This is a genomic window from Microbacterium fluvii (genome assembly GCF_025515205.1).
In the GTDB taxonomy this organism is placed as follows: domain Bacteria; phylum Actinomycetota; class Actinomycetes; order Actinomycetales; family Microbacteriaceae; genus Microbacterium; species Microbacterium fluvii.
On sequence record NZ_JAOPFX010000002.1, the window covers coordinates 55,092 to 167,257 of the forward strand.

Annotated in this window: 107 protein-coding genes, 1 tRNA gene and 1 riboswitch (2 of these 109 cut by a window edge); of the genes, 61 read left to right on the forward strand and 47 right to left on the reverse strand. The window is 70.6% G+C overall.

Going from position 1 to position 112,166, the window contains the following annotated elements; genetic code table 11:
* Window positions 1-895: the 5' portion of an MFS transporter gene (locus tag OAW74_RS08925; RefSeq protein WP_262874011.1), read on the reverse strand. It extends 530 nt beyond the left edge of the window; 895 of the gene's 1,425 nt are visible here — the first part of the coding sequence; it begins with the start codon at window positions 893-895; the stop codon falls past the left edge of the window.
* Between the two features lie 126 nt (window positions 896-1,021).
* Between OAW74_RS08925 and OAW74_RS08930 the strand changes: the two genes are divergently transcribed.
* Window positions 1,022-1,897 carry a helix-turn-helix transcriptional regulator gene (locus OAW74_RS08930; RefSeq protein WP_262874012.1) on the forward strand — a complete coding sequence of 292 codons (876 nt, stop codon included), beginning with the start codon at window positions 1,022-1,024 and terminating at the stop codon, window positions 1,895-1,897.
* Window positions 1,898-1,938: 41 nt separating this feature from the next.
* On the opposite strand, the gene OAW74_RS08935 is transcribed toward OAW74_RS08930, so the two are convergent.
* From OAW74_RS08935 to OAW74_RS08950, 4 genes are all read right to left on the reverse strand, one after another.
* Window positions 1,939-2,012: transfer RNA gene (locus OAW74_RS08935), tRNA-Gly, on the reverse strand.
* 321 nt (window positions 2,013-2,333) lie between these two features.
* Complete coding sequence (locus tag OAW74_RS08940) at window positions 2,334-2,894, reverse strand: hypothetical protein (RefSeq protein ID WP_262874013.1); 561 nt, start codon at window positions 2,892-2,894, stop codon at window positions 2,334-2,336.
* Between the two features lie 253 nt (window positions 2,895-3,147).
* Window positions 3,148-4,368 (reverse strand): MFS transporter, encoded by a 1,221-nt coding sequence (locus OAW74_RS08945; protein ID WP_262874014.1) that lies wholly within the window; start codon window positions 4,366-4,368, stop codon window positions 3,148-3,150.
* 121 nt (window positions 4,369-4,489) lie between these two features.
* Window positions 4,490-5,503 carry a zinc-dependent alcohol dehydrogenase family protein gene (locus OAW74_RS08950; RefSeq protein ID WP_262874015.1) on the reverse strand — a complete coding sequence of 338 codons (1,014 nt, stop codon included), beginning with the start codon at window positions 5,501-5,503 and terminating at the stop codon, window positions 4,490-4,492.
* Between the two features lie 128 nt (window positions 5,504-5,631).
* Between OAW74_RS08950 and OAW74_RS08955 the strand changes: the two genes are divergently transcribed.
* Window positions 5,632-5,997 carry a DUF2255 family protein gene (locus OAW74_RS08955; protein WP_262874016.1) on the forward strand — a complete coding sequence of 122 codons (366 nt, stop codon included), beginning with the start codon at window positions 5,632-5,634 and terminating at the stop codon, window positions 5,995-5,997.
* Window positions 5,998-6,015: 18 nt separating this feature from the next.
* On the opposite strand, the gene OAW74_RS08960 is transcribed toward OAW74_RS08955, so the two are convergent.
* Complete coding sequence (locus OAW74_RS08960) at window positions 6,016-6,594, reverse strand: hotdog fold thioesterase (protein ID WP_316250213.1); 579 nt, start codon at window positions 6,592-6,594, stop codon at window positions 6,016-6,018.
* Window positions 6,595-6,618: 24 nt separating this feature from the next.
* Between OAW74_RS08960 and OAW74_RS08965 the strand changes: the two genes are divergently transcribed.
* Window positions 6,619-8,241: an acyl-CoA synthetase gene (locus OAW74_RS08965; protein ID WP_262874017.1), complete on the forward strand. Its 1,623-nt coding sequence runs from the start codon at window positions 6,619-6,621 to the stop codon at window positions 8,239-8,241.
* 31 nt (window positions 8,242-8,272) lie between these two features.
* Here the strand turns inward: OAW74_RS08965 and OAW74_RS08970 are convergent, their stop codons facing one another.
* Window positions 8,273-9,070, reverse strand: a complete 798-nt coding sequence (locus tag OAW74_RS08970; protein WP_262874018.1) for an IclR family transcriptional regulator — start codon at window positions 9,068-9,070, stop codon at window positions 8,273-8,275.
* Window positions 9,071-9,201: 131 nt separating this feature from the next.
* Here OAW74_RS08970 and OAW74_RS08975 point away from each other — a divergent pair, with 131 nt between their 5' ends.
* The gene (locus OAW74_RS08975; protein ID WP_262874019.1) at window positions 9,202-9,777 is read left to right on the forward strand and encodes an XRE family transcriptional regulator; all 576 of its coding nucleotides are present in this window, start codon (window positions 9,202-9,204) and stop codon (window positions 9,775-9,777) included.
* On the opposite strand, the gene OAW74_RS08980 is transcribed toward OAW74_RS08975, so the two are convergent.
* Window positions 9,774-10,748, reverse strand: a complete 975-nt coding sequence (locus tag OAW74_RS08980; protein ID WP_262874020.1) for a zinc-binding dehydrogenase — start codon at window positions 10,746-10,748, stop codon at window positions 9,774-9,776. The genes OAW74_RS08975 and OAW74_RS08980 overlap by 4 nt on opposite strands.
* A 116-nt stretch (window positions 10,749-10,864) precedes the next feature.
* Here OAW74_RS08980 and OAW74_RS08985 point away from each other — a divergent pair, with 116 nt between their 5' ends.
* From OAW74_RS08985 to OAW74_RS09030, 10 genes are all read left to right on the forward strand, one after another.
* Window positions 10,865-11,689, forward strand: a complete 825-nt coding sequence (locus OAW74_RS08985; protein ID WP_262874021.1) for a 2-keto-4-pentenoate hydratase — start codon at window positions 10,865-10,867, stop codon at window positions 11,687-11,689.
* Window positions 11,690-11,692: 3 nt separating this feature from the next.
* Window positions 11,693-13,060 carry an aromatic ring-hydroxylating oxygenase subunit alpha gene (locus tag OAW74_RS08990; RefSeq protein WP_262874022.1) on the forward strand — a complete coding sequence of 456 codons (1,368 nt, stop codon included), beginning with the start codon at window positions 11,693-11,695 and terminating at the stop codon, window positions 13,058-13,060.
* Window positions 13,057-13,398 (forward strand): non-heme iron oxygenase ferredoxin subunit, encoded by a 342-nt coding sequence (locus OAW74_RS08995; RefSeq protein WP_262874023.1) that lies wholly within the window; start codon window positions 13,057-13,059, stop codon window positions 13,396-13,398. Before OAW74_RS08990 ends, OAW74_RS08995 begins: the two co-directional genes overlap by 4 nt.
* Window positions 13,395-14,624, forward strand: coding sequence for an NAD(P)/FAD-dependent oxidoreductase (locus tag OAW74_RS09000; RefSeq protein WP_262874024.1), 1,230 nt, complete (start codon window positions 13,395-13,397; stop codon window positions 14,622-14,624). The genes OAW74_RS08995 and OAW74_RS09000 overlap by 4 nt, the downstream gene beginning before the upstream one ends.
* Window positions 14,625-14,695: 71 nt before the next feature.
* A complete protein-coding gene (locus OAW74_RS09005) occupies window positions 14,696-15,298 on the forward strand; it encodes an aromatic-ring-hydroxylating dioxygenase subunit beta (protein WP_262874025.1) in 603 nt (200 codons plus the stop codon).
* 20 nt (window positions 15,299-15,318) lie between these two features.
* A complete protein-coding gene (locus tag OAW74_RS09010) occupies window positions 15,319-16,164 on the forward strand; it encodes an SDR family NAD(P)-dependent oxidoreductase (protein WP_262874026.1) in 846 nt (281 codons plus the stop codon).
* On the forward strand, window positions 16,161-16,577 hold the full coding sequence (locus tag OAW74_RS09015) for an acetyltransferase (protein WP_262874027.1): 417 nt from the start codon (window positions 16,161-16,163) through the stop codon (window positions 16,575-16,577). Before OAW74_RS09010 ends, OAW74_RS09015 begins: the two co-directional genes overlap by 4 nt.
* 2 nt (window positions 16,578-16,579) lie before the next feature.
* Window positions 16,580-17,536 (forward strand): acetaldehyde dehydrogenase (acetylating), encoded by a 957-nt coding sequence (locus OAW74_RS09020; protein ID WP_262874028.1) that lies wholly within the window; start codon window positions 16,580-16,582, stop codon window positions 17,534-17,536.
* Window positions 17,533-18,546, forward strand: a complete 1,014-nt coding sequence (gene dmpG / locus OAW74_RS09025) for a 4-hydroxy-2-oxovalerate aldolase (protein ID WP_262874029.1) — start codon at window positions 17,533-17,535, stop codon at window positions 18,544-18,546. Before OAW74_RS09020 ends, dmpG begins: the two co-directional genes overlap by 4 nt.
* 13 nt (window positions 18,547-18,559) lie before the next feature.
* A complete protein-coding gene (locus OAW74_RS09030) occupies window positions 18,560-19,411 on the forward strand; it encodes an alpha/beta fold hydrolase (protein ID WP_262874030.1) in 852 nt (283 codons plus the stop codon).
* A gap of 206 nt (window positions 19,412-19,617) precedes the next feature.
* Here OAW74_RS09030 and mhpA read toward each other — a convergent pair whose 3' ends face one another.
* The 8 genes from mhpA to OAW74_RS09070 form a co-directional block, all read right to left on the reverse strand.
* Window positions 19,618-21,366, reverse strand: a complete 1,749-nt coding sequence (mhpA, locus tag OAW74_RS09035) for a bifunctional 3-(3-hydroxy-phenyl)propionate/3-hydroxycinnamic acid hydroxylase MhpA (RefSeq protein ID WP_262874031.1) — start codon at window positions 21,364-21,366, stop codon at window positions 19,618-19,620.
* Window positions 21,363-22,301, reverse strand: coding sequence for a 3-carboxyethylcatechol 2,3-dioxygenase (locus OAW74_RS09040; protein ID WP_262874032.1), 939 nt, complete (start codon window positions 22,299-22,301; stop codon window positions 21,363-21,365). Before OAW74_RS09040 ends, mhpA begins: the two co-directional genes overlap by 4 nt.
* An 88-nt stretch (window positions 22,302-22,389) precedes the next feature.
* Window positions 22,390-22,839 (reverse strand): PaaI family thioesterase, encoded by a 450-nt coding sequence (locus OAW74_RS09045; protein ID WP_262874033.1) that lies wholly within the window; start codon window positions 22,837-22,839, stop codon window positions 22,390-22,392.
* A gap of 72 nt (window positions 22,840-22,911) precedes the next feature.
* Window positions 22,912-24,249, reverse strand: coding sequence for an MFS transporter (locus OAW74_RS09050; protein WP_262874034.1), 1,338 nt, complete (start codon window positions 24,247-24,249; stop codon window positions 22,912-22,914).
* A 251-nt stretch (window positions 24,250-24,500) separates the two neighbouring features.
* Window positions 24,501-25,097, reverse strand: a complete 597-nt coding sequence (locus tag OAW74_RS09055; RefSeq protein WP_262874035.1) for a hypothetical protein — start codon at window positions 25,095-25,097, stop codon at window positions 24,501-24,503.
* 181 nt (window positions 25,098-25,278) lie between these two features.
* Window positions 25,279-26,214: a HEPN domain-containing protein gene (locus OAW74_RS09060; RefSeq protein WP_262874036.1), complete on the reverse strand. Its 936-nt coding sequence runs from the start codon at window positions 26,212-26,214 to the stop codon at window positions 25,279-25,281.
* A gap of 11 nt (window positions 26,215-26,225) precedes the next feature.
* The gene (locus OAW74_RS09065; protein WP_262874037.1) at window positions 26,226-27,509 is read right to left on the reverse strand and encodes a DUF262 domain-containing protein; all 1,284 of its coding nucleotides are present in this window, start codon (window positions 27,507-27,509) and stop codon (window positions 26,226-26,228) included.
* Window positions 27,510-27,700: 191 nt separating this feature from the next.
* Window positions 27,701-28,168, reverse strand: coding sequence for a toll/interleukin-1 receptor domain-containing protein (locus OAW74_RS09070; RefSeq protein ID WP_262874038.1), 468 nt, complete (start codon window positions 28,166-28,168; stop codon window positions 27,701-27,703).
* Between the two features lie 596 nt (window positions 28,169-28,764).
* Between OAW74_RS09070 and OAW74_RS09075 the strand changes: the two genes are divergently transcribed.
* The 4 genes from OAW74_RS09075 to OAW74_RS09090 all read left to right on the forward strand — a co-directional run bounded on the left by OAW74_RS09075 (window position 28,765) and on the right by OAW74_RS09090 (window position 31,858).
* Window positions 28,765-29,697 carry a hypothetical protein gene (locus tag OAW74_RS09075; protein WP_262874039.1) on the forward strand — a complete coding sequence of 311 codons (933 nt, stop codon included), beginning with the start codon at window positions 28,765-28,767 and terminating at the stop codon, window positions 29,695-29,697.
* A 145-nt stretch (window positions 29,698-29,842) separates the two neighbouring features.
* Window positions 29,843-30,403, forward strand: a complete 561-nt coding sequence (locus OAW74_RS09080) for a hypothetical protein (protein ID WP_262874040.1) — start codon at window positions 29,843-29,845, stop codon at window positions 30,401-30,403.
* Between the two features lie 138 nt (window positions 30,404-30,541).
* On the forward strand, window positions 30,542-31,207 hold the full coding sequence (locus OAW74_RS09085; RefSeq protein ID WP_262874041.1) for a VOC family protein: 666 nt from the start codon (window positions 30,542-30,544) through the stop codon (window positions 31,205-31,207).
* Window positions 31,208-31,279: 72 nt separating this feature from the next.
* Complete coding sequence (locus OAW74_RS09090; protein ID WP_262874042.1) at window positions 31,280-31,858, forward strand: GNAT family N-acetyltransferase; 579 nt, start codon at window positions 31,280-31,282, stop codon at window positions 31,856-31,858.
* Here OAW74_RS09090 and OAW74_RS09095 read toward each other — a convergent pair.
* Both OAW74_RS09095 and OAW74_RS09100 read right to left on the reverse strand, forming a co-directional pair.
* The gene (locus tag OAW74_RS09095) at window positions 31,836-32,156 is read right to left on the reverse strand and encodes a DMT family transporter (RefSeq protein ID WP_262874043.1); all 321 of its coding nucleotides are present in this window, start codon (window positions 32,154-32,156) and stop codon (window positions 31,836-31,838) included. The two genes, OAW74_RS09090 and OAW74_RS09095, sit on opposite strands and share 23 nt — an antisense overlap.
* Window positions 32,157-32,165: 9 nt before the next feature.
* Window positions 32,166-32,229, reverse strand: a riboswitch (guanidine-III (ykkC-III) riboswitch).
* 48 nt (window positions 32,230-32,277) lie between these two features.
* The gene (locus tag OAW74_RS09100; protein WP_262874044.1) at window positions 32,278-32,958 is read right to left on the reverse strand and encodes a pentapeptide repeat-containing protein; all 681 of its coding nucleotides are present in this window, start codon (window positions 32,956-32,958) and stop codon (window positions 32,278-32,280) included.
* A 120-nt stretch (window positions 32,959-33,078) separates the two neighbouring features.
* Between OAW74_RS09100 and OAW74_RS09105 the strand changes: the two genes are divergently transcribed.
* Window positions 33,079-33,570 carry an FBP domain-containing protein gene (locus tag OAW74_RS09105; RefSeq protein ID WP_262874045.1) on the forward strand — a complete coding sequence of 164 codons (492 nt, stop codon included), beginning with the start codon at window positions 33,079-33,081 and terminating at the stop codon, window positions 33,568-33,570.
* Window positions 33,571-33,595: 25 nt separating this feature from the next.
* A complete protein-coding gene (locus tag OAW74_RS09110; protein WP_262874046.1) occupies window positions 33,596-33,820 on the forward strand; it encodes an RNA-binding S4 domain-containing protein in 225 nt (74 codons plus the stop codon).
* Window positions 33,821-33,856: 36 nt separating this feature from the next.
* Here the strand turns inward: OAW74_RS09110 and OAW74_RS09115 are convergent, their stop codons facing one another.
* The gene (locus tag OAW74_RS09115) at window positions 33,857-35,272 is read right to left on the reverse strand and encodes a MarR family transcriptional regulator (RefSeq protein ID WP_262874047.1); all 1,416 of its coding nucleotides are present in this window, start codon (window positions 35,270-35,272) and stop codon (window positions 33,857-33,859) included.
* A 161-nt stretch (window positions 35,273-35,433) separates the two neighbouring features.
* On the opposite strand from OAW74_RS09115, the gene OAW74_RS09120 reads away from it, so the two are divergent.
* Genes OAW74_RS09120 through OAW74_RS09140 form a run of 5 tightly spaced genes read left to right on the forward strand, consistent with a single transcriptional unit; the run spans window position 35,434 to window position 39,743 of the window.
* Window positions 35,434-36,345 (forward strand): ABC transporter substrate-binding protein, encoded by a 912-nt coding sequence (locus tag OAW74_RS09120; protein ID WP_262874048.1) that lies wholly within the window; start codon window positions 35,434-35,436, stop codon window positions 36,343-36,345.
* A gap of 8 nt (window positions 36,346-36,353) precedes the next feature.
* Entirely contained in the window at window positions 36,354-37,328 is a 975-nt protein-coding gene (locus tag OAW74_RS09125) for an amino acid ABC transporter permease (protein WP_262874049.1), read from the forward strand.
* The gene (locus OAW74_RS09130) at window positions 37,325-38,092 is read left to right on the forward strand and encodes an amino acid ABC transporter ATP-binding protein (RefSeq protein ID WP_316250214.1); all 768 of its coding nucleotides are present in this window, start codon (window positions 37,325-37,327) and stop codon (window positions 38,090-38,092) included. The genes OAW74_RS09125 and OAW74_RS09130 overlap by 4 nt, the downstream gene beginning before the upstream one ends.
* Before the next feature lie 36 nt (window positions 38,093-38,128).
* Complete coding sequence (gene solA / locus OAW74_RS09135) at window positions 38,129-39,283, forward strand: N-methyl-L-tryptophan oxidase (RefSeq protein WP_262874050.1); 1,155 nt, start codon at window positions 38,129-38,131, stop codon at window positions 39,281-39,283.
* A 28-nt stretch (window positions 39,284-39,311) separates the two neighbouring features.
* On the forward strand, window positions 39,312-39,743 hold the full coding sequence (locus OAW74_RS09140; RefSeq protein ID WP_262874051.1) for a cupin domain-containing protein: 432 nt from the start codon (window positions 39,312-39,314) through the stop codon (window positions 39,741-39,743).
* A 10-nt stretch (window positions 39,744-39,753) separates the two neighbouring features.
* Here OAW74_RS09140 and OAW74_RS09145 read toward each other — a convergent pair whose 3' ends face one another.
* The 5 genes from OAW74_RS09145 to OAW74_RS09165 are packed head-to-tail and all read right to left on the reverse strand — an operon-like array spanning window position 39,754 to window position 45,761.
* Window positions 39,754-40,485, reverse strand: a complete 732-nt coding sequence (locus OAW74_RS09145) for an alpha/beta fold hydrolase (RefSeq protein WP_262874052.1) — start codon at window positions 40,483-40,485, stop codon at window positions 39,754-39,756.
* A gap of 35 nt (window positions 40,486-40,520) precedes the next feature.
* A complete protein-coding gene (locus tag OAW74_RS09150) occupies window positions 40,521-41,504 on the reverse strand; it encodes an ABC transporter permease (RefSeq protein WP_262874053.1) in 984 nt (327 codons plus the stop codon).
* Window positions 41,501-42,436, reverse strand: coding sequence for an ABC transporter permease (locus OAW74_RS09155; RefSeq protein WP_262874054.1), 936 nt, complete (start codon window positions 42,434-42,436; stop codon window positions 41,501-41,503). Before OAW74_RS09155 ends, OAW74_RS09150 begins: the two co-directional genes overlap by 4 nt.
* A complete protein-coding gene (locus tag OAW74_RS09160) occupies window positions 42,433-44,136 on the reverse strand; it encodes a dipeptide ABC transporter ATP-binding protein (protein ID WP_262874055.1) in 1,704 nt (567 codons plus the stop codon). The genes OAW74_RS09155 and OAW74_RS09160 overlap by 4 nt, the downstream gene beginning before the upstream one ends.
* Complete coding sequence (locus OAW74_RS09165; RefSeq protein ID WP_262874056.1) at window positions 44,133-45,761, reverse strand: ABC transporter substrate-binding protein; 1,629 nt, start codon at window positions 45,759-45,761, stop codon at window positions 44,133-44,135. Before OAW74_RS09165 ends, OAW74_RS09160 begins: the two co-directional genes overlap by 4 nt.
* Window positions 45,762-46,012: 251 nt before the next feature.
* On the opposite strand from OAW74_RS09165, the gene OAW74_RS09170 reads away from it, so the two are divergent.
* Both OAW74_RS09170 and OAW74_RS09175 read left to right on the forward strand, forming a co-directional pair.
* Window positions 46,013-47,278: a CaiB/BaiF CoA transferase family protein gene (locus OAW74_RS09170; RefSeq protein WP_262874057.1), complete on the forward strand. Its 1,266-nt coding sequence runs from the start codon at window positions 46,013-46,015 to the stop codon at window positions 47,276-47,278.
* The gene (locus tag OAW74_RS09175; RefSeq protein ID WP_262874058.1) at window positions 47,278-48,057 is read left to right on the forward strand and encodes an enoyl-CoA hydratase/isomerase family protein; all 780 of its coding nucleotides are present in this window, start codon (window positions 47,278-47,280) and stop codon (window positions 48,055-48,057) included. Before OAW74_RS09170 ends, OAW74_RS09175 begins: the two co-directional genes overlap by 1 nt.
* Window positions 48,058-48,072: 15 nt before the next feature.
* Here the strand turns inward: OAW74_RS09175 and OAW74_RS09180 are convergent, their stop codons facing one another.
* The 4 genes from OAW74_RS09180 to OAW74_RS09195 all read right to left on the reverse strand — a co-directional run bounded on the left by OAW74_RS09180 (window position 48,073) and on the right by OAW74_RS09195 (window position 52,521).
* Window positions 48,073-48,996, reverse strand: coding sequence for a PDR/VanB family oxidoreductase (locus tag OAW74_RS09180; protein ID WP_262874059.1), 924 nt, complete (start codon window positions 48,994-48,996; stop codon window positions 48,073-48,075).
* An 18-nt stretch (window positions 48,997-49,014) separates the two neighbouring features.
* Window positions 49,015-49,641, reverse strand: a complete 627-nt coding sequence (locus tag OAW74_RS09185) for an MSMEG_1061 family FMN-dependent PPOX-type flavoprotein (RefSeq protein WP_262874060.1) — start codon at window positions 49,639-49,641, stop codon at window positions 49,015-49,017.
* 86 nt (window positions 49,642-49,727) lie between these two features.
* On the reverse strand, window positions 49,728-51,635 hold the full coding sequence (locus tag OAW74_RS09190) for a helix-turn-helix domain-containing protein (protein WP_262874061.1): 1,908 nt from the start codon (window positions 51,633-51,635) through the stop codon (window positions 49,728-49,730).
* 19 nt (window positions 51,636-51,654) lie between these two features.
* The gene (locus OAW74_RS09195; RefSeq protein ID WP_262874062.1) at window positions 51,655-52,521 is read right to left on the reverse strand and encodes an alpha/beta fold hydrolase; all 867 of its coding nucleotides are present in this window, start codon (window positions 52,519-52,521) and stop codon (window positions 51,655-51,657) included.
* A gap of 192 nt (window positions 52,522-52,713) precedes the next feature.
* Here OAW74_RS09195 and OAW74_RS09200 point away from each other — a divergent pair, with 192 nt between their 5' ends.
* Genes OAW74_RS09200 through OAW74_RS09235 form a run of 8 tightly spaced genes read left to right on the forward strand, consistent with a single transcriptional unit; the run spans window position 52,714 to window position 61,749 of the window.
* The gene (locus OAW74_RS09200) at window positions 52,714-53,991 is read left to right on the forward strand and encodes a hydroxymethylglutaryl-CoA reductase, degradative (protein WP_262874063.1); all 1,278 of its coding nucleotides are present in this window, start codon (window positions 52,714-52,716) and stop codon (window positions 53,989-53,991) included.
* A complete protein-coding gene (locus tag OAW74_RS09205; RefSeq protein WP_262874064.1) occupies window positions 53,988-54,968 on the forward strand; it encodes a hydroxymethylglutaryl-CoA lyase in 981 nt (326 codons plus the stop codon). Before OAW74_RS09200 ends, OAW74_RS09205 begins: the two co-directional genes overlap by 4 nt.
* The gene (locus tag OAW74_RS09210) at window positions 54,965-56,194 is read left to right on the forward strand and encodes a CaiB/BaiF CoA transferase family protein (protein WP_262874065.1); all 1,230 of its coding nucleotides are present in this window, start codon (window positions 54,965-54,967) and stop codon (window positions 56,192-56,194) included. The genes OAW74_RS09205 and OAW74_RS09210 overlap by 4 nt, the downstream gene beginning before the upstream one ends.
* Window positions 56,191-57,015: an FAS1-like dehydratase domain-containing protein gene (locus tag OAW74_RS09215; protein ID WP_262874066.1), complete on the forward strand. Its 825-nt coding sequence runs from the start codon at window positions 56,191-56,193 to the stop codon at window positions 57,013-57,015. Before OAW74_RS09210 ends, OAW74_RS09215 begins: the two co-directional genes overlap by 4 nt.
* Window positions 57,012-57,650 carry an FMN-binding negative transcriptional regulator gene (locus OAW74_RS09220; protein WP_262874067.1) on the forward strand — a complete coding sequence of 213 codons (639 nt, stop codon included), beginning with the start codon at window positions 57,012-57,014 and terminating at the stop codon, window positions 57,648-57,650. The genes OAW74_RS09215 and OAW74_RS09220 overlap by 4 nt, the downstream gene beginning before the upstream one ends.
* Before the next feature lie 23 nt (window positions 57,651-57,673).
* Window positions 57,674-58,675, forward strand: coding sequence for an ornithine cyclodeaminase (locus tag OAW74_RS09225; protein ID WP_262874460.1), 1,002 nt, complete (start codon window positions 57,674-57,676; stop codon window positions 58,673-58,675).
* 8 nt (window positions 58,676-58,683) lie between these two features.
* Entirely contained in the window at window positions 58,684-60,159 is a 1,476-nt protein-coding gene (locus OAW74_RS09230; RefSeq protein ID WP_262874068.1) for an amidohydrolase, read from the forward strand.
* Between the two features lie 6 nt (window positions 60,160-60,165).
* Window positions 60,166-61,749 (forward strand): amidohydrolase, encoded by a 1,584-nt coding sequence (locus OAW74_RS09235; protein ID WP_262874069.1) that lies wholly within the window; start codon window positions 60,166-60,168, stop codon window positions 61,747-61,749.
* Here the strand turns inward: OAW74_RS09235 and OAW74_RS09240 are convergent, their stop codons facing one another.
* Window positions 61,750-63,270 (reverse strand): PucR family transcriptional regulator, encoded by a 1,521-nt coding sequence (locus OAW74_RS09240; protein ID WP_262874070.1) that lies wholly within the window; start codon window positions 63,268-63,270, stop codon window positions 61,750-61,752.
* A gap of 73 nt (window positions 63,271-63,343) precedes the next feature.
* Here OAW74_RS09240 and OAW74_RS09245 point away from each other — a divergent pair, with 73 nt between their 5' ends.
* From OAW74_RS09245 to OAW74_RS09270, 6 genes are read left to right on the forward strand one after another with little or no spacing between them, the layout of a single operon-like run.
* Window positions 63,344-64,450 carry a DUF917 domain-containing protein gene (locus tag OAW74_RS09245; RefSeq protein ID WP_262874071.1) on the forward strand — a complete coding sequence of 369 codons (1,107 nt, stop codon included), beginning with the start codon at window positions 63,344-63,346 and terminating at the stop codon, window positions 64,448-64,450.
* Window positions 64,447-66,024 (forward strand): hydantoinase/oxoprolinase family protein, encoded by a 1,578-nt coding sequence (locus OAW74_RS09250; RefSeq protein ID WP_262874072.1) that lies wholly within the window; start codon window positions 64,447-64,449, stop codon window positions 66,022-66,024. Before OAW74_RS09245 ends, OAW74_RS09250 begins: the two co-directional genes overlap by 4 nt.
* Before the next feature lie 40 nt (window positions 66,025-66,064).
* The gene (locus tag OAW74_RS09255) at window positions 66,065-67,654 is read left to right on the forward strand and encodes an ABC transporter substrate-binding protein (protein WP_262874073.1); all 1,590 of its coding nucleotides are present in this window, start codon (window positions 66,065-66,067) and stop codon (window positions 67,652-67,654) included.
* A 1-nt stretch (window position 67,655) separates the two neighbouring features.
* Complete coding sequence (locus OAW74_RS09260; protein ID WP_262874074.1) at window positions 67,656-68,702, forward strand: ABC transporter permease; 1,047 nt, start codon at window positions 67,656-67,658, stop codon at window positions 68,700-68,702.
* A gap of 3 nt (window positions 68,703-68,705) precedes the next feature.
* Window positions 68,706-70,481, forward strand: coding sequence for a dipeptide/oligopeptide/nickel ABC transporter permease/ATP-binding protein (locus OAW74_RS09265; RefSeq protein ID WP_262874075.1), 1,776 nt, complete (start codon window positions 68,706-68,708; stop codon window positions 70,479-70,481).
* Window positions 70,478-71,245 (forward strand): ABC transporter ATP-binding protein, encoded by a 768-nt coding sequence (locus OAW74_RS09270; RefSeq protein ID WP_262874076.1) that lies wholly within the window; start codon window positions 70,478-70,480, stop codon window positions 71,243-71,245. The genes OAW74_RS09265 and OAW74_RS09270 overlap by 4 nt, the downstream gene beginning before the upstream one ends.
* A gap of 60 nt (window positions 71,246-71,305) precedes the next feature.
* On the opposite strand, the gene OAW74_RS09275 is transcribed toward OAW74_RS09270, so the two are convergent.
* Window positions 71,306-72,658: an MFS transporter gene (locus tag OAW74_RS09275; protein WP_262874077.1), complete on the reverse strand. Its 1,353-nt coding sequence runs from the start codon at window positions 72,656-72,658 to the stop codon at window positions 71,306-71,308.
* Between the two features lie 137 nt (window positions 72,659-72,795).
* Complete coding sequence (locus OAW74_RS09280) at window positions 72,796-73,812, reverse strand: LacI family DNA-binding transcriptional regulator (RefSeq protein WP_262874078.1); 1,017 nt, start codon at window positions 73,810-73,812, stop codon at window positions 72,796-72,798.
* A gap of 196 nt (window positions 73,813-74,008) precedes the next feature.
* Between OAW74_RS09280 and OAW74_RS09285 the strand changes: the two genes are divergently transcribed.
* From OAW74_RS09285 to OAW74_RS09305, 5 genes are read left to right on the forward strand one after another with little or no spacing between them, the layout of a single operon-like run.
* Entirely contained in the window at window positions 74,009-75,196 is a 1,188-nt protein-coding gene (locus OAW74_RS09285) for a CaiB/BaiF CoA transferase family protein (protein WP_262874079.1), read from the forward strand.
* Window positions 75,189-75,998 carry an enoyl-CoA hydratase-related protein gene (locus OAW74_RS09290; protein ID WP_262874080.1) on the forward strand — a complete coding sequence of 270 codons (810 nt, stop codon included), beginning with the start codon at window positions 75,189-75,191 and terminating at the stop codon, window positions 75,996-75,998. The genes OAW74_RS09285 and OAW74_RS09290 overlap by 8 nt, the downstream gene beginning before the upstream one ends.
* A gap of 9 nt (window positions 75,999-76,007) precedes the next feature.
* Window positions 76,008-76,859 (forward strand): transketolase, encoded by an 852-nt coding sequence (locus OAW74_RS09295; RefSeq protein ID WP_262874081.1) that lies wholly within the window; start codon window positions 76,008-76,010, stop codon window positions 76,857-76,859.
* A gap of 1 nt (window position 76,860) precedes the next feature.
* A complete protein-coding gene (locus OAW74_RS09300) occupies window positions 76,861-77,964 on the forward strand; it encodes a transketolase family protein (RefSeq protein ID WP_262874082.1) in 1,104 nt (367 codons plus the stop codon).
* Window positions 77,957-78,973, forward strand: a complete 1,017-nt coding sequence (locus OAW74_RS09305) for a zinc-dependent alcohol dehydrogenase (RefSeq protein WP_262874083.1) — start codon at window positions 77,957-77,959, stop codon at window positions 78,971-78,973. The genes OAW74_RS09300 and OAW74_RS09305 overlap by 8 nt, the downstream gene beginning before the upstream one ends.
* A 19-nt stretch (window positions 78,974-78,992) precedes the next feature.
* Here OAW74_RS09305 and OAW74_RS09310 read toward each other — a convergent pair whose 3' ends face one another.
* The gene (locus OAW74_RS09310) at window positions 78,993-79,892 is read right to left on the reverse strand and encodes a LysR family transcriptional regulator (protein WP_262874084.1); all 900 of its coding nucleotides are present in this window, start codon (window positions 79,890-79,892) and stop codon (window positions 78,993-78,995) included.
* Window positions 79,893-80,004: 112 nt separating this feature from the next.
* On the opposite strand from OAW74_RS09310, the gene OAW74_RS09315 reads away from it, so the two are divergent.
* From OAW74_RS09315 to OAW74_RS09355, 9 genes are all read left to right on the forward strand, one after another.
* Window positions 80,005-81,654 (forward strand): amidohydrolase, encoded by a 1,650-nt coding sequence (locus tag OAW74_RS09315; RefSeq protein WP_262874085.1) that lies wholly within the window; start codon window positions 80,005-80,007, stop codon window positions 81,652-81,654.
* Between the two features lie 26 nt (window positions 81,655-81,680).
* Window positions 81,681-83,105: an aminobutyraldehyde dehydrogenase gene (locus OAW74_RS09320; RefSeq protein ID WP_262874086.1), complete on the forward strand. Its 1,425-nt coding sequence runs from the start codon at window positions 81,681-81,683 to the stop codon at window positions 83,103-83,105.
* A gap of 16 nt (window positions 83,106-83,121) precedes the next feature.
* Window positions 83,122-84,231, forward strand: coding sequence for an alcohol dehydrogenase catalytic domain-containing protein (locus OAW74_RS09325; RefSeq protein WP_262874087.1), 1,110 nt, complete (start codon window positions 83,122-83,124; stop codon window positions 84,229-84,231).
* Between the two features lie 59 nt (window positions 84,232-84,290).
* Window positions 84,291-85,286, forward strand: coding sequence for a sugar ABC transporter substrate-binding protein (locus tag OAW74_RS09330; protein WP_262874088.1), 996 nt, complete (start codon window positions 84,291-84,293; stop codon window positions 85,284-85,286).
* Between the two features lie 58 nt (window positions 85,287-85,344).
* Window positions 85,345-86,817 carry an ATP-binding cassette domain-containing protein gene (locus tag OAW74_RS09335; RefSeq protein ID WP_262874089.1) on the forward strand — a complete coding sequence of 491 codons (1,473 nt, stop codon included), beginning with the start codon at window positions 85,345-85,347 and terminating at the stop codon, window positions 86,815-86,817.
* Window positions 86,814-87,824, forward strand: coding sequence for an ABC transporter permease (locus OAW74_RS09340; protein WP_262874090.1), 1,011 nt, complete (start codon window positions 86,814-86,816; stop codon window positions 87,822-87,824). Before OAW74_RS09335 ends, OAW74_RS09340 begins: the two co-directional genes overlap by 4 nt.
* Window positions 87,821-89,386 (forward strand): acetolactate synthase large subunit, encoded by a 1,566-nt coding sequence (locus tag OAW74_RS09345; protein WP_262874091.1) that lies wholly within the window; start codon window positions 87,821-87,823, stop codon window positions 89,384-89,386. The genes OAW74_RS09340 and OAW74_RS09345 overlap by 4 nt, the downstream gene beginning before the upstream one ends.
* A 31-nt stretch (window positions 89,387-89,417) precedes the next feature.
* Entirely contained in the window at window positions 89,418-90,209 is a 792-nt protein-coding gene (locus tag OAW74_RS09350; RefSeq protein WP_262874092.1) for a cysteine hydrolase family protein, read from the forward strand.
* Between the two features lie 143 nt (window positions 90,210-90,352).
* Window positions 90,353-91,576, forward strand: a complete 1,224-nt coding sequence (locus OAW74_RS09355) for a M20 metallopeptidase family protein (RefSeq protein ID WP_262874093.1) — start codon at window positions 90,353-90,355, stop codon at window positions 91,574-91,576.
* Between the two features lie 15 nt (window positions 91,577-91,591).
* On the opposite strand, the gene OAW74_RS09360 is transcribed toward OAW74_RS09355, so the two are convergent.
* Complete coding sequence (locus OAW74_RS09360; RefSeq protein ID WP_262874094.1) at window positions 91,592-92,041, reverse strand: MarR family winged helix-turn-helix transcriptional regulator; 450 nt, start codon at window positions 92,039-92,041, stop codon at window positions 91,592-91,594.
* 90 nt (window positions 92,042-92,131) lie between these two features.
* Between OAW74_RS09360 and OAW74_RS09365 the strand changes: the two genes are divergently transcribed.
* The 6 genes from OAW74_RS09365 (at window position 92,132) to dcd (ending at window position 97,963) form a co-directional block, all read left to right on the forward strand.
* The gene (locus OAW74_RS09365) at window positions 92,132-93,043 is read left to right on the forward strand and encodes an SDR family NAD(P)-dependent oxidoreductase (protein WP_262874095.1); all 912 of its coding nucleotides are present in this window, start codon (window positions 92,132-92,134) and stop codon (window positions 93,041-93,043) included.
* 97 nt (window positions 93,044-93,140) lie between these two features.
* Complete coding sequence (locus OAW74_RS09370) at window positions 93,141-94,028, forward strand: amidohydrolase family protein (protein WP_262874096.1); 888 nt, start codon at window positions 93,141-93,143, stop codon at window positions 94,026-94,028.
* Window position 94,029: 1 nt separating this feature from the next.
* Window positions 94,030-95,214 (forward strand): acyl-CoA dehydrogenase family protein, encoded by a 1,185-nt coding sequence (locus OAW74_RS09375; protein WP_262874097.1) that lies wholly within the window; start codon window positions 94,030-94,032, stop codon window positions 95,212-95,214.
* 10 nt (window positions 95,215-95,224) lie between these two features.
* Window positions 95,225-95,680, forward strand: coding sequence for a MaoC family dehydratase (locus OAW74_RS09380; protein WP_262874098.1), 456 nt, complete (start codon window positions 95,225-95,227; stop codon window positions 95,678-95,680).
* 124 nt (window positions 95,681-95,804) lie between these two features.
* Window positions 95,805-97,319 carry an acyl-CoA synthetase gene (locus OAW74_RS09385; protein WP_262874099.1) on the forward strand — a complete coding sequence of 505 codons (1,515 nt, stop codon included), beginning with the start codon at window positions 95,805-95,807 and terminating at the stop codon, window positions 97,317-97,319.
* Between the two features lie 38 nt (window positions 97,320-97,357).
* Window positions 97,358-97,963, forward strand: a complete 606-nt coding sequence (gene dcd / locus OAW74_RS09390) for a dCTP deaminase (protein WP_262874100.1) — start codon at window positions 97,358-97,360, stop codon at window positions 97,961-97,963.
* A 14-nt stretch (window positions 97,964-97,977) separates the two neighbouring features.
* On the opposite strand, the gene OAW74_RS09395 is transcribed toward dcd, so the two are convergent.
* The 14 genes from OAW74_RS09395 to OAW74_RS09460 form a co-directional block, all read right to left on the reverse strand.
* A complete protein-coding gene (locus OAW74_RS09395) occupies window positions 97,978-98,757 on the reverse strand; it encodes a hypothetical protein (RefSeq protein WP_262874101.1) in 780 nt (259 codons plus the stop codon).
* Window positions 98,758-98,786: 29 nt separating this feature from the next.
* Window positions 98,787-99,701, reverse strand: coding sequence for an NAD(P)/FAD-dependent oxidoreductase (locus OAW74_RS09400; RefSeq protein ID WP_262874461.1), 915 nt, complete (start codon window positions 99,699-99,701; stop codon window positions 98,787-98,789).
* Between the two features lie 131 nt (window positions 99,702-99,832).
* A complete protein-coding gene (locus OAW74_RS09405; protein WP_262874102.1) occupies window positions 99,833-101,245 on the reverse strand; it encodes an FAD-dependent oxidoreductase in 1,413 nt (470 codons plus the stop codon).
* The gene (cobA, locus tag OAW74_RS09410) at window positions 101,242-102,024 is read right to left on the reverse strand and encodes a uroporphyrinogen-III C-methyltransferase (RefSeq protein ID WP_316250215.1); all 783 of its coding nucleotides are present in this window, start codon (window positions 102,022-102,024) and stop codon (window positions 101,242-101,244) included. Before cobA ends, OAW74_RS09405 begins: the two co-directional genes overlap by 4 nt.
* Window positions 102,021-102,962 carry an ABC transporter permease gene (locus OAW74_RS09415; RefSeq protein ID WP_262874103.1) on the reverse strand — a complete coding sequence of 314 codons (942 nt, stop codon included), beginning with the start codon at window positions 102,960-102,962 and terminating at the stop codon, window positions 102,021-102,023. The genes cobA and OAW74_RS09415 overlap by 4 nt, the downstream gene beginning before the upstream one ends.
* Window positions 102,952-103,812 (reverse strand): ABC transporter ATP-binding protein, encoded by an 861-nt coding sequence (locus OAW74_RS09420; RefSeq protein ID WP_262874104.1) that lies wholly within the window; start codon window positions 103,810-103,812, stop codon window positions 102,952-102,954. The genes OAW74_RS09415 and OAW74_RS09420 overlap by 11 nt, the downstream gene beginning before the upstream one ends.
* Before the next feature lies 1 nt (window position 103,813).
* On the reverse strand, window positions 103,814-104,893 hold the full coding sequence (locus OAW74_RS09425) for an ABC transporter substrate-binding protein (protein ID WP_262874105.1): 1,080 nt from the start codon (window positions 104,891-104,893) through the stop codon (window positions 103,814-103,816).
* Window positions 104,894-104,922: 29 nt separating this feature from the next.
* Entirely contained in the window at window positions 104,923-106,308 is a 1,386-nt protein-coding gene (locus OAW74_RS09430) for a sulfate adenylyltransferase subunit 1 (RefSeq protein WP_262874106.1), read from the reverse strand.
* Window positions 106,308-107,375 carry a sulfate adenylyltransferase subunit CysD gene (gene cysD / locus OAW74_RS09435; protein ID WP_262874107.1) on the reverse strand — a complete coding sequence of 356 codons (1,068 nt, stop codon included), beginning with the start codon at window positions 107,373-107,375 and terminating at the stop codon, window positions 106,308-106,310. The genes OAW74_RS09430 and cysD overlap by 1 nt, the downstream gene beginning before the upstream one ends.
* On the reverse strand, window positions 107,372-108,115 hold the full coding sequence (locus OAW74_RS09440) for a phosphoadenylyl-sulfate reductase (RefSeq protein WP_262874108.1): 744 nt from the start codon (window positions 108,113-108,115) through the stop codon (window positions 107,372-107,374). Before OAW74_RS09440 ends, cysD begins: the two co-directional genes overlap by 4 nt.
* A gap of 97 nt (window positions 108,116-108,212) precedes the next feature.
* Window positions 108,213-109,943: a nitrite/sulfite reductase gene (locus OAW74_RS09445; RefSeq protein WP_378733859.1), complete on the reverse strand. Its 1,731-nt coding sequence runs from the start codon at window positions 109,941-109,943 to the stop codon at window positions 108,213-108,215.
* Window positions 109,944-110,095: 152 nt separating this feature from the next.
* Window positions 110,096-110,788: a sirohydrochlorin chelatase gene (locus OAW74_RS09450; protein ID WP_262874109.1), complete on the reverse strand. Its 693-nt coding sequence runs from the start codon at window positions 110,786-110,788 to the stop codon at window positions 110,096-110,098.
* Window positions 110,789-110,888: 100 nt separating this feature from the next.
* Window positions 110,889-111,632 (reverse strand): PDC sensor domain-containing protein, encoded by a 744-nt coding sequence (locus OAW74_RS09455; protein ID WP_262874110.1) that lies wholly within the window; start codon window positions 111,630-111,632, stop codon window positions 110,889-110,891.
* Window positions 111,632-112,166, reverse strand: partial view of a FadR/GntR family transcriptional regulator gene (locus OAW74_RS09460; RefSeq protein ID WP_262874111.1) — the 3' portion only. Its footprint extends 257 nt past the window's final position; 535 of the gene's 792 nt are visible here — the last part of the coding sequence; the start codon falls outside the window, past its right edge; it ends in the stop codon at window positions 111,632-111,634. The genes OAW74_RS09455 and OAW74_RS09460 overlap by 1 nt, the downstream gene beginning before the upstream one ends.

A 112,166-nucleotide genomic window follows, 5' to 3' on the forward strand; every position in this document is an offset into this window, starting at 1 on the left:
ACGCCAGCCCGGCCTGCAGCGGGGTGAACCCGAGTGCCTCCTGCAGGTACTGCGAGGTGAAGAAGAAGAACCCGATCATCGCGCCCAGGTACAGCAGGCGCGTGAGGTAGGCGCCGGTGCGGATGCGGCTGGCGAACAGTCGCAGCGGCATGATGGGCTGCGACGCGCGGCTCTCGGCGATCACGAACACCGTGAGGATGATCGCGGCTGTGACGAACCCTGCGATCGTCTGCGGGGCCGCCCATCCGGACTCCGATGCAGAGAGGATCGCGAACACGAGCGACCCGACGCCGAGGGTCGAGGCGACCGCTCCGATGACGTCGAACCGGCCGGGCAGAGCGACGGATCGGGGCAGGAAGCGGGGCGCGAGCATCAGCATCGCGACGCCGATCGGCACGTTGATGAAGAACCCGGCACGCCACGAGAACCACGTCGCCGCCGCCCCGCCGACCACGAGGCCGAGGCTCGCTCCGATCCCGGCGGTCGCGGAGTACCAGGCGACCGCGCGGCTGCGCTCCTCGCCTTCGAAGGTCGCGGTGATCAGCGACAGCGCGGACGGGGCGACGATCGCGGCGCCGACGCCCTGCACGGCTCGAGCCGCGATGATCCACCATGCGGCGGGTGCGAGCGCGATCAGCAGCGAGGCCAGCGAGAACACGACCAGTCCGAAGATGAAGACCGGCTTGCGCCCCAGGATGTCGCCCGCCCGCGCGCCGAGCAGCAGCAGCCCGCCGAACACGAGGGTGTAGGCATCCTGCACCCACGCCAGCTCGGTCGACGAGAGGCCGAGGTCGGCTTGCAGGTTCGGCAGCGCCGTGAAGATGACCGAGTTGTCGAGCAGGATCATGAAGTAGCTGACGAGGACGATCGTGAGGATCGCGCCCTTGTGAAGCATGGGGCTTCCTCTCGGGGGGGGGGGTGATCCCAGCCCACTGGGGGATGCCGGCGGGCGGGAGTGTCCGTCGTGACCGGTACCCGCAGGGCCTCCCTCGCCGACGCCGCGCGGCGTAGCTTCTGTGACATGGATCACCGCAGTGAAGTGCGCGAGTTCCTCTCGACGAGACGCGACCGCATGACCCCGGATCAGGCCGGGCTCCCCGCCTACGGCGGCAATCGGCGCGTGCCGGGGCTGCGCCGCGAAGAGGTTGCGCTGCTGGCGGGCGTCAGCGTCGACTACTACACCCGCCTCGAGCGGGGCGATCTCTCCGGCGCCTCCGACAGCGTGCTCGATGCCCTCGCACGCGCCCTCCAGCTCGACGAAGCCGAGACGGCGCACCTGTTCGATCTCGCCCGCACTGCGAACGTGTCACCCACGGCGCGCCGGCCGAGGAAGAAGACGGAGGCCGTGCGCCCCAGCATCCAACGTCTGATGGATGCGATGACGGATGCGCCGGCGATCCTGCGCAACAACTACTTCGACTACGTCGCCGCCAACGCGCTCGGCCGTGCGCTCTACGCACCGGTGTTCGCCGACCCCGCGCCGAACAGCGCCCGCTTCGCGTTTCTCGACCCGGCCGCGCAGGACTTCTATCCGGAGTGGGAGAAGAACACCCAGGAACTCGTCGCCGCGATGAGGGGAGAGGCCGGCCGCAATCCCTTCGACAGGAAGCTGACCGACCTGGTGGGTGAGCTCTCGACCCGCTCCGAGCGGTTCCGCAGCCTCTGGGCTGCGCACAACGTGCGCTTCCACCGCAGCGGGGTCAAGCGGATCCACCATCCGGTCGTCGGCGAGCTCGTCCTCACCTACGAGGCGTTCGAGTTGCCCGCCGATCCCGGCCTCACGCTGTCGACCTACACGGCCGAACCCGGATCGGCCTCTGCCGACACCCTCACGCTGCTCGCCAGCTGGGCGGCCAGTGCCGACGCCGCCGTCGTGAAGGCCCGCCCGCTCGGGTGAGAACGGGGCGCAGGGGACGCGCCTGCGCTGGTCGTGAAAAGTGGAGGGGCTGACGGGAATCGAACCCGCGCTGTCTGCTTGGGAAGCAGAAGTTCTGCCATTGAACTACAGCCCCGAGGTGCCGAAGCACCCCTTGATCATACCCAGGAGAAGGGCGTCGGAGTGCTCGAGCAGCGCCGCGACGGATCGGGAGACCGGCGGAGACCTCGCAGAGTGGCCACCGGCCTCCTTGCTACTGAAGCCACGGGCGTGCCGAGAGCGGAAGGATCAGCGCACTCGTCTTCGGGATCGCCTCGAAGCCCATCTCGATCCAGTGACGCTTCAGTGCCAGCAGCTGCTCAGGGGCTCCGGCCTGGGCTTGGGGCGCGCGCTGTCCACGTAGTGGCGGGGTCCGACCGCGTCGCAAGTCGGGCCCCGCCGACCTGGCGTTCGATCGCTACTTCTTGATCAGGCGGTTCGAGATGGTGCCCCGGACGGTTGCCCAGTCGTCTTCATCATTTGCGAGATGAATGGTGAAGTTCGACACACCCCCTCGCGCGACCGCGGTTTGCAGAGCCTTCGAGTCCTCCAGTTCTGTCGTTCCTTCGGTGGCGCCTTCGTAGAACCTGACTTCCAAGCTCGCGATCAGGACGCCGTCTTCGCGGAGGGAGCCGCTCATATCGATCTCCACTCGCTCCTCGCCGCCGAACCCGGCCTCCCAGTCCAGGATGGTGACGCTGATGTCGTCGGTCGATAGTTGAGTCTCCGAGCGGAAAGCACGGAAGCCGTGCTCATCCGAGCCGAATGTCTCGTAGTCATGGAACTCAGCTGTGCCCGTCACCGCGACCTGGTGGATCGACGCCTTGGCCGCTCCGAGGGCCTCGATGTCGATGCCGTCGACGCCCCCCTTGTAGACCACCTGGCCCGGCGTAGCCCGAATGAGGTCGATCCAGCCTTTGGGGACGGGCAGCACCCAGTCCACAGCAGGCTTGATCGCGATGTCGTGAATGTTCGGCATGGCACGCCTTCCTTTCGAATCACGGGTCTGAGCGATTGCTCAAGAGGAACCCTCAACTCCTCCGCACGATAGGAATCGGCACTACCCATCCGGTACCGGTCCGAGGCGGGAGCCACGCTGCGAGCACGACACGGTCGCGCCTTCCTGGATGCTGCTCCTTGAGGTCAGTGTGACTCCAGGCGCCGACGCGCGAGGGGCCGCCTGTGGATAACCCGCCAGCGGCAGGAGATCTGACGGCGCGACGACTCCGCGTCTAGTCCGCTGCCGCGTGGGTCACCTGCATCCGCCGGTTCAACCTCTCCGACATCACCAGGCCCAGGGCGACCAAGAGCAGGAGGTAGAGCGGCAGCACCCACATCCCCGTCCAGGCGGACAGCCCGCCGAACAGCGGCGGCATGACGGTGGATCCGGTGTAGGCGGCGGCCATCTGGATGCCGATGATCGCTTGCGAGTTGCGGGCGCCGAAGTTCGCGGGGGTGGAGTGCACGATCGCCGGGTAGATGGGGGCGCAGCCGAGGCCGGCGATCACGAGACCGGCCAGCGCGAGGGCGTCGGTGGTGAAGGGCAGTGCGATCAGCGCGACGCCGACGCCGACGGTGAGGAAGCCGCCCCGGATGAGGGCGCGGTCGCCGACGCGGTCGGCGAAGAATCCGCTGAGGAAGCGGCCGGCGGTGATGCCGAGCAGGAACAGCGCGCCGAAGGTCGCCGCCGTGGCCGCGTCGATGCCGCGCTCGGTGACGAGGTAGGTCGAGGCCCAGAGGATGAGGGTGCTCTCCACGGCGCAGTAGGCGAAGAAGGCGGCGAGGATCAGCGGCACGCCGGGGATGCTGAGGGCGGCGCGCAGGGGCACGTGCCGGTGTGCGGGAGCGTTCGACGGTGCGACGGTATCGGTGGTGTCGTCGTGCGCGACGGGAGGCCGAGTGCGATCGACGCGCGTCCAGAGCGGAAGGCTCACGAAGAGAAGGGCGGTGAGCACGACTTGAATGCCGCCGACGACCTGGTAGGCGCTGGACCAGCCGAGTCCGGAGCTGATCGCGGCGCCCATGATGAAGGGGCTGATGGAGGCGCCGACACCCCAGAAGCTGTGCAGCCAGTTCATGTGCCGTGCCGCGTAGTGCAGGGCGACGTAGTTGTTCAGGGCGGCATCGACCGCGCCCGCGCCGAGGCCGTACGGGATGGCCCACAGGCACAGCATCCAGAACGAACCCGAGAACGCGAACCCGAGCAGGGCGGATGCTGTGAGGGCGACGCTCACGGCGGTGACCAGCCCCGCGCCGAAGCGCCGCGTGACGCGCTCTGACAGCAGGCTCGACACGATCGTGCCGGCGGCGATGATCATGGTGAGGATGCCGGCATATCCCAGGGGGACCCCGAGGTCCTCGTGCATCACGGGCCAGCCGGAGCCGACGAGCGCATCGGGCAGGCCGAGACTGATGAACGCGATGTAGATGATCGCGAGAAGCAAGGCGTACATCGGTCAGGGGCTCCAGGCGGCGGTTCGGCGGTGCCGCGACGGGAGTCGACACGGCGCGATCAGCGCCAGTCTGCCATCTCCGATCCATACTCAGGCGCAGCCTGAGAGGCGGCATCCGCCCTCACGGCCACAGCAGCGACTTGATCGCGCGCCTCTCGTCCATGGCGGCGTACGCCTCGCCGACCTCGCTCAGCGGCAGCTCGAGGTCGAAGACCAAGCCGGGATCGATGGTGCGGTTCCACACGAGTTCCATGAGGTGGGGCAGGTAGGCGCGGCAGTCGGCGGGGCCGCCCTTGATGCCGACGTTGCGCCAGAAGAGCTGGTCGATGGGCAGGTCGCCGTGCGGCACGCCGACCAGGCCCACACTGCCGCCGTCGCGCACGCTGCCGACCGCCTGAAGTCGCGCGCCCTCGGTGCCCACGCACTCGAGCACGCGGTCGGCGCCGATGCCGTCGGTGAGCTCTCTGACCCTGGCGATGCCGGCCTCGTCGCGTTCGGTGACGATGTGGGTCGCCCCGAAGGTGGTGGCCACGCGCTGCCGGGCCTCGTGCCGGCTCATCGCGATCACCGTCGTCGCGCCGAGATGTGCGGCGGCCAGCACGGCGCACAGCCCGACCGCGCCGTCGCCGACGACCGCGACGCTGTCGCCGGGCCGCACGCCGGCCGAGACGGCCGCGTGCCAGCCGGTGCACATCACGTCGGAGAGGGCGAGCAGGCTCGGGATCAGGTCGCCTGACGGGTATTCGGGGGTGGCGACGAGGGTGCCGTCGGCCAAGGGGATGCGGATCTGCTCGGCCTGGGCGCCGTCGTAGTGCGAACCGTGCTCGCAGTTCGCCGTCGCGCCCTTGCGGCACAGGGCACACGTGTCGTCTGACGGATTGAACCCGCCGACGACGAAGTCGCCGGGCTTCACGGTGGTCACCGCGGCGCCGACGGCCGTGACGACGCCGCAGAACTCGTGGCCGATCGGCGTCGCACCGTCGACCTTCGAGATGCCTCGGTAGCGCCACAGATCCGACCCGCAGACGCATGTCGCGACCGTGCGCACGAGCGCATCGGTCGGTTCGACGATCTCGGGGTCGGGGCGCTCCTCGTAGCGGACGTCGCCTGCGGCGTGGATCACTGCTCCATACATGCCACCAGAGAACCAGGCGCGACAGCCTCGCGGGAGGCCCTGACAGGGCTCCCTTCAGCGGGCGGCATCCCTTGCCGCGCGGCCTCGGCGCTGCTCAGATGGGGTGAGGCCTTCGAGAGGAGACGGCGATGCCGGGATGGACGCAGCAGGAGCTGGACGAACTCGACCGCGCGGGCGAGGTGCGGGTCGCCGGCCGGCGGGCCGACGGCTCATCGAGGTCGCTCACGATCGTGTGGCACGTCGTCGTCGACGGCGACCTGTATCTCCGCTCGGTCAAGGGCCCCGAGGGGCAGTGGTATCGGGGCGTCGCCCATCACCACGAGGGGTTCCTCCGGTGGGGCTCGACCACCCGCGAGGTGACGTACACGCCCGACTCCTCGCACGACGATGCGGTGGATGCTGCCTACTTCGCCAAGTACGGCACGGGCTCTGCGACCCAGTCGCTCATGAAGGCCGAAGCCAGGCAGACCACTCTTCGCGTCGATCCGCGCTGACCGCCCGTCCGTCCGGCATCAGCGCGAGCGCTGCTCCGGCGGCGCGTAGCCGCTGGCCTCGGCGATGGCGGCGAGGGTGCAGCGCGAGATGCACACGAGCTTGCCGGCCTCGTCGGTGATGCGGATGTCCCACACCTGCGCGCGCCGCCCGAGGTGCACGGGCGTGGCCACGCCGGTGACCCATGTGCCGTCGCGCGCCGGGCGCACGTGGTTGGCGTTGATCTCCTGCCCGACCACGTGGAACCGCGCCGGGTCGACGGTGAGATAGCCGCCCCACGAGGCGAGCGTCTCGGCGAAGGCGACCGATGCGCCGCCGTGCAGCACGCCGGCCGGCTGGATCGTGCGATGGTCGACCGGCATGCGGCCGACGATGCGATCGGCCTCGATCGCGGTGATCTCGATGCCGAGATTCTCGTTGAGGGTGGACCGGCTGTTCTCGTTGAGCTGTGCGGCCTCGATGCCGCCGAACCAGATCGAGTCGTCTTCCATCACCCCACTCAAGCGCAGCGCGGCGCGCGCCGCACGTCGGGTCGTGCCGCGCAGCGGAACGACCTCGCGCATGATGGAGGCATCCCCGGCATCCTCGGATGCGGACACCGCCGTCTTCCCGAGGAGTCACCCGTGATCGCGAACGACATCAGCCCCGTGCGCCACCTGCAGCGCCACGCCGCCCAGCACGGCGCGGCGACCGCCGTGGTGTACGAGGGCCGGGAGTGGACCTACCGCGAGTTCGCCGACGAGATCCACCGGTTCGCGGCCGCTCTGCGCGCCGACGGCATCGGCCCCGGCGACCGCATCGCCTATGCGGGCGTCAACAGCATCACCTTCATCGCCGGCTACTTCGCCGCTGCGTGGGTGGGCGCCGCGTTCGTGCCGCTGAACTTCCGCCTCGCCGGCCCCGAGCTGCGCGCCATCCTGCTCGACGCGCGCCCCGACGTGCTGGTGGCCGAGCCGTATCACGCGGGTCTCATCGACCCGTTCCTCGGCGAGCTCAGCGTTCGCCGGCCGCTGCTGGTCGACGACGATGCGGCGGCAGCATCCGATGTGTCCCTCGCTGCCGACTGGCAGTCGTACGAGGCCTTCCGCAGGTCGGCCACCGGCGAGGCGCCCCCGGTGACCAGACATGAAGACGACCTCGCCGTCGTGCTCTACACGTCGGGCACGACGGGCCGCTCGAAGGGCGTGCTGCTCACGCACGGCAACATCTGGTGGAACTGGGTGAACGTCGACACCGTCGTCGACACCCGCGTCGGCGACGTGTACCTCGCGGTCGCGCCGCTGTTCCATATCGGCGGCCTCAACGCGCTCACGCTGCGCACACTCACCCGGGGCGGCACGGTCGTCGTGCGCCGCGCGTTCGACCCCGCGCAGGCCCTCGACGACCTCGTGAACCTGCGTGTGAACACGATGTTCGTCGTGCCGGCGATGCTCGCGGCGATCGGGCGCCAACCCGGGTTCGCGGATGCCGACCTCACGGCGCTCCGATCGACCATCGCCGCCGGCGCCCCCGTGCCGCCCGCCCTCATCGCCTCGTACGCCGAGCGCGGCGTCTACCTGCAGCAGGCGTGGGGGCTCACCGAGACATCGCCGTTCGCGACCTACCTGGAGTCGGGAAAGACGCTCGACAAGCTCGGGTCGTGCGGTGTGCCGATGCCCTACACGGAGGTCAAGATCGTCGACCCGGCGACCCACGCCGAGGTCGACGAGGCGACCACGACCGGTGAGCTCTGGGTCCGAGGCCCCAATGTGTCGTCGGGCTACTGGAACAACCCGGAGGCGACGGCGGCGGCGTTCACGCCGGAGGGCTGGTTCCGCACCGGCGACATCGGCTACCGCGACGCCGACGGCTACTTCTTCATCGTCGACCGGCTGAAAGACATGATCATCTCGGGCGGCGAGAACGTGTACCCCGCCGAGATCGAGAACGTGCTCAACGCGCACCCGATGATCACCGATGTCGCCGTCGTGGGCGTGCCCGACGAGAAGTGGGGAGAGGCGGTGTGCGCCGTCGTCTCGCTGCGCGAGGGCACGATCTCGCTCGACGAGGTGCGCGACTTCGCGGCGCTGTCGATCGCCCGCTACAAGCTGCCGACCCGGCTGCTCGTCTGGGACGAGGTGCCGCGCAACGGCGCGGGCAAGCTCGACAAGCCGACGATCCGCCCTCGGGTCGCCGAATACATCGAGCGGCACCGCGAGCAGATGACGGGCGCCTCGTTCACCGCGTCGCTGCAGGTGCCGCGGTGAACGTAGCTCGCTGCGAGCGGATGCCGCCCGGTCAGGCGACGGCGGCGGTGCGCCGCTCGGCGGCGAGCTTCTGGGTCGCGAGCGCCCGCGAGGCCGAGTAGGCGACGGCGCGGAGCGTGCGCTCGTAGCGCAGCGGCTGGAAAGTCGCGGCGTCGCCCGACACCGACAGCGCGGCGATGACCCGACCGCCCGCGCCGCGCACGGGCGCCGCGATGCACGAGAGCGTCTCGAGCGATTCACCGCGGTCGTGGGCGACCCCCGAGGTGCGCACGTGGTCGAGCTCGGCCAGGAACGCGTGCTCGTCGACGATCGTGTGCGCCGTCCAGGCGTGCCGCGGCTCGCGCAGCGCGATCTCGGTCGCGATCGGGTCGGCGGCCAGCAGCACCTTGCCGACGCCCGTGCAATAGGCCGGCATCCGGCCGCCGATGCGCGAGGGTGTGCGGAGGCGCGCGGGGCCCTCGAGCTTGTTGAGGTAGACGACGTGGGATCCCGCGAGCATGGCCAGCTGCACCGTCGCGTGCGTCTGCACGTAGAGCTCGGCGAGGAACGGTGTGACCGCGTCGCGCACCGCGTCTTGCATCGGAGCGGCCGCAGGCGTGCCGAGCTCTTCGATGAGCCGGCCCAGGCGATAGGCGGTGCCGGCGCGCTCGACGGCGCCGTTGTGCTCCAGCATCCCGAGCACGCGGAAGGTCGTGGACTTGCTCAAGCCCGCCCTGCGGCTGAGCTCGCTCACGCCGATGCCGAGGTGTGCGTCGCGGCCGAACGCCTTGAGCACGTCGATCGCCTTGTCGACGGCGGTGCGCTCGTCGCGGGTGCGGGTCTCGTTCATGGGGTCCTCATCCTCATCGATGCCGGAACGGGTGCGTCGGTGGTGAGAGTGTGCTCCCGGGCGGATGCTGCGGGCAACGCGACCGGTATGGTGAACCAGACAGCAGCCTCGCTCGTGGAAAGGCGACACCCATGGCCATGAACGACGTCGTCGCCCGAAATCTCAAGCGATTCCGCGGCGATCGCGATCTCTCTCTGGGGGAGCTCAGCCGACGCTCCGGTCTAGCGAAACAGACGATCGTCGCGATCGAGGCGGGGCGCAGCAACCCCACCGTCGACACGCTGGAGCGCCTCGCGGATGCGTTGGACATCAGCATCCGGGCCCTGCTGAGCGAGATGGGCACCGAGATCCTCACGCACTCGGGCCGCGACATCCGCTGGCAGCAGCAGGCGGGCGCCCAGGTGCGCCAGCTCGACCAGGCCTTCGGCTCGGGCTATGTCGTCAACGCCGTGCTGCGCCTGACCGGCGGCGACCAGCCATTTCTGTGCCCCGCACGCGGGCGCGCGGCGCTGCGGCACTGCTATGTGCTCGAGGGCATCGTGCGCATGGGCCCCGTGTCGGATCCCGTGGTGGTCGACGCCGGCGACTTCGTGCGGTTCCCCGCCGACGCCGACCACGTGTTCGAGGCGCGCACGCCGGTCGCGCTCGTCTTCGTCAACACGACGGCGCCGCAGCTGTCGATGGCCGGGGGTGGCCGGGTCTTCTAGGGCTCGTCGAACTCCACCACGAGCTTGCCGAGCACATCGCCGGCCAGCAGCCGGCGGAAGCCGTCGGGGATGTCGTCGAAGCCGAGCGTCTCGACCTGGGGGCGGATGCCGGCGACCTCGACGAGCCGCAGCATCGCCTCGAACTCGCTGCGCGTGCAGCCGGTCGAGCCCGCGATGCGCAGCTGCTGGTAGAACACGCGCTGCAGTTCGGCCGGCGGCATGCCGCCGCTGGTCGCCCCGGCGATCACGACGATGCCGCCGGGGCGCAGGGCCCGCAGCGAATGGCCCCACGTGGCCTCGCCAACGGTCTCGATCACGACGTCGACCCGCTCGGGAAGGCGCGCGCCGGGCGCGAACGCCGCGTGGGCGCCGCAATGGAGCGCGAAGGCGCGCTTGGCCTCCGACCGTGCCGTCGCGTACACCCGCGCGCCGGCGGCGCGGGCGAGGGCGATCGCGGCGCTGCCGACCCCGCCGCTCGCGCCCTGCACGAGCACGCGGTCGCCGGCGGTGAGCCCCGCGCGGGTGAACAGCATGCGGTAGGCGGTGCCCCACGTCACCCCGAGGGCGCCGGCTTCGGCCCAGCTGAGCCCCGCGGGCTTGGGCACGATCAGCTCGTCGGGCACGACGAGGTATTCCGCGAGCCCCCCGTCGATCGTCTCCGACAGCAGCGCACGCGCGGGATCCAGCGTCTGGTCGCCGCGGCCGGCGGCGGCATCCCCCATGACGGGATGCACGATCACCTCCCGCCCGTCGTCGGTGACCCCGGCGGCATCGCACCCCAGCACGATCGGGATGCGGTCGGCCGGGTGCCCCACGCCGCGCAGCGTCCACGTGTCGTGCGGATTGAGGGCGGCGGCGCGCACGCTCACGCGCGTCCACCCCGGCTGTGCGACCGGGTCGGGGAGCTCGCGGAGCGAGAGCCCGGCGACGGGATCGTCGGGGTGCTGGGCGACGGCGACGGCTGCGCGCATGTGGTGTTCCTCCTGACTCCGATCGTGCCGGGCGCACCGGCGCCCGCCTCAGATCGTGTTCCGGCGGGCGGCACACGCGTTCGCGCCGAGCATGGACCGGTGCCGACCATGTCAGGGTGACAACGACACGCATCGACGCGGACCCCGCCCTGGTCGCACTCGCCGACGCCCTGAACGCCGCCGAGGAGACGGGCTCGCCCGTGCCCCCGCCCTCCGCCGGCCGCGAGCTCACGCTCGACGAGGCCTACACGGTGCAGCGCGTGAACATCGCGCGACGCCTCGACGCCGGTGAGCGCATCGTCGGGCGCAAGATCGGTCTCACCTCGCTCGCGATGCAGCGCCAGCTCGGCGTCGACCAGCCCGACTTCGGCGTCGTCACCGACGCGATGGTGATCCCCGACGGTGGCGAACTCGATGCGCGGATGCTGATCGCCCCTCGTGCCGAGGCGGAGTTCGCCTTCCGCATCGGGCGCGACCTACCGCCCCTGCCGAGCGCCGACGAACTGTGGGACGCGATCGACGGCGTCGCACTGTCGATCGAGATCATCGACTCCCGCGTCGCGGACTGGAAGATCAGCCTGGTCGACACCGTCGCCGACAATGCATCGAGCGCCCGCATCGTCTACGGCGAGATCCTTCCCGCCACCCCCGAACTGCTCGCGTCGCTGCCCGCCCAGGTCATCTCGATGACCCGCAACGGCGATGAGGTCGCGGCGGGTCCCGGCTCGGCGGTGCTGGGCGATCCGCTGGTCGCTCTGCAGTGGCTGGCCCGCGCGATCGGCGGTTTCGGCGACGCGTTCGCCGCCGGCGACATCGTGCTGGCGGGCGCCGTGGCCGCCGCGGTTCCCCTGGCGGCGGGCGATGTGTTCGCTGCCACCGCCGCGGGCTTCGCGCCCGTTTCCGTATCCGTGTCCGCAGAGACTCCTGCAGCGAGAGGCTGAGCGATGACGATCACGCAACTCCCCAGCACCCATGAGGGCGAGCGGCAGCTCTTCCCCACCGGCGACCTCTGCCGGCCCGCCGGCTACGGCCCCGACATCGATGTCTCGGGCCTCGTCGACAGTCGCAACGGCCTCGTCGACCGCTCGATCTTCACCGACAGGCGGCTCTACGACCAGGAGCAGGCCCGCGTCTTCGCGACCAGCTGGCTCTTCCTCGGGCACGTCGACCAGCTGCAGAAGGCCGGCGACTTCTTCACGACGTATATGGGCGAAGACCCCGTGATCGTCACGAAAGACAAGAGCGGCCGCATCCGCGCCTTCCTCAACTCCTGCCGGCACCGCGGCGCCCGCGTGCTGCGCGCCGACTACGGCACGACCCGCGCCTTCACCTGCACGTACCACGGCTGGTCGTACGACCTCGAAGGCAAGCTCATCAGCGTCCCGAACGAAGACGGGTACCCGGCCGAGAGCTGGGACCGCAGCGAGTGGGGCCTGCAGGAGGTCGCCCAGCTCGACACCGTGCTCGGGCTCATCTTCGCCACCTGGAACCCCAAGGCGATCCCGCTCGACGAGCAGCTGGGCGACATGAAGTATTACATGGAGGCCTTCCTGGATCGAGACAGCGAGGGCACCACGGTCGTCGGTGGCATCACCAAGTGGGTGCTCAAGGGCAACTGGAAGCTCGCGGCCGAGCAGTTCGGCACCGACTGGTACCACGTGAACATGTCGCACGCCTCGGCGCTCATGGTGCTCTCGCCCACCGGAAAGGGCCCCAAGGCCGAGATCGCGAACACCCCCGGGCGGCAGTTCTCCGACGAGCACGGAAACGGCACGGGGTTCCCCACGCATCCGAAGAGCCGCTTCGATGCGCTGCCGGTGCACCAGCACTACGACTACCAGGCCCTCACCGAGCGCCTCGGCGAGGCCCGCGTGCACGGCCCGCTCACCACAGGCCACGCCACCGTCTTCCCGAACTTCTCGTACCTGCCGGTCAACGGCTCGATCCGCGTGTGGCACCCGAAGGGGCCCGACGAGATGGAGGTGTGGACCTGGACCGTGCTCGACAAGTCCATGTCGGAAGAGGTGCGCACCGCGCAGCGCCTCTACAACCTGCGCACGTTCGGGCCGTCGGGCATCTTCGAGCAGGACGACGGCGAGAACTGGAGCGAGATCCAGGCGATCTCGCACGGCTGGCGCACCAACACCATCCCGCTGAACTACCAGATGGGCATGGGCAGCGAGACCGACGACGGGGTCTACCCCGGATCGACCAGTGCGCTCTACAGCGACGCCGCCGGGCGCCGCTTCTACGGCCGCTGGGCCGAGCTGATGAACACGCCCGCGTGGCACGAAGAGGAGCAGAGCCGATGAGCGAGGGAATCCTGGTCGCCCAGACCGACGACGTGCCCGACGGCGAGGCGATCAAGATCGATGCCGCCGTCACCGGCACCGTTGACGACATCGCGATCTTCAACGACGGCGGCGAGTTCTTCGCCCTCGACGACACGTGCTCGCACGAAGAGGCGTCGCTGTCTGACGGGTGGATCGACGACGGCGTCATCGAGTGCCCGCTGCACGCCGGCAAGTTCTGCCTGCGCAACGGCGAGGTGCTCTCGATGCCGGCGACCGAGAACGTCGCCTGCCACCGACTCATCGTCGACGGCAGCGACATCCGGCTCGTGCCCAACCCCGACCGGGTCGCCTCATGAGCACCCCGCGCGACGCCGGCCGCGTCGTCATCGTCGGGGCGGGCCTGGCCGGCTTCAGCGCCGCGGAGCAGCTGCGCGCCCTCGGGCATGAGGGCCCGATCACGCTCATCGACTCGGAGCCCGCGGCCTACGATCGGCCGCCGCTGAGCAAGCGGCTGTTCGACGACGACTTCACCGTCGACTCGCTCGCCTTCGCCACCGCCGAGAAGCTGCAGGCCAAGCGCATCGACGCGATCTTCGGCCGCACGGTCGCCTCGATCGACCCGAGCGGCGAGTACGTCTCGCTCGACGACGGCTCCGTCGTCGAGGCTGACACGGTGCTGCTGACCGTCGGCGGCCGGGCCCGCACGCTGCAGATCCCCGGCAACGATCTGCCCGGCGTGCACGTGCTGCGTTCGTTCGCGGATGCCGTCGCGATCCGCGACCGCGTCGCACCGGGGACCCGGGGCGTGGTGATCGGGGCCGGGCTCATCGGCGCCGAGCTCGCCTCGTCGCTGCTGCACGCGGGAGCAGGCGTCACCCTCGTCGACCCCGTCGCCGTGCCGCTGCTGCCCGCCGTCGGGGAGGTGCTCGCGACCCACCTGCACGACATGCACGCCACCCACGGCGTCGAGGTCGTCGTCGGGGTCACCGCCGCGATCGAACAGCACGGCGACCGCCTCGTCGTCGCCGTCGACGAGGGGCCGCGGCTCGAGGCCGATCTGGTCGTCGTGGGCGTGGGGCTCGTGCCCAACACCGAGCTCGCCGCGGATGCCGGCATCGAGACCGACAACGGCATCCTCGTCGACGCCGCCTACCGCACGAGCGCACCGCGAGTGTTCGCCGCGGGCGACGTCGCGCGCCGCCGCGACGACGACGGCAGCCTGCACCGCCGCGAGGAGCACTGGGAGGCCGCGCAGCTGAGCGGCCAGCATGCCGCCTACGGCATGCTCGGGCTCGAAGTGCCCGCGCGCGGCGCCACGTGGTTCTGGTCGGACCGCCACGGTGTGCACCTCGAAGCCACCGGGCGCCTCTCGGGCCCCGGCGAGATCGTCGTGCGCGACGGCGGTGCTCACCCCGCGGTCTTCCTCGTCGAAGACGGCGTGCTGGTGGGGGCCGCGGCCGTCGACGACAACAACACCGTGCGCGCCGCGCGGCGTCTGATCGACCAGCGCATCCCGGTCTCCGAGGCGGAGCTCGCCGACCCCGGCGTGGCGCTGCGGTCGCTGCTGCGTGCCGCCCGCTGAGCCTGCGGCATCCGTGCCGCCGGTCGGCACATCCGATGGAACAAGAGTCCGAACCGAACTGAGATGGAATCATGACCGACGCCTTCCGCCTGAACCCGGCGACGCTCAACGGCGCCACGTCGGCGTCGACCAGCATCCTCGACGACGAGATCGACGGGATGCGCCTGGCCGACATGCAGACCCACTTCGAGCTCACGCAGTTCTACAACCTGGAAGCAGAGTTCCTCGACGACGGCCGCTTCGCCGACTGGCTCGAGATGCTCGCCGAAGACCTGCACTACTGGGCGCCCATCCGCTCCAACCGGCTGCGCCGGCAGCAGGCGCTGTCGATCGCCGCGCCCGGCGAGTCGGCGTTCTACGACGAGACCCGCGATTCGCTGGCCTGGCGCATCCGCCGTTACGACTCCGGCATGGCGTGGGCAGAAGACCCGCCCAGCCGCACCCGCCATCTCGTCTCGAACATCTCGGCGCGCGAGCGCAGCGATGATCTGCTGCAGGTGCGCAGCGCTTTCATCGTCTACCGCAACCGGCTGCACACCGAGGTCGACATCTATGCCGGCGGCCGCAACGACGTGATCCGTCGCGCGGGCGCCCACGGCTTCGAGGTCGTCAAGCGCACGATCCTCTTCGAGCAGAACGTGCTGCTCATGAAGAACATCTCCACCTTCTTCTGAACCCCATCGAAAGCGAAGACATGACCACCACCGGCTGGCTCGACGGCGACGTCGCGCTGATCACCGGCGCCGGCTCCGGCATCGGCCGCGCCGTCGCGCTGCGCTACCTGCGCGAGGGTGCGTCGGTCGCCGTGTTCGGGCGCGAGCTCGACCGGCTGCAGTCGACCGTCGAGGCGGCGGGGGCGGATGCCGACCGCGTGCTGCCGCTGGTCGGCGACGTGCGCTCGGCCGACGACCTGTCGGCGGCGGTCGCGGCGACCGTGGAGCGGTTCGGCAAGCTCGACGTGCTCGTGCCCAACGCCGGCATCTGGGACTTCAACCGCTCGATCAGCCGCACGACGCCCGACGAGATCGGCGCGATCTACGACGAGCTGTTCGACATCAACGTCAAGGGCTATCTGCTGACGGTCTCGACCGCGTGGCGCGAGCTCGTGAAGACCGAGGGGTCGATCGTGATGACGCTCTCGAACGCCGCGTACTACGCGGCCGGCGGCGGCCCCGTCTACACGGCGGCCAAGCACGCCACGCGGGGCCTCGTGACCCAGCTCGCCTACGAGCTGGCGCCCAAGGTGCGGGTGAACGGGGTCGCAGTCGGGGGCCTGCGCACCGACCTGCGCGGTCCCGAATCGGCGGGCTTGAAAGACCGCTCGATCGAGCAGTCGTTCGCGAAGCGCGACGGAGAGCGCGGCCCGAACATGTGGCTGCCGCTCCACGACGCCTCGACCGACCCCGACGACTCGACGGGGCCGTACGTGCTGCTGGCGTCGAAGCGCAACGCGAGCGTCATCACCGGCACGGTCATCCACGCCGACGGCGGCATCGGCGTGCGGGGCTTCGCAACCGCCGCAGGAGGTGACGACCTATGACCACTCCGTTCCCCGGCCTCGTGCTCCCGGCCGCGCTCGACGACGTCGCCGTCGTCGACAGTGCCGGCTCTGGTCACGCCCGCGTGGGCGTGCGCCGGGCCCGCGCGAGCGAGCTCGCTGACGCCTATCCGGCGGGCACCCACGACCGCGAACTGGTCATCGAGGGCGACCCGACAGCATCCGCCGTCGCCGCCCTCACCGCGCGCCTCCTCGACGACGACCCGCGCTGCCGGCGCGTCGTGCTGCCGGTGCCCGAGCGCGACCTCGACGCGATCGCCTGGGCCGAAGACGCCGGCTTCCGCTACGTCGTCGACGTCGAGACGCGCGCCGGTGCGTTCTCGCTGCTCGTGACCGAGCCCGACTGGGTGCTCGCCCAGCCGCACATCCTCGAAGACATCCCGCTGAAGGAGTAATCATGACCAAGACGAAGGTCGCGATCATCGGCTCGGGCAACATCGGCACCGACCTCATGTTCAAGGTCATCCGGCTGTCGTCGGTGCTCGACATGGGCGTCATGGTCGGCATCGACCCCGCATCCGACGGGCTCGCGCGGGCGGGCCGGCTCGGGTTCGAGACCACGCACGACGGTGTCGACGGGCTGATCGCGAGCCCGCAGTTCGACGAGATCGAGATCGTTTTCGATGCGACGAGCGCCGGTGCCCACAAGGCGAATGCCGCCAAGCTCCTGCCGCTGGGCAAGAAGCTCATCGACCTGACGCCGGCCGCGATCGGCCCGTATGTCGTGCCGGCGGTGAACCTCGACGAGCACCTCGACGCGCCCGACATCAACATGGTCACGTGCGGCGGGCAGGCCACGATCCCGATCGTCGCGGCGATCAACTCGGTCACCCCGGTGCACTACGGCGAGATCGTCGCATCGATCGCGTCGCGCTCTGCCGGCCCCGGCACCCGAGCGAACATCGACGAGTTCACCGAGACGACGTCGGCGGCGATCGAGCAGGTCGGGGGAGCGGCGCGCGGCAAGGCGATCATCATCCTCAACCCGGCCGAGCCCCCCATGATCATGCGCGACACCGTGCAGGTGCTCACCTCGCGCCTCGACGACGCCACGAAGGCACGGATCGAGGATGCTGTCGCCGCCCGCGTCGGCGAGGTCGCCGACTACGTGCCCGGGTACCGCCTGAAGCAGACCGTGCAGTTCGTGGACCAGGGGGCAGAGGCCGATGGACTCGTGCCTTCGGATCGCGTGCAGCCGGGCGGATACACCCGCGTCAGCGTGTTCCTCGAGGTGGAGGGGGCGGCGATGTATCTGCCCGAGTACGCCGGGAACCTCGACATCATGACCAGCGCCGCGCTGCGCACGGCCGAGCGGCTCGTGACCGGCGCACGCCAGAAGGAGGTCGTCGCATGACGAAGAAGATCTATCTGCAAGACGTCACGCTGCGCGACGGCATGCACGCCATCCGCCACCGCATCGAACCGGCCAAGGCCGCGCAGATCGCGGCGGCGCTCGATGCCGCCGGCGTCGATGCGATCGAGGTGTCGCACGGCGACGGGCTCGCCGGCTCGTCGCTCATCTACGGCCCCGGGTCGCACACCGACTGGGAGTGGATCGAGGCGGTCGCCGCCGTCGTGAAGGACGCGGTGCTGACGACCCTGCTGCTGCCGGGCATCGGCACGCTGCACGAGCTCAAGCGGGCCCACGAGCTCGGCGTGAAGAGCGTGCGTGTGGCCACGCACGCGACCGAGGCCGACGTATCGGCCCAGCACATCTCCGCCGCCCGCGAGTGGGGCATGGACGTGTCGGGGTTCCTCATGATGAGCCACCTCTCCGACCCCGCCTCGCTCGCGCAGCAGGCCAAGCTCATGGAGTCGTACGGCGCGAACTGCGTCTACGTCACCGACTCAGCCGGCCGCCTGACGATGGACGGCGTGCGCGACCGTGTGCGCGCCTACCGCGACGTGCTGAACCCCGAGACCCAGATCGGCATCCACGCCCACCAGAACCTGTCGCTCGCGGTCGCGAACTCGGTGGTCGCCGTCGAAGAGGGCGCGTACCGCGTCGACGTGTCGCTCGCCGGGCACGGCGCCGGCGCAGGCAACACCCCCATCGAGCCGTTCGTCGCGGTCGCGAAGCTGCAGGGGTGGGACGTGAACGCTGACCTCTTCGCGCTGCAGGATGCCGCCGACGACCTCGTGCGCCCGTTGCACGACCGGCCGGTGCAGGTCGATCGCGAGACCCTATCGGTCGGCTACGCGGGTGCCTACTCGTCGTTCCTGCGGCACGCGGAGCTGGCCGCAGAGCGGTTCGGGCTCGACGCCCGCGACATCCTCGTCGAGGTCGGCGCTCGCCGGCTCATCGGCGGGCAGGAAGACATGATCACCGACATCGCCCTCGACCTGGCGGCCACCCGTGCCTGAGGAGACAGCATCCATGACCGTGGATACCCCCGCCTACACGACCGACCCGTTCTTCGGCCTCGACGACCGATGGCTTCAGACTGCGCCCGGTGAGCTGACCCACTACCACGAGCTCGGGTCGGGGACGCCGATCCTGTTCCTGCACGGGTCGGGCACCGGCGTCACTGCGGCGGCGAACTGGTGGCTGAACCTGCCCGAGCTATCGCAGCACGGCCGGTGCATCGCGATCGACTCGATCGGCTACGGCCAGACCGTCGTCGCCGACGGCACCGCCTACGGCATCCGCGAATGGGTCGAGCACGCCGTGCGCGTGCTCGACGCGCTCGGCATCGAGAAGACCTGGATCGTCGGCAATTCGCTGGGCGGATGGCTCGCCTTCCAGTTCGCGATCGACCACCCCGAGCGGCTGCTCGGCATCGTGTCGATGGGCACCGGCGGCGCCAAACTCACCCAGGCGCTGCAGGGGCACTCCAACCCGGTGCTCACCGAAGAGGGCATCCGCAAGACCCTCGAACTGTTCGTCGTCGACAAGAGTCTCGTCACCGACGAGCTCGTCTCGCTGCGCTACGCGTCGGCGCTCAACGACACCGCCTCCGACCGCCTCGCCGAGGTCGTCGCCGCGCGCGACCGCGACCGCACCGAGCTGCCGCTGGACTTTGACGTGCTCGCCGGGCTCGAGGTGCCGGTGCTGCTGATCCACGGCGTGCAGGATGCGGTCATCCCCGTCTCGCGCACGTGGGAGCTGCTGAACGTCATCCCGCACGCCGACGCGCACATCTTCAGCCAGTGCGGCCACTGGTCGCAGGTCGAGCGCGCCGACGAGTTCAACGAGGTCATCGGCGCCTACCTCAGCCGCCACGCCTGACGCCTCGGGTCCGCTGCCCCCTGGCTTCAGTCGTCACGTACGGCGACCCGCGCGCGCTGCGGGTCGCCGTGTACGACGACTGAACGTATGCCCCCTGCGTTCAGTCGTCACGTACGGCGACCGGAGCGCACTGCGGGTCGCCGTTTACGACGACTGAACGCGAGCCCTGCGGCTTCCCACTTCGACCCGCGCTCAGCGAGGAGACCTCAGGCTCTGGCGAGCTTCGCTGCGGCGGGGGTCTCGACCGGGGTCGGCGTGGATGTGCTCGCCGCCTGCCGGAAAGACATCGCGCGGAGGATCGCGTCGAGGGTCGCGGGCCCGTCCTGGGCGAGGCAGGCGCCGGCGACGAAGCGGTCGGGGCGCAGGAACACCATCGGGGTGGGGCGGTCGTCGAACCAGGTCTTCACTCGCCCGGTGTGGTCGCCGAGCACGAGCACGTCGGGCCCCGCGGCACACTCGAGCCACGGGCGCTGCGTCTCGGGCACGATCGCGACCAGGCGCGCGCCGAGCTCGCGCAGCTGCGCGAGGGAGCGCTCGGGCAGCACGTCTTCGGGGCTGTTGCCCCAGACGATGACCGACCACCACGGGCCGATGACGTCGTCGAGGCGTGCGTCGACGGCATCCGCCGACATGACCCGCGGCTGGATGAACTGCACGCCCACCGGCGACACGTCGGTGTTGGCCGAGCGCACCGGCACGAGGCGGCGGGTGAGGGTGGGGGCGGCGACACCGCTCGCGATCGTGTTGGGGTCGGCGAGCACGCCGCGGGTGTAGCGGGGCATGGGCTTGAAGCGCATGTCGGCGAAGTAGCTCTTCACGCCGGGGAACAGATTGAGGACGGTGGATGCTGCATCCCGCCCCGCGGCGACGATCGGGTTCGTGATCTTGATGAACTTGCCGAACGTGAGGGACAGGTCGACCATCGCCTGCGCGTGTTCTTTCCGTTCGGCAGTGTAGGTGTCGAGCAGGGTGTCGGCTGCCTGCCCGCGGAGCACGGTGGCGAGCTTCCAGGCGAGGTTGGTGGCGTCGCGGACGCCGGAGTTCCAGCCCTGCCCCATCCACACCGGCATGAGGTGGGCGGCGTCGCCGGCGATCATCTGACGGCCCTTGCGGAACGAGCCGGCGACCCGGCCGTGGTGGGTGAAGACGCGGCGGCGGATGAAGTCGAGCGACGACGGGTCGGGCACGTGGTCGCGCAGCAGCGCGTCGACGAAGGCGGGGTCGGTGACCTGCTCTTCGGTCTCGCCGTCTCTGAGCATGAACTCCCAGCGGCGCACGGCGTGCGGCAGGCCGATCGAGACGTAGGGGCGCTTCGGGTCGGCGCCGAGGAACACGTTGGGGGTGCCCAGCGGGTCGTTGTTGACGTCGACGACGAGCCAGCGGGTCGCGGGCGATTCGCCCTCGAACGTCGTGCCGAGGCGCTTGCGGGTGGGCGACTTGCCGCCCTCGCAGCCGACGAGATACCGCGCGCGGATGCGCACCTCGCCGCCCGTGGTGCGCGCGATCGCGGTGACCGCGTCGGCGTCTTCGACGACGTCGTCGACCTCGTGGCCGAACAGCACCCGCACGCCGTCGAAGCGGGCCAGGCCCTCGTAGAGGGCGCGGTCGACCTCGGGCTGGATGAAGCCGTGCTTGCGCTCCCAGCCGAACTCGTCGGTCTTCGGGTCGTTGACCAGGATCACCTTGCCGGCGCCGTTGACCAGCCGCATGATGTGGTGCGGATTGGTGTGCGGGCGCACGGTGTCGACCAGGCCGACCGCCTGGATCGTACGGAACGACTCGTCGTCGAGCCCGACTCCACGGGGGAAGTCGATCAGGTCGTCGCGGGCTTCGAGCACTGTGACGGTGCGCCCGTAGCCGCCGAGCAGGTTCGCGAGCATGAGCCCGGCGGGCCCCGCCCCGACGATCACGACGTCGGAGTCGAACTCCTGCCCTGCTTCGGAGAGGTCGCTCACTTCAGCACCGCGGTGGTCACGCCGAAGCCGGCGATGTACTCCTTGATCGGCTTGTAGAACTCGTAGGTCACCTCGTACTCTCCGCACGCCCGCAGCGCGGAGTAGGCCGCGACCCACGTGCGCACTTCGTGCGAGGAGTGTCCGGCGACAGCATCCATCTCATCCGCCGTGTACGCGTCGAACCGCGCCACGTCGCCCGAGCGCACGACATCGAGAAAGCCGCGATCCCACTCGGGGTTGAGCTCCATGATGTCGGCCTCGCCCTTCGCGAACGCGATGGCGGTGTCGATCGTGCGCTGCTGCCGGGCCGCGCGGGCCTCGGGCGTGGGGTGACGGCCGACCGCGAGGAACTCGCGCTGCTCGGGCGTCGCGGTCGCGATCTGCGGCACCGGCGGGTCGTGCGACAGGCCGCCCGAGCCGATGAACAGCACGCGCTTGTCGGAGTTGCGGAAGAACTCGCCCACCGCCTGGCCGAACTTGCGCACGCGCGAGACCTTCGTGAACGGGCGGGCGACCGAGTTGACGAAGATCGGCACCATCGGCACGACGTCGAGCCCGCCGAAGATGATCTCGGTCGGCTGCACGGCACCGTGGTCGACCTCCATGCGGCGCGAGATTGCGGTGTCGATGTCTTGGTCGATCACATACTGTGCGAGCTGCTCGCTGATCGACGTGGGCACCGAGATCGGCCCCTCCCACGAGTCGTAGTCGCCCGTGCCCAGCGCCTCGTAGCCGATGCAGAACGGCGGCATCAGGTCGTAGAAGAAGCCGTTGTAGTGGTCGGGACCGAAGTTGACGACGAGGTCGGGGGCGAAGTCCTTCGCGAACGCGCGCACCTGGTCGAAGGCCGCCTCGACGGCGCTCTTGACGTCGGCGGGCGGGTCGGTGTGCTCCAGCAGAGGACTGTGCGACATGCACACGAGCGCTTGGGTCATGGCGGGCTCCTTCGTCGTCGAGCGGATCTCTCCCATTGCATCCGAGCGGGGGCGGATGCCGCATCCCGTCGTTCCGTCAGGCGAGACGTCAGCGCCCGAGGCTGCGCTCCGAGAGCACGTAGGTGAAGGTCGCGTGCATGAGCTGCTTGCCGGCGGCGTCGTCGACCGCCACCTCGACGACGGCGACTTTGCCGCCGCCGCGGAGGAGGCGTGCGGTCGCGACGGCGTAGTCGGCCTTCGAGTTCGACAGGAAGTTCTGGTTCGACTGCACGGCGAGCGGGAACTGCCCGGCCTCGGCGGAGGACTGCATCGCGAGGAAGGTGCCGGCGATGTCGGCGGCGCCGAACAGGGCCGCGGCAGAGAACATGCCGTTCGCCTGGGCGAGGGCGTCGGTCAGGGGCATCCGCAGGCTGATCGACGTGCCGTCGGCGGCGTGCGGGGTGAGTCCGAGGGTCGCCGCGATGTCGTCGAAGCCGCGGCGGGCGGTGAAGGCGTCGACATAGGTGGTGAGGTCGTCAAGGGTGGGGGAGATGGCCATGAGGCTCCTTTCACGGCTGAACCTCCCGCACGGCGAGGTGGCCGTGCGGGAGGCGTCAGCATCCGTTGTCCGTCAGTCTTTCGACGCGCGTCGCAGCGTCTCTTTCGACAGCAGCACCGCGATCGCGCCCACCACGATGAGCCCGATGAAGTACCAGGCGATGTTGCTGGTGCCTGCGCCATTGTCGAGCCCCATGAGCCACGTCGCCATGAGGGGCGCCGTGCCGGCACCGAGCACCGAGCCGAGCTGGAAGGTGAGCGAGACGCCGGTGTAGCGGTCTTGCGTCTCGAACTTCTCGGCCAGGAACGCGCCGATCGGGCCGTACATCGACGCCTGGATGATCGGGTTGCCGACGAGGAACGCGAGAGCGACGCCCCAGTAGGTGCCCGAGTTCAGCAGCGCGAACATCGGGAACACCAGCGCGACCGAGATGAGGGCGCCCGCGAGCATGACGGGGCGGCGGCCGAAGCGGTCGCTCAGCCAGGCGAAGAACGGGATGGCGAAGATGTGCACGAACGACGAGAACGTCAGCATGTAGAGCGCGTCCTGGCGAGGCACGACGCCCTGCGCGGCGACGTAGGGCACGGCCCACACCGCCAGCAGCGCCTGCATGAAGAGGGGGCCGGCGACGGCGAGGATGCCGTAGAGGCTCGACAGCGGGTACTTCTTGAGCACGCGCAGGATCGGCACGCCGGTGTGCACCTCGCCCTTCTCGCGCGCCTTGGCGAAGTCGGGCGACTCGGTGACGCGGTAGCGCAGGTAGAGGCCGATGATCACGATGACTGCCGACAGCAGGAACGGGATGCGCCAGCCCCAGCTGAGGAACTGCTCGTCGGGAAGACCCGCGAAGATGCCGAGCACGAGGGTCGCGAGCACCGAGCCGGTCGGGCCGCCGGTGACGGCGATGGATGCGGCGAAGCCGCGGCGCCCTTCTTTCACATGCTCAGCCGCCATCAGCGTGGCGCCGGCCCACTCCCCGCCGACCGCGAGGCCCTGCACGATGCGCAGGAACACGAGGGTCAGCGGAGCCGCGACCCCGATCGCGTCGTAGGTCGGCATGAGGCCGATGAGCACCGACACGGCGCCCATCATCATGAGAGTGATGAACAGCACGTTCTTGCGGCCGAACCGGTCGCCGAAATGGCCGAAGAGGATGCCGCCGATCGGGCGCGAGATGTAGCCCGCGAGCAGGATCACGAACGAGAGCATCGCTCCGACGGTCGGGTCCATCGTCTCGGGGAAGAAGAGGACGGGAAAGACGAGGCCTGCGGCTGCTCCATAGAGGAGGAAGTCGTAGTACTCCACGGTCGAGCCGAGAAAGCTCGACACGAGCGCTCGGCGCGAGTCTTTCTTGGAGGGCGTGGCCGCGGTGGATGTGGCCGGTTCTGCGGTGCTGCGTAGCTCGGTCATTGAGGCTCCCTGGTCGGGGCCCGCTTCCTTGCGGGCTCCGATCGAGGATCGTGCAGCCTGTTCGGCCGTTCCACGGGGCGTTCCGCACAGCGGAACGGTGGGCGCTCGTTTGGGGCGCCGGCCGTGGGCTTCGGTGCGGGCCCGGTATTCGGGCGCGTGGGGCGGGGTGTGCCGCTAGGTCGAACTCGGGTGGGGGTGCGAACGCAGGAGGACCGGCTATCGGGCCGTGCCGCACAGTCCATGTCCTACGTCTATGGCGCCGACGACTCTTGGCTCCGCCGTTCCCGCTCATTCATCTGCGCGTGTCGCAAGTCAAAGCGCGGAATCCGAGATGGATCTTCTATCGGCCTTGCGGGCGGCTCGACCGTGGGAGGCGCATCAACCAGACGGACGCCGGACCTTCGCACGATGTTGAAAGGGGCGGCCGGGCTCAGGTCTGCGACCTCGGCAGTATGAAGCACGTGTTCTAGAACCCAGAAGATGCGCCACGCAGTGAGCTCGAGTTGCGCCGACGAATAGCTGAAGAGATCACCGTCCTTAAAACCCCGGACGCCCTCATCGACCATGTGGAGAGTCATAGAGTGAGCCAAGCTGTCTCGGACCGCCTTCACGTCTCCCAGCACGTTAGGCACGTGCTTCACGCGCTCTGCCAGCCCCGCATCGCTTGCTATAGCAAGGAGCCCGCCGCGTCGTTCGCCGTCGGTGAGTCGATTCGCGCGCTTGGCCATCCACCCGCCGAAGCCCCCGAGCGATCGATACTTGGCCGCGAGGAGCTCGTCAATCGTGTGTTGGACCTCGTGATATCCAGTGAGCACCTGGAGAGCCAAGGCGGCGTTCAAGTCAGTCATGAGCACATCTTCGCCCAAGCCGCGCGCAGCGGTGCACCCGGCTAGTGTTGCGATCCACGACCCGAGCCAAAACGGAAGATAGCGGCTCGCGCTTCCACACCAGCCACTTCCTGGGATCTCGCGCTACGACCCCATCGGCCCCGAGGCTGATGCCCCACGGAATCCCTCACCGACTCGAGCGCTAGATCGGCGCGTACAGGACCATGCCCTCGACGGGCCGGTTGAGCGTGACGGCTACACGCTCGGAGCCACCCGCCACCTCGGCTAAATCCGCTCCGTCGCACTGAATAGATACGATGCGGCCGTGGTGGACGCGACCGTCAGCGCCCTTGCAGAGGACATGTCCACCGACACAGATTTGCGACGCAACCGTCGCTAGCGCGGCTGTGTTGGATCCAAGCTCCTCATCGGCGCGAACGCCGATGGGTTTCAGATCGATCTTCAGCGAAGTCGCCAGGGTTACTTGGATGGCCTCGGACACGCGCCGCGAGAACTCAAGAACCGCATCTGACCATTCACGCATCGCGTCGGCGCTTCGCACGCTTGTCGGGCGAATGCCGTGCGCCAGATCATTGCGCTCCTGAACAAGTTCGGAGACGCGCGACTCCAGAGTGTCAGTCGATTGGCCGTGGGGGTCCTTCATCCAACGAAGTTGATCACCAGAAACTCCGAGCCGGCTCAGCCACTCCCTGACGTTACTCGGCCACGCATTTGCGTCTAGCCGCATCAGGATCGATACGTCGGCCCAGTCGCTGGTGTAAGCCCTCCGAACGACGTCTTCTAGGCGAACCTGCCCTGCCCTTCGACGCGGCGCATTCACTCCGGAGAGCTCGTTGGCGAACGCAATCGTCCGGCGGAGGTGCCACTCCTGCATGACCTCGGGCAATGCATCAGGGGTAGGTGCATTTCTGGCCAGCACGGCCATCGCAGCCCGGCCGAGGCCGGTGAGAGCCGATTCATGCGCTGCATACGCCAGCAACACCCATCCCGAGTAGAGCTCTGTCGCGTAATCCAGGTTCCCCTCGGGCGCGGACGCATGGGATTCATCGACGAACGCGGTGAATGTGGCAAACCGCGCTTCCGCGTCCTGCCACGCCCCTTCAACATCCTGTTCCATCTCGTCGTGTGTCAGATGAAGGAGCGCAGATACTCTTCGAACAGAATCTCGCGATCCATCAGATCCGACCGAGACTGCCCGCGGAGATTGAAGCGCACCGCGTTTGTGGCGTAGAAGTAATCCATCCCGGCGACGATGTCATCTTTGCGCGCTATCAACTGGTCGCTTTGGGGGATCAAGCGCGACAGGACGTTGGTTAGCGCATCGTAGATCGACACCTTCGGGTCATTGCCCCACCGATGGTTTCGGGTACGTCGGAAGGCGTTCTGCCCGAAGATGCTCCACGCCAGTTCCAAGGTGTCGGTGTAGAGGGAACGAAGCGTATCGATCGTGTCCTCGTCGTACTGGTTCGCGGCCTTCAGGTAATCATCGAGGTAGTCACGAAGGTTGTCTCGATAGTGGATCATTCGCTGTCGGTTCGCGAAGAACCTGAGCACGAGTTCGACGTCGATCATCTGGCGGTAGTCCTCGGGAACTGGGTCACGCCCCACCTCGATATCCACGTCGAAGTCCAGCATGTTCTCGTCCGCGAAGGCGCGTTCGGGGTGCTCGATTAGCTCTTCCACCTCTGTTGGAATACCCCAAAGCTGGCGAAGTCGTTTGCTCGCAGCCAACTCCTTGCACAAGTCGTTCATCGGCCCGTCGTAGAGCGCATTGCGGACTTCTTGGGGCGACAGCTTCACCCCACCCGTGTTGATCCGGCCGAACACGAATCGTTTAAGTCGCTCCGGATCCTCATCACCGTGGCTGGTTTCCTTCAACAGGATGATCGATGAGATGTATCTTCGGTCGATGCCGGCCTTGATGCGCGATGGCAGCGTCTCGTATCGCATACCTTCGAGTTCCTGCCAGTACTCGAGGCCGGAAAGGGCGAACGCACCCTCGTAGAACTCGCGAACCGCAGTCATACGCTGCAGGCCGTCCATCACCTCGTATTGGTTGAAGTCCCACTCATAGAGGAAGATCGGCGGAACGGGAACGTTCATGATGAACGACTCAATTAGTCTACTCTTCTGATCCACCGTCCAGCGATGACGACGCTGGTAATCGGGGTCCAGCTTGTAGTTATTCCCCTTCAGCAGGGCGGTGATCGAGTCCAGAGGATATCGGCCTGCCTCGGTCACGATCCGGATCTCGCCGCGCTCGTACTTCTGGTTGATGTCATCAGCCGTCACCAGCCCGGCCTCACCATTCGCGCCCATCTCGCCTTCGATGAGCTCGCCGCTTTCGAGCGCCAACCGCTGGCGCTCGACGAGAGCGCGACGCGCCTCTTCTGTTGACCCCGTAGCCGCCATTGCGCCCTCCTTCAGCGTCGGAGTAAGCCTAGGGGCATCAATACGGGCGACAGGTTCGCAATTCGACGAGCTGGACGACGACGGCGACACGGCCACCGACGCAGCACCAGCCTCAGCATGCCGAGTCGCGCGGTTAGTAGTCCTGACGACGGACCGCACACAGCTGCGGGAAGATACTTTCGCTCAACGCCCTAGAAGAGCTGGTCGTCGTCTAGCAGGACTGTGTCCGCGATCTTCGTGGCCACGTCGTCAAGCGAGCCGTAGTCCGAAGTCGTCAGTCCTGATCGGGCGGCGAGCAGAGGGCTGACCTTGCGGAGTTCCTCGAATGTAGTGCCGTGCACGATCGGGATTACGCGGTCGGTCGCGAGTAGGGCCGACAGCTCCTGGGAGGCGATGCCGTCACTGTTGAGGCTCTGGAACAGCGCAGGCGTCACCAGCACGATTCCCGCGCGGGAGCTCGCCAGCCCCTTGTCGATCTTTCGGATAAGCGACGTACCCAAGGGCACGTCCATCTCGCTGAACCAGACCGTGACGTCGAGCCCAGTCAGCAAATTGTGCAGCTCCAGCGCCGCGCCCTGACGGTCGTGCCACGCGTGGCAGAGGAAGAGGTCGCGCTGGCCGGTCGTGGCGTCGGCAACACGCACGACCTGCTCGCGCACCGGGTTGAGGGTCTGATACTCGCGAACCGAGTAGGTAACCGCCGCGCGCCGGGTGCGACTTAATGTGCTCGTGCGTCGACGGCCACTTCCGCCGCTGTTGCTTCGATTCGATCCGCCCGACGACCGGCTAAAGCTGGGGAATTGCTTGGGTGCAGGAGCGACTGCCGGCTCGACTCGAGGAGGTGGGGGCGTGTGGGCCGGGCGCTCGTAGTAGGGATCCCGGTATCCGCCGTATCGCCCGTAGCGCCCACCATGAACTGGGCAGTCCGCACCGCCGCCACGGATATGCCCCCGGATCGGAGCCGTGCACTGTGCCATGAGCACATGCTAGCGACCGCCTCCGACACCGACTCTGCTTGCGCGAGTCGGCCCTCGTGGCGGACCGGTCATCGAGCGGTCTGTGATGCACCGCCCTAGAGTCGCGCTGAGGGACTCGTGCACGAGCAGCTTTCGTCCGGCCTCCTCGGTGTGTGCGAACTGGCCCGCTATTAGCGCAGTGCCCGCAAGCGGTTCGAAGATGCAACCGGGTCAGGCTCCCATGTCTGTCGGCGTCCGCGCATCCGGACTGCAACGCACGAACCGGGCCGCTCACCGCGTTGTCCGACGTCGATGCAAGAGTGGAGGGCGTGCGAGCGATAAAACAGACGATCTCCGACGAAGACGAGCTTCAGATCGCCGGCGCCCTCCATCACCGACTGAACTATGTCGATACCGTTCTGGAGCGACACGCGACAGTCAGTGCGCGTACCCCAGCTCCCTGGTCACAGCTGGGAGCGGACGACTCGGTCTCCCGCTGGTTGCAGGTCAGCCATCAACTCCAGACCTTTCTCGGTATGTCGGCCGATAATCTTCGCGTTGTTCGCGACATATTGCTCCGCGACGGCGAGATGGCCGTGCCCATGTACGGCCACTATCCGGTGATCCGGTCCGTGATCGAAGCGTCGGCACTTGCGAAATGGATCTCGGAGCCGACAGATCAAGCGGAACGCCTTCGACGCTCATTCAGCGCCCGCGTCGCGGACCTCAATGAGGATCGCGCGCTCCACGAAGAAGCGATGAAGTCCGCTGCACTGTTCGGCGGGATGGACACGTCTGTGCTCAAGCGTGGCGACGAATCGTTCAAGGAGGGCGACACGAAGGCTCGGCGGCTGATTCGCGAGCTCTGTGGCGAGCAAGGGATCTCGTGGAGTCGCGTGAATCAAGGCCTGCCCGGGTACGCGACGATCATTCGCGCGGTCGGGGGTGCGGGAGAGATCCCGGGGAACTACGCCGCCAGCGTGTGGCGGATCATCAGCGGGCTCAGTCATCCATCGGCGAGCCGGGCGACCAGGTACTCCGCCATCGAGGTACTCGGAGAGTCCGACCACGGCGTGATGAACGCGCGTCTATCGGCATCGATGCAATGGACGCAGGCAGCGACTCTGCTTGCGATCTCGCTAACGTTCGATGCGCTGGGCAGCGTGGAGCGCCGTCTTGACACGATGCACCCGCGACGCGACTCAGCGTTCGGACCGATCCCATCCACCTGAGGAGGGGCACGGCACAAAGGCTCGCGAGCGACCACTCAGTTATGCCTGGACACGCAGCTACTTGCCCCGCGGCGCAAACGGCCGGGCGACCAACGGCTGGTCATCCGTGTCGAGCGGTGTCGTGGTCTGGCCATAAGGTCGGCGCATGGACACCACCACGATCGGCTTCGTGACAACCGGAGTTACCCTGTTCGTTACCGTCGCACTGTTCGCCGTGGACTATATCCGCCGATGGGCAGCGGATGCGCGAAAGCAGCGGGAGCAGATCGTTCGCAGCGTTCTCGACACAGTCGACCGTGCTACGCGAAGCGCAGCCCGTGCGCCGCTCTCCGACCTGTGGGCGCCAAGCGGCCTTGAGTACGCACTTCTGATTCCTCGGCTGTATGCCCAACTCCCGGCGAAGGACCACGCAATAGCCACATGGGTCGCCCGACAGGTGCAGATCCAACAGTTGAACGCCGATCGAAAGGCTGTCACACGCCACGGTCTGCTGATCGCCACCGAGCTGGTCAAATGGTCGCACCGTGAGCGCAAGCGGGAGTGGTTTGCAGAGGAGAACCGACGTGACCCGTGGGTGACCGAGCCTCCTTCGCTACAGGCGAGCGCGCGCCGGTACGCCCGGTCAGCCTGGGACTGGGCGCGCCTTGGGGTACTCGTGACAGCGCTCGGCATCGTCGCGAAGCGAGCTTTATCCGCCTTGGACTAGAAAATCCGCCCGCGACAAGCAGGACGACCACTTGGGTCCCAATGACGCTCGCGGCTGCTCGTCTCGTGCAATGCCCGGATAAGGATCGCCTCCCGAGTGATCTACTCAGTGCACGGTGGCGTGCGTAGGGTGTGGCCCATGAGCCAAGACGGGTGGCAGTCGTTCCTCGCGGCCGACGGTGTCGCTGACTGGGTGATCCTGCACGGCGGTCCAACGGCGGTCTTCGTCGTCCGATCGCTCACGGAAGCTGCGCGGCTTGCCGCTGCGGTGTCGGAGATACCCGGGCTGGGGCCGCGCACGCTGCTCACCCTGACGTCGGATCGCCTGACCGTGAAGCTGACCCGTGAGATGTGGGGCACCGAGCGCTCTCATATAGATGTGGCGCGTGCGATCTCTGCCGCTGCCCGTGACCATGACGCGGTCGCCGACGCGAGCATGGCGCAGGAGATCCAGCTGGCGATCGCGGCACAGCCCGAGGCGGTCGACCTGCCGTTCTGGTGCGCGGTCCTCGGCTACGCACCGCTGCATGAAGACAACTGCATCGACCCGCTTGGGCAGGGGTCCACCGTGTGGATGCAGGAGCTCGACCCGTCCAGGCCGCTCCGCCATGCCATGCACATCGACGTCTCACTGCCCCAGGGTCACATCGAGAAATGCCTGGCAGAAGCCGTGGCCGCGGGAGGTCGGATCGTCGACGAATCCGAAGCACCCAGCTCGTGGATCTTGGCCGACCGGTCGGGCAACAAAGTGTGCTTGGCCGCCTGGCCAGACGGAGCTCGACCTGCCGAGTCGACGTCGCCGTGACCCTGGCCGGCTACGCCCGCGTCATCGTTGCGACGGACAGGCGCGCGAGACCTTCCGGCAGAATGGTCGCCCATGGGCTTCCCGTGGGACTTCCGCCCGCTGCAGGGCGAGCGCGTGCGCCTCGACCTGCTGCGCGACGACGATCTCGAGCCGCTGTTCGCCATGCAGTCCGACCCCGAGGTGTGCCGCTACCTGCTCTATGAGCCGCGGTCGCGCGCGCAGGTGGCCGACGTACTGCGGCGGGATGCTGCCGCCACCCGCCTCGAGAACCCCGGCGACTATCTGCAGCCGGTGATCCGCGACGCCGACGGCCGGTTCTGCGGAACGATGTACTTCGAACTGAAGGCCGGCGCACCCGACTCGACGGCGGAGATCGGCTGGATTTTGCTGCCGGGCGCCCGCGGTCGCGGATACGCGCGCGAGGCGGCGGGGCTGCTGCTCGACCTCGCCTTCGGCGAGCTCGGACTGCACCGCGTGTACGCCGAGCTCGATCCGCGCAACGACGCCTCGGTCGCGCTGTGCGAAGCGCTCGGGATGCGGCACGAAGGGCGGTTCATCGAGCACATGTGGCTGAAGGGCGAGTGGACCGACACCGGCCACTACGCGATCCTCGAGCGCGAGTGGGCGATCACTCGTGGCCGACGAGCTTGAGCCCCACGACGCAGCCGACGAGACCCAGGATGAGCAGCATCCGCACGATCGAGAACGGCTCTGCGCCGGTGATCATCGCGTAGGCGACGGTCAGCGCCGCGCCGATGCCGACCCACACGGCGTAGGCGGTGCCGGTGGAGATGTCGCGCATCGCCCACGCGAGCCCGCCCATGCTCGCGATCAGCGCGACGCCGAAGACGACGCTCGGGCCGAGCTTGGTGAACCCCTCGGACTTGCCGAGGGCGGTCGCCCAGACCGCTTCGAGGATGCCGGAGAGAACGAGGATGACCCATGACATGACTGTGCTCCTGGCCAGTCTTGTCGCTCACCGGGTACTGATCCGTCGTCCGGGGGTCTCGATCGAGCACCCGCCGCCCACCGTAGCGGGTGCGGCTGGGCAGGGTCTGTGCAGCCCGTGCTCAGAGCACCTCGATGCCGGCGAGATCGGCGAACGCCGGCGCCATCTGCCGCAGCTGATCGTCGGAGATCGTGGCGCCGCGCAGCCCCGCGAGGCCCACGATCTCGCGGATCTCGGCGCCGCGCAGATCGACGTCGGTCAGGGTCGCGCCCGCGACGGTGAGCGAGCCGAGGGTCGTCGAGGTGAACGCGACCCGATGCGCCTTCGCATCGAGCAGGTCGAGCTCGTCGATCGTGCAATCGTCGAAGGCGACGTCGGTCAGGCTCGCCCCTCGCAGGTTCAGGAACCCGAGCCGGCAGCGCACGAACCGCACGCACCGCCACGACGCGTCGAACGCGTCGACCGAACCCAGCCGGCTGTCCGAGACGATCAGGTCGCGGGCGTCGCTGCGTGCCGCCGAGACGACCGGGATGTCGGCCCGCCTGATCGACGTCTCGGCGAGGCGCGCTCCGCGGATCGTCCACGCGCTCGCGCGCACGCCGTCAAAGCGGCATCCGTCGATGACGTCGCCGGCGCGGATCACCCAGTCGCCGCGCACCAGATCGCGATAGGCGACCCCGTCCAACGGGCCGTCGTCGAGAGCCTCCTCGTCGCCCGGCGGGAGGTCATCGAGCACGCCGTCGTCGAAGTCGAACAGCGGAGCCTGCGGCCCCGCTGCCTTGCGTGATCGGGGCGATGCCATGGCCGCCACCCTAGCCGCCGCGGCCGACAGCGGCCGGAGCACGCGGCGAGCGTAGGCTCGAAGACCGGATGCCCGACCGCGCGTTTGGCCTGCGGCATCCGCTCTCACGAAAGCGACATCATGCGTCCCCTCAGCGAATCCGAGATCCGCACCAGCTTCATCAATGCCTCCAAGAGCGAGCAGAAGAGCGTCGCCCTGCCCGCCGACCTCGGCGAGCTCGATTGGGAGAAGCGCGACTTCCTCGGGTGGCGCGACGCCAAGCTGCCGCTCGTCGGGTACGTCGTCGTCGAGATCGACGGCGTGCCGACGGGCGTCATCCTGCGGCAGACCGAGGCACGGCCGACCGGCCGCACGCAGTGCGTGTGGTGCGCCGATGTCGAGCTGCCCAACGCCGTCGTCATGTTCAGCGCGAAGCGCGCGGGCGCCGCCGGGCGCCGCGGCGACGTCGTCGGCACCCTCGTCTGCGAGCGGTTCGAGTGCAATGTCAACGCGCGGCGGACGCCCAAGACCGCCTACCTCGGATTCGACGTGGATGCTGCCCGCCAGCGCCGCATCGACATGCTGCGCGAGAACGTCGAGGCCTTCGTGCGGGGCATCCGCGATCAGGTCTGAGGTGCGGGCCGGTAGCATTCCGGTCATGACCACCCCGCCCCCCGTCGACGTGCCGATCGGCGGCGACGGCATCCGCCTCGGGCAGTTCATGAAGTTCGCCGGGCTGCTCGATTCGGGCGGCGACGTGAAAGAGGCGATCATCGACGGCTATGTGACCGTCAACGGCGAGGTCGATCGCCGCCGCGGCCGACAGCTGCAGATCGGCGACGTCGTGGAGCACGACGGGCGCCGGGTGCGGGTCTGCCCGTGAGGTGACGGCCGGCTGAGTGGGGCGACACCTCGCAGGTCAGCCCGCCGCGCCCGACTGCAGCAGGCGCGAGAGGTCGTCGGCCAGCCGGACCGTCTCGCGGCTGATCTGCTCGAGGTGCGCAGACGCGTAATCCATCGTCGCGACCAGGCACGCGGCGGCGCACACCGTTCCGCTCGCGTCGCGCACGGGAGCCGAGACCGACAGCATCCCCCCGTCGTCGAAGGCCTCCATGGCCAGCAGGCCCTCGCGCCGCACGCGCTTGGCGCGATCGACGAGGCGCCGGAGGTCGCGCTCGGTGTGCCGCGAGGGGAAGAGCTGTCTGAGCTCTTCCGGGCTGAAGTCCATGAGCATGGTCGGTCCGCCGTCCGAGCCGACGATGGGATGCGAGCGGCCGCGCCAGGGGATCATCGCGAGGCCCTCGCTCACCATCTCGAGCTCCTCGATGATCGTGAAGCTGCGCATGCCCTTCAGCACCGTGACGAAGCCGCACGTGGCTGTGCGCACGGCGACCGCGGCGACCCTCTCGCGCCCCTCCGCCGTGAGGGTGGGGATCCTCGTGCTGCGATGCCAGCCGTGCATGCGCCACGACAGCTGCAGGTGCCCCTGTTCGGCGCCCGCGATCACGAAGCCCGCCCGGCGGCAGGAGTCGATCAGCCGGGTCGCGGTGGCCGAGCGCAGCCCCGTCGCCTTGGCGATCCCGGCGACCGTGTCGGAGCCGGCGGCGAGATGCCGCAGTATCCGAAGCGCCCCGTCGAGCGAGGTCGGGCGGTCCGCCGGCGCGGGCGGCAGCGGCGGGCGACCGGCGGGCACCAGCAGCCAGTCCTCGAGCGCACGTTCGATGTGACGGGCGGCGACGGTGACCGCGCGCTGGGCCCTGGCCGCCGTCGCCGCCCGATGTGCCGGGAACCTCACCCCGACGACCGCGATGCACTCGCCGTCGTGTGCACGGACGGGGGTGGCTACCTCGAGGCTCTCGCCCGCGGTCGATTCGTACAGGCGAGGGCCTTCGGAGCGGTCGTCGGATGCGGCTGCCGCCCGCAGCGAGGCGCTGTCGGCGTCGACGATGGCCTCGCTCACCTCGGCGGGGGAGTGCAGCGTCCAGATCGCTTCGACCGACGCGACGATGCGGAGGGCTCCGCCGGTCGGCACGGCGAGGAACGCCGCCTCTCCCGTCTGCTGACCGACGAGTGTCAGGGCGAAGCGCACGGCGTGCGCGAACGGTGACGCGGCCGCGCCGGACAGGCCCACGGCGCTCTCGCCGATGCGGTAGGCGCCATAGGGCTCCGCGCGGGCGAGCAGCCCGCGCGAGGTCAGCTCGGAGCAGAGTCGCGAGGCCGTGCTGAGGGTGATGCCGAGGCTGCGGGCGAGCTCGCCGACCGTGATCGGCGCTGTCGGATCGGACCTCGAGGCGACCTCGTCGAGCACGCGCAGGGCGGCCGTGATGTGGCTCATAGGTGCCACACGTTAGCGCAATTCTGGAAACCTGACGCGGTGAGATTGCAGTCCAGTGGGCCGCAACCAGCCCCGAAACAGGCCGCTCCTACGATGGGCCGCACTCGAGTCAGAACCCCGCGTGCACCGGTCAGTCGCCCCACCCATTGCCAAGGAGTGCCATGAGAAAGTCCCCCATTCGCCTGCGGCGTCTCGCCGCATTCGTGTCGGTCGCGGCCATCGGCTTCGCCGCCGTCGGCTGCTCGGCCGCCGCCGCCCCCGACGACTCCGAGACCGCCGCCGCCAGCGCGCTGTTCGACGAGGATGCCGCCGCGCTGCTGCCGGAGGGAGTCACCGAGATCGTGGTCGCGAGCGGACCCGGATACCCGCCGATCCTCGACCTCGCAGAAGACGGCGTGACGCTCTCGGGCTCGCAGCCCGAGGAGGTGCGCCTGATCGGAGAGGTGCTCGGCGTCGACATCGTGTTCGAAGACGTGAAGTTCGACGCCCTGTTCCCTGCCCTCGAGTCCGGGCGAGTCGACATGGCCGCGGCGGCCCTCGGCGTCACCGCCGAGCGCCTCGAGACCGTCGACTTCGTCAGCGACTTCCAGGGCGGTACGACGCTGCTCGTCGAAGGCGGCAACCCGCTGGGCCTGTCGCTCGACACCCTGTGCGGTCACGTCGTGGGTGTGCTCAAGGGCTCGACCGAAGAGACCGTGACGCTCCCGATCTGGAACGAGGAGTGCACGGCGGCGGGCGACCCCATCGAGATCTCGACGTTCCCGGCTGCCGCCGACGCCGTGCTCGCGCTGAGCTCGCACCGCGTCGAGGCGACCGTCAGCGCCCTTCCGCCCGCCGTCTATCAGGCACAGCAGTCCGACGGTGCGCTCGAGGCGCTCGACATCAACTTCGAGCCGTCGCCGTGGGCTCTCGCCTTCCCCAAGGGCTCGGAGCTGACCCCGGCGATCCATGCGGCGCTGCTGCACCTCATGGAGACGGGCGACTACCTCGCCAACCTCGAGCGCTTCGGCGTCGAGGCCGGCGCGATCGACGAGCCCGTCATCTACACCGAGCCGTCGCAGTCAGAGCTTTGAGTCAGACGATGATGCGTGAAACCGTGGTGGGGGCCTCCTCGGAGGCGGCCCCCACCACGGTGGTCCCCGTCCGTCGCTGGGGGCAGTGGGTGGCCACCGTGGTCATCCTCCTGCTCCTGGCGATCCTCGTGCAGTCGGTCGCGACGAACCCCAACTTCGAGTGGCCGACGGTCTTCGGCTACTTCCTCGACGGGCGCATCGTCAGCGGCCTCGGCATGACACTGCTGCTGACCGTCATCGCGATGGTGATCGGCGTCGTCCTCGGCGTCGTGCTCGCCGTCGGACGGCAGTCGCGCAACATCGTCGTGTCGGGCGCGGCCTCCGGCTACGTCTGGTTCTTCCGAGGCACGCCGCTGCTCGTGCAGCTGATCTTCTGGTTCAACCTCGCGGCGCTGTACCCCACGCTCGGCATCGGCATCCCGTTCTTCGGGCCGACCTTCGCCGAGTACGACACGAACGCGATCATCACCCCGTTCCTGGCGGCGATCCTGGGCCTGGGCCTCAACGAGGGCGCCTACATGTCCGAGATCGTGCGCGCAGGGCTGCTCTCGGTCGACCCCGGGCAGACCGATGCCGCCGAGGCGCTGGGCATGCGCAAGGGACAGGTCTTCCGACGCATCGTGCTCCCGCAGGCGATGCGCGTGATCATCCCGCCCACCGGCAACGAGACGATCTCGATGCTCAAGACCACGGCGCTGGTCAGCGTCATCGCGATCCCCGACCTGCTGTTCGCGGTGCAGGTCATCTACTCCCGCAACTTCGACGTGATCCCCCTCCTCATCACCGCGAGCCTCTGGTACCTCATCGTGACCTCGATCCTCAGCGTCGGCCAGTACTTCATCGAGCGTCGCTTCAAGCGAGGCGACCGCGCCCGCGAGCGCTCCTACTTCGCGGAGTGGGTGGCGGGGCTCGTGCCTCGTCACCACACGCCGGAGCCCGCGCCGGTCACGGCCCCGATCCCCACCGAAGGAGGCACCCGATGACCGCTGCGGTGATGGTCGAGGCGCGCGACGTGCACAAGCGCTTCGGAAGCAACCACGTGGTGCGCGGCGTCGACATGACGGTGCGCTCGGGCGAGGTCATGTGCCTGCTCGGCCCGTCGGGCTCGGGCAAGAGCACGTTCCTGAGGTGCATCAACCACCTCGAGAAGATCAACGGCGGCAGCATCGCGGTCGACGGCGAACTCGTCGGCTACCGGCGGCAGAACGATCGCCTCTACGAGCTGCGCGATCACGAGATCGCCCAGCGCCGCAGCGAGATCGGCATGGTGTTCCAGCACTTCAACCTCTTCCCGCACATGACGGTGCTCGAGAACCTCATCGAGGCCCCCGTGCAGGTGCGCAGGGAGAAGACGAAGGATGCCTCGGAGCGGGCGATCCGACTGCTCGAGCGAGTGGGGCTCGCCGACAAGGCGGGCGCCTACCCCCGCTCGCTCTCCGGCGGGCAGCAGCAGCGGGTCGCGATCGCCCGCGCCCTGAACATGCGGCCGAAGCTCATGCTCTTCGACGAGCCCACGTCGGCCCTCGACCCCGAGCTCGTCGGCGAGGTGCTCGACGTCATGCGCGACCTCGCGGCCGACGGGATGACGATGATCGTCGTCACCCATGAGATCGGCTTCGCCAAGGAGGTCGCCGACACGGTCACCTTCATGGACGCCGGCGTCGTCGTCGAGACGGGACCTCCCGCCCAGGTGATCGACGATCCGCAGCGCGAGCGCACCCGCTCGTTCCTCGCCAAAGTCCTCTGACCCCCACCCCCAGATCCAGGAGAAGTGACCCACCCCATGGAGACATTCGACGTCGCCGTCGTCGGCCTCGGCGCGCTCGGCAGCGCCGCCACCTACCAGCTCGCCCGGCGGGGCGCGAAGGTCGTCGCCTTCGAGCAGTACGAACTCGGCCACGTGCGCGGAGCGTCGCACGACACCTCGCGGATCATCCGCACGTCCTACGGCGCACCGCAGTACGTGCGCCTCGCCCAGTCCGCCTACCGGGACTGGGCCGACTTCGAGCAGGTCGCCGGCGAGCGGTTCACGACGCGCACCGGCGGTCTCGTCTTCCTCCCCACCGACGGACCCTTCGCGGCGGCCGACTTCGCCACGAGCCTGTCCGAGACCGAGGTCCCCTACGAGCTGCTCGATCCCGTCGAGGTGGCCAGGCGCTGGCCACAGTTCCGCATCCCCGACGGCGTCGAGACGGTCTACACGGCCGACTCGGGCATCGTCCACGCCTCTCGGTCGGTCGCCGCTCTGCAGATGCACGCCCGCGCCCGCGGGGCGGAGCTGCGCGAGCGCACGCCGGTCGAGCGGCTCGTGCCCGACGCGCAGGGCGTCGTCCTGCACACGCCCTTCGGCCAGGTGCGGGCGCGCAAGGTGATCGTCGCGGCGGATGCGTGGGCCAACACCCTCCTGGCGCCGCTGGGCGCCGAGATCCCGCTCGTGGTGATGCAGGAGCAGGTGACCTACTTCAAGCCGGAGCGGCCCGAGCTGTACGACCGCGACCGCTTCCCGGTGTGGATCTGGGAGGACGAGCACTGCTTCTACGGCTTCCCGACCTACGGCGAGCCGACGATCAAGGCGGCGCGGGACGTGTCGGAGAACCTCATGACGCCGGCCGAGCGCACCTTCGAGCCGTCGCCGGAGCTCCTCCAGGAGCTCACCGAGTTCATGGGGCGCACGATCCCCGACAGCGGTCGGGCGCTGCGCACCGTCACCTGCCAGTACGCGCTGACCCCCGACCGCCGGTTCGCACTGGGGCCGCTGTCGCAGCATCCGGACGTCATCGTCGGCCTCGCCGCGGGGCACGGGTTCAAGTTCACGCCGGCGATCGGCCGAGTGCTCGCCGAACTCGCCCTCGACGGCGAGTCCACCGACGACCTGTCGCACTTCTCGGCCGAATTCGCCCCCGACGCCCTGGCGCAGGCGTCGTCGCACATCGGCTGAGACCCGAGCGCTCGACGAAGGGAGCCCCATGGGAGATCACCACGGTGCGCAGCAGAAGGTCGATCCGACCGAGCGGCCGCTCGTGCAGCGCCGCGGCGGCGAGCACTACGACTGGGCGCTGTACGGAGGCGCCGGCCAGGTGCAGATCGAGTGGTACTTCCGCGCGTCGTCGCGGCTGGGGCCGAACGTGATGCTGTACCACCTCGAGCCGGGGGCCTCCGAGGGCGAGCACTTCCACCTCGAGGGCGACGAGGGCAGCTGCTCGGAGCAGAGCTCCGACGAGCTGTACCTCGTCACCTCCGGCGAGGTGGTCGTCACGCTCGGCGACGAGCGCCACGTGCTGGCGGCGGGAGACGCCGTGTACGCACCCGCGGGGCTGCCGCATGGCGTCGCCAACGAGACCGAGGCTCCGGCCGAGCTCGTGCTGCTGTTCGGCCCGCCGCAGGACTCGCAGCCCTGAGGGCCGCCTCTCAGGCGGAGGCGATGAAGTCGATGACGTGCACGGCGACCTCTCGCGGCCGCTCGCGCACGAGCATGTGCGTCGTCTCCGGCACGATCGCCAGGGACGCGCGGGGGATGCTGTCGGCCACCAGTTCCAGGTGATCGTGGCGGATCGCGTCGTGCTCGCCGCCCAGCACCAGCGTGGGGGCGTCGATCGCGGCCAGTGACGCGGCGGGCACGTCGGGCTCGACCTGCCACAGGGCGCTGAGCTTGGCGTCCACGACCTCCCAGTGCTCGGGGCCGTCGGGCGAGAGCTCGTCGAACTCGCGCCGCACGGCGGCGTGCGCCTCGGGCGTGACGACGACGTGCGGGTAGTCGTCTGCGACGTAGGCGTCGGTGCTGAGGTTGCCGCTGATCGCGATGAGCGTGCGCACGCGTTCGGGGTGGTCCCTGGCCACCAGCAGACCCGCGACGGCGCCGTCGCTGAAGCCCACGACATGAGCCGACTCGATGCCGAGGGCATCGAGGTAGGCGACCGTCTCGTCGGCCATCCCGGCGTAGGTGTATCCGCCGTCGCGGTCGGGCGTGCGGCCGTGCCCCGTGCGCTCGGGCGCGAAGACCTGGAAGCGGTGAGACAGCTCGTCGCCGAGCTCGCGCATCACCTCGAGCGAGCAGTAGCCGCCGTGCAGCAGCACGAGCGGCTCACCAGAGCCTGCGACCTCGTGGTAGATCGTTCGGTCGTCGATGGTCAGGTACGGCATCCGATTCCTCCTGGTGGGGGTCGCTTCACACTCTCTCAGGCCACGCGCACCCTCGGGTCCACGAGGCCGTAGACCAGGTCGACCACGAAGTTGAGGAAGACGATGAGGAACGCCGAGAAGAGCGTCAGCCCGACGATCAGCTGCACGTCGACGAAGGTCACCGCTTCCAGCAGCAGCGAGCCCATGCCGGGGATCGCGAACACCTTCTCGACGATGACGGCGCCGCCCAGGAGCACCCCGAGATCCAGTCCGAACACCGTGATCACCGGGAGGAGCGCCGTGCGCAGGCCGTGCCGGCCGACGACCCTCGTCTCGGAGAGGCCCTTGGCACGCGCCGTGCGGATGTAGTCCTGCCCCATGACCTCGAGCATCTCGCCCCTGGTCAGCCGCGCGTACACCGCGGCAGAGACGAAGGCGATCGTGATCCAGGGCAGCACGAGATGGCGGAACCACTCCGCCGGCGAGTCTTCGAACGGCACGTAGTTCGACACGGGGAGCCAGCGCAGCCAGAACCCGAACACGAGGATGGCGAGCACCCCGGCGAGGTAGACGGGAGTCGAGACCCCCGCGATCGAGAACGTCATGACGCCCCGATCGAACACCGAACCGCGCTTGAGGGCGGCGAGCAGCCCCCCCAGCACGCCGAGCACGAGAAAGAGCACGGCGCCGCCGACGGCGATCGACGCGGTCGCGGGGAACCGCGCGCCGATCAGGTCGGTCACGGTGGCGTGACGCATGAACGAATACCCGAAGCAGGGCGCCTCGCACGTGACCGTGCCGAAGGAGCGCCCGAACACGATCCCCTTCAGAAACGCGCCGAGCTGCACGAACCAGGGCTGGTCGACTCCCATGTAGGCCCTGATCTGCTCGAGGTTGTCGGCCGAGCACGGCCGGCCGCACGCGAGTCGCGCCGGGTCAGAGGGCAGCAGGTAGAAGACGGCGAAGGTCACGACGGCGATCGCCAGCAGCACGAGAAGGATGCCGGCGAGCCGGAAGGCGACGTAGCGGGCGAGTCTCATCGGCGTGACCTCGGGTCGAGGGCGTCCCTGAGACTGTCGCCGAAGACGTTGAAGGCGAGTGTGACCAGGAACAGCGCGGCGGCGGGGAAGACGAGGTACATGGGGCTCGTGCGCACCCACAGGATGGCCTCGCTGATCGTGCGCCCCCACGAAGGCGTGGGCGGTGTGACCCCGACGCCGAGGAACGACAGCGCAGCCTCGGTCGCGATCATCGCCGGGATGATGATCGAGGCGACCACCACGATCGTCGTGGCGACGTTCGGGAGCACCTGCGCGAGCGCGATGCGCCACGGCCGAGCGCCCATCGCGCGGGAGGCGACGACGAAGTTGCGCTCGCGCAGAGCGAGCGCCTGCCCACGGACGATCCGCGAGATCCCCGGCCAGGTGAACAGCGCGATGATGAGCGCGATGAACGGCAGCCGCGGCACGTCGGAGGGGATCACCGCCATCAGCGCGATGAGGAACACGAGCGTCGGAAAGCCGAACATGACGTCGACGACGCGGCTGGCGACGCGGTCGTACCAGCCGCCGAAGAAGCCCGACGTCACTCCGACGATCGTGCCCAGCAGAACGGCCAGCACGGTCGCCGAGATGCCGACGAACAGTGAGATGCGCGCGCCGTAGACGACGATCGAGAACAGGTCGCGCCCCGTGAGCGGCTCGACGCCGAACCAGTGGTCGGCGCTGATGCCGCCGCCGAACCCGATCGGCTGGCCGCGATCGTCGAGCAGCTCCTGGTGGTAGGTGTACGGATCGTTGCCGGTGATCCCGGTGAGCGCGTCGGCGAAGACGGCGCACAGCACGAAGACGACGATCACCACCGCCGCGGCGACCGCCCACGGGTCGCGCAGCAGTGTGCCCGCCAGCACCCGCAGGCGGGTCTTGCGCCCGGGGACGGCGACGTCCTCCTGCACAGCGCCGGTCGTGGTCATGCCGCCTCCTGGTCCGCCTCGAGGCCCAGCCAGTGCGCGCGGCGCACCGCCTGCTCCCTGGGCTCGGCCACGGGGGCGGCCGCCAGCAGGCGGCGCGTGTAGGCGTGCTCCGGCGAGGTGAGCACACGGCTGCTGGGTCCGGTCTCGACCAGCGCGCCCCGCCTCATCACCCCCACCTCGTCGGCGAGCTCTTTGACCACCGCGAGGTCGTGGCTGATGAACAGGCACGCGAAGCCGAGGTCGCGCTGCAGCTGAGCGAGCAGCTCGAGCACGCGCGCCTGCACCGAGACGTCGAGGGCGCTGGTGGGCTCGTCGGCGATGAGCAGGGTGGGGTTCAGCGCCACGGCACGGGCGATCGCGACCCGCTGGCGCTGCCCGCCCGACAGCTCGTGCGGGAAGCGGTCGATCACGGCGGAGGGCAGCCGCACCGCGTCGAGCAGTTCGAGCGCGCGGGCGCGGCGCTGATCCGCGGAGGCATCGGTGTGCAGCCGCAGCGGCTCGGTGATGGCGTCGGAGACGATCGAGCGCGGATTGATCGACGAAGCGGGGTCTTGGAAGACGTAGCCGATCTTGCGCCGGAGGTCGCGCAGTCGCCCAGACGAGGCGGTCGACAGGTCGACGTCGTCGAGGCGGACCGACCCGGCGCGCAGGGGCAGCAGGCCCGCGAAGGCGCGGCCGAGCGTCGACTTGCCCGAGCCGGATTCGCCCACCAGTCCGTAGGTGCTGCCGCGGGGGATGCGGATGCTGACGTTCTGAACGGCCACCGCGTCGGGGGCCCGCCAGCCGCGACCCGGGTAGGCGATCGTCACCTCGCGCGCCTCGGCGGCGATCTCGGTCGCAGGGGCCACATAGTCGGCCGACACGGTCGCCGCAGAGCGGAGGCGATCGAGCTGGGGAACGGCGGCGAGGAGCTCCCGCGTGTACTCGTGCTCGGGAGACGCGAAGATCCGCTCCACAGGGCCGGTCTCGACCACGCGCCCCGTGCGCAGCACGACGACGTCGTCGGCGAGGTCGGCGACGACGCCCATGTCGTGGGTGATCAGCAGCACGCCCACGCCGCGCTCGTCGCGCAGCGTGCGCAGCAGCTCGAGGATGCCGGCCTGCACCGTGACATCGAGAGCAGTGGTCGGCTCGTCGGCGATCAGCACGACGGGGTCGCACGAGATCGCCATGGCGATCATCGCCCGCTGCAGCTGACCGCCCGACAGCTCGTGCGGGAAGGAGCGCGCGATGCGGGCCGGATCGGGCAACCCGACCGACGCGAGCAGTTCGATCACGCGCTCCTGCACCGCGCGGCGCCCCAGCCGGCGCCTATGCGCCGTGATGGCCTCGGCGATCTGCCAGCCCACCCGGTAGGCCGGAGTGAAGGCGCTCATCGGCTCTTGGAAGATCGTGCCGATGCGGCTCCCGCGGATGCGACGCAGCTGCGCCGCATCCGCGTGGAGGAGTTCCCTGCCCTCGAGGGTCACGCTCCCCGAGATCGAGGCCGTGGGTGGCACGAGCCCCAGGATCGACATCGCCGTGGCGCTCTTGCCCGAGCCGGACTCGCCGACCAGCGCGAGCACGCTCCCCGCTCGCAGATCGAACGACACGTCGTCGACGGCGGGCGCCGGCGCGGATGCCGAGCGCCCGCGCCCGCCGAAGGCGATCCGCAGACCGCTCACCGTGAGAACGGCGTCGGCGCGCCCGAGATCGGTCATCCGTTGAACGACAGGGTGAGGTAGTTCGGGAACGACGGGTAGGCCGGCACCTCGAACGTCGCGATCCCGCTGCCGCGCAGGAAGGAGTTGCGCGTCACGTAGAGCGGCAGTTCGGAGGCGAGCCCCATGACCTGCCGGTCGATCGCCGACCACTTCGCGGTCGCCTCGTCGAGGTCGGTCGTCGCGATCGCCTCGTTGATGGCGGCGTCGAGATCGGCGTCGTCTGTGCGGGACAGGTTGTAGCCGCCGTCGATGTACTGCGAGAGGAAGAGCAGGCTGATGCTGCTGTTCGCGCTCGGGTAGTCGGGGATCCAGTACGACAGGAACATGTCGTAGTCGGGGTTGCCGCCCATCGCGTCGCCGTACATCACGCCGATGTCCAGCGGCGTGATCTCGACCGTGATGTCGGCCTCGGCGAGGCTCTGCTGGAGCGCTTCGGCCGCGGCGGTGTCCTCGTTGGCGACCCACAGGTTCAGGGTGATGCCGTCGGGGTGGCCGGCCTGCGCGAGCAGCTGCTTCGCCTTGTCGACATCGTGCGGGTAGAGGTCGAACTCCTCGTGACCGGGGACACCGGGGGGGATCACCGTCGACGCCGGGGCAGCCGCATCCGCTCCGCCCACCGCGAGTACGAGCGCGTCGCGGTCGACCGCGTACTGCACGGCCTGACGCACGAGCGGGTCGCTGAGGGTGGGGCTGTCGTTGTTCAGTGCCGCGTAGTAGAGAAGGCCGCCGTCCGAGGTGACCAGGCGCTCCTCGGCCGCCGGGTCGGCGTGGGCGAGCGAGAGCTCCGCGCCGCCGAGCTGGGCCGCGTTGATCGAGGTCTGGGCGTCGCCGGTGTCGGAGATGAGCGTCTGGGCGACCGTCGAGGGGTTCTGGCTCTGCCGGAACACGATCTTGTCGGGCTCGGCGGTGCGCGCCTCGTCGGTGGCCTGGTCCCACTTCTCGTTGCGCACGAGCACCGTCTCGCTGCCCGCGTCGTTGGACTCGACGCGGTAGGGGCCCGAGGCGACCGGCGTCACGCCGTAGGTCGCGACGTCGGTGCCCTCGCCCTCGGGGACGGGGACGAACGCGTTCATCGCCACGATCCACGGCCAGTCGCCGAACGCGCTGTTGAGGTGGAAGACGATCGTCTTGTCGTCGGGGGTCTCGATCGAGGCGAGCTCGTCGCCGTCGAAGGGGCCGGTGTAGTCGGCGCCGCCCTCCAGCAGACCCTGGTGGTAGGTCAGGCCGCCGGTGAGCTCGGGGGCGAAGGTGCGCTCGACGCCGTACTTGATGTCGGCCGAGGTGATCGGCGTGCCGTCTTCGAAGTAGATGTCGTCTTTGAGCGTGTAGGTCCAGGTCTCACCGTCGTCGCTGGCGGTGCCGGTGTCGGTCGCGAGGTCGGGGACGACCTCGACGGTTCCCGACTCCGTCGACCACGTGGTCAGGCGGCGGCCGATGAGCCCCATCCAGGTCGTGGGGAAGTTGACGTTGGTCGCCGGGTCGAACGTCAGCTCGGTGTCGCTGGTGAGCACGTACAGAGTGCTGTCACCGGCCGGGGCCGCGTCGTCGGTGCTCGCAGCACACCCTGTGACGGCCAGGGCGGCGGCGACCGCCAGTGCGATGACGCTGATGGATCTCCTCATTCGACTGCCTTTTCGATCAGCCGGCACGCGTACCTGCCGGGCGGTGGGAGTTGCGCTTCACGGCATCGTGCAGCGGGTGCTGGGTGTCCGCGGCCACGATGTGCATCGAACGCTAGTGAGGCGTATCCGAATCCGATATGTGGTGAATCACCACTGCCAGGACGGGATTATGGTTCCAGACCCCGTCCTGGGGGCACTTTCGGGGGTGCGATCATCGTGATCAGGAGATCCGGCAGAAGAAGGATGCAGCGATGATCGATGAGCAGACCCGCACCTGGCTCGAGAGCCTCGGCAGTCTCGATGTGCGGCCGGGCGCTCTGGCGGGGGTCGTCGTCGTCGACGTCACCCGCGTCGTGGCGGGGCCCTACTGCTCGATGATCCTCGCGGATCTGGGGGCGACCGTCATCAAGGTCGAGCACCCCGACGACCCCGACTACACCCGCACGTTCCCGCCCCTGCTCGAGCGCGAGGGGGCGCCGGAGCTCAGCGGCTTCTTCGCGCAGTACAACCGCAACAAGCTCGGTCTCACTCTCAACATGCGCCACCCCGATGGGCGGCGCACGCTCGAGCGCCTCGTCGAGAAGGCCGACGTGCTCGTCGAGAACTTCCGACCGGGAACGATGGAGCGGCTCGGGGTCGGCTACGACCGGCTGCGCGAGGTCAACCCCCGCCTCGTCTACGCGGCGCTCAGCGGCTACGGTCAGCACGGCCCGTATCGCGGCCGGCCCGCGTACGACAACAGCGCGCAGGCCACCGGCGGGCTCTGGTCGATGAACGGCCCCGCCGGGGGGCCGCCCATCCGCGTGGGGACCATCATCGGCGACCTGGGCGCGAGCCTGTACGGCGTCATCGGGGTGCTGGCGGCGCTGCGGCACGCCGAGCACACCGGCGAGGGGCAGCTGGTCGACATCTCCCAGCAGGACTCGGTGCTGACCCTCACCGAGAACGCCGTCGTGTCGTACACGACCGACGGCACGATCCCGCAGCCGCTGGGCAATCAGCATCCGTTCGTCCGACCTTATGAACTGTTCGCCTGCGCGGACGGGTTCGTGTTCTTCGGCGGATACACCGACAAGTTCTGGAAGATCTCGTGCGAGATCTTCGGCGAGCCGGGGGAGTACGACGCCCACCCCGATCTGCAGAAGATGGCCGTGCGGTTCGACGAGGACGTGTACCGCACGCGCGTCAAGCCGATGGTCGATCGGTGGTTCGCCGATCGCACGAAGGCGGAGCTCGAGCAGCTCGCCGGCGATCTCGTGCCCCTGAGCGCCGTGAAGGACATCGGCGAAGTGGTCGCCGACCCGCAGATCGCCGCCCGCGACATGATCGTCGACGCGGACTACGCCGGCTACGGCTCGCTGCGCACGTTCGGCTCGCCCGTCAAGCTCGATCGCACTCCTCCCAGGGCCAGGGGCCTCGCCCCCGACATGGGAGAGCACTCGGCCGAGATCCTCCGCGGATTCGTCGGGCTCGGCGACGACGAGATCGCCGCCCTCAGCGAGAGCGGAACCATCTGATGGGCAGGATCGGCCTCGAGCGCGACGGCGCGCTCGCCGTCATCACGATCGACCGACCCGACAAGCTCAACGCCCTCACGCTGTCGATGTATCAGGAGCTCGGCGCCGCCTTCGACGAAGTGCGCGACGACCCGCGCATCGGCGTCGCCATCCTCACCGGCGCCGGCGACCGGGCCTTCTGCGTGGGAGCCGACCTGCAGGAGTCCATTCCCGCCCTCGGTGAGGGGCGGTTCGACATCAGCGAGTGGGACGGCGCACACCAGAAGCATTCGCGTCTGGACAAGCCGGTCATCGCCGCCGTCAACGGACTGTGCCTGGGCGGCGGGTTCGAGATCCTGCTGTCGACCGACATCCGGGTCGCGTCGTCTGCGGCATCCTTCGCCCTTCCCGAGACGGGCGTCGGGGTGGTCCCCGCCGGCGGCACGCTGGTGCGCCTGGTGCGGCAGATCCCCTATGCGTTCGCGATGGACCTCATGCTGCGCGGCACCCGCATCGACGCCGACACCGCGCTGCGCTACGGGCTGGTCACCCGGGTCGTCGCGCCGGAGGAGCTCGAGTCCACGGCGCACGGGATCGCCGAGGAGCTGCTCGGCAAGAGCCGTGTGGCCCTGTCGGTGATCACGCGCGCCGTCCGAGAGCTCGCCGACCTGCCCTACGACGAGGCGTTCCGGCGCGAGGCGCAGATCGGGCAGGAGGCGTTCGCGAGCGCGGACGCGCGCGAGGGCCTCGCGGCGTTCGCGCAGCGCCGGCCGCCGGTGTTCCCGTCGGCGACCTCGTGAGCGGATGCGGTCGGCTCAGGCGTCGACGGTGAGCCGAGGCGAGAGCGACCTCGACACGCACGGATAGACGGTCGTCGAGGAGTCGTCGGTGTTGAGCGAGTCGCGATGCTCGGGCATGCCGTCGAGCACCTGCAGCGCGCACGACCCGCAGATCCCGCGGAGGCACGATCCGGACACGGCGACCCCCGCGCCCTGGAGCGCCTGGAGCATCGACCGGTCGGCCGGCACCGTGACGACGAGGTCGGAGCCGCTGCAGTACACCTCGAACTCCTCGTCGGGGCGGTACTCGCGAGCGATGGGCTCGAATCGCTCGAGGTTGATGCTCAATTCGGGGCGGCGGTCGCGCAGCTCGATGAGCGCGTCGATGAATCCCTGCGGGCCGCACGTGTACACCTCGGTGCCCTCGGCCAGGCCCGCCGTGAGCTCATCGAGATCGATCCGTCCGTCGACGGCGCTGAGGTGCACGCGGGCACGCGAACCCAGCGCATCGATCTCGGAGCGGAACGCCACGTCGTCTTCTGTGCGCGCCAGATAGAGCATGCGCCAGTCGGCGCCCGCGGCCTCCAGGTGCCTGGCCATCGACAGGATCGGCGTGATGCCGATGCCGACCGCGAGCAGCAGGTACGACGGCGCGTCCTGCAGGGCGAAGTGGTTGCGAGGAGGCCTCGCCCACACCGTGCTGCCGACGCGGAGGAAGCGGTGGATGTAGTGCGATCCGCCGCGCGAGAGCGGCTCGAGCTTCACGGCGATGCGGTAGCCGCGCTCGTCGTCGGGGTCGCCGCACAGCGAGTACTGGCGCTCCTGGCGCGTGATCAGCTGGATGTCCAGGTGCGATCCGGCCTCCCACCTCGGCAGCGGAGCGCCCTGCGCGTCTTCGAGGCGGATGCTGACGATCGACGGGGTCTCACGTCGCAGCTCGCGCACGACGAGCGGCATCATCCCTGCGCGGCTCGCCATTCAGTAGAGCGCCCGGTACGCGTCGACCATCGCGCCGTCGATGACGTCGCCGACGGAGGAGTCCCAGCCCGACATGCTCGCCCAGATCTGGCCGGAGCTGGGCACCTCGGCGGCGAGGTCCTGCATCTCGGGGTCCCACAGCCCCGCGCGCAGCAGCGCTCGTCCGCAGTGGAGGTAGACCTGCTCGGTGCGGATCACGATCGCGAGGTCGGGCTGCACGTGGTCCTGCTCGAGCATCGACCGCAGCGTCGGGTCGTCGGTGATGAAGGCGGTGCCGTTGATGCGCAGCGTCTCGGTCATGCCCGGCACGAAGCACAGCAGTCCGACGTGCCCGTTGTCGATGATGTTGCGCATCGAGTCGGCGATCTTGTTGCCGAGGCGGTCGGGGATCGCCAGGGTGCGCTCGTCGAGCGGCCGGATGAAGCCCGGATAGTCGCCTCGAGGAGAGCTGTCGCAGTTGCCCTGCGCATCGGAGGTCGCGAGGGTGCAGAACGGGGAGTGGGCCAGGAAGGTCAGGCAGTTGTCGTCGAGGTGATCGGTGATCTTCTGGATCGCCGCATCCGTCGGGTCGCCCAGCGTCGAACGCACGTCGTCCAGCCCGAGGGCGCGAAAGTCCGTGGACAGCATGCTTCGACGGTAGACCATGCGAGGTGGCGGCAGCACGGGTTCGCGCCACAGCGGAGCGCCGCCGCCATGGGTCCTTCACCCATTGGTCAGTCGTCGGGCTGGAGCCGCGCACGCAGCTCGTCGAGGCGCACCGCGATGCCGAGCCGGAAGAAGCGCTCATCGTCGCGCCACGAGGCGCCCAGCACGTGGTCGAGGCGCTCGAGCCGCTGCAGGATCGTGTTGGTGTGGAAGTTGAGGGCGCGCGCCGTGCGGGTCGGACTGCCGCCGTTGCGCACGAACGCGCGGAGCGTTCCCAGCAGGTCGGCGTTGCGCTCGCTGTCGTAGCGGCGCACGGGGCCGATCGTCTCGTCGAGGAACGCGGTCAGCCCCTGCGCGTCGGTGTCGAGGATCGCGGAGTAGGGCAGGAAGTCCTCGACGCGCACGGTCGTGTCGGCGACGCCGAGCGCCGTCGCCAGGCGAGCGGTGCGCATCGTGGCGCGGAACGAGCCGGCGAGTCCGCCGGGCGCCGCCGGCGAAGTGACGGCGATCACGGGCGCGCCGACGAGCTTCGACAGGCTGCCGCGTACGCTCTCGGGCTCGACCTGCGCGTTCTCGCGGGTGTGCGCCGCGATCACGAACCCGCGGTATTCGCCCACGAGGGCGTGCTCGTCGAGCTGACGGCTGAGCACCTGCGCGGCCGCAGCCTGGTGCTCGGCGGGAACGACGAGCACCAGCAGCGACTCGAGGGCGCGCACGTCGAAGCCGAGCCGGCGTGCCCGGCGCTCCACGTCGGCACGGCGCTCGGGGACGTCGTCGAGCAGGTCGGCGAGCAGCTCGCTGCGGATGCGCTGATCGGCCCCGGATGCCGCTTCGTGCTGGAGTTCGAGGAGTGCGCCCACCTGCGCGGCGCGCTCGACCGTGCGCAGGTCGACGGCGCCGAACGAGAAGGCGCCCTCGCCGAGCAGGATCGCGCCGAAGTGCCGCTTTCCGGCGGTGAGGGCCGCGATGGCGTGCACGCCGTCCCGATCGGTGATGACGCAGTGGCCGGAGCGCCTGCTCTCGGCCAGCGCGGTGCGCAGGGGCTCGGCGATCTCGAGCATGCCGGGTGCCAGCGGCAGACCGGCCGCGGCGATGATCTGGTCGTTCGCGTCGAGGATCGCGACCGAGCGGTGCAGGGCTGTCGCCAGCGTCTCGGCGACCGACGCCCATCCGCCGCCGGCGAGCACGGCCTGCACGAGGTCCTGATGCACGGTGTTGGCGCGGTCGCGCTCGGCGAGCGTGGCCGTGAGACGGTCGAGCGCGCGGCGGCTGGCGGCCTCGGACTCGCGGAGCTCCCGCAGCATCTGCGTCGTCTGCAGGATGATCGACGCGTGGTCGGCGAGCCCCGACAGCAGCGCGACTTCATCGGGCGAGAACGCCTTGCGCTCGCGGTTCGCCACGAACAGCACACCGAGCACGTCGTCGCTCGTGAGCATCGGAACCCCCAGCAGCGAGACGAGTCCCTCCGCGGCGACGGCGTCGTCGACGCCGGAGTCGTGCCGATCGGCCGCATACGACGAGTAGTCGTCGACCCACTGCGCGGCCCTGGTCTCGACGACGACGCTCGCCAGGCCCCGCCCAGGCGGAACCAGCAGCGACCGGAACGACCCGCTGACCGAACCGCTCGTCTCGCGCACCCGCAGCTCGCGGGTGTCGACGTCGAACTCCGACAGGTAGGCGACGTCGACGTTCATCATCTCGTGGGCGCGCTGCACGAGCCGCGCCAGCACGGCGTCGCTGTCACGCAGCTCGGCGAGCTCCCGCGCGCTCGAGAACAGCGCCGTTAGCTCGTGCTCGCGGCGGCGCAGCCGCGAGAGCTCGAGCTGTGAGCGACGCACCAGGTCGGCGAGGCCGGTCGCCTCGTCCCGACTCACGTCGAGGGCGTCGAGCGCATCGCTGACCGCGGTCGGACCGACCAGATCCGTGCCGAAGGCCGCGTCGAGGAGGGCCGCGATCGCGGTCGATTCGTCTGGCATCCGGTCTCCTCCGCCTCGCTCAGCTCTCGGTGCGCTGCGCGATCCGCTCGTCGGCGCGCTGCGCCGTGCGCAGCAGCGCGTGCGCGAGATCGGGCCACAGCTCGTGCGGGATCAGATGCCCCATGTCGGGCTGCACCTGAAGCTCCGCGCCGTCGATCGCCTCCGCCATGTCGACGGCCGCGCTCCAGTGCAGCACATCGTCGTCTCGGCCGTGCAGCACCAGCGTCGGCACCGTCACCTCGCGCAGGCGCTCGAGGCGCTCCGGTGCGCGACGCAGCGCCGCCCACTGCCGCGAGAACCCCTCCGGCGCGTAGCCGCGATCGTAGGCGATGCCGGCGCGGTCGCGATGCCAGGCGACCTGCGGGTCGTATCTGCGCGCCGGCGAGGCCAGGACGGCAGCTTCGGCGAACGCGACGGCCTGCTCGCGGGTGATGCGCACGGGCGCCTCGCGCAGCTCTGGACGCTCGCCGTGGAGGATGTAGCCAGGATTCTGGCCCGGGATGCTGGAGAGCAGGCCCAGGCTGCGCATGCGCTCGGGGTGCTCGATCGCCACCATCTGGGCGATCATGCCGCCCATCGAGTGGCCGGAGAGGTGGGCGGACTTGACGCCGAGATCGTCGAGGATGCGCACGACGTCGTCGCCCATGTCGGCGAGGCCGTAGCCGCCGTCGATGTCGTCTTCGGTGCCGAAGCGCTCCGAGAAGCCGGTGTCGCGGTTGTCGAAGCGCACGACGCGCAGGCCGCCGGCGGTCAGGAGCGAGATGAACTCCTCATCCCAGCTCAGCAGCTGGGCGCCTCCTCCCGAGATCAGCACGAGCACCGGGTCGGCGTCGTCGCCGAAGACCTCGTAGTAGAGCCGCACGTCTGCGGTGTCGGTATAAGGCATGTCGGCTCCTCCTTCAGACGGCGAACGGCCCTGCCGAGTCTAGGAGCACCGACGACGGCTCCCGATGTGTTGAAAGTACACGCAATCGCCTCCAGGCCGGGCGAATGCTCCATCGATGTCGACACGTCCGACATCTAGTGTCGTCAGCAGACAGCGGTCACGCGGTGCCGTCTGCGACAAGGAGGGCGGCGAATGCCAACGAACAGCCGGATCCCGGGACTGCGGGACAACGACCCCGATGCGCGCCTCGCGCTCGTCGCCGCGGGCGCACAGGTGCAGGCCGCGGATCTCGACGGGCTTCGTGCCGACGGCGGGCTGTCTCTCGCGCAGGCCGACCACATGATCGAGAACGTCGTCGGCCTCATCGCCATCCCGGTGGGGGTGGCCACCAACTTCACGATCGACGGGGTCGACCGGCTCATCCCCATGGCGACGGAGGAGCCGAGCGTCGTCGCGGCGGCCTCGAACGCGGCGCGCATGGCCCGCGGCCACGGCGGCTTCGCGACGTCGTACACGGGCGACATCATGGTCGCGCAGATCCAGGTGCTCGACGCGGTCGACCCGCACGGCACCCGCGTCGCCCTCCTGCTCGCGCGCGACGAGCTGCTGGCGCTCGCCAACGAGCAGGACCCCATGCTCGTGTCGGTCGGCGGCGGCGCCTTCGACATCTCGGTGCGCGTGCTCGGCACCCGCGCCGGCGCCCAGGTGATCGTGCACCTCCATGTCGACGTCCGCGATGCGATGGGCGCCAACGCCGTCAACACGATGGCCGAGGCGATCGCCCCTCGGATCGCGCAGATCGCGGGGACCCGCACGCTGCTGCGCATCCTCACCAACAAGGCCGACCTCCGGCTCACGCGCGTGCGCGCCGTGTTCGACGCCGAGCAGCTCGGCGGCCCGCAGGTCGTCGACGACATCGTCGCCGCGAGCGCCTTCGCCGAGGCCGACCCCTACCGCGCCGCCACCCACAACAAGGGGATCATGAACGGCATCACCGCGGTCGTGCTCGCCACGGGCAACGACACCCGCGCGGTCGAGGCCGGGTGCCACTCGCACGCGGCCCGCGACGGCGACTACCGCGCGCTGTCGCGGTTCGAGAAGAACGCCGACGGCCACCTGACGGCGACCCTCGAGGTTCCGCTCGCGGTGGGCCTCGTCGGCGGGGCCACGAGGGCCCACCCCGCCGCGCAGGCCGCCGTGAAGCTGCTCGGCGTCTCCACGGCGAGGGAACTGGCGAGCGTCGTGGCCTCGGTCGGACTCGCCCAGAACCTCGCCGCGCTGCGCGCGCTGGCGGCCGAGGGCATCCAGCGCGGCCACATGACCCTGCACGCCCGCACGATCGCCGCCACGGCCGGCGCCACCGTCGACGAGGTGGGCGCCGTCGCCGCGCGCATCGTCGCCGATCGGCGCATCCGCGTCGAGCATGCGCGCGATGTGCTGGCCGAGCTGCGCGCGGCGGCATCGAGATGACCGCCCCGGCTCCGCAGACGGTGCGCGAGCCCGGGCTGCCCTCCCGCGTCACCGTCTTCGAGGTCGGCCCCCGAGACGGACTGCAGGCGGAGGCCGACATCATCCCCGCGGCCGTGAAGGCGCAGCTGTGCCGCCGACTGTACGCCGCCGGTGTGCGCGACCTCGAGGTGTCGAGCTTCGTGCCGGCGACCTGGGTGCCGCAGCTGGCCGATGCCGCGGAGGTCTTCGCCGAGCTCGACGTGCCCGCCGGCGCCCGCGCGGTCGGCCTCGTTCCCAACCTGCGCGGCCTCGAGCGCGCCCTCGAGTCGGGCGTGCGGGAGGTCTCGGTCGTCGTCAGTGCGACCGAGTCGTTCGCGAAGGCCAACCTCAACAACAGCCGCGAGGGTGCGATCGCGCGTGCCGTCGAGGTGATCGAGCAGGCGACGGCATCCGGACTTCCCGTGCGCGGCTACGTGTCGATGGCGTTCGGCGATCCGTGGGAGGGGAGCGTCGAGACGGATGCGGTCACCTCCGCGGCGGCGGCGCTGCACGAGGCCGGGTGCCGCACGGTCGCCATCGGCGACACCATCGGCGTCGCGACCCCGGGGCTGACCACCCACGTGCTGGAGGCGCTGCTGGCCGAGGGACTCCCCATCGAGGCGACCGCCCTCCACCTCCACGACACCTACGGTCAGTCGCTCGCCAACGTCTACGCCGCCCTGCGGCTCGGTGTCGCGGAGTTCGACGCGTCGGTCGGAGGGCTCGGCCGATGCCCGTACGCCAAGGGGGCGACCGGTAACCTCGCGACCGAAGACCTCGTCTGGATGCTGCACGGCCTCGGCATCGAGACCGGACTCGACCTGAACGCGCTCGTGGCGACCACGGCGTGGCTGTCGCGCTACCGCGGCGTGCGCGCGCCGTCGACGGTCGCCACGGCGCTGCTGCTCGCCGGGGTCGACGACCCCGAACCGCTGGCCATGGAGGCATCACCCACATGAACCACACTCTTCCCGCTGCACCCGGTGCGCTCACCGGTGTCACCGTGCTCGACCTCTCGCGCGTGCTCGCGGGGCCCTATGCGGCGCAGATGCTCGCCGACCTCGGCGCGACGGTCGTCAAGATCGAGAACCCCCGCGATCCCGACGTGTCGCGCGGCTTCCCGCCGTATCTCACCGACGGCGACGAGGAGTTCAGCGCCTACTACGCGCAGTACAACCGGGGAAAGCTCGGTCTCGGCATCGACCTGGCGACTCCCGAGGGCAAGGACGTGCTGAGGGATCTCGTCGCCCGGGCCGACGTGCTCGTGGAGAACTTCCGCCCCGGCACGATGGAGAAGCTGGGCCTCGGCTTCGAGAGCCTGCACGAGATCAACCCCCGCCTGGTCTACGCGGCCATCTCCGGGTACGGACAGACCGGATCCCGCAGTCGCCGACCCGCGTTCGACAACACGGCGCAGGCCGCCGGCGGGATGTGGTCGATGAACGGCTACCCGGGGCTTCCCCCCGTGCGGGTCGGGGTGACCATCGGCGATCTGTCCGCGACGCTGTTCGCGGTCGTCGGCGTCCTGGCGGCGCTGCGGCACGCCGAGGCCACCGGCGAGGGGCAGCTCGTCGACGTCGCCCAGGTCGACAGCATCCTCGCGCTCACCGAGACGGCCGTGGTCGACTACACCGTCACCGGCAAGGTCGCTCAGCCCGCAGGCAACGAGCACGCCTGGGTGCGGCCGTACGAGCTGTTCGACTGCGCCGACGGGCAGGTGTTCTTCGGCGCCTACACCGACAAGCTCTGGAACGCCAGCTGCGAGCTGTTCGGCACCCCCGAGCTGGTGGACGACCCCGAGATCGACACGATGCGCAAGAGGTTCGACGCCGACACCTACGAGCGCCGGGTCAAGCCGATCGTGGCCGGGTGGCTGAAAGACCACACGAAGGCCGAGCTCGAGGCGCTCGCCGGCGACGTCGTGCCGCTGACGGCGGTGAAGACCGTCGGCGAGGTGGTCGACGACCCGGGCACCGCCGAGCGCGACATGATCGTCTCGGCCGACTACGGCCCGCTCGGGACGCTGCGGATGTTCGGCCAGCCGATCAAGCTGTCGGCCACTCCCGCGACGCCGGCCCGCACCGCGAACAGGTTCGCCGAGCACACCGACAGCGTGCTCGCCGACCTCGTCGGCTACGACGCCGCCCGCATCGCCGAGCTGCGCGCAGCCGGAGCCCTGTCGTGACGGTGGTGCGCGAGGCGCTCATCTCGGCGGCCACCGTCGAGGCCTATCGGGGCACCTTCGCGGCCGGCGAAGAGGCGCTCGCCGAGACCGGGACGCTTCCCCCCGCCTGGGAGGGCGTGTTCTTCCCCTTCGATGCCGCGCTCGCCGACCTCCGCCCCGACGGCACTCCGGCGCGCGACGGCGTCGTGCCCGAGATCGACCTTCCTCGGCGCATGTACGCGGGTGAGACGACCGAGTTCGTGCGCCCCGTGCCGATGGGCGCCACCGTGACGCAGACGACGCGGTTGGGAGACGTCGTCGAGAAGTCCGGATCGCACGGGCGGCTCGTCTTCGTCGACGTCGTGCGGGAGTACGCGGTGGCCGGCGAGACGGCCGTGCGCAGCGTGTGGCACGACGTCTTCCTCGAGCAGGCGGACCCGGATGCCCCGGCGCGCCCGCCGCGCACCGATCACGACGTGGCACAGGGCGCCGACTGGGTCGAAGATCTCGTGCTGGACGCCCGGCAGCTCTTCCGCTTCTCGGCGCTCACCTTCAACACGCATCTCATCCACTACGACCGCGCCTGGGCCCGCGACGTCGAGGGGCTGCCCGACCTGCTCGTGCACGGCCCGCTGACCCGCATCCTGCTGATGGACGCCGCCCGTCGCAACGTCGAGGGCCGCACGCCTGCGCGGCTCGACGTACGGGCGATCGCCCCCGTGCTGGTCGATCGCCCCCTCCGGGTGGCAGGTCGCACCGAGGGCGACCGCACGCGGGTGACCGCGCTGAACCAGGACGACGTCGTGCTCGCCGTCGCCGACATCGATTGGACCAGGCCATGAGGCACAACCCCGACTACCGCCTCGACGACGAGTCGAGCATCCGCGAACTCGTCCGCGAGAATCCGTGGGCGACGATCGTCAGCCACGTCCCCGGTGCGGGGCTCGTCGCATCGCACTACCCCGTGCTGCTGGACGAGGACGCCGAGGGGATCGTGCTGCTGAGCCACGTGGGCCGACCCGACGAGAGGCTGCACGAACTCGGGCGCCACGACCTGATGGTGATCGTCTACGGCCCGAGCGGCTACGTGTCACCGGGCTGGTACGACGTGTCGCACGCCGTACCGACGTGGGACTTCGTCGTGGCGCACCTGCACGGCACCCCCGAGATCCTCGCCGACGACGAGAACCTGCGGGTGCTCGATCGCCTCGTCGAGCGGTTCGAGCGCGTGCTGCCCGACCCCTACCTGATGAACAGAACGCTGGAGAACGCCGACTATGCGGCACGGATCGTGCACGGCACGGTCGGCTTCCGCATGGTCGTCACCCGATTCGAGGCCAAGGAGAAGATGAGCCAGGACAAGCCGGCCGACGTGGTCGCCCGCGTCATCGAGGCGCTGCGGCAGCCGGGGCCGTACCGCAACCCCGCGCTGGCGTCGCGCATCGAGCGCACCCGAGTCGAAGCGGTCGCCCCGTGACCGCGTTCGTCGGCGTCGCCGAGATGGTGAAGTGGATCGCGCACCACGGCGTCGAGCGCATCCTGGCCGAGATGACCGAGACGATCGAGGCCGACTTCCGCCGATGGGAGTCGTTCGACAAGACCCACCGCATCGCCAGTCACACGCCCTTCGGCGTCATCGAGCTGATGCCGATCAGCGACCCCGACACGTATGCGTTCAAGTACGTCAACGGGCACCCCTTCAACCCCGCCCGCGGCTATCAGACCGTCACCGCGTTCGGCGTGCTCGCCGACGTGCACAACGGGTACCCGGTGTTCCTGGCCGAGATGACGCTGCTGACCGCGCTGCGCACCGCGGCGACGTCGGCGATGGTCGCCCGCCGCCTCGCGAGGCCCGACTCCCGCGTCATGGCGATGATCGGCGCGGGAAGCCAGGCGGAGTTCCAGGCGCTCGCGATGCGCGCCGTGCTCGGCATCGACGAGCTGCGGATCTACGACGTCGACCCCGCCGCCATGGCCAAGTTCGAGCGCAATCTCGCCCCGCGCGGATTCCGCATCACGGTGTGCGATTCGGCGTCGCAGGCCGCCCGAGGGGCCGATGTGATCACGACCTGCACGGCCGACAAGGCGGTCGCCCAGGCGCTCGTCGACGCCGACGTCGCACCCGGCGTGCACATCAACACCATCGGCGGCGACTGCCCAGGCAAGACCGAGCTCGATCCGCGCATCCTCCAGCGCGGGCCGGTGTTCGTGGAGTACACGCCGCAGACCCGCATCGAGGGCGAGATCCAGAACGTGGCCGCCGACTTCCCGGTGACCGAGTTCTGGCGCGTGCTCCTCGGCCACGCGCCGGGGCGCACGAGCGCCGATCAGGTGACCATCTTCGACTCGGTGGGCTTCGCGATCGAGGACTTCTCGGCGCTGCGGCACCTGCGCGCCGACGTCGCCGGCTCCGGGCTCGCCCAGGAGATCGACCTCGTGGCGGCCCCCGACGACCCGAAGGACCTCTTCGGCTTCGCGACCGCCCCCGTGCCGGTGGTGTGACGGCGCCCATGAGCGATGCCTCCTCCTCCCTGACCATCCGCGGTGCCCGCCCGTTCGGCGCCGACCCCGTCGACGTCGTCGTGCGAGACGGACGGATCACCGAGATCGCGCCGGCGGGCTCGACCGCTGCGGTCGGCGAGGTCGTCGACGCCGATGGGCGCTGGATCGGGCCTGGCCTGTGGGACGCCCACGTGCACTTCACCCAGCACGTCGTGCGGCGCAGCCGCCTCGATCTCACGCGCACCGCGACGGCCGACGACGTGCTCGCCGTCGTCGGCAGGGCGCTCGAGGGCAGACCCCTGGCGACCGAGCGGATGCTGGTGGGCTATGGCTTCCGCGACGCGCTCTGGCCGGTGCCGGCCAGCCTCGCCGCGCTCGAGGCGGTCGCCGGGGACGCCCCCGTCGTGCTCGTGAGCGGCGATCTGCACTGCGGATGGCTCACCCGCGCCGCGGCGGCGCGCCTGGGCGTCGCCGTCGACGAGTCGGGGCTGCTGCGCGAGGGGCCGTGGATCGAGGCGCTGCACACGCTGGACTCGTCGTTCTCGCCGTCGATGCAGGAGTACCGGGAGGCAGCCGATGCCGCCGCCGCCCGCGGCGTCGTCGGGATCGTCGAGTTCGAGAACGACGACAACGTCGCCGCGTGGCCCGCGCGGGTGGGCGCCGGGGTGACGTCGCTGCGCGTGGAGGCGGCGGTCTGGCCGAACCGGCTGGAAGCGGCGATCGCGCAGGGCCTGCGCACCGGCGATGCCCTCGACCCGACGGGTCTCGTCTCGTTCGGGCCGCTCAAGGTCGTCGTGGACGGCTCGCTCAACACCCGCACCGCGTGGTGCTGGGACCCCTATCCCGGGGCGGATCCCGCCTCGCCGCACGCGTGCGGCATGCAGGGCGTCGATCTGCCCGAGCTCCGCCGACTGCTGGAGCGCGCCCGCGTGGCCGGCATCGCCGCCGCGGTGCACGCGATCGGCGACCGCGCGAACAGCGAAGTGCTCGACGTCTTCGCCGAACTCGGCATGCACGGCACGATCGAGCACGCGCAGCTCGTGCGCGACGACGACTTCGCGAGGTTCGCCGCGCTGGGGCTCGTCGCGAGCGTGCAGCCCGAGCATGCGATGGACGATCGCGACGTCGCCGACCGCCACTGGCCGGGGCGCACCGACCGCGCGTTCGCCTTCGCCTCGCTGCACCGCGCAGGGGCGCAGCTGCGGCTCGGCTCCGACGCGCCGGTCGCCCCGCTCGACCCGTGGATCTCGATCGCCGCCGCGACCGCGCGCAGCCGAGGCGACCGCGACGCCTGGCACCCAGAGCAGCGCCTCGATCTCGACGTCGCGCTGGCCGCATCCGTCCGCTCGTCCCTGGCGGTAGGGGAGCAGGCCGACCTCGTCGTCGTCGACCGCGACCCCGGCTCGTGCGACCGCGACGAGCTTCGCGACATGCCGGTGGCCGCCACCCTGGTGGGTGGCCGTTTCACGTGGCGGGAGATCTGAGGAGAGATGGCCGCACAGCTGTTCATCGGCGCGAAGGTGTTCACGGGTGCTTCCGAGGGCGAGTTCGCCACCGCGTTCCGCATCGTCGACGGGCTCGTCGACTGGGTCGGCTCGCAAGAGGAGGTCGCCGGCGAGGAGGCCCTCGACCTGGGCGGCCGCACCGTCGTGCCCGGGCTCATCGACAGCCACACCCATCCCGCGGTGATCGCCGGAACGGCGCCGGCCGTCGAGTGCTTCCCGCCGGCGGTCGCCTCGCCCGACGAGCTCGTCGCGGTGCTGCGAGCGCACGCCGATCAGGCGCAGGGGGAGTGGATTCTCGGCCGCGGCTTCGACGACACGAAGTTCCCCGGCGCGCGCATGCCGACGGCGACGGACCTCGATCGGGTCTCGACCGATCGTCCCGTGCTGGTGTGGCGGTGCGACGCACACTCGGCCGTGTGCAACTCCCGCGCGCTCGAGATCGCGGGGATCACGGCGGCGACACCCGACCCCGACGGCGCCCGCTTCGAACGCGACCCCGACGGCCGGCCGACCGGTGTGCTCACCGAGCTCGCGGCGGTGCAGGCGGTGGCCGCCTTCATCCCCGCCCCGACGCGCGACGAGCAGATCGACGCGCTCGTGGCCATCGGCGACGAGCTGACCTCGCGCGGGATCGTGGCCGTGTGCGACCTGCTGTCGACCCGCGTCGACGATCCGCTGCACACGTTCCGCGCTGCCGCGGATCGGGGGATGCGCACGCAGGTCGCGCTCTATCCGGGGTGGGATCCGCAGCATCCGCTCGCCGATCTGCGACCGGGCGACCGCGAGGGTCGGATCAGGGTCGCGGGGGTCAAGGTCGTGCTCGACGGTGCGTACTCCAACCGCACCGCGTGGGTGCACGAGCCCTACCCGGGGTCGTGCGACCACGGTCTGAGCCTCGTCCCCGACGGCGAGGTGCGGGCGGCGGCCGCGTGGGCGCGGCGCAACGGGGTGCAGCTCGCCCTGCACGCCATGGGCGACCGGGCGCTCGATCGCGTGCTGGAGCTGTTCGGCGACGAGGAGCCGTGGCTGGAGGGCGTCCCCTCGGTGCGCATCGAGCACGCCACGATCGTGAGCGACGAGTATCTCGATCGGCTGCGCGCGGCGCGCATGTCGTTCGGCATCGCCACCCACACGGTCTTCTTCTTCGCCGAGTATGACGGCTACCGCACGGCCCTGCGGGCCGAGCAGGTTCCCGACGCCTACCCGATCGCCCGCCTGTACGCGGGACTCGAGCCGCTCGCACTGTCGTCCGACCGCCCGGCGACGGCGTGGAGCGGGGCCGACGACGTCATGCTCTCGGTGGAGGCGGCCGTGCGGCGTCGCACCTACAACGGGGTGGACTTCGGGCCGGCGGCGGCGATCAGCCCCGCCCAGGCGCTGCTGCTGTACACCGGCAGGGCGAGACTCCTGTCGCCGCTGGAGGGGGTCGGGATGCTGCGCCCAGGCTTCGAGGGCAGCTTCGTCGTGCTCGACCGCGACGTGTTCACGGTTCCGAGCGACGAGATCGCCGGGGTGCGGGCCGCCGAGACCTGGATCAGGGGCGAGCGGGTCTACACCGCCGCGCGCTGATCAGCCCGCAGACGATCCGCGCGGATCGGTGTCGATCGTGCGGCGCCGGGCCCCCAGCAGGCGCACCCGGCAGGCCAGTTCGAGCGCGAAGCGCGTGTCGGGGTCGTCGAGGTCGACCTCGAGCGCGGCCTTGATGCGCTTGAGGCGGTAGCCCACGGCGTTGGGGTGGAGGTTCAGCTCGCGCCCCGCGTGCGCGAGCGAGTTGCGGTGGGAGAGGTACGACAGCAGCGTGCGCGCGGCGGTGAGGGCCCGCTCCGAGCCGAGGTCGTCGAGCGGGCGCAGGAGGTCGTGCAGCAGGTTGCGGCTGATCGGCGAGGCGTAGACGTCGAGCAGCACCCGTCGCAGGCCCGTCATGTCGGTGAGCTCGACTCCGCCCGGCCGTCCCGCGGCGATCGCCGATTCCACGGCGATCCTCGCCTCCGCGGCGGACTGCCGCAGCCCCAGACCGCCAGGCTGCGGAGTGCCGAGTCCGAGCGTGTAGGTCCATTCGTCGCCCATCAGCCTCTCGGCGTGGTGCTGCACGCGCACGGCGACCTCCCGCATCCGCCGCTGGTGGTCGCCCGCTCCGTGCTCCTCCGTGCTCACGAGCATGAGGTCGTCCTGCACGAAGGCGACGTGCCACATCTCGTCGCGCCCGTCGACCGACTGCAGTGCGAACAGCTCGAGTGCCGGCTGCACGCTGCGCGGCGCGCGCGACCCGGCGTCGGCTCGGTGCGTGGGCGAGAGCCAGGCGACGCAGTGGGAGAGCTGGAGGGGGAGCCCCAGGCGCGCCGCCTGCGGGGCGAACCCTTCGACGCGCGACGACTCGGCGAGCACCAGCTCGACCAGCAGGTCGGACCGGGACTGGGTGGGCGCGTAGCGGTCGCGCACCTGCAGCTGGGCCACGCGCGAGAGCAGCGCCGCGATGACGGGCACGGCGATCGTCGTCGCGGCATCGGGGTCGGTCGCCACGATGCGCCCCACCGGCACCTCGCCGACGCAGACGACGTCGGGGGCCGACCACGGCGCGAGCGGGTCGTCGACGAGCGAGAGTCGTGCGCCGAGGGTGCGCTCGGCCTCGGCCAGGATCCCCTCGAGAGTCGCCGACGGCACGGCGGCGGCCTCGGTGGCCCGGTCGATCGCCTGCGTCGCCCGCAGCAGCGCCGCCGACGCCCCGCCGGCGATGACGCGATCGATCGACACCGCGAGGTCGGCGGTGGCGACGCCTGGCGCGGCGAACACGGGCACTCCACCCCGCGAGGCGAGTGCTCTGGCCGTGTCGGCCATCACGAGGTCCGACGCGAAGACGAGGCCGGCGAGCTGCTGCGCCACCGCCTGGCGCAGCGCGACGTCGACGCGGAACGCGGGCGGCGGCTCGTCGCCCGCGACGATCACCAGGGTGTCGGGGCCGATGCCGGAGATGCGGTCGACGGCGGCGACCTCGACCCGCACGATGGGGCGGGCATCGTGCGGACCGGCGAGGTGACGGATGCCGAGTCTCGCGGCATCCGTCAGCAGGTCCGTGACCGAATACTGTGCCATGAGCACAGTTCTAGTCGAAGTTCTAGCCTGGTGGAACATTGTTGCATCGCCGACTCCTTCGTAGCGTGGGCACATGACGCAGATCCCCCCCGCTCCGCGCGCTGTCGAGCGACTCTCCGAGATCACCGAAGACGACGTCGCGGCACTCGGAATCGGCACGGCGGTGCTCGGCACCGGCGGCGGCGGCGCGGTGCACGGCGCGCAGATGATGACAGAACGGGCCCTGCGCGAGCACGGCCCGGTGCCGCTCGTGACCGTCGACGAGCTCGAACCCGACGACGTCATCGTGCTGATGTCGGGCATCGGCGCCCCCACCGTCGGCATCGAGATGCTCGCCGCCAGCGGGCAGATCGTCGCGCTGCGCAACGAGGCGGAGCGCCTGCTCGGCCGGCCGATCACGGCGATCATGGCGGCCGAGATCGGCGGAAGCAACGGTGTGCAGCCCATCGGCTGGGCCGCGCGGCTGGGCGTCAAGGTGCTCGACGCCGACGGCATGGGCCGCGCCTTCCCCGACGGCGCGATGGTCGCCATGAACGTCGCGGGCGTGCCGTGCGAGTGGGCGGTGCAGAGCGACGTCGTCGGCAACATCTCGGTGATGAAGACCGTCGACCTGCACTGGCTCGAGCGCCACGCCCGCGCGCTGACCGTGGCGAGCGGATCGATCTGCATCGCGACGCACTACCCGATGACCGCGGCCATGGCCAAGGGCGCCGTCATCGAGGGCACGGTCAGCACGGCCGTGCGGGTCGGGCATGCGCTGATGTCGTCGTCGGATCCCGTCGCCGCCGTCTCGAGAGAGCTCGACGCCCGCGTGCTGATGTCGGGCAAGATCACCGATCTCGACCGCCGCACGGTCGGCGGGTTCGTGCGCGGCTCGGTGACCATCACCGGAACGGGGGCTGATCGAGGGCGCATGCAGCGGCTCGAGCTGCAGAACGAGAACCTCCTCGTGCTCGAAGACGGCGAGGTCATCGTGAGCGTCCCCGATCTCATCACGATCATCGACGCCGAGACCGGCCACGCGATCACGACGGAGATGCTGCGGTTCGGCCAGCGGGTGTCGGTGCTCGCGTGGGCGTGCGACCCCATCTGGCGAAGCCCTCGGGGGCTCGAGCTCGCCGGCCCCGCGGCCTTCGGCTACGACCTCCCCTACGTCCCGTTCGAAGGAGCCGCACGATGACCGAGGCCCGTGACCTTTCCATCGGCGTCGACGTCGGCGGCACCAACACCGATGCCGTGGTGCTCGACGCGAGCGGCTCCGTGCTCGCTCACACCAAGCGGCCGACCACGGAAGACATCACCGGCGGCATCCGCGCCGGCATCGCCGATGTGCTCGCGTCGCTCGGTGAGCGCCGTGCCCGCGTGTCGCGGGTCATGCTCGGAACGACCCACGCCACCAACGCCATCGTCGCCCGCCGCCAGCTCGACCGGGTCGCAATGATCCGGCTCGGCGCCCCCGCCGCGACCGAGTTCCCGCCGCTGGGCGGATGGCCGCAGGATCTCGTCGACCGCGTGCTCGCCGGGTCGGCGATGCTCGGCGGCGGGCACATGGTCGACGGCACCCCGATCTCGCCGCTCGACCGCGACGGCATCCTGCGCTTCGTCGACGGGCTCGACGATTTCGACGCCATCGCGGTCGCGGGGATCTTCAGCCCCTCCTCGCCCCACCAGGAGCAGGAGGTGGCGGGGCTGCTGCGCGAGCACATCGGCCCGGACGTGCGCGTCTTCCTCAGTCAGGACATCGGCCCGATCGGCCTGATCGAGCGCGAGAACGCGACCGTTCTCAACGCCGCACTGCACAGCGTCGCCCGCTCGGTCACCGAGGCGCTGGTGGCCGTCGTGCGCGAGGAGGGACTGGACGCGCAGACCTTCTTCGCGCAGAACGACGGCACGCTCATGTCGCTCGACTACGCCGCGCAGTACCCGGTGCTGACGATCGGCTCGGGGCCCGCGAACTCGATCCGCGGAGCGGCGTTCCTCTCCGGTCACGAAGACGCGATCGTCGTCGACGTGGGCGGCACGACGTCCGACCTCGGCGTCGTGACCGGCGGGTTCCCGCGGGAGTCGACGCTGCCGCGCGAGATCGGCGGTGTGCGCACCAACTTCCGCATGCCCGACATCCTCTCGGTGGGGCTCGGCGGCGGGACGATCGTCGACGTCGAGACCGGCCGCGTGGGTCCGGACTCGGTCGGCTACCGCATCGACCGCGAGGGGCTGCTGTTCGGCGGGTCGACTCCGACACTGACGGATGCCGCCGCGCTGCGCGGCGCCCCCGTGGCAGGGCGCTCGCTGCCGCGTCTGGCGAAGTCGACGTCGGCGGCTCTCGAAGCCGCGCTCGCGGTCGTCGCCGAACGCCTCGACGAGGCCGTCGAACGGCTCTCGCTCGGTCGCCTGGATCTGCCGCTGGTCGTCGTCGGCGGCGGAGGGTTCCTCGTGCCCGACCGCCTCGACAGCGCCGGAGTCGTGATCCGTCCCGAATACGGGGACGTCGCGAACGCGGTCGGCGCCGCGCTGTCGCTCGCGGGCGGCCGTGCCGACCAGATGGCGCCGATGGACGAGCGCGAGGCCGCGATCGAGGCGGCGTCGGAGGCGGCCATCGCCAAGGCCATCCAGGCCGGCGCCGACCCGTTGGAGGTCTCGGTGGTCGAGATCCTCGAGACCCACGTGCCCTACACGACCCGCCCCACCGTCAACGTCGCCGTCAAGGCGGCCGGACCCCTCGCTCACCTCAGCGCACGCGTCGGCGCGCGCTGAGGCATCAGACCTGCACCACCACCGCATGAGAGGAATCGCAATGCAACGCAGTATCGCCGTACCCGTCGGCGCCGGCTTTCTCGCCCTGGCGCTCGCGCTCACGTCGTGTTCTGGATCCTCCGAGCCGTCGGCCTCCTCCGAGGCCGAGTACGTCTCGGGTGGAACCTTCGTCACCCGGATCACCGACGATCCGGGCGATCTCAATCCGATGAAGGCCATCTCGCCCGACACGTGGAGCGTCCTCACGCTCGCCTACGAGTCCCTGATCTACGTCTCTCCCGACGGCGAGCTCAAGCCGTGGCTCGCACAGGAGTGGACCGAGACCGGCACCGAGGTCGTCTTCACCCTCAAGGAGGGTCTGACCTGTGCAGACGGCAGCGAGTTCACCGCCCAGACCGTGGCCGACAACCTTAACTACAACGCCGACCCCGACAACGCGACGTTCTCGTACGGCTCGGTCATCGACGAGACCGTCAGCGCCACCGCGGAGGGCGACCAGGTCACCGTGACCAGCGAGACCAACTCGCCGTTCCTCGCGGTCAACGTCGGCACCATCCTGATGGTGTGCGACGCGGGCCTGGCCGATCCGGAGTCGATGTCCGACACCACGAACGGCACGGGGCTGTTCGACCTCACCGACGTGCGCCCCGGTGACACCTACACCTTCACCAAGCGCGACGACTACACGTGGGGCCCCGACGACGTCACCAGTGAGACGGTGGGCCTGCCCGACTCGATCGAGGCGCGCGTCGTCACCGACGAGAGCACCGCGGCGAACCTGCTGCTGTCGGGCGAGATGAACGCCGCGGCCATCTCGGGCGCCGACCGCACGCGACTCGACGGAGCAGGGCTGGAGTTCACCGGCACCCGCAACCCCGCCGGGATGATGCTGTTCAACGAGAAGGAGGGCCGCCCGTTCTCCGACCCGCTGGTGCGCGAAGCGCTCACGACGGCACTGGACCGCGAAGAGGTGGGCACGGTCGTCGCCGACGGCGACCCCCTGGAGTCGATCTCGCTCGTGACGAAGAACCCGCTGCTGTGCGTCGTCGACCCGCCCGCGTGGTCTCTTCCCGACACCGACCTCGACCGTGCAGCGGCTCTGCTCGACGAGGCCGGCTGGACGCTCGGCGCCGACGGCAAGCGCAGCAAGAACGGCGAGCCGCTGACGATCAAGTTCGTCTACAACGCGCCGACCTCGACCCACGCCCCGGCGGCGGAGCTCGTGAAGCAGACCTGGGACCAGCTCGGCGTGACCACCGAGCTCGTGGCCAACGATGCGGCGGCGTGGTCGGAGCAGCTGTGGTCGACGTTCGACTGGGACACCGGGTGGATCGTGCTGCTCCCCGGCAGCCCGCTCGTGCTGTCGACCTTCTTCGCGGGCGGGACGCCCGAAGAGGGCGGACTGAACTTCATGTTCGTCGACAACGAGGAGTACAACACCCTCGTGAGCGAGGCCTCGAGCGCGACTCCGGAGGACACCTGCGGCCTGTGGCAGCAGGCGGAGACCGAGCTGATCGAGCGCTTCGATGTGTTCCCGCTGGCCGACAACATCCTTCCGACCTACCAGTCGGGGGCGGTGTTCGAGCAGCCGAACGGCATCCAGCCGACCTCGATCCGGATGACGAACTGACATGACGATGACTCCTCCGCTCGCGCCGCCCTCCGAGGGTGTCGGATCCGCCACCGCCGCGATCGCGGCGCGAGCGGAGGGGCGTCGTCGCCTGCACGGCATCTCGCCGCGCACGGCCTTCCTGATCCGACGGATCGGCCGCCTGTTCGTCTCCCTCGCCGTCGTGGTGGTCGCCTCCTTCTTCCTCGTCCATCTCGTGCCAGGCGACCCGGTGCGGGCGGCGCTCGGACCGAGCGCGACGCCCGAGCTGGTGGCGGCCACTCGGGCCCAGCTCGGGCTCGACCAGCCGCTGTTCACGCAGTTCGTGAACTACGTCACGGGGCTCCTGACGGGCGACCTCGGCACCTCGGTGCGGCTGCACCGCCCGGTGGGCGACGTGCTCGCCCAGCGGTTCCCTACCACGCTCCTGCTGGCGGTGCTCGCCTTCGTCATCGCCGTCGTCGGCGCCATCCCGGCCGGGATCGGCGCCGCCGTGCTTGCGCGATCGGGTCGCCGTCGCGGTCTCTCCCTCGCGCTCTCCGGCGTGCTGGGGGTGATCATCGCCGTGCCGAGCTTCCTGCTCGCGGTGGGGCTCATCGCCCTGTTCGCGGTGCAGCTGGGGTGGCTCCCGGCAGCAGGCTGGGGCGCGCCGCGCGACGCGATCCTGCCGGTGATCACGCTGGCTCTCGGTCCGATGGCCTATCTCGTGCGCATCGTGCAGGTCGAGATGCTCGCGGTGCTCGACACCACATATATGACCACGGCACGGGCCAAACGCCTGCCCCGACGCCTCATCTACCTGCGGCACGCTCTGCCGAACACGATCACGGCGTCGCTGACTGTGGGCGGACTGATCCTCGCCGGACTGACGGCGGCGACGGTGCTGGTCGAGACGGTGTTCGCCATCCCCGGCCTCGGCACGGTCATGGTGTCGTCGGTCGGTGCCAAGGACTACCCGATGGTGCAGGGCGTGGTGATCGTGTTCGCCCTCATCGTGCTGGGCGTCAACCTCGTCGTCGACGTGGTCCTCGCCACGATCGACCCCCGATCCTCGATCACGGAGGGCTGAGCGATGGCAGTCAAGAGCAGGGCACTGACGACCACGGGCATCGCGGCGATCAGCGGGGCGGTGATCCTCGTCTTCCTCGCGGCGCTGGGCCCGGTGATCTGGGGCGAGGCGGCCGCGCAGACCTCGGTCGCCGACCGCCTGCTGCCGGCGGGGCCCGGCCATCCGTTCGGAACGGACGAACTGGGCAGGGACATCTTCGCCCGCGTGATGACCGCGACGCGCATCACGCTGCTGCTCACGCTCGGGGCCACCGCCATCTCGCTCGCCGGCGGGGTCGTGTTCGGGCTGCTCGCGAGCATCCTCCCCACCTACCCTCGGCGATGGTTCACGGGGCTCCTCGACATCCTCCTCGCCTTCCCCTGGCTGCTGCTGGTGCTCTTCTTCACCGTCATCTGGGGCGCGACGGCCACCGGCGCGATGCTCGCCATCGGGTTCGCCGGGATCCCGTCGTTCGCGCGGCTCGTCTACAACATGGCGGCCTCCGTCTCGGGGCGCGACTACGTGCGCGCCGCCCGTGTGGTCGGTGTCGGGCCGGTCGGCATCCTGGCCAGGCACGTGCTGCCCAACATCGCCAACCCGTTCTTCGTCAACGCGGCGGCGACGGCCAGTGTGACGCTGCTGTCGTTCGCGGGGCTCTCGTTCCTCGGCCTCGGCGTGCAGGCCCCCGACTACGACTGGGGCCGCATGCTGCAGGAGGGCATCCTGCGCATCTACGTCAATCCGATGGCCGCTCTGGGGCCGGGGACCGCCGTCGTGCTGGCCGGTCTCGTATTCACCCTCGTGAGCGAGGCGGTCGCCGGCGGCGGCGGTGGGGGCGTGCGCGCGGTGGCCGCTCGCGCGGGCGGCGCCGTCGGGCTGGAGCGCGCCCGGTCGAAGACGCCGGCGGGCGCGGCCCCCGCCTCGGCGCCTCCGAGCGACGTCGTCGCCGAGATCGCGGGGCTGAGCGTCGCCTTCCCCACCGCCGACGGCGGCATCGTCGAACGCGTCCACGGCATCGACCTGCGCATCGGCAGAGGAGAGGTGGTCGGCATCGTCGGCGAGTCCGGTTCGGGCAAGTCGCTCACGGCGATGGCGCTCGCGGGGCTCCTCGGCGAGCAGGCCATCGTGACGACCGACCGGCACCGGTTCGACGGCATCGACATGACCGGCCCCCTCTCGCCGGCCGATCGCTCCCGTCTCGGTGTCGAACTGGGGATGGTCTTCCAAGACCCGCTGACATCGCTCAACCCGTCACTGACCATCGGCCGCCAGCTCACCGAGGTCCCCGAGGTGCACCTGCGGATGAAGTCCGCGGACGCCCGCGCCCGCGCCGTCGACGCGCTCCGCTCGGTCGGCATCGCCGACGCCGGTGCGCGCCTCACGCAGTACCCGCACGAGTTCTCCGGAGGGATGCGGCAGCGCGCGATGATCGGCATGGCGCTGACCGGCAAGCCGAAGCTCATCATCGCCGACGAGCCGACGACCGCGCTCGATGTCACCGTGCAGCGGCAGGTGATGGGTGTGCTGCGGCGCGCGCAGGACGCGACGGGGGCCGCCATCGTGTTCATCTCGCACGACATCGCCCTGGTCTCGGCGTTCTGCGATCGGGTCGTCGTCATGAAGGACGGCCGGATCGTCGAAGAGCTCTCTGCCGCCCGCATCCGAGAAGACGCGCGGCACCCCTATTCGAAGGCACTCATCGCATGCCTGCCCGATATGACCAGCGACCGCACGGCGCCGCTCCCGGTGATCCCCGCCGAGCTCGCGCCGGAGGCGATCCGGGAGGAGACGACGGCATGAACGCCCTGGAGATCCAGAACCTGAGCGTGCGCTACGGCCGCACCCTCGTCGTCGACGACGTGAGCATCGCCGTGCCCAAGGGCGGCGTCGTCGGGCTCGTGGGCGAATCGGGCTCCGGCAAGAGCACCGTGGCCGCCGCCGCCGTGGGACTCGTGCGACCCGAGGGCGGCCGCATCCTGATCGACGGCGTCGACACGGCGGGCTCGAGCGCGGCGGCGCGGCGCGCGCGCCAGCGGATGCAGCTGGTGTTCCAGGATCCGTTCTCCGCGCTGGACCCGCTGATGACGGTCGGCGACTCCATCGCCGAGGCGCTGCGCGCCACCGGCCGGCGGTGGAGCAGAGCAGAGCGCGTCGAGCGGGTGCGGGGGCTGCTGCGGCAGGTGCACCTGGATCCCGATCGCGCAGGAGAGCGCCCGGCCGCGTTCTCGGGAGGGCAGCGGCAGCGGATCACGATCGCGCGGGCGCTCGCCGGCGAGCCCTCTGTGCTGATCGCCGACGAGGTGACCAGCGCGCTGGACGTGTCGGTGCAGGGTGCCACCCTCAACCTGCTGCGGGAGCTGCAGGGGGAGCTCGGGCTCTCGATGCTCTTCATCTCGCACAACCTCGCCGTCGTGAGGTACATCAGCGACGAGGTCTCGGTGATGCGCCGCGGGCGCATCGTGGAGTCGGGGCCGACCGCCGACGTGCTGGCCGCGCCCGCCGACGACTACACCCGGCAGCTGCTGACGGCCGTCCCCGTGCTGGGGGAGCGCATGCAGCTGTGAACGCCGACGACATGCAGGAGGGGCCCGCAGGCGCGGGCCCCTCCTGTGTCTTCCGGTGTCTCAGGAGGCGGGGACCCGCTCCGACGTGACGGCCTCGACATCAGCGGCCGCCGGGGGGCGGCGCAGCGTCTCGGGCAGCGTCATGATGCCGATCAGGCCGATCACGCTCAGCACCAGCAGGAAGCCGCCGACCAGCCACGGGCCGTTCCCGGCGGCGACCAGCGCCGTCGCGATGAGCGGGGTGGTTCCTCCGACGAGTGCGACCGGGATCTCACGCGAGATCGCGATGCCGCTCCAGCGCATGGCGGTCGGGAACAGCTCTGCGAGCATCGCGGCCGACACGCCGATCGTCGCACCCTGCACGACGACCATCCCGAGCACGATCGCCAGGACGATGAGCAGGATGTTCTGAGTCTGGAACAGCAGGAACATCGGGAAGGCGAAGGCGATCGCGAACACCGCCGCGCCGATGAGCACCGGCTTGCGGCCGACCCGGTCTGCGAGACGGCCGAACAGCAGAGTCGCGGGGATCGTCAGCAGCTGGGCGATCAGCAGGCCCACGAGCACCGGCGTCGATTCGACGGCGAGCGTGCCCGTCACATACGAGAGCGAGAACGTGCCGACCATGTACGACCACGGCAGCGCGAACGCGAAGATCGCCATGCCCGACAGCAGGAACCGCCAGTGCTCGCGCACCGCGATGACCAGCGGCGCGCGGCGCACCTCGCCCTCCCTGTCGATCGCCTCGAACGCCGCCGTCTCCTTCACCCGCAGCCGGAAATAGAGCGCGAAGGCGACGATGACGATACTGGCGATGAACGGGATGCGCCATCCCCATGCCAGGAACAGCTCCTGTGGCAGCATGCTCACCAGGGCGAAGGCGGTCGTCGCCAGCGCCATGCCGAGGTAGACGGCGGCGCCGGGGAAGCCGGCCGTGAAGGCACGGTGCTCGTCAGCAGACGACTCGCTGGCCATCGTCATCGCACCGGCGAACTCGGCGCCGGCGCCCGCGCCCTGGAAGATGCGCAGCACGATGAGGGCGATCGGCGCCCAGACCCCGATCGTCTCGGCGGTCGGCAGCAGTCCGATCAGCGTCGTGGCGGTGCCCATCATGAGCAGGGTCACCAGGAGCGTCGCCTTGCGGCCGACCCTGTCGCCGAAGTGCGCGAAGATCAGACCGCCGATGGGGCGCGCGCCGAACCCGACGGCGAAGGTCGCGAACGACCCGAGCACGCCGGCGAGCTGACCCGCCCCCGGGAAGAACAGCGGAGCGAACACGAGCGCGGCGGCGAGGCCGTAGAGCGTGAAGTCGTACCACTCGATCACCGTTCCGACGGAGCTGCCGATGATGGCTCGGCGGCGCTGCGCGCGGGAGTCGAGCCCGAGCTGGTCGATATCTGACTGATGTGCCATGACACTCCTTTGTGACATCGGTTGCGCGGGGCGTCGGTGCCGACCGCGATTTGGTTACGTAACCATTTGTGGTTGCGTAACCACCATACGCGCATCGCCGAACGATGGCGAGACCCTTTTCCGCGGATGCGGTCGGTTCACCCCGCCGCGAGAGCGCGGGTCGTCGCCCGCTCGACCAGTTCGCACGGGAGCACGACGTGAACGGCATCGCCGTCGGGGTCGGCGAACCGGTCGAGCAGCATCCGCACGGCGCCGAGGGCCATGTCACGGATCGGCTGACGCACGGTGGTCAGGCGGAACGACTCCCACGCGGAGGCGCGCACGTCGTCGAAGCCGAGGATGGAGACCTCGCCCGGCACCTCGATGCCCAGGCCCGTCGCCGCGTTGAGGGCGGCGAACGCCATCAGATCGTTGTGGCAGAACAGCGCCGTCGGGCGATCGGGGAGCGAGAGCAGTGCGTGCGCGGCGGTGTAGGCGCGCTCGTAGGTGAGGTCGGCGCCCTGCACGAGATCGTCGTCGAGCCGCACATCGCGCGCGGCGAACTCCTCGAGGAACCCTCGGTGGCGATCGCGCACCGATCCCGCGTCGAGCGGGCCGGTGACGACCCCGATGCGGCGGTGCCCGAGGTCGAGGAGGTGGCGGGCCGCCAGCCGACCGCCCTCGGAGTTGTCGGGGGTGAGGGAGTCGACGCGGGCCTCGAAGTCGGGGCCCATCGTCACCATCGGCACGCCGAGCGACAGGATGGGCGACATCTCCTCCGAGGGGAGCAGCGTCGTGGTGACGATGACGCCGTCGACGCTGGTCTCCCACAGCGTCGACGCCAGGTTCTCGGCGCCGCCCGCCCGATCGCTGACGATGAGGGTGCGGTAGCCGGCGGCGGCCAGCTCCGCGCTGATCGTGTTGAGCAGCTCGGCGTAGTAGCTGTTGGTGAGCTCGCCGAGCACGACGCCGATCGTGTTGGTGCGGCTGGTGACGAGGCTCCTCGCGCTGAGATTGGGTCGGTAGCGCAGTCCGTCGATCGCGGTCAGCACGCGTTCGCGCATCTTGTCGGAGACGGCGGGATGCCCGTTGAGCACGCGCGAGACGGTCGTCTGCGAGACGCCGGCCGCCTTGGCGACGTCGATGCTGGTCACTCCGTGCGGCCTCGGGCTCATCGGGCTCTCCTTCGCGTGGTCCCCGCGTCGATGGTTGCGTATTCGAGGTGTCGCCGTCCACTCGGACGTGCAGCGGCATCCGGTTGACAATCCCCGATGAATACGTAACCATTTCGTGTCAGGACTCGAATCGAGACGCGAGTGGCAATGGAGGCACGATGACGACGCATCACATGACGGCCCGGGGACGGCGACCGTGACGGGCCCGCTCGACGGTGTGCTCGTCGCCGATTTCTCGCAGCTGCTGCAGGGGCCCTTCGCCACCCAGGCGATGGCAGACCTCGGTGCCCGCATCATCAAGGTGGAGCCCCTGGGCGGCGACTGGACCCGCTCCTACGCCATGCTCAACGCCTACCCCGGCGGCGAGTCGGTCAGCTTCCTCGCGTTCAACCGCAACAAGGAGTCGATCGCGCTCGACCTGAAGTCGCCGGAGGGGCTGGAGCTCGCCCGCAGCATCATCCGCCGCGCCGACGTGGTCGTCGAGAACTTCCGCCCAGGGGTGATGGACCGGCTGGGGATCGGCTACGAGGCGTCGCGAGTCGACAACCCAGGGCTCGTCTACGTCGCCTCCTCGGGCTTCGGCGTCGACGGTCCGTACGCGACGCGGCCAGGACAGGACCTGCTGGCCCAGTCGGTGGCCGGGCTCCCCATGCTGCAGGGCAACGCCGAGGATCCCCCCGTCGCGGTCGGAGTCAGCGCGGCCGACGTGGCGGCGAGCTTCCACATCATCTACGGCACCCTCGCCGCGCTGATCGAGCGCGGCAGGACCGGCATCGGCCAGCGCGTGGACGTGTCGCTGCTCAACAGCGTCATCGCCTTCCAGACGCAGGAGTTCGTCGCGACGATCAGCAGCGCCGAGAAGCCCCAGCGTCCGGCGGCCGGCGCGGGCAACGCCTTCACGGGTGCGCCCTACGGCATCTACCGCGCACGCAACGGCTACATCGCCATCGCGATGAATCCGCTGAAGCTCCTCGCGGGAATCCTGCAGATCCCCGAGCTGATGGACGAGGAGTCCAAGAACGTCATGGAGGGGCGCGATCTCGTCAAGCCGCTCCTCGACGCCAAGATCGCGCTGTGGGACCGCGACGAGCTGCTCGACGAGCTGCTCGGTCACGATGTGTGGTGCGCGCCGGTGAACGAGTTCGCCGACGTGCCGAACGACCCCCAGGTGGTGCACAACCGGATGTTCCGCACGGTCGAGCATCCGACCGCGGGGGAGGTGACGCTCGTGGCCCCGCCGATCCGATTCTCCAACCAGTCCGTCGAGCGCTTCGAGGCGCCGCCGCTGCTGGGTGCGCACACGCGACGCATCGCCGAGGAGTTCGGCGGGCTCGATGCCGAGCAGATCGACGCGCTCATCGAGAGGAAGGTGTTCCGTGGCTGACACGACGCAGGGAGCAGACGCCGAGGTCGTCCTCACCCGCACCGAGGGGCGCACCAGGATCATCACGATCAATCGACCCGAGGTGCGCAATGCGATCGACTCGCGCGTCGCGCGGGCGCTCGCCGACGCCGTGATCGCCGCCGACGACGACCCCGAGATCTGGACGGTCGTACTCACCGGAGCGGGCGACCGCGCCTTCAGCGCGGGAGCCGACCTCAAGGCCGTGTTCGCCGGCGAGGTCGTGCACGATCCGGATCGGGAGCACCTCGGGTTCGCGGGGTTCGTCCGCCTCGACATCGCCAAGCCCGTCATCGCCGCGGTGGACGGCTTCGCCCTGGGCGGCGGGTTCGAGATCGTGCTGCACTGCGATCTCGCCGTCGCCTCTCAGAGCGCGACCTTCGGCTTTCCCGAGGCGCGGGTGGGCAAGATGGCCGCTGCCGGCGGCGCATTCCGCATCGGCCGACAGATCCCGCCCAAGCTCGCCGCGGAGATGCTCTACACCGGAGCCGCGATCCCGGCGTCTCGCGCTCTCGAGCTGGGCCTGGTCAACCGGGTCGTCGCCGACGGCCACGCGCTCGAGGCGGCCCTCGCCCTCGCCGACGAGATCAACGCCAACTCGCCGTTGTCGGTGCGGGCGAGCAAGCGCACGCTCCTGGGGATCGACCACGGCGACGCCGAGCGCGACAGCGCCGATTGGGACCGCATCCGCGAAGAAGACGCGACGCTGCTGCGCTCGCACGATGCACAAGAGGGAGTGCGCGCCTTCGTCGAGAAGCGCGCCCCCCGCTGGACAGGAAGGTAGGGCATGACCATGTCGATCGAATCCGCGACGGCGGCACCCACCCGAGAAGAGCTCGCCGCGCAGGTGCGCCGCACGGTGCTGCTCGAGGCCGAGATCGCCGGCAGCGGCCATTACGGCCCGAGCCTCTCGTGCACCGACCTGCTGGTCGCCCTCTACACCGACCTGCTGCGCGTCGACCCCGCCGACCCCGATGCGGCCTGGCGAGACCGCCTCGTGCTCAGCAAGGGGCACGCCTGCTCGGCGCTGTACGCCGTGCTCGCGCAGCGGGGCTTCTTCGCCGCCGATCTGCTGCGCACCTACACCCGCCTCGGAACGGCGTTCGGAGACCACCCCGACATGAAGAAGGTGCCGGGGGTCGACTTCTCGGCGGGCGCCCTGGGCCACGGCCTCTCGGTCGCGGTCGGCATGGCGCTGCACGCCCGCCTCCGCGCAGACGGGGCGCGGACGGTCGCCATCCTCGGCGACGGCGAGCTCAACGAGGGTCAGATCTGGGAAGCGGCCGGCTTCGCCGGCGCGAACCGACTGTCGGGCCTGGTCGCGATCGTCGACGTGAACACCGTGTGCGTCGACGGCACGACGCGCGAGGTTCTCGACTACGAGCCGCTCGGCGACAAGTGGGCGGCCTTCGGCTGGGAGGTCGAGCGCATCGACGGGCACGACTTCGACGCGATCGACGGCGCCCTCGGCCGCTTCGCGCAGCGGCACTCCGACGGCGGGCGTCCCACCGTGATCCTCGCCGACACGGTGGCGGGCAAGGGCGTCCCGCCCATCGAGGGCATGGCCGAATGGCACATCGGATATCTCGGCGGCGCGGACCTGGATGCCGCACTCCTGACCGTCGCGTCGACCGGAGGCAACTGAGATGACACTGCTGCGACAGCCCACGATCCTGCAGGATCCCGTCTCCTTCGATCACGAGGGCAAGGCCGGGTATCCGTCGCGCTCGATCGGGACGATCCTCGCCGACCTCGCCGACGACGACCCGCGCATCATGGCAGGAAGCGCCGACCTGACGTGGTCGACGTTCCTCGCCGACTTCGCAGAGCGCCACCCCGACCGCTTCGTGCAGGCCGGCATCGCGGAGCGCAACATGCTCGGCATCGCCGCGGGACTCGCCTCGTGCGGCGCGCTGCCGTACGTGTCGACCTTCTCGGCCTTCGCGAGCCTGCAGAGCCTCGACGTCATCCGCAACGACGCCGCCTACACGAACCTGCCGGTGCGCATCATCGGCACCCACACCGGGGTGTCGATGGGCTACTTCGGCTCGTCGCATCACGCGATCGAAGACATCGGCGCGCTGAGGTCGATCCCGAACCTCACGGTGCTCTCCCCGGCCGATCACACCGCCACCGAGGCGCTCGTGCGGGCCACGGTCGATGCGAGCGGACCGGTCTACCTCCGCCTCGGTCGAGGGGCGAGCGGGCCCGACGTCTACGAGTCGCAGGGCGAGGTCGTCTTCGGCGAGGCGGCGACGGTGCGCAGGGGCTCGGGGGTGCTCGTGGTCGCAACGGGCATCACCGTGCACGCCGCGCGCGATGCGGCCGATGCGCTGCGCGCCGCGCACATCGCGGAGCCGACGGTGGTCGACGTGCACACGATCCGCCCGTTCCCGGCCGAGCAGATCGCCGCGCTCGCCGCCGCGCACGAGGTCGTCGTGGTGGTCGAAGACCACATGGTCGACGGCGGACTCGGCACGAGCGTCATCACGGCGCTCTCCGAGCACGGCGTCGCCGTTCCGGTGCATCGCCACGGTCTGCGCGACTTCGCGATCTTCGGGCCGCCCACCCACCTCTACCGCTACTACGGACTGGATGCTGCCGGCATCGCCGTCGTCGTCGAGCGCGCCGCGCAGCATCCGTCTGCCGGACCGCGGGTTCCGCTGTGGGGCGAGGCGGACATGCGGCGGGAGCTCGAAGCGCAGCAGGAGGCCGACCGCGTGCGAAAGCCTGAGGTCGTCTTTGAGTGAGGCGAGCGGCCGTGGCCCGGTGATGCGCCGCCTGCGCATCACCGCGCCGGGGCGAGCCGAGATCGAATCGGTGCCGTCGCCCTCGCCCTCGCCGGGCGAGGCGATCGTGCGCGTCGAGTCGTGCGGGCTGTGCGGGTCGGACGCGAGCATGTTCACCGGCAAGCACCCGGTGATCACGCCGCCGCTGGTCCCTGGGCACGAGATCGTCGGATCGGTCGTGGCCGAGGGTGGCGGTGCGGAGGGGCTGCTCGGCAGACGGGTGGCCGTCCTGCCGCAGATCGGATGCGGCGAATGCACGGCGTGCACCGCGGGCCACCCGCGGCTGTGCGACCGGATGCGCCTGATCGGAGGACAGATCGACGGCGGCGCCGCCGAAGAGGTGCGTGTTCCCACGACCTCGCTCGTGGCCATCCCCGACGCCGTCTCTTCGACGGTGGCGCCCATCGTCGAACCCCTCGCGGTGGCCTACCACGCCGTCGGGCGTGCCGGGCGCCTGGACGGCGCCCACGTGCTCGTCGTGGGGGGTGGGCCGATCGGACTGCTCGTCGCCCTGACCGCCCGCGCCCGCGGGGCCGCGGACGTCACCCTCATCGAACCGGTTCCCGCGCGCCAGCAGGTCGTGTCGCACTTCGGCGTTCGGGTGGCCGCCGCCATCCCGAGCGCGCCGCACGACGTCGTCTTCGACTGCGTGGGGGGCGCGGTCGGCCCGTCGCTGCTGGCGACGGTGGTGGCGGGCGGCACCCTCGTGCTCGTGGGCGTGGCGGCACCCGAGCTCGCGTTCGGGGGGATGCTGCTGCAGCGGCAGGAGCGGACGATCACCGGCTCGCACATGTACACCCACGAGGACTTCGCGGCCGCGCTGGGGCTTCTCGCCGACGGGCTGCTGCCAGACGACGACGCCTCGCTCGCGCTGCTGTTCGACCGCCGACCGCTGGCAGAGGGAGCCCAGGCCCTCGCCGACCTGGTCGACCGCCGCTCGGTGAGCCTGAAGATCCTGCTCATCCCCTGACCGCGCCGGCGGCGACCGCTCACATGACGCGGTCGAGATTGTGGTTGCGGCGCAGATCGAGAAAGCGGGTCAGCTCGCCCACCAGCGCCTCGATCTCGTCTCGCCGGGGGTTCGTGGGACTCCAGGCGGCGTTGACGGGCACCAGGAGCGGCCCCGCGGGGCCGATGACCGGGATGGCCACGGTGCCGCGGAGCGCGTCGTCGGTCAACAGTGCGATGCCGCGCCCCGCCGCCGCCATCGCCGCGCCGATGGCGGGGTGGCGCACGACCTGGCTGAACTCGAACGGGCGATCCAGGCTCGACAGGGCGTCGTCGACGATGCGTCGGGCGGCGTTGTTCGGCGTGAGCACGATCAGCGGCTCGTCGAGGAGCTCTTCGATCGCGACGAATCCGCGGCCCGCCAGGGAGTGGCTGCGGGGAACGTGGGCGCGCACGACGCCGTCGCTGAGCTTGCTGTGCCGCCACATCGGGGGCGGAGTCCTGGTCGACAGCGCGAGATCGGCCCCTCGGGCCTGTGCGATGTCGAAGACGCGGAAGGGGTCGGCGGGCTCGCAGTCGAGAGTCGGGCCGCCCTCGCCGCGCGAGACCAGGAACGGCACGATGCCGGAGTCGATCGTGGCAGGGGGTGCGATGACGTGCAGTGCCGCCACGGTCTGGGTGCCCTCCTGCTTGGTGCGGCCGATGATGTTCTCGGCGAGGCTCAGCAGGTCTGTTACGCGCTCGTAAAATCTGCTGCCCGCCGTCGTCGTGCGCAGGCCCCCGGAGCCGCGCACGAACAGGGCCACGCCGAGGTCCCTCTCGAGACCGGCGATCTGTCTGCTCATCGCCGGCTGCGTGATGCTGGCACGTCTGGCGCCCGCCGAGATCGAACCCTCCTCGACGACGGCGACGAACGAGGCGAAAACGCGAAGGTCCATCATGCACACAGAACATACATGACGTACCAAATTGCATTTGCCACATATGCGCGTGTGCCCCACTGTGAAGGGACGGCGAACGCCGCGACACAGCGCACTTCACAGAACGGCAGGCATGGAGCTCGACGCCCTCATCGAAAACGGCAGGATCTGGACGGGTGACCCCCGACGGCCCTGGGCGACGCGGCTCGGCGTGTTCGCGGGGCGCGTCGTGGGCATCGACGAGCAGCTCGACGGCGTGACCGCCGCGCGCCGGATGGATCTGGGGGGCGCGCCCGCGGTGCCCGGCTTCCACGACGCGCATCTGCACTTCAGCCTCTACGGCCACCGCCTGCTGCAGGTCGACGTGTCGGCCGCGGCCTGCGCAGACCTCGACGCGCTGTACTCCGCGGTCGCCGCCGCCGTCGCCGATGCGACGCCGGGGGAGTGGATCCTCGGAGCCGGGTACGACCAGAACAAGATCGGCGCGCATCCGACGCGGCGCATGCTCGACGCCGTCGCCCCGCACAATCCGGTCTACCTCGAGCACACCTCCGGTCACATGGGCGTGGCCAACTCGGCGGCCTTCGCCGTCGGCGGATTCGATCTGCGCTCGATGCCGGCGGTCGACGGGGGCCTCGTCGAACTCGACGCCGAGGGGCTTCCCACGGGCCTCCTGCAGGAGCGTGCGCAGGAGCTCGTGAGCGAGCTCTTCCTTCCCGTTCCGCTGGCCAGGCACCGCCGAGGCTCGGTGCTCGCCTCCCGAGATCTGGTGCGGCTGGGCATCACGAGCATCACCGAGCCCGGCATCGGCGTGCCCGGCCAGATCGGCCGCACGCCGATCGAGATCAGGGCCTATCAAGACGGCATCGACGCGGGAGACATCCGTGTGCGGCTGTCGGTGATGCCCTATGTGCGCGCGCTGCACGACCTCGGCGACATCGGCGGCGGCGACACCGGCTGGGGGCTCGATCTCGGCATCCGCAGCGGATTCGGAGACGACCGCCTGCGCATCAGCGGTGTCAAGGTGCTCAGCGACGGCTCGCTGATCGGGCGCACGGCGGCCGTGTGCTGCGACTTCCACGACTCGCCCGGAAACACGGGCCTGCTCATCCAGGATGAGCGGGAGCTCGGCGAGCTCATCATCGCGGCGCACCGCAACGGCTGGCAGGTCGCGACGCACGCCATCGGCGACAGGGCGCTGGATGTCGTGATGGACGCCGTCGACGAAGCACAGCGCCTCTTCCCCCGCCATGACCCGAGGCACCGCATCGAGCACTGCGGCATCTCGCGGCCCGACCAGCTCGACCGGGTCGCCGCGCTCGGGCTGATCCCCGACCCGCAGGGCACCTTCCTCTCCGAGACCGGAGACGGCCTGCTCGCCGCCGTCGGCGAGGACCGTGCGGATCTGCTCTACCGCATGGCCAGCTGGCTCGAGCGCGGCATCGAGCTGCCGGGCTCGACGGATGCGCCGATCGTGGGCGCCGACCCCATCGCGAGCATCTCGGCGATGGTCAACCGGCGCACGGAGCAGGGCCGGCCCATCGGCCCCGCCGAGGCGATCACCCCGCTCCAGGCGCTGCGGGCCTACACCTACGGCTCGGCCTACGCGGCACGGGAGGAGCGGATGAAGGGGACCATCGCCCGGGGGATGCTCGCCGACCTCGCGGTGCTCAGCGACGACCTTCTCGCCGTCTCGCCCGAGCGCATCGGCGAGGTGACGGTGGGCGCCACCATCATCGGCGGCCACCTCGTGCACGACACCGGAGCGGTGCGGGTCGCATGAACGCCGCAGGCAGCAAGGAGAACGACATGGCCATCGAGCTGACCGTGCACAACGTCATCGACGGGAAGCTGAGCCCATCGCGCGGCGAGCGGCTGGCGCTCGTCGACCCGGCGACGGGCACCCAGGTGGGAACGGCGCCCGAGAGCACGCCCGCCGAGGTCGACGAGGCGTTCGCCGCCGCCCGCCGCGCCTTCGCCGGCTGGAGCCGCACCACGCCGCAGCAGCGCGCCACGGCGCTTCTCGCCCTCGCCGATCTGATCGACGAGCACGTCGATGAGATCACCGAGCTCGAGGTGCGTCTGACCGGCAAGCGCCACGAGTTCACGGGGCCGCTGGAGGTGAGCAAGGGCGCTGACATCATCCGCTTCTTCGCGGGTGCCGCGCGGGTCACCGTGGGACTCGCGCAGACCGAGTACACCGAGGGCTACACCAGCTCGATCCGCCGCGAGCCCGTCGGCGTGATCGCACAGGTCACACCCTGGAACTACCCGTTCATGATGGCGATCTGGAAGATCGCCCCGGCTCTGGCCGCGGGCAACACCGTTGTGCTCAAGCCGGCCGAGACCACACCGGCGACGACCGTGCTGCTGGCCCGACTCGCCGCCGACGTGCTCCCCGCCGGAGTGCTCAACGTCGTGTGCGGGGCGCGCGAGGTGGGCTCGCGGATGTCGACGCATCCCGAGGCCGACATGGTCGCCATCACCGGCAGCACACGCGCCGGCTCGCAGGTGATGGCGGCCGCGGCCGCAGACCTGAAGCGGGTGCACCTCGAACTCGGCGGCAAGGCGCCGTGTCTCGTCTTCGCGGATGCCGACCTCGCCGCCGCGGCCGCCGGCATCGCCTCCGCGGCGTTCTTCAACGCGGGCCAGGACTGCACGGCGGCGACGCGCGTGATCGTCCACGCCGACGTCGCGGAGGAGCTCACCGAGCGGCTCGTCGCGCAGGCCCACGCGCTGCCCACGGGGGCGCCCGCCGACGAGGCCTTCTTCGGTCCGGTGAACAGCGACGCGCAGTTCGGCCGCATCCGCGGGGTGCTCGAGCGGCTCCCCGCCCACGTGACGGTGCGCACCGGCGGCGTTCTGGAGGGCGCCGGATTCTTCGTCGCGCCGACCATCGTCACCGGCGTGCGACAGGACGACGAGGTCGTGCAGACCGAGATCTTCGGTCCCGTGCTCACGGTGCAGACCTTCCAGACCGAGGACGAGGCGCTGGCGCTGGCCAACGGCGTGGATCTCGCGCTCGCCTCGAGCGTGTGGACGCGCGATCACGGACGCGCCACGCGGCTCAGCGTCGGGCTCGACTTCGGCACCGTGTGGATCAACTGCCACCAGATCATCGCGACCGAGACTCCGCACGGCGGCTTCAAGCACTCGGGCTTCGGCAAGGACCTCAGCTACTTCGGGCTCGAGGACTACACCCGCATCAAGCACGTCACCAGTGCGCACATCTGAGACCGGGAGCAGCGAGATGAGCATCGAATCCACCGCCGTGCTGTTCGACGGCCCCGGGACCGAGCCGTACTTCGGCACGGTGACGGTCCGCGAGCCCCGCGGCAGCGAAGTGCTGCTGCGCATGACCGCTGCCGGCGTGTGCCACTCGGATCTGCACGTCGTCAACGGCGACTGGCCGTACGACCACCGTCTCGCACTCGGTCACGAGGGCACCGGTGTCGTGGCGCAGGTCGGCCCCGACGTCACCGACCTCGAGGTCGGCGACCACGTGCTGCTCAGCTGGTTCGCCACGTGCGGCGGCTGCCCCGCCTGCATCGAGGGGGAGACCTGGCTGTGCAGCCGCAGCAGCACCGTCGTCAACGGCGCCCCCGACGGGCAGACGCCGCTGACCGCCCCGGACGGCCGTGACGTGCGGCCGTACCTGGGCGTCGGCACCTTCTCGGAGTACGTGCTGGCCGGTCGGCGGTCGGTCGTGAAGATCCCCGCCGACTTCCCCGCCGACGTCGCCGCCCTGATCGGCTGCTCGATCCTCACCGGGTACGGCGCGGTCGTCAATACGGCGGCGATGCCGATCGGGCAGCGGGCGCTCGTGGCCGGGTGCGGTGGGGTCGGCCAGGCGATCCTGATGAGCCTCGGCCTCGTGCACGCCGAGACGATCATCGCTGTCGACGTCAGCGAGACCCAGCTCGACCTGGCTCTGGATCTGGGGGCGACGCACGCGCTCGACGCGAACGACCCCGACCTCGTCGAGCGGGTGCAGGAGATCTCCGGCGGCGGGGTCGACTACGCCTTCGATGCGATCGGGCGCCCAGGCACGGCGGCGCTGCTGCCGTCGCTCGTGCGTCAGGGCGGGGCATCCGTGCTCGTCGGGATGCCGCGCCGCGACGCGACCGCGCCCATCCCCACCTGGCCGATCGTCGCGATGAACCAGCGCATCCTCGGGTGCAACTACGGCTCGTCCAACATCCAGATCGACTTCCCGCGCATCGTCGGGCTGTACCGCTCCGGCCGGCTCGACCTCGACCGGCTCGTCGGTCGCCGCATTCCGCACTCCCGGACCGTTCAGGCCCTCTTCGACCTGCCGACCCACACCGGCGGTCGCACGGTCGTCGACTTCTCCGCCTGACCCGCACCTCCTCCCGAATGCACCATCACACCGCAGTACCCGACGAAAGGAAGCACCACATGCGAACCATCCCGATCCGCGGCGCAGCGGTCGTCGCCGCCGCCGTGGCCACGGCCCTGATGCTGGGCGGCTGCTCCGGCACCACCGCGAACGAACCCGATGCTGCCTCGACCACCGGCGAGTCGAAGGGCGCGCTGGCCATGAGCTTCGGCGGCCTCGACGTGCCGATCTGGAACGACGAGCTCGTCTACATGAAGGAGCTGGTCGAAGAGGCCGGCTACGAGTTCCTCAGCGACGACCCGCAGTGGGACGTGCAGAAGCAGATCGCCGACTGGCAGGCCTGGATCCAGCGCGGCGACGTCAAGGCGATCATGGGCTTCCCCGTGCAGGCCGACGCCATCATCCCGGTGACCGCGGAGGCGATCGCGGCCGGCATCCCGGTCGTCGGCTACGCCAACACGTGGGAGGGCACGACCGGAAGCCTCTCGTCGGACTATCACGCCGACGGCTACACCCTCGGCCAGGCCGCCGCCGAGTGGATCAACGAGAACATGGCCGGTGAGACCGACGTTCCCGTCGTGATCATGGGCGAGCAGGTCTCCGACCGCAACCGCGGCATCGTCGAGGGGATGCGCGACGCGCTCAACGAGCTCGTCGACGGGGGCGTCTCGCTCGCCGAGATCGACGCGCAGACGCGCGACGAGGGCTACTCGACCGCGCAGAGCCAGATGGTCGCCGAGCCCGACACCAAGGTCTGGCTCAGCCCGACCGACGGTGTGCTGCTGGGCGCCTATCAGGCCGTGATGGACTCGGGTGTCGCCGCCGACGACCCCGCGTACGCCTTCGGGGCTCTCGACGCCACCGATGAGACGCTGGATGTCATCAAGCTCCCCGACACCGTGTGGCGGTTCGGCTACGCGATCACCGCGAGGGAGATCGCCGAGGCCAACGTCACGCTGCTGCTGCAGGCCGCCAATGGCGAGACCGTCGACGACATCGTGCTGACGTACAACCCCGTCGACGCATCGAACGCGGACGACTTCTACAGCGAGTGACCCCCGCCCGCCCGTCGCCTCACCCGCGACGGGCGGGCACCCTCCCGAAAGGACCGCCATGACTGCACCCGAACGGCTCGGATTCGCCGGGCTGTCCGTGCGCTTCGGTTCCACGATCGCTCTCGACGGCATCGATCTGTCGCTGCAGCCAGGAGAGATCCTGGGCCTGCTCGGCCACAACGGCGCCGGCAAGTCGACCCTGCTCAATGTCGCGACCGGAGCCGTGCCGGCAAGCGCCGGGCGCATGAGCCTCGACGGCGAAGAGCTGCCGCAGCGGATCACGCCGGGGCAGGTGGCGGCCAGGGGCATCGCCGTCATCCACCAGGAGCCGGCGCTCGCTCCCAACCTCTCGGTGCTCGACAACCTCTTCCTCTCCAGCGGCACGCCCGACACGCGCCGGCGGCGGCGCGCGCGGGCGCGGGAGGTGCTCGACGCGATCGGGGCCGGTGGGCTCGACCTCGACGTGCCCGTAGGGACGCTGCCCCTGGGGCGTCGGCAGATCGTCGACCTCGCGCGAGCACAGCTCCGCGGCGACCTGAAGGTGCTCCTGCTCGACGAGCCGACCGCCGCCCTCGGCGAGCACGAGACGCGCGTGCTCCACCGGCTCATCCGCGAGCTCGCCGCGCGCGGCACGGCGATCGTCTACGTGTCGCACCGCCTCCCCGACATCCTCGATGTGTGCCGGCGGATCGTGGTGCTGCAGGGCGGTCGCATGGTCATGGACCGCCCGGCCGTCGAACTGACCGCACGCGACCTGTCGCACGCACTGGCGCCCCAGGTCGACCTCGACGCCGGGTGGCACTCCACCGCCGCCGGGCCGGGGCTCGTGCTCTCGGGGCAGGTCGACCTCGACTGCCGTGCCGGCGAGATCGTCGGCCTCTACGGCATCGCCGCAGGCCCGCAGTTCGGCATCCTGGAGCGCCTCTTCGGGCTGCAGCCGGCGGATGCCCCCGCGTTCACGGCCACGATGGCGGGTGCCCCGATCTCGTTCGGCTCGCCGTCGGCCGCGATCGCGCGCAACGTGCAGTACGTGCCGGCAGATCGCGAGCGCGACGGCCTCGTCGCGGGCATGAGCGCCGTCGACAACGTGTATCTGCCGTGGCGCGGACGCGCGAAGGGCCTCGGGCGCCGCGCCGTCGCGACCGGGTATGCGCAGGCCCGCGACGCGTACAACATCCTCGGCCCCGGTGCGGATGCGGCGATCGCCGCCTTCAGCGGCGGCAACCGCCAGAAGCACCTGCTCGCCCGCTGGACGCTCCCCCAGCGCCCCGATCTGCTGCTGCTCGCGCAGCCCACGCAGGGGGTGGACGTCGGCGCCAAGGTCGACATCCGCCGGGCGCTGCGCCGGATCGCCGCGGAGGGCACGGCGGTGCTCGTCGCCTCGAGCGAGAGCGACGAGATCGCATCGATGTGCGATCGCGCCTATGTCGTCACACCCGCGGGCGCCGTCGCCGTCGACCGCGACGAGCGCATGGAGGCGAACCTCCTGCGCATCCTTCTCGAATCCACCCCCGACGAAAGTGCCGCATGATGAACCGAGTCCGCCTCGTCCTGGCGCAGAACGGCACGCTGTTCGCGCTGCTCGTGCTGATCGCCGTCTTCGCTGTGCTCAACCCCCGCTTCTTCACGCCGGGCAACGCCAGCACCGTGCTGCTGCAGATCGCCGAGCTCGGCATCGTGGCGATCCCGATGGCCTTCCTCGTGATGACCGGGACGCTCGATCTGTCGATCGGCTCGGTCGCGAGCCTGGGGGCGGTGCTCTCGGCCTACACGATCGCCGGCACCGGCAACGTCATGCTCGGGCTGCTCGTCGCGATCGCGGTCGGCGTCGTGACCGGCAGCATCAACGGGTTCCTGGTGGCCTTCCTCGGGCTGAACCCGCTCGTGGTCACCCTCGGCTTCCTGAGCGTGTGGGGCGGACTCGCACTCCTGCTGACCAACGGCGCCACCGTCACGGGCCTCGGCGAGGCGTTCCGCGCCGTCGGACTGTGGAGACTGGGGCCTGCCAACATCCAGATGATTGTGCTGATCGTCGTGCTGATCGCGGCCTGGTTCGTGCTCAACCGCCGCCCCTTCGGCCGCAATGTGCTCGCGATCGGCGGCAACGCCCGCGCCGCGCGGCTCATGGGCGTCAAGGTGCGCTCGACCCGCTTCGTGCTGTTCGTCGTCGCCGGCGTCGCCGCATCCGTCGTCGGACTGCTGCTGACGGCCAAGTTGCAGTCCGCGCCGCCGACGGTGGGCACCGGCATGGAGATCCAGGCGCTGACCGTCGTGCTCCTGGGCGGAGTGGCGATGGAGGGCGGGTCCGGACGCATCAGCGGCGTCATCGCCGGCCTCCTGTTCGTCGGCGTGCTGCGCAACGGACTCATCATCCTCGGCGTCTCGCAGTTTCTGCAGACGATCCTCATCGGCGCGACGCTGATCGTGGCGATCCTCCTCGACAGCTCGATGCAGCGCCTGCTGCGGGCGAGCTGGAACTCGATGGTGGCGCCGCAGGAGGAGACTGCTGAGGTCGAAGACGAGAAGGTGGCTGCGTGAGCGAACCCACGATGAACGGGTCGGAGGCGGTCGTCCGCACCCTCCGCGACAGCGGCGTGGACGTGTGCTTCGCGAACCCCGGCACCTCCGAGATGCACCTGGTCGACGCGATCGACCGCGTCGAGGGGATGCGGGTGGTGCTGGGACTGTTCGAGGGTGTCGTGACCGGAGCCGCCGACGGCTGGGCGCGCATGACCGGAACGCCTGCGGCCACGCTTCTGCACCTGGGTCCTGGGCTGGGCAACGGCCTGGCGAATCTGCACAACGCGCGCAAGGCCCAGTCGCCCGTCGTCAATCTCGTGGGCAACCACGCGACCGCACACCAGCAGTTCGACGCCCCGCTCACCGCCGACGTGCCCGCGTTCGCGCGGACGGTGTCGCACTGGATCGACGAGCCCACCGCCCCGGGCGACGCCGGTGCGGCGGCCGCGCGCGCCGTGCAGGAGGCGCGGTCTGCGCCCGGCCGGATCGCGACCCTCATCCTGCCCGCCGACGTCGCGTGGGAAGAGGGCGGCAGGCCCGCCGCGCCGCTGCCGGCGGCCGCGCCCTCCACGGTCTCGGACGCCGCGATCGACGCAGCCCTGCGGGCGCTGAGCTCCGGCCGGGCGGGCATGCTGCTGCGCGGCGAGGCCCTGCGCGGCGAGGGCCTGCGCGCGGCAGGGAGGATCGCCGCGGCCACCGGTGCGCGGCTGTTCTGCGACACCTTCGCGCCGCGCCTGGAGCGCGGCGCCGGCCGCGTGGCGGTCGAGAAGATCCCGTACCGCGCCGCACCGGCGATCGAGCTGCTGGGGCAGCTCGACACCCTCATCCTCGTGGGCGCGCCGCCTCCCGTCGCGTTCTTCTCCTACCCGGGGCAGGCCAGCGAGCTCGCCGCCGACGTGCCCACGATCGTGCTCGCCCACCCGCACGAAGACACCGCCGCAGCCCTCGTCGAGGTCGCCTCGCGCTGCGCAGCCGGGGTCGCGCCGCTCGTCGTCGCCCCTTCGGTGCCGCCCGCTCCCGACGACGGTCCGCTCACGGCGGCCGCCGCCATGGCCGTCGTCGCCCGACTGCTGCCCGATCAGGCGATCGTCAGCGAAGAGGCCCTCACGAGTGCCGCGCCGGGCTGGGACGCCCTGGCCGCGGCGGCGCCGCACGACGTGCTGCACCTCACCGGCGGCGCCATCGGCGACGGGCTGCCCCTCGCCGTCGGAGCGGCCGTCGCGTGCCCCGACCGGCGAGTGGTGAGCCTGGAGGGCGACGGCAGCGCGATGTACACGATCCAGGCGCTCTGGACGCAGGCGCGCGAGCGGCTCGACGTGACCACGGTCGTGTTCGCCAACCGGTCGTACGCCGTGCTGGAAGAGGAGCTCGCCGCCGTCGGCGGCGGGTCGGCCGGCCCGAAGGCGCGCTCGACGCTGGACCTCGGCCGACCCGACCTCGACTTCGTCGCCCTCGCGAGCGGGATGGGAGTGCCGGCCGTCCGCGCCGACACCGTCGCCCAGTTCGCCGCGGCGTTCGCCGAGGCGCTCGGCACCCGCGGGCCGTTCGTCATCGAAGCGGTGATCCCCGCCGGGGCGTGAGCGCCGGCATCCGCGCACCAGGAGAGAGCACATGACCCTCGAAGAAGATCTCAGCACGCCGGCGACCGCGCGCAGCCGGTGGCGGGTGAGCGCGCAGGGCGTCGATCTGCGGCGCCCCGCCCTGGCCGAGCGGGCGGTGCGGCTGGAGTGCCTGCCGTCGCCGGTGACCATCGACCTTGCGCGCAGCGCACTGATCGTGATCGACATGCAGAACGACTTCTGCGCCCCCGACGGGTGGCTCGCCGGCTGGGGCATCGACGTCAGCGGCAGCGAGGGGGTCGTGAGCGCACTGCAGCCGCTGCTGCCGGCTGCCCGCGCCGCCGGAGTGCCGGTCGTCTGGGTGAACTGGGGAGCGCGCCTCGACCAGGCGAACCTCCCCGCGGGCGTGCGGCACAGCATGGACCCCTTCGGCGACGGCCGCGGCATCGGCGCCGCCGGCGCGCACGACTCGCGCGCGATGACCCGCGGTGCGTGGGGCGCGCAGCTGGTCGACGGCCTTCACGCCGAGCCCGGTGACATCTGGGTCGACAAGCATCGGCTCAGCGGCTTCTGGGATACGCCGCTCGATTCGATCCTGCGCAATCTGCGCGTCGACACGCTGCTGTTCACCGGGGTCAACTCCGACCAGTGCGTCTTCGCGTCGCTGATCGACGCGGCGGCGCTGGGGTACGACGTCGTCCTGGTCGACCAGGCGTCCGGCACCACGTCGCCCGCCTACTGCCACGACGCCACGCTCTACAACACGCGCCAGTGCTACGGGTTCACGATCGACGCCGCGCAGCTGCTCGCCGGGCTGAGCGCCCAGACCGTCGGCGAGCGCTGAGAGGCCCTGCCGCGGCGACCGGCGCGGCGGACGACCGCACATCAGATCGGGTGCGCGATGGACGTTGCATCCATGGTCGGAGCACGGGATCATCTCCACACTGGCGAGCGGGCCCACAAGACGAACGGAAGAGTGCCGCAGCGATGGAACAGCGTGAAGCGGATGCCGCTGCGAGAACCCCGTTCGCCGCGGATGCGCAGCGGATGCTGGGCGAGCTGGTCGCCGTGCGCCGCGAGCTGCACGGCGCGGTCGAGGTGGGCCTGGACCTGCCGGCCACGCAGCGCATCCTGCTGCGGGCGCTCGACGGCCTCGGGCTGGAGGTCGCGGTCGGCTCGGCACTGTCGTCGGTGACCGCCGTGCTGCGCGGCGGGCGGCCGGGGCCGACCGTGCTGCTGCGGGCCGACATGGACGGTCTGCCGGTGCGCGAGGCGACGGGACTGGAGTTCGCGTCGACGAACGGTGCGATGCACGCCTGCGGGCACGATCTGCATATGGCGGGGCTGGTCGGCGCGGTGCGGCTGCTCGCGGCGCGGCGAGCGGAACTGCCCGGCACCGTGATCTTCATGTTCCAACCGGGCGAAGAGGGCTACGCCGGCGGGCGGACCATGCTCGAGGAGGGCGTGCTCGATGCTGCGGGCGATCGGCCCGTCGCCGCCTTCGCGATCCACGTCGACTGCGTGACGCCGCGCGGACGCGTCGTCACCAGGGAGGGCGCGATGATGGCCAGCGCGAGCGCTCTGCGGATGCGGCTGCTCGCGGCCGGCGGCCACGCGGCGTTCCCGCATCTCGGGACAGACCCGGTGCCGGTTGCGGCCGAACTCATTCTGGCCGTGCAGTCGTTCGCGGCCCGCCGGCTGCCGGCGACCGATCAGGCGGTGATCTCGATCACCCGAGTGAGCAGCGACTCGGCCGCGGGCAATGTGCTGGCATCGGAGGTGGCGATGGAGGCCAACATCCGCACGCTGTCGAAAGAGACCCTCGAGGCCGTGAAGGCGAATCTGCCTGCGCTGCTGCGGGGGATCGCCGAGGCTCACGGGTGCGTGCTCGAGACGGAGTTCGTCGAGTCGTACCCGGTGACCTACAACGATCCGGCAGAGACGCGGTTCGTGCGGGAGGTGCTGAGCGCGCTGGTCGGCGACGACCGCGTGACGATGCTCCCCGCGCCCTCGATGGCGTCGGAGGACTTCGCCTACGTCCTCGACGAGGTTCCGGGGACGCTCGTGTTCGTCGGCGCAGAGCCCGACGGGGGCAGTGGGCCGATGCACTCCGATCGCGCGGTCTTCGACGACTCGGTGCTCGACCTCGTCGCGACCGTGCATGCCGAGCTCGCGTGGCGTCGCCTGGAGGAGACCGGGCGCGATCGCTGAGCGTGTCGCCCGGTCTCAGGCGGTCGCGGCCTTGCGCAGCAGCTCGGCGAGGGTCGCTCGTTCGGGTGCGCTCAGACCCGCGTGGAGCTCGCGCTCGGCATCGCCCACGGCCACCCGCGCGCGGTCGAGCAGTGCGCGGCCGGTCGCCGTCGCGACGATGATGTTGGCCCTGCGGTCGCGGGGGTCGGGCGCGCGCTCGACGAGTGCCGCGCGCTGCAGCTCGTCGACCAGCGCCACGACCTGACTGGGGTCGAGTCGCAGGCATTCCGCGATCTCCCGCTGGGTCGGCGCGTGCGCGGCGCCGGCGAGGGCGAGCACCGAGTACGAGCGCACCTTGAGCCCGTGCGCGCGCAGCGCGGCGTTGCCGGCCGCGATCGAGAGCGCGTTGGCACGCGCGAGCAGAAAGCTCAGGTCGTCGACCAGGGCGCTCTGGTCGAGCGCATCGGTCGCCGGGTCGTCCGCCATGGGTCGACCCTAGCAAAAAGATGAAGAATCAGATCATTGACCTTTTCAAGTAATATGTGCTTCACTCAGCAGAGCTACGAAGGAGCAGTCATGTCACTCGAGGGCAAAGTCGCCATCGTCACCGGATCGGGTCGGGGCCTCGGCCTCGCGTACGCGCAGGAGCTCGCCCAGCAGGGCGCAGCCGTCGTCGTCAACGACGTCGACGCCGCGACCGCGGCGGAGGCCGTCGCGAGCATCGAGGCGCTGGGCGGGAAGGCGACCGCCGTGGTCGCCCCGGTCGGCCCGACCGAGACGGCGACACAGCTCGTGCAGACCGCCGTCGACACGTTCGGGCGCCTCGACATCCTCGTGACCAACGCCGGCGTGCTGCGCGACACCGTGCTGTGGAAGATGAGCGACGACGACTTCGACACCGTCATCGGCGTGCACCTGCGCGGCACCTTCACGTGCGTGCGCGCGGCGGCCACCTACATGAAGGACAACGAGATCCCCGGTCGCATCATCGCGATCGGCTCGCCGACCGGCCAGCGCGGCAACTTCGGCCAGACCAACTACGCGGCCGCCAAGGCCGGCATCGTCGGCATGGTGCGCACGTGGGCGCTCGAGCTGAAGCGCGCGGGCATCACCGTCAACGCCGTGATCCCGGTCGCCGCGACCGCCATGACCGCGACCGTGCCCTACTTCGCCGCGGCCGTAGAGGCCGACGCGGCGGGCGAGCCCATGCCGCCGTTCTTCCGCCACGACCTCGGCTTCGGCACCTCCGACGATGTCGCGGGCCTCATCGCCTACCTGGCATCGGATGCCGCCGCCTCTGTCACCGGTCAGGCCATCGGCATCGGCGGCGACCGCCTGCAGGTGTGGTCGCACCCCGAGCCGGTCGTCACGGCGTACCACGAGGGCGGCTGGAGCGTCGAGGCGCTGGAGGCCGAGTTCGGCGACGTGTTCGTCGCGCAGTCGGTGGGCGAGCGGTTCCCGGCGCTGCCGGAGGAGCTGCAGCGATGAGCGCGTCTCGTCTCGCTGCGCTCGCTCAACGCCCGGGGCGGCACCACCGGGCGTTGAGCGAGGGAGCGCAGCGACCGAGACGAAACGCAGCAACCCGATGACCCGCTACGAATCCGCGATCGACCTCGACGCGATCACCGCGATCGACGTGCACGTGCACATCGAGATCGACGGCCACGGCCACGCCTCGATGCCCGACGATCTGACCGCCGCGGCCTCGAAGTACTTCGCCGCCGATGCGGCCCGGCCCGACCTCGACTCGGTCGCGGCGTACTACCGCGAGCGGCAGATGGCCGCCGTGGTCTTCTCGGTCGACGCCGAGACGCGGCTGCAGCATCCGCCGATCTCGAGCATCGACATCGCCGAGGGCGCCGCGCGCAACAACGACGTGCTCATCCCGTTCGGCTCGGTCGACCCGCACCGCCCGGACGCTCTCGAGCGCATCCGGCGCCTGGCAGAGGACCACGGCGTGCGCGGGTTCAAGTTCCACCCCACGATCCAGGCGTTCGACCCGAGCGACGAGCGCTGGTACCCGCTCTACGCGGCGATGCAGGAGGCCGGAACCGTCGCGCTCTTCCACACCGGTCAGACCGGCATCGGCGCGGGCATGCCCGGCGGTCGGGGATTCAGGCTCGCCCTGTCGAACCCGATGCTGCTCGACGGCGTCGCGGCCGACTTCCCCGAGCTGCAGATCATCATGGCCCACCCCTCGGTGCCCTGGCAGGACGAGGCGATCAGCGTCGCGACTCACAAGCACAACACGTGGATCGACCTATCGGGGTGGAGCCCGAAGTACTTCCCCGAGCAGCTCGTGCGCGCCGCGAACTCGTACCTCAAGACCCGCGTGCTGTTCGGCTCGGACTTTCCGCTGCTCACCCCCGACCGCTGGCAGCGCGACGCCGAGGCGGCACAGCTGTTCAAGCCCGAGGTGCTGCCCGGCATCGTCAAAGACAACGCGGCGCGCCTGCTGGGGCTGGCCGGCTGAGATGGCCCTCCCCGAATCGGCGATCGGCCTCGACCCCTACGGGTTCGCCGACACGCACCTGAGCGCGCCGGCCCGAGCGGCGCTCGCGCAGCTGCGTGCGACGCTGGAGGGCAGCATCCGCCCGCTCATGGCCGACGCCTGGGAGACGGCGACGATGCCCGCGGCGGTGCTCGAGACGCTCGTGCCGCTGCACCTGATGCGCCCAGACGGAGTCGAGGCGGCCGAGGCCGACTCGAGCATGTTCACGGGCTTGCGTAACTACGTGCTGGCGCGCACCGACGTGTCGGTGGCGACCCTCTACAACGCGCAGTCGGGCCTGTTCCGCGCCACCGTGCGCCACGGCGGCTCGGCGCGGCAGGTCGCCGACCTCGATCCGAGAGTGCGCTCGTTCGCGCTGACCGGCGTGTTCGCCCTCACCGAGCCGGAGCACGGCTCCGACATCGCGGGGGGCCTGGTCACCAGGGCGCGCCGCGACGGCGACGAGTGGATCATCGACGGCGCCAAGCGCTGGATCGGGGGAGCGGCGACCGCCGATGTGCTCGCGGTGTTCGCCCGCGACATCGCCGACGGGCAGGTGAAGGCCTTTCTCGTTCCGCGCCAGGCCCCCGGCGTGAGCCTGCGCCCGATCGAGGGCAAGGTGTCGCTGCGTCCCATGCAGAACGCCGAGATCGCCCTCGAGGGGGTGCGGGTGCCCGCGTCGGCGCGGCTGCAGCGGGTGGAGTCGTGGCGCGACGTCGCGCGGATCCTGCGCGTCACGCGCTCCGACGTCGCCTGGATCGCGACGGGCCTGCAGGCCGGCGCGCTCGACGCGGCCCTGCGCTACGTCGCGGCGCGCGAGCAGTTCGGCAGGCCGATCGCCGGCTTCCAGCTCGTGCAGGAGAAGCTGGCGCGGATGCTGGCGAACCTCACCTCATCGCTCGGCACCGTCGTGCAGCTGTCGGCGCGGCAGGACGCCGGCGAGTACGCCGACGAGAACTCGGCGCTGGCCAAGATGCAGACCGCGCTGCTCGCGCGCGAGACCGTCGCCCTGGCTCGCGAGGTGTGCGGGGGCAACGGCATCGTGCTCGAGCACGACGTCGCGCGCTTCTTCGCGGATGCCGAGGCCGTCTACTCGTACGAAGGCACCCACGAGATCACCTCCCTCATCGTCGGGCGCGCCCTCACGGGTGTGTCGGCGTTCACCTGAAAGGAACACAATGACCACCACCGTGCAGTACGCAGACATCCCCGGCCTCCAGGGCGCCGACCTCGGCTGGTCGGACTGGCTGGAGATCACCCAGGAGCGCGTCAACGGCTTCGCCGACGCGGTCGACGACCAGCAGTGGATCCACACCGACCCCGAGCGCGCGGCCGCCGAGAGCCCCTTCGGCGGGCCGATCGCACACGGCTTCCTCACGCTGTCGCTGGCCACCAAGTTCTGGACCGAGCTGCTGGAGGTCGAGGGCGTGACCACCAAGGTCAACTACGGCCTCGACAAGGTGCGGTTCATCTCGCCGGTGAAGGTCGGCTCGCGCGTGCGCATGAACGCCGTCATCGCCGAGGTCGCCGAGGTGCCGGGCGGCTACCAGTTCGCCGTCGACCAGACCATCGAGATCGAGGGCGGCACCAAGCCCGCCGTCGTCGCGCGGGGGATCTACCGCTTCTACGCCTGACCCGCTGTCGCGACGTTTCGTCTCGTCGCTGCGCTCTTCGCGGGGCGCCCGGAGCCTGCACACCGGGCGTTGAGCGAGCGAAGCGAGACGAAACGACAGCACCACCCTCGAAGGAGAGGACGACATGCTCAACCAGGGCATCGGCACATGGATCGACCGCCGCCGCGTCAAGTCGCACGGCGACGTCGCGATCGTGCACGGCGACACCGAGCTGCGCTACGAGCAGCTCGCCGACCGGGTCGCCCGGCTCGCGAGCGCGCTCGTCGAGCGCGGAGTGGTCACCGGCGACCGGGTCGCCTATCTCGGCAACAACCACCCCGACTTCCTCACGACGCTGTTCGCCTGCGGCGCCGTCGGGGCGATCTTCGTGCCGCTGAACACGCGCCTGGCCCCCCGCGAGCTCGAGTACATGCTCGAGGACTCGGGTGCGCGGGTGCTGATCCTCCACGAAGAGGTGCGCGAGCTCGCGCGGGCCGCCGCGTGGTCGAGCGGCGTCACCGGGCGGATCGTCGTCGACGGGCCGGCCGAGGTGCCGGCCGTGGAGGCGTTCGACGAGGTGCTGGCGGCAGCATCCGCCGATCTTCCCGAGGTCGCCGTGACGCTCGACGACCCGGCGATGATCCTCTACACCTCCGGCACGACCGGCAGACCCAAGGGCGCCGTGCTCACGCACGGCAACCTCACCTGGCAGGCGCTGAACGTGCTCGTCGACTACGACGTCACCAGCGACGAGCGCGCCCTCATGATCGCGCCGATGTTCCACGTGGCCTCGCTCGGCATGGGCGCGCTGCCAACGCTGCTCAAGGGCGGCACCCTCGTGCTGCAGCAGAAGGTCGACCCCGCCGCGGTGCTCGCGGCGATCGAGCGGCACGGCATCACGAGTCTGTCGGGCGTGCCGACGACCTTCCAGCTGCTCGCCGAGCACCCAGATTGGGCGGGCACCGACCTCTCATCGATCCGCAAGCTCACGTGCGGCGGCTCGAGCGTGCCGCTGCGGGTGATCGAGGCCTACGAGCAGCGAGGCCTGCACTTCTCCAGCGGCTACGGCATGACCGAGACCTCGCCGGGGGCCACGTCGCTTCCCTACCGCAAGGCCCGGGAGCACATCGGCTCGTCGGGGCTCGCTCACTTCTTCACCGACGTGCGCATCGTGGATGCCGACGGCACCCCGCTCGCCACGGGCGAGGCCGGAGAGATCGAGATCGCCGGTCCCAACGTCATGGCGGAGTACTGGCTGCGCCCCGACGCGACCCGCGACGCGCACCGGGGGGAGTGGTTCCGCTCGGGCGACATCGGCTCGATCGACGCCGACGGCTACCTCACGATCACCGACCGCCTGAAGGACCTCATCATCTCGGGCGGCGAGAACATCTACCCGGCCGAGGTCGAGCAGATCATCATGGAGCTGCCCGAGATCGAGTCGGTCGCCGTGATCGGGGTCGCGCACGAGCGGTGGGGGGAGGTGCCGATCGCGGTCGCCGTCACGCGCGCCGAGATCGCGGCCGAGCAGATCCTCGCGCACGTCGCGTCGCGCATCGCGAAGTACAAGGTGCCGACGCGCGTCGAGTTCGTCGACGAGCTGCCCCGCACGGCGAGCGGAAAGATCCGCAAGACCGACCTCCGGGGCCGGTTCGTGTGACGCGCGGCACGGCGGGGCGCGGTGACTAGGCTGATGCCGTGCTGCTGAGCGACCGCGACATCCGAGCCGAGATCTCCGAGGGCCGCATCGGCCTCGACCCGTGGGATGCCGCGATGGTGCAGCCATCGAGCGTCGACGTGCGCCTCGACCGCTACTTCCGGCTGTTCGACAACCACAAGTACCCCTTCATCGACCCGGCCGAAGACCAGCCAGAGCTCACGCGGCTCATCGAGGTGGCTCCCGACGAGCCGTTCATCCTGCATCCGGGCGAGTTCGCCCTCGGGTCGACGTTCGAGCAGATCACGCTGCCCGACGATGTGGCGGCGCGCCTCGAGGGCAAGTCGTCGCTCGGCCGCCTGGGCCTGATCACGCACTCGACCGCCGGGTTCATCGACCCCGGCTTCTCGGGGCACGTCACCCTCGAGCTCGCCAACGTCGCGACCCTGCCGATCAAGCTGTGGCCCGGCATGAAGATCGGGCAGTTCTGCTTCTTCCGGCTGAGTTCGGCGGCCGAGAACCCCTATGGCTCGGGCCCCTACGGCAACCGCTATCAGGGGCAGCGGGGGCCGACGGCATCGCGCTCGTTCCAGAACTTCCACCGCACCGATGTGGGGTCGAGCGAAGCCGGATCGCGCGGGGCCTGACGGATGCCGGCGGCTCAGACCGTCTCGATCGGCGCGGGCGCCGACGCGAAGACCTCGACCCGGTCGCCCTCGAGCACGAACAGCAGGGCCGTTCCCGCCTCGAAGGCCTCGGTCAGCTCGTCGGGAGAATCCCCGGTGACCACGAGCGAGGCGGAGGCCGGGAACGACCCGGCTGCGCACCCGGCCGTCATCATCTGGCTGTCGACGCCGCGCTCATCGAGCACGTAGAGACAGACCGTGACACCCTCGATGCCCGGCTGATCGACTGCCGCCACCGAGAGTCCGTGGAACTCGGTGAACACGCGCGAGTCGTCGGTGGCCGAGCCGAAATACTCGGTCGGCCACTCGGCGCCCTCTTCGACCCCCAGCACGGCGACCCGGCCCGACATCAACGACTGCACGCCGAGCGTCGCGCCCGCTCCGACGAGGGCTGCGACGACGATCGATGCGGCCCAGACGAGCGCTCGCCGAGGGCGGCGGGGAGAGGTGTCGGGTTCGGCGGCGAGGGCGGGCGCCCCGCTGTCGGGTGCCGCGGCGTCGGCGGCCGTGGCGCCGACGGTCTGCTGATCGAGTCGGCGATCCGCGGGGCTGGAGGTCACGTCGGGCGAATCGGCTGAGTCGTCGGGCTGTGCCTGGCCGGTGGCATCCGCCGCCGCGTCGGCCACCGCGTCGGCGCGCAGCGACGCCTCGAGCGAGGCCAGCCGCGCCATCGCCGCCGGATCGGCGTGGATGTCGGCGCTCGGCCCATAGGCCCGCTCGCGCAGTGCGCTCAGCTCGTCGTCGTGCTCCCCCACGCCCCCATCCTGCCCCACCGGGCAGGTGGTCAGTGCGCGGTCACGACTCCGAGGCCGTCGTGCACGAGCACGGCGGCGGCTCGCGCCCCCTGGCCCGCCGCGACGATGAGCTGCTGCGGGCCGGGGCTCGCCGCATCCCCCGCACCGTAGAGCCCCGGCACCGACGTGCGGCCCGACCGGTCGACCACGAGGTGCCCCTCGGCGTCGCGCTCGACGTCGAGGCCGTCGAGGAACTCGAGCGCCGGCGTCCACACCGGCCGCACGAAGCCGCCGGTCACCTCGACGCGCGTGCCGTCGGCGAGTGCGACCGCCTCCAGGGCGCCGCGGTCGCCCACGAGCCCCGCGATGGGGGCGCGCTCGACGCGGATGCCGGATGCTGCCAGCTCCGCCTCTTCGACGGTGGTGACGGCATCCGCGCCGTTCGTGAAGACGGTGAGGGTGTGGGTCCATCGGGCGATGAGCCGGGCGCGGGCGGCGAGGTCGCTGGTCTCGCCGATGAGGGCGAGCGGGCGGTCCTGCAGCTCCCACGCGTCGCACGCGGCGCAGCTGAACAGGCTCATGCCGTAGAACCCGCGGATGTTCGGCACGTCGGGCAGCGTCTCGCGCAGCCCGGTCGCCACGAGCACGGCGCGGGCGCGCAGCGTCGCGGGGGCTCCGCGGCCGGCGAGGGTCGCGGTGAACCCCTCGCCGTCGCGCTCGAGCCGCGCGACCTGCGTGCGGCGGTGCAGCTCGACCTGCGGGTAGGCGGCGAGCTCTTCTCGGGCCAGCGCCCGCAGCTCGTGCGGCGGGATGCCGTCGCGCGTGAGGAAGCCGTGGGAGTTGAGCGTCGCGGCGTTCCGAGGGCGGTCGGCGTCGATCACGGCGACCGTCGCCCGGGCGCGACCGAGGTTGAGGGCTGCCGACAGACCGGCCGGGCCCCCGCCGATCACGAGGGCGTCCCGCATCCGCTCGCCGTCGTGGTCGCCGTCGGGCTCGACCTCGGTGTGACGCAGCTGTCGGACGGGTGGGACGGATGCTGCCCCCTGCGGCCCGTGAGGCCCCTGGTCGCCCTCCGATCCGACGCCTGAACCCCCGCTCATGAGCGGGTGAGGCTGCCGGCACGCGAGATGTCGACCTGCTCGTCGCGAGGCACGACCTTCACGCGCTCGCGCGCGTGCAGGTGCGTCTCGCCGAGCGTGCGCTCATGGGCGTCGAGGGCGCGCCAGCCGTCCCACGTCGTGTAGGCGATCTCGCGCTCGTCGAGCAGCTCGAACAGGTCGCGCGTCTCGTCGGGCGCCGAGAGGATGCCGCGCTCGGCGTCGGCGACCAGGTGCGCGATCGTCTCCATCGCGTCGGACTTGGTATGCCCGATGAGCCCGACGGGGCCGCGCTTGATCCAGCCGGTGGCGTAGAGCCCTGCCACCGGTGCGCCCTCGGCATCGACGACGCGGCCCTCGACGTTCGAGATCACGCCGCGGTCGGCGTCGAAGGGCACGTCGAGCACGGGCGAGCCGAAGTAGCCGACGGCGCGGTAGACGGCCTGCACCTCGTAGTCGCGGAGCTCTCCGGTGCCCTCGACGGTGCCATCGGCCCCGGGCGCGGTGCGTTCGAAGCGCAGTCCGTAGACACGGTCGTCGCCGAGCACCTCGACCGGGCGGTGGAAGAAGTGCAGGTGCAGGCGGCGGCTCGCCCCCGTGGTGCCGCGGGTTCGCCACTGGTCGAACGTGCGCAGCATGACCTTGAGCTGGTTGTTGCCCGGCACGAAGCCCTCGAGGTGGGCGAAGTCCTCGTCGGCGAGCACGATGTCGACGTCGGGCACCTCGCCGAGCTCGCGCAGCTCGATCGGGGTGAACTTGATCGACTCGGGCCCGCGGCGGCCGAAGACGTGCACGTCGGTGACGGGCGAGGCCTCCAGGCCCGCCAGCACGTTGTCGGGCACCTCGGTCGAGCGGAGGTCCTCCGGATGCTTCGCGAGCACTCGGGCGACGTCGAGGGCGACGTTGCCGTTGCCGATGACCGCGAGCTGCTCGGCCTCGAGCGGCCACGTGCGAGGCACGTCGGGGTGGCCGTCGTACCAGGCGACGAAGTCGGCCGCACCGTGGCTGCCGGGGAGGTCGATTCCGGGGATGTCGAGCGCGGCGTCGCGGATCGCGCCGGTGGCGAAGATGACGGCGTCGTACCGGGCCCGCAGCTCGTCGACCGCGATGTCGCGACCCACCTCTACATTGCCGATGAAGCGGATGGTGCGGCGCGCCGGGTCGGCGGCGCTGGCCGCATCGAGCATCTCGTGGAGGGAGGTGACGATGCCCTTGATGCGCGGGTGGTCGGGGGCGACCCCGTAGCGGATGAGCCCGTAGGGCGACGGCAGCGACTCGATGAGGTCGATCTCGACGCGCCCCTCGCGCTCGGCGACGGCGGCCGAGAGCAGGTTGCCGGCATAGACGCCGGCGGGCCCGGCGCCGACGATCGCGACGCGCAGCGGACGGAACGACAGAGAGGGGGTGGTCACAGTGATGCGGCCTTTCGTGCGGTCGAGACGAGGGTCTCGGGGGCGTAGGGGCTGAGGGTCACGACGTCTCCGACGACGATGACGGCCGGGTTGCGCACCTGGCGCGCGGCGGCCTGGTGCGTGATGGTGGCGAGCGTGCCGACGGTGACGCGCTGCCGCTCGCCGAAGCCGTCTTCGACGATCGCGACGGGGCAGTCGGCGCCGCGGTCGCCGCGGGCGAGGGTGATCGCCGCGTGGGCGAGGGTGCCCACGCCCATCAGCAGCACGACGGTGTGGTCGCGCCCGCCCCCGATGTCGCCGATCTGGTCGTGCGCCGTGACGACGGTGAACGCCGTTGCGATGCCGCGGTGGGTGAGCGGGATGCCGGCGATCGCCGGCACCGAGATGGCGCTGGTCACCCCGCTGACGACCTCGACGTCGATGCCCTCGGCGCGGCAGTGGGCCAGCTCTTCGAGCCCGCGGCCGAAGACATACGGATCCCCGCCCTTGAGGCGCACGACGCGCCTGCCCTGCCGGGCGAGTTCGACCAGCAGCGCGTTGATGGCGTCCTGCGGCACGGCGTGGTGGCCGGGCTGCTTGCCGACGTCGACGACCTCGGCGCGCAGGTGCACCCCGTCGGCTTCGAGGCCGTCGAGCACGGCGCGTGCGCCGAGCCGGTCGGCGACGATGACGTCGGCCGCCTCGAGGGCGCGCAGGCCCCGGAGGGTCAGCAGCCCCGCGTCGCCGGGGCCGGCTCCGACGAGGGTGACGTGTCCGATGGATGTGTTCGCGGCGGTCACTTGACGCCTCCCTGCAGAAGCCCACGGCGGCGCAGCAGTCGCCGCTCGAGGGGGCCGAAGATGACGAGCTCGATCAGCACGCCGATCGCGAGGATCAGCAGGATCGTCGCCAGCACGCCGGCGATGTCGGCGAGGGTGCGGCTCTGGTCGAGCATCGCGCCCAGGCCGAAGCCGATCGACCCGCCCGTCGCGATGATCTCGGCCGCCATCAGCGAGCGCCACGAGAACGCCCAGCCCTGCTTGAGACCCGCGAGGTAGCCGGGGAGGGCCGCCGGCAGCACGATGAGCGTCGCCTGGCGGATGCCGCCTGCCCCGAGCACCGTTCCCACCCGTCGCAGCTGCGGCGGCACCTGGTCGACCCCGGCGATCAGGCCGTTGACGATCGAGGGGATCGCCCCCATGAGGATCACGAAGTACACCGTCGCGTCGGACAGACCGAACCACAGGATCGCGGCAGGCACCCACGCGACAGAGGGCAGCACCTGCAGGCCCGAGATGAGGGGGCCGGCCGCGCGGCGCAGCGGCCGCACCTCGGCCAGCAGCAGGCCGAGCGGCGTGCCGACGACGATCGCGATGAGAAAGCCCGAGATCCCGCGCTCGAGGCTCGTCATCACGGCCAGCTGCAGCCGGCCGCTCTCCCACGAGGAGCCCAGGGCGTTCCACACGTCCACGGGGCCCGGCGTGATGTCTGGGCGCGGCGAGAAGATGACGACGTAGAGCTGCCAGATCACCACCAGCACGACCAGCAGGATCACGGGAGGGAGCACGGATGCCGCCACCTGACGCAGCCGCGAGGGTGCGGCATCCGCATCGGTCTGCAGGCGGTCGAGGCCCGCCGACAGAGTGCGCAGCTCGGTCGCGGTGTCGGCGTCGGGCACGGCGGCGGTGTCGGCTGCCGCCGGAGCGGCGGTGTCGGGGATGAGGGTGTCACGCGGCATTGCGGCGGATCTCCCTTCGGAGGTGCTCGGTGATCTCGACCGACAGGGCCGAGACCTCGGGAGACTCGATGCGGCGGCCGCTGGTCTGCTTGACGCGCCATTCGCCGGCGACGCGGCCGGGGCGGCTCGAGAGCAGCACGACGCGCTGGCCCAGGCGCACGGCCTCGCGCACGTTGTGCGTGACGAACACGACGGTGCGGCCCGTGGCCCGCCACACGCGCTCGAGCTCTTCGTGCAGCAGATCGCGGGTGATGGCGTCGAGGGCGGCGAAGGGCTCGTCCATGAGCAGCACGGGGCGGTCCTGCGCGAGTGCGCGGGCCAGTGCCACGCGCTGACGCATGCCTCCCGACAGCTCGTGCGGGCGCTTGTCGGCGGCGTCGGCGAGGTTCACGACATCGAGCAGTTCGATCGCGCGCGCCCGCCGCTCTGCGCGCCCGACGCCGCGCAGGCGCAGTGCGAGCTCGACGTTGCGCGAGGCGGTGAGCCACGGCATGAGCGCCGACTCCTGGAACATGAGGGCCGAGCCCTCGCCCGGGGTCGAGATCGTGCCGGCGGTGGGTCTGTCGAGCCCGGCGATGAGGCCCAGGATCGTCGACTTGCCGCACCCCGAGGCTCCGATGAGGCACACGAACTCGCCGGGGGCGACGTCGAGGGTCACCCCGTCGAGCACGAGCGGGCCCTGGCCGAACCGCTTGCCCACGCCCTCGAGGCGAACCGCCGGTGCCGGCGCCGGGGCGGGGGCGGCCGGCGGCGCCGCCAGGTCGAAGCTCGGGCCGAGGGCGGTGCCGGCAGCATCCGCCCGGTCGATATGCGCGCCCTGAGCGGGCGCCGCGGTGCGCGGCTCGGTCATGTCAGAGTCCGTCCTCGCCGAGGCCGGCCGCCGACACCGGGTCGGCGCCCGAGGCCTCGAGTGCTTCGTTGAGCAGGCGCAGGTCGAACAGGCCGACGATCGAGCCGTCCTTCTGGGTACCGGCCTCGAGCCCGTTCTCGACGAGCGTCTGGAATGTCTCGGCGTGCGGGTCGGCCGAGAACGTCACGTTCTGAAGCGCCCGGTCGATGACGGCGTCGTCGAGCGGCTTGCCGGTGTCGGCCTCGAGCTTCGCGTTGATCTCCTCGGCGGCGTCATCGGCGTTGTCGCCCAGCCACGCGATCGCGTCGAGGTTGCCCTGCACGAGCGCCGCGACCGTGTCGGGGTGCTCGGCGAGGTAGTCGGCGCGCACGAGCAGCACCGTCGTCGGGAAGGCGCCGTCCTCCCACAGGTCGGCCTCGTCGACGAGCACGTGGGCGCCCGCGTCGACGACCAGGCGCGAGACCCAGGGCTCGGGCAGCCACGCGCCGTCGATGTCGCCGTTCTGGAAGAGCGTCAGGGTCTGCGCGTTCTCGGTGGGGGTGATGCTGACGTCGCCTCCGCCGGTCGTGTCGGTCTGGAAGCCCTGGTCCTTCAGCCAGCTGCGCAGCGCGACGTCCTGCGTGTTGCCCAGCTGAGGCGTGGCCAGCGTCGTGCCGGCGAGGTCTTCCGCGCTGTCGATGCCGTCGCGCACGACCAGGGCCGCGCCGCCGGTCGTGACTCCCGCGACGATCCGCGCCGACTGCCCGCCCGACTGGATGAACGTGTTGATCGACGGGTTGGGCCCGATGAAGGTCGCATCGATCGCGCCGGCAGACAGCGCCTCGATCGCCGCAGGCCCCGCGTTGAAAACCTCGGTGCTCAGCTCGGTGTCGCCGAGCGCCTGTTCGAAGATGCCCTCCTGCAGGCCGATGAGCGCAGGCGCGTGAGTGACGTTGGCGAAGTAGCCCAGGCGCAGCTCGGCCGCGGGGGTGCCGCCCTCGAGGTCGGCGGGTTCGGTCGAGGCGGCCGACGAGCCGGCGCACCCAGCCAGCATCATGGCGGCCACGGCCAGGGTGGTCAGTTTCAGGGATCGGGTGTTCATCTGTCGCCTCCTTCGAGCGAAGCGGCCGTTCAGGCCAGGACGGTGCCGGCGGCGAGAGTCGCGCCGTCGGCGGGGTGGATCACCAGGAACGAGCCGCCCGCGCGTCCCCGCGCATAGGGCTCGACCGGCAGGTCGGCCGCGACCCGGATGGTGGCGCGGCCGATGTCGTTGACGGCGAGGCTCGTCGCCTCGCCGTGGGTCAGGGTGTCGAGGTCGTACCGGCTCGAGACGGTCACGACGGCCTGCACCGTCGCCGTGCCGTGCTTGACCAGCACCCGCGAGCCCGAGGCGAGCGGGCGCCCGTCGAGCTGGAACAGCTCTGCGGCGAACTCACGGCGGCCGGAGGGGGCGGTGCCGGATGCCGCCAGCACGGCGCCGCGGGCAGCATCCACGTCGTCGGCGAGCTGCACGGCGACGGACTGCGGGCTCACCGCCTGCTCGACGGGGGAGCCGGCCGAGGTCAGTCCCGTGACGGTCGTCTCGATGCCGGCGGGGAACACCGTGACCCGGTCGCCGACCCGCACCGAGCCCGAGGCGATGCGCCCGGCGACCGCGCGGTAATCGCGGTAGGCGTCGGGCTCGGCGATCTCGGGCGACAGTCCGCCCTGCGGCCGCAGCACGAGCTGCACCGGCAGGCGGAACGGGTCGAGTTCGGCATCGAGCTCGTCGTGCCCAGGCAGCTGCTCGAGCAGTTCGAGCAGGGCGGGGCCGGTGTACCAGGGCGTGTGGGCGCTGCGCTCGACGATGTTGTCGCCCTCGAGCGCAGAGACCGGCAGTACGTGCACGTCGCCGATGCCGAGCTCGGCCGTCACGGCGTGCACCTGCTCGACCACCGGCGTGAAGGCCTCTTCGGCGTAGTCGAGCAGGTCGATCTTGTTGACCGCGACGATCACGTGCGGCACGCGCAGCAGGGCGACGACGGCGAGGTGCCGGCGGGTCTGCTCGAGCACGCCCTTGCGGCCGTCGACGAGCACGATCACGGCGTCGGCGGTGGTGGCGCCGGTGACCATGTTGCGCGTGTACTGCACGTGGCCGGGGCAGTCGGCCAGCACGAAGCTGCGGGTGCCGGTGGAGAAGTAGCGGTAGGCCACGTCGATCGTGATGCCCTGCTCGCGCTCGGCGCGCAGGCCATCGGTCAGCAGCGCGAAGTCGAACCCGGTGCCGTGTGCGAATCCGCGCTCGGCGGAGGTGCGGGCGACCTGCTCGAGCTGGTCGGCGAGGATCGCCTTCGAGTCGTGCAGCAGGCGGCCGACGAGCGTGGACTTGCCGTCGTCGACCGAGCCGGCCGTCGCGAAGCGGAAGAGGGTGGGTTGCGGCGTTTCGTCTCGTCGCTGCGCTCCTCGCTCAACGCCCGAGCCCCCGGGCGTTGAGCGAGCGGAGCGAGACGAAACGTCGCGGGCCTGGAGATCGGTCATCAGAAGTACCCGTCCTTCTTGCGGTCTTCCATCGCCGCCTCGCTGATGCGGTCGTCGGCGCGGGTCGCCCCGCGTTCGGTGAGGGTGGAGCGGGCGACCTCGGCGACGACGGATGCGACGTCCGCCGCATCCGATTCGACCGCGCCCGTGCAGCTCATGTCGCCGACCGTGCGGTACCGCACGACGCGCCGCTCGAGCGTCTCGCCCGCGCGGATCGGCGAGAACTCGCCGATCGCGCGCCACATGCCGTCGCGGGCATACACCTCGCGCTCGTGCGCGAAGTAGAGCGGCGGCAGCGGGATGTGCTCGCGCTCGATGTAGCGCCAGACGTCGAGCTCGGTCCAGTTCGAGATCGGGAACGCGCGCACGTGCTGGCCGGGGGTGTGGCGGCCGTTGTAGAGGCTCCACAGCTCGGGGCGCTGGTTGCGCGGATCCCACTGGCCGAACTCGTCGCGGAGCGAGATGATGCGCTCCTTGGCGCGCGCCTTGTCTTCGTCGCGACGGGCGCCGCCGAAGACGGCGTCGTGGCGACCGGCCGCGATCGCGTCGAGCAGCGGCTGGGTCTGCAGCGGGTTGCGCGTGCCGTCGGCGCGCTCGGCGAGCCGGCCGTCGTCGATGTAGTCCTGCACGCGGGCGACCTCGAGGGTGATGCCCAGGCGCGCGACGGTCTCGTCGCGGAAGCGCAGCACCTCGGGGAAGTTGTGCCCGGTGTCGACGTGCAGCACCGGGAACGGCACGCGGCCGGGGAGGAACGCCTTGGCCGCGAGGTGCAGCACGACGACGGAGTCCTTGCCGCCCGAGAACAGCAGCACGGGCCGCTCGAACTCCGCCACGACTTCGCGGATCACGTGGATCGCCTCGGCCTCCAGCAGATCGAGCGTGTCGAGGCGCCCCGCATCCGTCCTCGCTCCGCGCGAGGAGATCTCGCCGGCCGAGGACGCCGGGGCCGTATCCGTACTCGTCTCGCGCGATCTCCTCGCCTCGGGCGAGGACGTGGCGGATGCTGCGCCCCGCGCGCCCGAGAGCGACGCCGGCGCTGCGGCTTCGGTGAGGTCTGGGTGGCTCATAGGTGCAGCCCGCATTCCGTCTTGCTCAGACCGGCCCAGCGGCCAGAGCGGGGGTCTTCGCCGGCGGCGACCGGCTTCGTGCACGGCTCGCAGCCGATCGAGGGGTAGCCATTGCTCACGAGCAGATTCACCGGCACGCGGTTATCGCCGGCGTAGTCGAGCAGGTCGTCGAAGGTCCACGCGGCGACGGGGTTGACCTTGACCAGGCCGTTGCGCTCGTCCCACGTGACCAAGGGCGTGTGCGTGCGGGTCGGCGCCTCTTCGCGGCGCACGCCCGTGAACCACACCTCATAGCCGGCCAGCGCCTCCTGCAGGGGAGCGACCTTGCGGCGTGCGCAGCACAGCGCGGGGTCGCGCTCATAGAGCCGCGCGCCGAACTCGGCGTCCTGCTCGGCCACGGTCTGCTCGGGCAGCACGTCGACGATCCGCACGTCGAGGGCCCTCGCGACCTCGTCGCGGGTGAACCGCGTCTCGGCGAAGTGGTAGCCCGTGTCGAGGAAGAGCACGTCGACGCCCGGCAGCTGCGCGGCCACGAGGTGGGGCAGCGCGGCGTCGGCCATCGAGCAGGCGACGGCGGCAGCATCCGCCGAGAAGTTCTCGGCCACCCAGCGCACGACCTGTTCGGGCGAGGCCTCGTGGTCGGTGAGCGAGCCGAGCAGCTCGTTGCCGGCCTCGGCGAGGGCCTTCAGCTCGTCGTGGCTCCGCGTGCGTGCGGCACGGGGTGCGAGTGTGACGGTCATCGGCTGGGCCTCGTTTCGTCTCGTCGCTGCGCTCCTCGCGGGGCGCCCGAGATTCCCCGGGCGCCCCGCGAGTGAAGCGAGACGAAACGCGACCCGCTCACTGCAGGGCCTCTTCGTCGGCGCGGTGCGCCCACTGGGCGAACGTCTCGTCGGAGGCGGCGTCGCGGTCGGCGATGAACCGCCTGACGACCCGCTCCGCGTAGTCGGCGATGCCGTCGGCGGCGACCTTGAGGCCGCGCACCGTGCGGCCCAGGCCCGCCTCGTCGCGGTCCTGCGAGGCGAGGCCGCCGCCCAGGTGCACCTGGTAGCCGGGCACCTGCTCGCCGGCATCTGTCGTGATGAGCTGGCCCTTCAGGCCGATGTCGGCGGTCTGGATGCGCGCGCACGAGTTGGGGCAGCCGTTGACGTGCAGGCTGATCGGATGCGGCAGGTCGAGCCCGTCGAGGCGCTCTTCGAGCGCGAGCACGGCGTTGGTCGCGTAGCCCTTGGTCTCGACGATGGCCAGCTTGCAGAACTCGATGCCGGTGCACGCGATCGTGCCGCGGCGGATGAGGCTCGGCCGCGACTGCAGACCGAGGCGGTCGAGCTCGGTCACGAGCGAGGCGACCCGGTCTTCCTGCACATCGAGGATGACGAGCTTCTGATGCGGCGTCGTGCGCAGGCGGGTCGAGCCGTGCGCCTCGAGCACGTCGGCGAGCTCGGCCAGTACGGGCCCGGAGACGCGCCCGACGATGGGGGTGACGCCGATGTAGAAGCGTCCGTCGCGCTGGCGGTGCACGCCGACGTGGTCGCCGGGGGTCGCGGGCTTCGGAGCTGCGGGGCCGTCGGGAAGGGCGAAGCCGAGGTATTCGTCCTGCAGCACCTGACGGAACTTCTCGGTACCCCATTCGGCCAGCAGGAACTTGAGGCGCGCCTTGTTGCGCAGGCGCCGATAGCCGTAGTCGCGGAAGATCTGCGCGACCCCGTGCCACACGTCGCCGACCTGGTCGGGCGCGACGAACGCGCCGAGGCGCTCGCCGAGGCGCGGCGCCGTCGACAGGCCGCCGCCGACCCACAGGTCGTAGCCGACGCCGAGCTCAGGGTGCTCGATCGCGACGAATGCGACATCGTTGATCTCGTGCACGACATCCTGGCTCGGGTGCCCCGTGATGGCCGATTTGAACTTGCGCGGCAGGTTCGAAAGCGACGGATCGCCGATGAAGCGCCCCTGGATCTCGTCGATCTGCGGCGTCGGGTCGATGAGCTCGTCGGCGGCGATGCCGGCCACCGGCGACCCGAGGATCACGCGGGGCACGTCGCCGCAGGCCTCGGTGGTGCCCAGGCCCACGGCCTCGAGCCGGCGCCAGATCTCGGGCATCGACTCGACCTCGATCCAGTGCAACTGGATGTTCTGGCGGTCGGTCAGGTCGGCGGTGTCGCGGCCGAACTCGGTCGAGATGCCCGCGATCACGCGCAGCTGCTCGGTGGTGAGCTGGCCGCCGTCGATGCGCACGCGCAGCATGAAGAACTCGTCTTCGAGCTCGTGCGGCTCGAGGGTCGCGGTGCGCCCGCCGTCGATGCCGGGCTTGCGCTGCGTGTACAGGCCCCACACCCGGAACCGCCCGTGCAGGTCGGTCGGGTCGATCGAGGCGAAGCCGCCCTTGGAGTAGGTCTGCTCGATGCGCTCGCGCACCGCCAGGCCGTCGTCGACCTGCTTCCACTCCTCGTTGGCGTTGAGCGGGGTCGTGCCGTCGATCTTCCACTGGCCGTTGGGACGGCTCGAGGGGCGGGGCGGGCGGGCGCGCGGCAGGTCGCCGTGCGCGGCGCGCTCGGTGCGCGCGGGCTGAATGGTCGAGGTGTCGTCGGTCACACTGGCCTCCGGGGAAGCCCCGGGCGTCCCCGGGGACGGACTCGTCAGTCCGTGTACGCGAGGTTAGGTCGACGGCCCGAGCGGCGACGTTGTGTTTCAGTGCCGCGTTAACGTGCGACACACGGCGTCATCTACTTGACGTGGCCTCCGACCGCCGCGCGGTAGCGGTCGATCACGAGTTCGACGAGGGCGGATGCGGGTGGGTCGGCGTCGAGCAGCGGGCGCGCGACCGGCCGGCCGGCCGCCTGCGCCACGGTGAGGTCGTGGAAGTAGCCGGGGGCGAGCAGATAGGTCGCCACGACCGCGTCGTCGCCCACCGCAGCAACGGCGGCAGGCAACCGGGGCTCCGCCGCGGCGAGGAAGCCGACGGAGACCTCGCGCCCCAGGCGCGCGCTCAGCAGGCGCGCCACCTCGCGGCAGTCGTCGTTGGCGCGCTCGTCGCTCGAGCCCGCGACGGCGAGCACGACGGGGGCGGTGGGGGCGGCATCCGTCTGCGCCAGCCGGTCGGCGAGCACCTCGGCCAGCCGCGGGTCGGGTCCGAGGGCGGGCGCGATCACGACGTCGTCGCGGGTGGCGGCGGCCTCCGCCAGATCGACGTGCACGTGGTAGCCCGCCGACAGCAGCAGCGGCACGATCACGACCGCGCGGTCGGGCAGGGCCGCGAGCGACGCCTCGACGTCGGGCCGCTGCACATCCACGTGTCCGAGGCGCACCTCGAACTCGGGGAGCCGCGCCGCGACGGCGTCGACGAGCGCGGCGACGGCGGCCTGGCCCGCGCGCGATCCGGTGCCGTGCGAGATCGCGAGCAGGGCGGGATGCGGCATCCGCCCATTCTGCCCCGCACCGGTTACGGTCGCGACGCGCCGCACGGGGCCTCGGGTCGCACGGCGCGTCGTGACCGTAAACGGATCCGGGGGAGGGGGGTCAGGACTCGACGAGGAGCACCAGGGACGTGTCGCCGCAGGCGAGCGCGCGGCCGCCGCCGGTGAGCGCATGGGCCGCCGCACCGTCGCGCAGGGCGGCCAGCGCCTCGACCAGGCCCTCGCGCCGCAGGATCGCGCCGGGCTCGAGGTGCGGATCGGTCGAGGTGACGACGCGCCCGCTCGCGTTGACGATCGTCGCCGACCCCGAGGCCGAGCGCAGCAGCGGCAGCAGCTCGCGCTCGAGCCGGTCGACGAGGGCGTCGGTGCCGACGACCCCCACCATCTCGCCGTCGACCCGCACGGGGGTCGTGATCGTGACGGTGTAGTCGTCGGTGCAGAGGTAGTCGACGTAGGGCCCGGTGAGGTGCCGCGCGCCGGTGCGGGCGGGCACGCGCCACCACTCCAGCGCCGTGTAGTCGCGGAACTGCTCGTGCTCGGGGTCGTCGATGGTCGCCAGGCGCCGGGTGCCCGAGGGGGCGCGCAGCCACCAGGCGAGGTGCCACTGCGCGTCGTCGAGCACACCGGGGGTCGCGACGAATCCCGCACCGGTGTTGAGCGTGTCGTCGGCCAGCGCCGCCGCCGCGAAGGAGGCGGCGACCTCATCGACGAGGGCCGTGGTGAACCCCGCCGCGAGGTCGTGCTCGATGCGGTCGCGCCAGCCGTCGATGGTCGTGAAGATCTGGTCGAGGACCGCGGCGATCCGCTCCGCGATCTGCGCCGGGGTGCGCGTGGTGATCGTCGTCATCAGGATGCTGCCTCCTCTCGTCCCGTCCGGCGCCCGGTCGGGTCTTCGGCCTCGAGCCTGGCCCGCTGGTCGACGAGCCAGCCGAACGCCGACATCACGTGTGCGGCGGTCGCATCGCGCGCGCCGGCGGGGTCGACCGCGCGGATCGCGGCGATGACCTCCCGCCGCGCGCACGCGCTGCGGTCACGGTACTCCTGCTCGCCCAGGCACAGCCAGAGCAGGGGCCCCGCCTCGCTCTGCAGGCGGATCTCCTCGTGCACGAGCCGCGGCGACTGGCTGATCGCGGCCGTCTCGAGCTGAAAGCGGCTGAGCGCTCGGCGAGCGCCGCCCGCGGTCGTCAGATCGGCCTGCGCGTCGATCGTCACGAGGCTCTCGATGTCGTCTTCGCTCGCGCGGTCGGCGGCGATCTCGGCTGCCGTGCCGGCCACGGCGCGCACCATGAGCGAGAGGTCGCGAAGCTCGATGCGCGACGAGGCGCGCAGTCGCGCCTGCAGCATCCGCGCTGCCGCGTCGCGGTCGTAGGTGACGAAGCTG

Coding starts and splice junctions, on each gene's coding strand:
- OAW74_RS09270 (WP_262874076.1), top strand. CDS start 70,478: ATGAACGCCCTGGAGATCCAGAACCTGAGCGTGCGCTACGGCCGCACC.
- OAW74_RS09185 (WP_262874060.1), bottom strand. CDS start 49,641: ATGCTGTCCACGGACTTTCGCGCCCTCGGGCTGGACGACGTGCGTTCG.
- OAW74_RS09110 (WP_262874046.1), top strand. CDS start 33,596: ATGACCACCCCGCCCCCCGTCGACGTGCCGATCGGCGGCGACGGCATC.
- OAW74_RS09175 (WP_262874058.1), top strand. CDS start 47,278: ATGGGCAGGATCGGCCTCGAGCGCGACGGCGCGCTCGCCGTCATCACG.
- OAW74_RS09055 (WP_262874035.1), bottom strand. CDS start 25,097: ATGACTGACTTGAACGCCGCCTTGGCTCTCCAGGTGCTCACTGGATAT.
- OAW74_RS09220 (WP_262874067.1), top strand. CDS start 57,012: ATGAGGCACAACCCCGACTACCGCCTCGACGACGAGTCGAGCATCCGC.
- OAW74_RS09145 (WP_262874052.1), bottom strand. CDS start 40,485: ATGCCGTACCTGACCATCGACGACCGAACGATCTACCACGAGGTCGCA.
- OAW74_RS09090 (WP_262874042.1), top strand. CDS start 31,280: ATGGGCTTCCCGTGGGACTTCCGCCCGCTGCAGGGCGAGCGCGTGCGC.
- OAW74_RS09005 (WP_262874025.1), top strand. CDS start 14,696: ATGACCGACGCCTTCCGCCTGAACCCGGCGACGCTCAACGGCGCCACG.
- OAW74_RS09375 (WP_262874097.1), top strand. CDS start 94,030: ATGGCCCTCCCCGAATCGGCGATCGGCCTCGACCCCTACGGGTTCGCC.
- OAW74_RS08975 (WP_262874019.1), top strand. CDS start 9,202: ATGGCCATGAACGACGTCGTCGCCCGAAATCTCAAGCGATTCCGCGGC.
- OAW74_RS09125 (WP_262874049.1), top strand. CDS start 36,354: ATGATGCGTGAAACCGTGGTGGGGGCCTCCTCGGAGGCGGCCCCCACC.
- OAW74_RS09170 (WP_262874057.1), top strand. CDS start 46,013: ATGATCGATGAGCAGACCCGCACCTGGCTCGAGAGCCTCGGCAGTCTC.
- OAW74_RS09430 (WP_262874106.1), bottom strand. CDS start 106,308: ATGACCGATCTCCAGGCCCGCGACGTTTCGTCTCGCTCCGCTCGCTCA.
- OAW74_RS08980 (WP_262874020.1), bottom strand. CDS start 10,748: ATGCGCGCAGCCGTCGCCGTCGCCCAGCACCCCGACGATCCCGTCGCC.
- OAW74_RS08990 (WP_262874022.1), top strand. CDS start 11,693: ATGACGATCACGCAACTCCCCAGCACCCATGAGGGCGAGCGGCAGCTC.
- OAW74_RS09260 (WP_262874074.1), top strand. CDS start 67,656: ATGACGATGACTCCTCCGCTCGCGCCGCCCTCCGAGGGTGTCGGATCC.
- dmpG (WP_262874029.1), top strand. CDS start 17,533: ATGACGAAGAAGATCTATCTGCAAGACGTCACGCTGCGCGACGGCATG.
- OAW74_RS09385 (WP_262874099.1), top strand. CDS start 95,805: ATGCTCAACCAGGGCATCGGCACATGGATCGACCGCCGCCGCGTCAAG.
- OAW74_RS09365 (WP_262874095.1), top strand. CDS start 92,132: ATGTCACTCGAGGGCAAAGTCGCCATCGTCACCGGATCGGGTCGGGGC.
- OAW74_RS09400 (WP_262874461.1), bottom strand. CDS start 99,701: ATGCGGGACGCCCTCGTGATCGGCGGGGGCCCGGCCGGTCTGTCGGCA.
- OAW74_RS09265 (WP_262874075.1), top strand. CDS start 68,706: ATGGCAGTCAAGAGCAGGGCACTGACGACCACGGGCATCGCGGCGATC.
- OAW74_RS09300 (WP_262874082.1), top strand. CDS start 76,861: ATGACACTGCTGCGACAGCCCACGATCCTGCAGGATCCCGTCTCCTTC.
- OAW74_RS09100 (WP_262874044.1), bottom strand. CDS start 32,958: ATGGCATCGCCCCGATCACGCAAGGCAGCGGGGCCGCAGGCTCCGCTG.
- OAW74_RS09380 (WP_262874098.1), top strand. CDS start 95,225: ATGACCACCACCGTGCAGTACGCAGACATCCCCGGCCTCCAGGGCGCC.
- OAW74_RS09425 (WP_262874105.1), bottom strand. CDS start 104,893: ATGAACACCCGATCCCTGAAACTGACCACCCTGGCCGTGGCCGCCATG.
- solA (WP_262874050.1), top strand. CDS start 38,129: ATGGAGACATTCGACGTCGCCGTCGTCGGCCTCGGCGCGCTCGGCAGC.
- OAW74_RS09440 (WP_262874108.1), bottom strand. CDS start 108,115: ATGACCGTCACACTCGCACCCCGTGCCGCACGCACGCGGAGCCACGAC.
- OAW74_RS09280 (WP_262874078.1), bottom strand. CDS start 73,812: ATGAGCCCGAGGCCGCACGGAGTGACCAGCATCGACGTCGCCAAGGCG.
- OAW74_RS09225 (WP_262874460.1), top strand. CDS start 57,674: ATGGTGAAGTGGATCGCGCACCACGGCGTCGAGCGCATCCTGGCCGAG.
- OAW74_RS09065 (WP_262874037.1), bottom strand. CDS start 27,509: ATGGCGGCTACGGGGTCAACAGAAGAGGCGCGTCGCGCTCTCGTCGAG.
- OAW74_RS09420 (WP_262874104.1), bottom strand. CDS start 103,812: ATGACCGAGCCGCGCACCGCGGCGCCCGCTCAGGGCGCGCATATCGAC.
- OAW74_RS09160 (WP_262874055.1), bottom strand. CDS start 44,136: ATGACCGATCTCGGGCGCGCCGACGCCGTTCTCACGGTGAGCGGTCTG.
- OAW74_RS09230 (WP_262874068.1), top strand. CDS start 58,684: ATGAGCGATGCCTCCTCCTCCCTGACCATCCGCGGTGCCCGCCCGTTC.
- OAW74_RS09245 (WP_262874071.1), top strand. CDS start 63,344: ATGACGCAGATCCCCCCCGCTCCGCGCGCTGTCGAGCGACTCTCCGAG.
- OAW74_RS09050 (WP_262874034.1), bottom strand. CDS start 24,249: ATGACCGAGCTACGCAGCACCGCAGAACCGGCCACATCCACCGCGGCC.
- OAW74_RS09030 (WP_262874030.1), top strand. CDS start 18,560: ATGACCGTGGATACCCCCGCCTACACGACCGACCCGTTCTTCGGCCTC.
- OAW74_RS09015 (WP_262874027.1), top strand. CDS start 16,161: ATGACCACTCCGTTCCCCGGCCTCGTGCTCCCGGCCGCGCTCGACGAC.
- cysD (WP_262874107.1), bottom strand. CDS start 107,375: ATGAGCCACCCAGACCTCACCGAAGCCGCAGCGCCGGCGTCGCTCTCG.
- OAW74_RS08950 (WP_262874015.1), bottom strand. CDS start 5,503: ATGTATGGAGCAGTGATCCACGCCGCAGGCGACGTCCGCTACGAGGAG.
- OAW74_RS09255 (WP_262874073.1), top strand. CDS start 66,065: ATGCAACGCAGTATCGCCGTACCCGTCGGCGCCGGCTTTCTCGCCCTG.
- OAW74_RS09040 (WP_262874032.1), bottom strand. CDS start 22,301: ATGACCCAAGCGCTCGTGTGCATGTCGCACAGTCCTCTGCTGGAGCAC.
- OAW74_RS09240 (WP_262874070.1), bottom strand. CDS start 63,270: ATGGCACAGTATTCGGTCACGGACCTGCTGACGGATGCCGCGAGACTC.
- OAW74_RS09415 (WP_262874103.1), bottom strand. CDS start 102,962: ATGCCGCGTGACACCCTCATCCCCGACACCGCCGCTCCGGCGGCAGCC.
- OAW74_RS09325 (WP_262874087.1), top strand. CDS start 83,122: ATGAGCATCGAATCCACCGCCGTGCTGTTCGACGGCCCCGGGACCGAG.
- OAW74_RS09330 (WP_262874088.1), top strand. CDS start 84,291: ATGCGAACCATCCCGATCCGCGGCGCAGCGGTCGTCGCCGCCGCCGTG.
- OAW74_RS09095 (WP_262874043.1), bottom strand. CDS start 32,156: ATGTCATGGGTCATCCTCGTTCTCTCCGGCATCCTCGAAGCGGTCTGG.
- OAW74_RS09360 (WP_262874094.1), bottom strand. CDS start 92,041: ATGGCGGACGACCCGGCGACCGATGCGCTCGACCAGAGCGCCCTGGTC.
- OAW74_RS09250 (WP_262874072.1), top strand. CDS start 64,447: ATGACCGAGGCCCGTGACCTTTCCATCGGCGTCGACGTCGGCGGCACC.
- OAW74_RS09295 (WP_262874081.1), top strand. CDS start 76,008: ATGTCGATCGAATCCGCGACGGCGGCACCCACCCGAGAAGAGCTCGCC.
- OAW74_RS09350 (WP_262874092.1), top strand. CDS start 89,418: ATGACCCTCGAAGAAGATCTCAGCACGCCGGCGACCGCGCGCAGCCGG.
- OAW74_RS08970 (WP_262874018.1), bottom strand. CDS start 9,070: ATGAACGAGACCCGCACCCGCGACGAGCGCACCGCCGTCGACAAGGCG.
- OAW74_RS09150 (WP_262874053.1), bottom strand. CDS start 41,504: ATGAGACTCGCCCGCTACGTCGCCTTCCGGCTCGCCGGCATCCTTCTC.
- OAW74_RS09060 (WP_262874036.1), bottom strand. CDS start 26,214: ATGGAACAGGATGTTGAAGGGGCGTGGCAGGACGCGGAAGCGCGGTTT.
- OAW74_RS09130 (WP_316250214.1), top strand. CDS start 37,325: ATGACCGCTGCGGTGATGGTCGAGGCGCGCGACGTGCACAAGCGCTTC.
- OAW74_RS09020 (WP_262874028.1), top strand. CDS start 16,580: ATGACCAAGACGAAGGTCGCGATCATCGGCTCGGGCAACATCGGCACC.
- OAW74_RS09105 (WP_262874045.1), top strand. CDS start 33,079: ATGCGTCCCCTCAGCGAATCCGAGATCCGCACCAGCTTCATCAATGCC.
- OAW74_RS09455 (WP_262874110.1), bottom strand. CDS start 111,632: ATGACGACGATCACCACGCGCACCCCGGCGCAGATCGCGGAGCGGATC.
- OAW74_RS09315 (WP_262874085.1), top strand. CDS start 80,005: ATGGAGCTCGACGCCCTCATCGAAAACGGCAGGATCTGGACGGGTGAC.
- OAW74_RS09340 (WP_262874090.1), top strand. CDS start 86,814: ATGATGAACCGAGTCCGCCTCGTCCTGGCGCAGAACGGCACGCTGTTC.
- OAW74_RS09355 (WP_262874093.1), top strand. CDS start 90,353: ATGGAACAGCGTGAAGCGGATGCCGCTGCGAGAACCCCGTTCGCCGCG.
- OAW74_RS09080 (WP_262874040.1), top strand. CDS start 29,843: ATGGACACCACCACGATCGGCTTCGTGACAACCGGAGTTACCCTGTTC.
- OAW74_RS09450 (WP_262874109.1), bottom strand. CDS start 110,788: ATGCCGCATCCCGCCCTGCTCGCGATCTCGCACGGCACCGGATCGCGC.
- OAW74_RS09115 (WP_262874047.1), bottom strand. CDS start 35,272: ATGAGCCACATCACGGCCGCCCTGCGCGTGCTCGACGAGGTCGCCTCG.
- OAW74_RS09180 (WP_262874059.1), bottom strand. CDS start 48,996: ATGATGCCGCTCGTCGTGCGCGAGCTGCGACGTGAGACCCCGTCGATC.
- OAW74_RS09000 (WP_262874024.1), top strand. CDS start 13,395: ATGAGCACCCCGCGCGACGCCGGCCGCGTCGTCATCGTCGGGGCGGGC.
- OAW74_RS09190 (WP_262874061.1), bottom strand. CDS start 51,635: ATGCCAGACGAATCGACCGCGATCGCGGCCCTCCTCGACGCGGCCTTC.
- OAW74_RS09045 (WP_262874033.1), bottom strand. CDS start 22,839: ATGGCCATCTCCCCCACCCTTGACGACCTCACCACCTATGTCGACGCC.
- OAW74_RS08945 (WP_262874014.1), bottom strand. CDS start 4,368: ATGTACGCCTTGCTTCTCGCGATCATCTACATCGCGTTCATCAGTCTC.
- OAW74_RS09235 (WP_262874069.1), top strand. CDS start 60,166: ATGGCCGCACAGCTGTTCATCGGCGCGAAGGTGTTCACGGGTGCTTCC.
- OAW74_RS09320 (WP_262874086.1), top strand. CDS start 81,681: ATGGCCATCGAGCTGACCGTGCACAACGTCATCGACGGGAAGCTGAGC.
- OAW74_RS09275 (WP_262874077.1), bottom strand. CDS start 72,658: ATGGCACATCAGTCAGATATCGACCAGCTCGGGCTCGACTCCCGCGCG.
- OAW74_RS09310 (WP_262874084.1), bottom strand. CDS start 79,892: ATGATGGACCTTCGCGTTTTCGCCTCGTTCGTCGCCGTCGTCGAGGAG.
- OAW74_RS09140 (WP_262874051.1), top strand. CDS start 39,312: ATGGGAGATCACCACGGTGCGCAGCAGAAGGTCGATCCGACCGAGCGG.
- OAW74_RS08955 (WP_262874016.1), top strand. CDS start 5,632: ATGCCGGGATGGACGCAGCAGGAGCTGGACGAACTCGACCGCGCGGGC.
- OAW74_RS09010 (WP_262874026.1), top strand. CDS start 15,319: ATGACCACCACCGGCTGGCTCGACGGCGACGTCGCGCTGATCACCGGC.
- OAW74_RS09370 (WP_262874096.1), top strand. CDS start 93,141: ATGACCCGCTACGAATCCGCGATCGACCTCGACGCGATCACCGCGATC.
- OAW74_RS08995 (WP_262874023.1), top strand. CDS start 13,057: ATGAGCGAGGGAATCCTGGTCGCCCAGACCGACGACGTGCCCGACGGC.
- OAW74_RS09120 (WP_262874048.1), top strand. CDS start 35,434: ATGAGAAAGTCCCCCATTCGCCTGCGGCGTCTCGCCGCATTCGTGTCG.
- OAW74_RS08940 (WP_262874013.1), bottom strand. CDS start 2,894: ATGCCGAACATTCACGACATCGCGATCAAGCCTGCTGTGGACTGGGTG.
- OAW74_RS09205 (WP_262874064.1), top strand. CDS start 53,988: ATGACCGCCCCGGCTCCGCAGACGGTGCGCGAGCCCGGGCTGCCCTCC.
- OAW74_RS09210 (WP_262874065.1), top strand. CDS start 54,965: ATGAACCACACTCTTCCCGCTGCACCCGGTGCGCTCACCGGTGTCACC.
- OAW74_RS09085 (WP_262874041.1), top strand. CDS start 30,542: ATGAGCCAAGACGGGTGGCAGTCGTTCCTCGCGGCCGACGGTGTCGCT.
- OAW74_RS09155 (WP_262874054.1), bottom strand. CDS start 42,436: ATGACCACGACCGGCGCTGTGCAGGAGGACGTCGCCGTCCCCGGGCGC.
- OAW74_RS08930 (WP_262874012.1), top strand. CDS start 1,022: ATGGATCACCGCAGTGAAGTGCGCGAGTTCCTCTCGACGAGACGCGAC.
- OAW74_RS09335 (WP_262874089.1), top strand. CDS start 85,345: ATGACTGCACCCGAACGGCTCGGATTCGCCGGGCTGTCCGTGCGCTTC.
- OAW74_RS09165 (WP_262874056.1), bottom strand. CDS start 45,761: ATGAGGAGATCCATCAGCGTCATCGCACTGGCGGTCGCCGCCGCCCTG.
- OAW74_RS09200 (WP_262874063.1), top strand. CDS start 52,714: ATGCCAACGAACAGCCGGATCCCGGGACTGCGGGACAACGACCCCGAT.
- OAW74_RS09195 (WP_262874062.1), bottom strand. CDS start 52,521: ATGCCTTATACCGACACCGCAGACGTGCGGCTCTACTACGAGGTCTTC.